This window comes from Virgibacillus sp. LDC1 (assembly GCF_025792345.1).
GTDB lineage: Bacteria > Bacillota > Bacilli > Paenibacillales > Paenibacillaceae > Paenibacillus_AQ > Paenibacillus_AQ lautus.
In genome coordinates this window covers 1,903,159-2,018,501 of record NZ_JAOXLZ010000001.1, presented here as the reverse complement: position 1 = coordinate 2,018,501, position 115,343 = coordinate 1,903,159, and the positions used below count along the sequence as shown (strand labels likewise).

The 115,343-nt window shown below is 47.6% G+C and carries 96 protein-coding genes and 1 pseudogene (2 of these 97 only partly in view); 80 read left to right on the top strand and 17 right to left on the bottom strand.

Annotated elements, in window-relative coordinates:
* Positions 1-360 carry the 5' end (the start) of a LacI family DNA-binding transcriptional regulator gene (locus OHJ21_RS09060; RefSeq protein ID WP_165789644.1) on the bottom strand. The gene continues 627 nt to the left of window position 1, outside the view, so only the first 360 of its 987 coding nucleotides appear in the window; it begins with the start codon at positions 358-360; its stop codon lies off the left edge, out of view.
* 186 nt (positions 361-546) lie between these two features.
* On the opposite strand from OHJ21_RS09060, the gene OHJ21_RS09055 reads away from it, so the two are divergent.
* The 23 genes and pseudogenes from OHJ21_RS09055 to OHJ21_RS08945 all read left to right on the top strand — a co-directional run bounded on the left by OHJ21_RS09055 (position 547) and on the right by OHJ21_RS08945 (position 28,895).
* A complete protein-coding gene (locus OHJ21_RS09055) occupies positions 547-1,485 on the top strand; it encodes an ABC transporter permease (RefSeq protein WP_207797462.1) in 939 nt (312 codons plus the stop codon).
* 14 nt (positions 1,486-1,499) lie between these two features.
* Positions 1,500-2,390, top strand: coding sequence for a carbohydrate ABC transporter permease (locus OHJ21_RS09050; RefSeq protein ID WP_100537347.1), 891 nt, complete (start codon positions 1,500-1,502; stop codon positions 2,388-2,390).
* Between the two features lie 21 nt (positions 2,391-2,411).
* The gene (locus OHJ21_RS09045) at positions 2,412-3,986 is read left to right on the top strand and encodes a type 2 periplasmic-binding domain-containing protein (protein WP_486019867.1); all 1,575 of its coding nucleotides are present in this window, start codon (positions 2,412-2,414) and stop codon (positions 3,984-3,986) included.
* 544 nt (positions 3,987-4,530) lie between these two features.
* Positions 4,531-5,679 (top strand): enolase C-terminal domain-like protein, encoded by a 1,149-nt coding sequence (locus tag OHJ21_RS09040; protein WP_486019866.1) that lies wholly within the window; start codon positions 4,531-4,533, stop codon positions 5,677-5,679.
* Positions 5,680-5,856: 177 nt separating this feature from the next.
* On the top strand, positions 5,857-6,663 hold the full coding sequence (locus tag OHJ21_RS09035) for a class I SAM-dependent methyltransferase (protein WP_486019865.1): 807 nt from the start codon (positions 5,857-5,859) through the stop codon (positions 6,661-6,663).
* Between the two features lie 290 nt (positions 6,664-6,953).
* A complete protein-coding gene (locus tag OHJ21_RS09030) occupies positions 6,954-8,342 on the top strand; it encodes an aminotransferase-like domain-containing protein (protein ID WP_486019864.1) in 1,389 nt (462 codons plus the stop codon).
* Between the two features lie 119 nt (positions 8,343-8,461).
* Entirely contained in the window at positions 8,462-9,583 is a 1,122-nt protein-coding gene (locus tag OHJ21_RS09025; protein ID WP_100537342.1) for a flavin monoamine oxidase family protein, read from the top strand.
* Entirely contained in the window at positions 9,574-10,545 is a 972-nt protein-coding gene (locus tag OHJ21_RS09020) for an alcohol dehydrogenase catalytic domain-containing protein (RefSeq protein ID WP_486019863.1), read from the top strand. The genes OHJ21_RS09025 and OHJ21_RS09020 overlap by 10 nt, the downstream gene beginning before the upstream one ends.
* A 24-nt stretch (positions 10,546-10,569) precedes the next feature.
* Positions 10,570-11,877, top strand: coding sequence for an MFS transporter (locus OHJ21_RS09015; RefSeq protein ID WP_207797461.1), 1,308 nt, complete (start codon positions 10,570-10,572; stop codon positions 11,875-11,877).
* 291 nt (positions 11,878-12,168) lie between these two features.
* On the top strand, positions 12,169-12,345 hold the full coding sequence (locus tag OHJ21_RS09010) for a hypothetical protein (RefSeq protein WP_486019862.1): 177 nt from the start codon (positions 12,169-12,171) through the stop codon (positions 12,343-12,345).
* 47 nt (positions 12,346-12,392) lie between these two features.
* Positions 12,393-13,355, top strand: a complete 963-nt coding sequence (locus tag OHJ21_RS09005) for an ABC transporter permease (RefSeq protein WP_411830408.1) — start codon at positions 12,393-12,395, stop codon at positions 13,353-13,355.
* Positions 13,356-13,379: 24 nt separating this feature from the next.
* Positions 13,380-14,264 carry a carbohydrate ABC transporter permease gene (locus tag OHJ21_RS09000; protein ID WP_009595429.1) on the top strand — a complete coding sequence of 295 codons (885 nt, stop codon included), beginning with the start codon at positions 13,380-13,382 and terminating at the stop codon, positions 14,262-14,264.
* 124 nt (positions 14,265-14,388) lie between these two features.
* The gene (locus tag OHJ21_RS08995) at positions 14,389-15,984 is read left to right on the top strand and encodes an extracellular solute-binding protein (protein WP_486019860.1); all 1,596 of its coding nucleotides are present in this window, start codon (positions 14,389-14,391) and stop codon (positions 15,982-15,984) included.
* A 304-nt stretch (positions 15,985-16,288) separates the two neighbouring features.
* Positions 16,289-18,631 carry an AraC family transcriptional regulator gene (locus OHJ21_RS08990; protein ID WP_326113547.1) on the top strand — a complete coding sequence of 781 codons (2,343 nt, stop codon included), beginning with the start codon at positions 16,289-16,291 and terminating at the stop codon, positions 18,629-18,631.
* Between the two features lie 269 nt (positions 18,632-18,900).
* Complete coding sequence (locus tag OHJ21_RS08985; RefSeq protein WP_486019858.1) at positions 18,901-21,501, top strand: exo-rhamnogalacturonan lyase family protein; 2,601 nt, start codon at positions 18,901-18,903, stop codon at positions 21,499-21,501.
* 74 nt (positions 21,502-21,575) lie between these two features.
* Positions 21,576-22,310: a DUF1961 family protein gene (locus OHJ21_RS08980; protein ID WP_486021019.1), complete on the top strand. Its 735-nt coding sequence runs from the start codon at positions 21,576-21,578 to the stop codon at positions 22,308-22,310.
* A gap of 57 nt (positions 22,311-22,367) precedes the next feature.
* Positions 22,368-24,635 carry a rhamnogalacturonan lyase gene (locus OHJ21_RS08975; RefSeq protein ID WP_486019857.1) on the top strand — a complete coding sequence of 756 codons (2,268 nt, stop codon included), beginning with the start codon at positions 22,368-22,370 and terminating at the stop codon, positions 24,633-24,635.
* Positions 24,636-24,826: 191 nt separating this feature from the next.
* Entirely contained in the window at positions 24,827-25,624 is a 798-nt protein-coding gene (locus OHJ21_RS08970) for a polysaccharide deacetylase family protein (RefSeq protein ID WP_326120877.1), read from the top strand.
* Positions 25,625-25,664: 40 nt separating this feature from the next.
* Positions 25,665-26,927, top strand: coding sequence for an FG-GAP-like repeat-containing protein (locus tag OHJ21_RS08965; RefSeq protein WP_486019856.1), 1,263 nt, complete (start codon positions 25,665-25,667; stop codon positions 26,925-26,927).
* A gap of 344 nt (positions 26,928-27,271) precedes the next feature.
* Positions 27,272-27,593: pseudogene (locus OHJ21_RS08960) on the top strand (PadR family transcriptional regulator).
* Entirely contained in the window at positions 27,593-27,940 is a 348-nt protein-coding gene (locus OHJ21_RS08955; RefSeq protein WP_486019855.1) for a DUF1048 domain-containing protein, read from the top strand. Before OHJ21_RS08960 ends, OHJ21_RS08955 begins: the two are co-directional and overlap by 1 nt.
* Before the next feature lie 9 nt (positions 27,941-27,949).
* Positions 27,950-28,273, top strand: coding sequence for a DUF1048 domain-containing protein (locus tag OHJ21_RS08950; RefSeq protein WP_100537334.1), 324 nt, complete (start codon positions 27,950-27,952; stop codon positions 28,271-28,273).
* A 397-nt stretch (positions 28,274-28,670) separates the two neighbouring features.
* A complete protein-coding gene (locus OHJ21_RS08945; RefSeq protein ID WP_100537333.1) occupies positions 28,671-28,895 on the top strand; it encodes a hypothetical protein in 225 nt (74 codons plus the stop codon).
* Between the two features lie 242 nt (positions 28,896-29,137).
* On the opposite strand, the gene OHJ21_RS08940 is transcribed toward OHJ21_RS08945, so the two are convergent.
* Complete coding sequence (locus OHJ21_RS08940; RefSeq protein WP_486021018.1) at positions 29,138-29,716, bottom strand: NAD(P)H oxidoreductase; 579 nt, start codon at positions 29,714-29,716, stop codon at positions 29,138-29,140.
* A gap of 233 nt (positions 29,717-29,949) precedes the next feature.
* On the opposite strand from OHJ21_RS08940, the gene OHJ21_RS08935 reads away from it, so the two are divergent.
* From OHJ21_RS08935 to OHJ21_RS08890, 10 genes are all read left to right on the top strand, one after another.
* The gene (locus OHJ21_RS08935; protein WP_486019854.1) at positions 29,950-30,321 is read left to right on the top strand and encodes a winged helix-turn-helix transcriptional regulator; all 372 of its coding nucleotides are present in this window, start codon (positions 29,950-29,952) and stop codon (positions 30,319-30,321) included.
* A gap of 160 nt (positions 30,322-30,481) precedes the next feature.
* Positions 30,482-30,673, top strand: a complete 192-nt coding sequence (locus OHJ21_RS08930) for an alpha/beta fold hydrolase (RefSeq protein ID WP_100537330.1) — start codon at positions 30,482-30,484, stop codon at positions 30,671-30,673.
* A 301-nt stretch (positions 30,674-30,974) separates the two neighbouring features.
* Complete coding sequence (locus OHJ21_RS08925) at positions 30,975-31,892, top strand: helix-turn-helix domain-containing protein (RefSeq protein WP_394055655.1); 918 nt, start codon at positions 30,975-30,977, stop codon at positions 31,890-31,892.
* Between the two features lie 103 nt (positions 31,893-31,995).
* A complete protein-coding gene (locus OHJ21_RS08920) occupies positions 31,996-33,006 on the top strand; it encodes a phytanoyl-CoA dioxygenase family protein (RefSeq protein WP_486019853.1) in 1,011 nt (336 codons plus the stop codon).
* 217 nt (positions 33,007-33,223) lie between these two features.
* Complete coding sequence (locus OHJ21_RS08915) at positions 33,224-33,556, top strand: winged helix-turn-helix transcriptional regulator (RefSeq protein WP_100537327.1); 333 nt, start codon at positions 33,224-33,226, stop codon at positions 33,554-33,556.
* Positions 33,557-33,913: 357 nt separating this feature from the next.
* A complete protein-coding gene (locus OHJ21_RS08910; RefSeq protein ID WP_326120884.1) occupies positions 33,914-34,642 on the top strand; it encodes an NAD(P)-dependent oxidoreductase in 729 nt (242 codons plus the stop codon).
* A 14-nt stretch (positions 34,643-34,656) separates the two neighbouring features.
* Positions 34,657-35,115, top strand: a complete 459-nt coding sequence (locus OHJ21_RS08905; protein WP_486021017.1) for a DUF2269 family protein — start codon at positions 34,657-34,659, stop codon at positions 35,113-35,115.
* Positions 35,116-35,578: 463 nt separating this feature from the next.
* Complete coding sequence (locus OHJ21_RS08900) at positions 35,579-36,505, top strand: DUF2268 domain-containing putative Zn-dependent protease (RefSeq protein WP_326120885.1); 927 nt, start codon at positions 35,579-35,581, stop codon at positions 36,503-36,505.
* Entirely contained in the window at positions 36,480-37,226 is a 747-nt protein-coding gene (locus OHJ21_RS08895; RefSeq protein ID WP_100537323.1) for a MerR family transcriptional regulator, read from the top strand. Before OHJ21_RS08900 ends, OHJ21_RS08895 begins: the two co-directional genes overlap by 26 nt.
* 193 nt (positions 37,227-37,419) lie before the next feature.
* The gene (locus OHJ21_RS08890) at positions 37,420-38,403 is read left to right on the top strand and encodes an alpha/beta fold hydrolase (protein WP_486019852.1); all 984 of its coding nucleotides are present in this window, start codon (positions 37,420-37,422) and stop codon (positions 38,401-38,403) included.
* A 113-nt stretch (positions 38,404-38,516) separates the two neighbouring features.
* Here the strand turns inward: OHJ21_RS08890 and OHJ21_RS08885 are convergent, their stop codons facing one another.
* Entirely contained in the window at positions 38,517-38,975 is a 459-nt protein-coding gene (locus tag OHJ21_RS08885; protein WP_486019850.1) for a DinB family protein, read from the bottom strand.
* A gap of 418 nt (positions 38,976-39,393) precedes the next feature.
* On the opposite strand from OHJ21_RS08885, the gene OHJ21_RS08880 reads away from it, so the two are divergent.
* From OHJ21_RS08880 to OHJ21_RS08870, 3 genes are all read left to right on the top strand, one after another.
* A complete protein-coding gene (locus OHJ21_RS08880; RefSeq protein WP_326113561.1) occupies positions 39,394-39,879 on the top strand; it encodes a DinB family protein in 486 nt (161 codons plus the stop codon).
* A 159-nt stretch (positions 39,880-40,038) separates the two neighbouring features.
* Positions 40,039-40,998, top strand: a complete 960-nt coding sequence (locus OHJ21_RS08875; RefSeq protein WP_326120832.1) for an ATP-binding protein — start codon at positions 40,039-40,041, stop codon at positions 40,996-40,998.
* A 23-nt stretch (positions 40,999-41,021) separates the two neighbouring features.
* Positions 41,022-41,894 carry a tetratricopeptide repeat protein gene (locus OHJ21_RS08870; RefSeq protein ID WP_486019849.1) on the top strand — a complete coding sequence of 291 codons (873 nt, stop codon included), beginning with the start codon at positions 41,022-41,024 and terminating at the stop codon, positions 41,892-41,894.
* A gap of 253 nt (positions 41,895-42,147) precedes the next feature.
* Here OHJ21_RS08870 and OHJ21_RS08865 read toward each other — a convergent pair whose 3' ends face one another.
* Positions 42,148-42,462 carry a hypothetical protein gene (locus OHJ21_RS08865; RefSeq protein WP_326113564.1) on the bottom strand — a complete coding sequence of 105 codons (315 nt, stop codon included), beginning with the start codon at positions 42,460-42,462 and terminating at the stop codon, positions 42,148-42,150.
* Between the two features lie 394 nt (positions 42,463-42,856).
* On the opposite strand from OHJ21_RS08865, the gene OHJ21_RS08860 reads away from it, so the two are divergent.
* The 4 genes from OHJ21_RS08860 (at position 42,857) to OHJ21_RS08845 (ending at position 47,103) form a co-directional block, all read left to right on the top strand.
* Complete coding sequence (locus OHJ21_RS08860; protein ID WP_486019848.1) at positions 42,857-43,990, top strand: UDP-N-acetylmuramoyl-tripeptide--D-alanyl-D-alanine ligase; 1,134 nt, start codon at positions 42,857-42,859, stop codon at positions 43,988-43,990.
* A gap of 673 nt (positions 43,991-44,663) precedes the next feature.
* Positions 44,664-45,224 carry a helix-turn-helix domain-containing protein gene (locus OHJ21_RS08855; protein WP_326113566.1) on the top strand — a complete coding sequence of 187 codons (561 nt, stop codon included), beginning with the start codon at positions 44,664-44,666 and terminating at the stop codon, positions 45,222-45,224.
* A 209-nt stretch (positions 45,225-45,433) separates the two neighbouring features.
* Positions 45,434-46,666 carry a CynX/NimT family MFS transporter gene (locus OHJ21_RS08850; RefSeq protein WP_243390699.1) on the top strand — a complete coding sequence of 411 codons (1,233 nt, stop codon included), beginning with the start codon at positions 45,434-45,436 and terminating at the stop codon, positions 46,664-46,666.
* A 5-nt stretch (positions 46,667-46,671) separates the two neighbouring features.
* The gene (locus OHJ21_RS08845; RefSeq protein ID WP_394055672.1) at positions 46,672-47,103 is read left to right on the top strand and encodes a universal stress protein; all 432 of its coding nucleotides are present in this window, start codon (positions 46,672-46,674) and stop codon (positions 47,101-47,103) included.
* 215 nt (positions 47,104-47,318) lie between these two features.
* Here the strand turns inward: OHJ21_RS08845 and OHJ21_RS08840 are convergent, their stop codons facing one another.
* The 3 genes from OHJ21_RS08840 to OHJ21_RS08830 all read right to left on the bottom strand — a co-directional run bounded on the left by OHJ21_RS08840 (position 47,319) and on the right by OHJ21_RS08830 (position 50,962).
* On the bottom strand, positions 47,319-48,209 hold the full coding sequence (locus OHJ21_RS08840; RefSeq protein ID WP_100537313.1) for a carbohydrate ABC transporter permease: 891 nt from the start codon (positions 48,207-48,209) through the stop codon (positions 47,319-47,321).
* A gap of 65 nt (positions 48,210-48,274) precedes the next feature.
* A complete protein-coding gene (locus OHJ21_RS08835) occupies positions 48,275-49,165 on the bottom strand; it encodes an ABC transporter permease (RefSeq protein ID WP_100537312.1) in 891 nt (296 codons plus the stop codon).
* Between the two features lie 96 nt (positions 49,166-49,261).
* Positions 49,262-50,962: an extracellular solute-binding protein gene (locus OHJ21_RS08830; RefSeq protein WP_326120827.1), complete on the bottom strand. Its 1,701-nt coding sequence runs from the start codon at positions 50,960-50,962 to the stop codon at positions 49,262-49,264.
* Between the two features lie 617 nt (positions 50,963-51,579).
* Here OHJ21_RS08830 and OHJ21_RS08825 point away from each other — a divergent pair.
* The 4 genes from OHJ21_RS08825 to OHJ21_RS08810 all read left to right on the top strand — a co-directional run bounded on the left by OHJ21_RS08825 (position 51,580) and on the right by OHJ21_RS08810 (position 57,645).
* The gene (locus tag OHJ21_RS08825) at positions 51,580-53,316 is read left to right on the top strand and encodes a sensor histidine kinase (RefSeq protein ID WP_486019847.1); all 1,737 of its coding nucleotides are present in this window, start codon (positions 51,580-51,582) and stop codon (positions 53,314-53,316) included.
* Positions 53,317-53,321: 5 nt separating this feature from the next.
* A complete protein-coding gene (locus OHJ21_RS08820; protein ID WP_486019846.1) occupies positions 53,322-54,746 on the top strand; it encodes a response regulator in 1,425 nt (474 codons plus the stop codon).
* Between the two features lie 581 nt (positions 54,747-55,327).
* Complete coding sequence (locus tag OHJ21_RS08815) at positions 55,328-56,746, top strand: leucine-rich repeat domain-containing protein (RefSeq protein WP_486019845.1); 1,419 nt, start codon at positions 55,328-55,330, stop codon at positions 56,744-56,746.
* A gap of 113 nt (positions 56,747-56,859) precedes the next feature.
* Positions 56,860-57,645 carry a stalk domain-containing protein gene (locus OHJ21_RS08810; protein ID WP_486019844.1) on the top strand — a complete coding sequence of 262 codons (786 nt, stop codon included), beginning with the start codon at positions 56,860-56,862 and terminating at the stop codon, positions 57,643-57,645.
* Positions 57,646-57,879: 234 nt separating this feature from the next.
* Here OHJ21_RS08810 and OHJ21_RS08805 read toward each other — a convergent pair whose 3' ends face one another.
* Positions 57,880-58,791, bottom strand: a complete 912-nt coding sequence (locus tag OHJ21_RS08805) for a DMT family transporter (RefSeq protein ID WP_486019843.1) — start codon at positions 58,789-58,791, stop codon at positions 57,880-57,882.
* 153 nt (positions 58,792-58,944) lie between these two features.
* On the opposite strand from OHJ21_RS08805, the gene OHJ21_RS08800 reads away from it, so the two are divergent.
* Complete coding sequence (locus OHJ21_RS08800; RefSeq protein ID WP_100537304.1) at positions 58,945-59,835, top strand: AraC family transcriptional regulator; 891 nt, start codon at positions 58,945-58,947, stop codon at positions 59,833-59,835.
* A gap of 126 nt (positions 59,836-59,961) precedes the next feature.
* Complete coding sequence (locus OHJ21_RS08795; protein ID WP_486019842.1) at positions 59,962-60,891, top strand: poly(ethylene terephthalate) hydrolase family protein; 930 nt, start codon at positions 59,962-59,964, stop codon at positions 60,889-60,891.
* Between the two features lie 212 nt (positions 60,892-61,103).
* On the opposite strand, the gene OHJ21_RS08790 is transcribed toward OHJ21_RS08795, so the two are convergent.
* From OHJ21_RS08790 to OHJ21_RS08765, 6 genes are all read right to left on the bottom strand, one after another.
* Entirely contained in the window at positions 61,104-61,844 is a 741-nt protein-coding gene (locus OHJ21_RS08790) for an ABC transporter permease (protein WP_486019841.1), read from the bottom strand.
* Entirely contained in the window at positions 61,841-62,752 is a 912-nt protein-coding gene (locus tag OHJ21_RS08785) for an ABC transporter ATP-binding protein (RefSeq protein WP_100537302.1), read from the bottom strand. The genes OHJ21_RS08790 and OHJ21_RS08785 overlap by 4 nt, the downstream gene beginning before the upstream one ends.
* Positions 62,753-62,769: 17 nt before the next feature.
* Positions 62,770-63,180 carry a DUF3021 domain-containing protein gene (locus OHJ21_RS08780; protein ID WP_100537301.1) on the bottom strand — a complete coding sequence of 137 codons (411 nt, stop codon included), beginning with the start codon at positions 63,178-63,180 and terminating at the stop codon, positions 62,770-62,772.
* On the bottom strand, positions 63,177-63,635 hold the full coding sequence (locus OHJ21_RS08775; RefSeq protein ID WP_100537300.1) for a LytTR family DNA-binding domain-containing protein: 459 nt from the start codon (positions 63,633-63,635) through the stop codon (positions 63,177-63,179). Before OHJ21_RS08775 ends, OHJ21_RS08780 begins: the two co-directional genes overlap by 4 nt.
* Before the next feature lie 298 nt (positions 63,636-63,933).
* Positions 63,934-65,316 (bottom strand): ADP-ribosylglycohydrolase family protein, encoded by a 1,383-nt coding sequence (locus OHJ21_RS08770; protein ID WP_486019840.1) that lies wholly within the window; start codon positions 65,314-65,316, stop codon positions 63,934-63,936.
* A 106-nt stretch (positions 65,317-65,422) separates the two neighbouring features.
* Positions 65,423-66,271, bottom strand: coding sequence for a helix-turn-helix transcriptional regulator (locus tag OHJ21_RS08765; RefSeq protein ID WP_486019839.1), 849 nt, complete (start codon positions 66,269-66,271; stop codon positions 65,423-65,425).
* A gap of 309 nt (positions 66,272-66,580) precedes the next feature.
* Here OHJ21_RS08765 and OHJ21_RS08760 point away from each other — a divergent pair, with 309 nt between their 5' ends.
* The 10 genes from OHJ21_RS08760 to OHJ21_RS08715 all read left to right on the top strand — a co-directional run bounded on the left by OHJ21_RS08760 (position 66,581) and on the right by OHJ21_RS08715 (position 80,662).
* Positions 66,581-68,254 carry an extracellular solute-binding protein gene (locus tag OHJ21_RS08760; protein ID WP_326113582.1) on the top strand — a complete coding sequence of 558 codons (1,674 nt, stop codon included), beginning with the start codon at positions 66,581-66,583 and terminating at the stop codon, positions 68,252-68,254.
* Positions 68,255-68,370: 116 nt separating this feature from the next.
* Positions 68,371-69,276, top strand: coding sequence for an ABC transporter permease (locus OHJ21_RS08755; RefSeq protein ID WP_207797460.1), 906 nt, complete (start codon positions 68,371-68,373; stop codon positions 69,274-69,276).
* Positions 69,277-69,313: 37 nt separating this feature from the next.
* Complete coding sequence (locus tag OHJ21_RS08750) at positions 69,314-70,198, top strand: carbohydrate ABC transporter permease (protein ID WP_127592939.1); 885 nt, start codon at positions 69,314-69,316, stop codon at positions 70,196-70,198.
* 40 nt (positions 70,199-70,238) lie between these two features.
* Positions 70,239-71,969, top strand: coding sequence for a sensor histidine kinase (locus OHJ21_RS08745; protein WP_486019838.1), 1,731 nt, complete (start codon positions 70,239-70,241; stop codon positions 71,967-71,969).
* 12 nt (positions 71,970-71,981) lie between these two features.
* Positions 71,982-73,664, top strand: a complete 1,683-nt coding sequence (locus OHJ21_RS08740; protein ID WP_486019837.1) for a response regulator — start codon at positions 71,982-71,984, stop codon at positions 73,662-73,664.
* 96 nt (positions 73,665-73,760) lie between these two features.
* Positions 73,761-75,035, top strand: a complete 1,275-nt coding sequence (locus OHJ21_RS08735; protein WP_100537294.1) for a Gfo/Idh/MocA family protein — start codon at positions 73,761-73,763, stop codon at positions 75,033-75,035.
* Positions 75,036-75,339: 304 nt separating this feature from the next.
* Positions 75,340-77,982, top strand: a complete 2,643-nt coding sequence (locus OHJ21_RS08730; protein WP_486019836.1) for a DUF4855 domain-containing protein — start codon at positions 75,340-75,342, stop codon at positions 77,980-77,982.
* 201 nt (positions 77,983-78,183) lie between these two features.
* A complete protein-coding gene (locus tag OHJ21_RS08725) occupies positions 78,184-78,417 on the top strand; it encodes an XRE family transcriptional regulator (RefSeq protein ID WP_326113587.1) in 234 nt (77 codons plus the stop codon).
* Between the two features lie 190 nt (positions 78,418-78,607).
* Positions 78,608-79,216: a hypothetical protein gene (locus tag OHJ21_RS08720; protein WP_326118719.1), complete on the top strand. Its 609-nt coding sequence runs from the start codon at positions 78,608-78,610 to the stop codon at positions 79,214-79,216.
* 756 nt (positions 79,217-79,972) lie between these two features.
* Positions 79,973-80,662 carry an alpha/beta fold hydrolase gene (locus tag OHJ21_RS08715; RefSeq protein WP_100537290.1) on the top strand — a complete coding sequence of 230 codons (690 nt, stop codon included), beginning with the start codon at positions 79,973-79,975 and terminating at the stop codon, positions 80,660-80,662.
* A 146-nt stretch (positions 80,663-80,808) separates the two neighbouring features.
* Here OHJ21_RS08715 and OHJ21_RS08710 read toward each other — a convergent pair whose 3' ends face one another.
* Positions 80,809-81,267 (bottom strand): DinB family protein, encoded by a 459-nt coding sequence (locus OHJ21_RS08710; RefSeq protein ID WP_100537289.1) that lies wholly within the window; start codon positions 81,265-81,267, stop codon positions 80,809-80,811.
* A 155-nt stretch (positions 81,268-81,422) separates the two neighbouring features.
* Between OHJ21_RS08710 and OHJ21_RS08705 the strand changes: the two genes are divergently transcribed.
* From OHJ21_RS08705 to OHJ21_RS08685, 5 genes are all read left to right on the top strand, one after another.
* Complete coding sequence (locus tag OHJ21_RS08705) at positions 81,423-81,764, top strand: MmcQ/YjbR family DNA-binding protein (protein ID WP_486019835.1); 342 nt, start codon at positions 81,423-81,425, stop codon at positions 81,762-81,764.
* 164 nt (positions 81,765-81,928) lie between these two features.
* A complete protein-coding gene (locus OHJ21_RS08700) occupies positions 81,929-82,594 on the top strand; it encodes a TetR/AcrR family transcriptional regulator (protein ID WP_394055719.1) in 666 nt (221 codons plus the stop codon).
* Between the two features lie 110 nt (positions 82,595-82,704).
* A complete protein-coding gene (locus OHJ21_RS08695; protein WP_486019834.1) occupies positions 82,705-83,376 on the top strand; it encodes a pentapeptide repeat-containing protein in 672 nt (223 codons plus the stop codon).
* A gap of 114 nt (positions 83,377-83,490) precedes the next feature.
* Positions 83,491-84,720, top strand: coding sequence for a serine hydrolase domain-containing protein (locus OHJ21_RS08690; RefSeq protein WP_486021016.1), 1,230 nt, complete (start codon positions 83,491-83,493; stop codon positions 84,718-84,720).
* A gap of 464 nt (positions 84,721-85,184) precedes the next feature.
* Positions 85,185-85,892: a DNA alkylation repair protein gene (locus OHJ21_RS08685; protein WP_100537286.1), complete on the top strand. Its 708-nt coding sequence runs from the start codon at positions 85,185-85,187 to the stop codon at positions 85,890-85,892.
* A gap of 780 nt (positions 85,893-86,672) precedes the next feature.
* Here the strand turns inward: OHJ21_RS08685 and OHJ21_RS08680 are convergent.
* Positions 86,673-87,368, bottom strand: coding sequence for a helix-turn-helix domain-containing protein (locus OHJ21_RS08680; RefSeq protein ID WP_100537285.1), 696 nt, complete (start codon positions 87,366-87,368; stop codon positions 86,673-86,675).
* 294 nt (positions 87,369-87,662) lie between these two features.
* Between OHJ21_RS08680 and OHJ21_RS08675 the strand changes: the two genes are divergently transcribed.
* From OHJ21_RS08675 to OHJ21_RS08610, 14 genes are all read left to right on the top strand, one after another.
* Positions 87,663-89,054, top strand: a complete 1,392-nt coding sequence (locus OHJ21_RS08675; RefSeq protein WP_486019832.1) for an ABC transporter substrate-binding protein — start codon at positions 87,663-87,665, stop codon at positions 89,052-89,054.
* 96 nt (positions 89,055-89,150) lie between these two features.
* Complete coding sequence (locus OHJ21_RS08670; protein ID WP_486019831.1) at positions 89,151-92,060, top strand: extracellular solute-binding protein; 2,910 nt, start codon at positions 89,151-89,153, stop codon at positions 92,058-92,060.
* 3 nt (positions 92,061-92,063) lie between these two features.
* A complete protein-coding gene (locus tag OHJ21_RS08665; RefSeq protein ID WP_100537282.1) occupies positions 92,064-93,017 on the top strand; it encodes a carbohydrate ABC transporter permease in 954 nt (317 codons plus the stop codon).
* A gap of 14 nt (positions 93,018-93,031) precedes the next feature.
* A complete protein-coding gene (locus tag OHJ21_RS08660) occupies positions 93,032-93,895 on the top strand; it encodes a carbohydrate ABC transporter permease (RefSeq protein ID WP_175495229.1) in 864 nt (287 codons plus the stop codon).
* Positions 93,896-93,913: 18 nt separating this feature from the next.
* Positions 93,914-95,374: a hypothetical protein gene (locus OHJ21_RS08655; RefSeq protein WP_100537280.1), complete on the top strand. Its 1,461-nt coding sequence runs from the start codon at positions 93,914-93,916 to the stop codon at positions 95,372-95,374.
* On the top strand, positions 95,371-95,997 hold the full coding sequence (locus OHJ21_RS08650) for a Yip1 family protein (RefSeq protein ID WP_096773856.1): 627 nt from the start codon (positions 95,371-95,373) through the stop codon (positions 95,995-95,997). Before OHJ21_RS08655 ends, OHJ21_RS08650 begins: the two co-directional genes overlap by 4 nt.
* Before the next feature lie 12 nt (positions 95,998-96,009).
* A complete protein-coding gene (locus OHJ21_RS08645; protein WP_486019830.1) occupies positions 96,010-98,568 on the top strand; it encodes a DUF5696 domain-containing protein in 2,559 nt (852 codons plus the stop codon).
* A complete protein-coding gene (locus OHJ21_RS08640) occupies positions 98,565-99,482 on the top strand; it encodes a carbohydrate ABC transporter permease (protein WP_486019829.1) in 918 nt (305 codons plus the stop codon). Before OHJ21_RS08645 ends, OHJ21_RS08640 begins: the two co-directional genes overlap by 4 nt.
* Positions 99,483-99,497: 15 nt before the next feature.
* Complete coding sequence (locus tag OHJ21_RS08635) at positions 99,498-100,442, top strand: carbohydrate ABC transporter permease (RefSeq protein WP_326113598.1); 945 nt, start codon at positions 99,498-99,500, stop codon at positions 100,440-100,442.
* 196 nt (positions 100,443-100,638) lie between these two features.
* Positions 100,639-102,291 carry an extracellular solute-binding protein gene (locus OHJ21_RS08630; RefSeq protein WP_411829514.1) on the top strand — a complete coding sequence of 551 codons (1,653 nt, stop codon included), beginning with the start codon at positions 100,639-100,641 and terminating at the stop codon, positions 102,289-102,291.
* A gap of 87 nt (positions 102,292-102,378) precedes the next feature.
* Complete coding sequence (locus OHJ21_RS08625; protein WP_326118730.1) at positions 102,379-104,130, top strand: sensor histidine kinase; 1,752 nt, start codon at positions 102,379-102,381, stop codon at positions 104,128-104,130.
* Complete coding sequence (locus OHJ21_RS08620) at positions 104,123-105,745, top strand: response regulator transcription factor (protein ID WP_486019828.1); 1,623 nt, start codon at positions 104,123-104,125, stop codon at positions 105,743-105,745. Before OHJ21_RS08625 ends, OHJ21_RS08620 begins: the two co-directional genes overlap by 8 nt.
* A 156-nt stretch (positions 105,746-105,901) precedes the next feature.
* The gene (locus OHJ21_RS08615; RefSeq protein WP_486019827.1) at positions 105,902-106,138 is read left to right on the top strand and encodes a hypothetical protein; all 237 of its coding nucleotides are present in this window, start codon (positions 105,902-105,904) and stop codon (positions 106,136-106,138) included.
* A gap of 9 nt (positions 106,139-106,147) precedes the next feature.
* A complete protein-coding gene (locus tag OHJ21_RS08610; protein WP_486021015.1) occupies positions 106,148-107,566 on the top strand; it encodes a glycoside hydrolase family 43 protein in 1,419 nt (472 codons plus the stop codon).
* 104 nt (positions 107,567-107,670) lie between these two features.
* On the opposite strand, the gene OHJ21_RS08605 is transcribed toward OHJ21_RS08610, so the two are convergent.
* Positions 107,671-108,444: a helix-turn-helix domain-containing protein gene (locus OHJ21_RS08605; protein WP_486019826.1), complete on the bottom strand. Its 774-nt coding sequence runs from the start codon at positions 108,442-108,444 to the stop codon at positions 107,671-107,673.
* Between the two features lie 313 nt (positions 108,445-108,757).
* Between OHJ21_RS08605 and OHJ21_RS08600 the strand changes: the two genes are divergently transcribed.
* From OHJ21_RS08600 to OHJ21_RS08580, 5 genes are all read left to right on the top strand, one after another.
* Positions 108,758-110,053 (top strand): endo-1,4-beta-xylanase, encoded by a 1,296-nt coding sequence (locus OHJ21_RS08600; protein ID WP_486019825.1) that lies wholly within the window; start codon positions 108,758-108,760, stop codon positions 110,051-110,053.
* Between the two features lie 99 nt (positions 110,054-110,152).
* Positions 110,153-111,193: an endo-1,4-beta-xylanase gene (locus tag OHJ21_RS08595; RefSeq protein WP_100537271.1), complete on the top strand. Its 1,041-nt coding sequence runs from the start codon at positions 110,153-110,155 to the stop codon at positions 111,191-111,193.
* 45 nt (positions 111,194-111,238) lie between these two features.
* Positions 111,239-112,759 (top strand): glycoside hydrolase family 43 protein, encoded by a 1,521-nt coding sequence (locus OHJ21_RS08590; RefSeq protein ID WP_486019824.1) that lies wholly within the window; start codon positions 111,239-111,241, stop codon positions 112,757-112,759.
* 72 nt (positions 112,760-112,831) lie between these two features.
* Positions 112,832-114,580, top strand: a complete 1,749-nt coding sequence (locus tag OHJ21_RS08585; RefSeq protein ID WP_486021014.1) for an SGNH/GDSL hydrolase family protein — start codon at positions 112,832-112,834, stop codon at positions 114,578-114,580.
* 80 nt (positions 114,581-114,660) lie between these two features.
* Positions 114,661-115,343, top strand: partial view of an alpha/beta hydrolase gene (locus OHJ21_RS08580; protein ID WP_486019823.1) — the 5' portion only. 97 nt of this gene lie beyond the right edge of the window; only the first 683 of its 780 coding nucleotides appear in the window; it begins with the start codon at positions 114,661-114,663; its stop codon lies off the right edge, out of view.

The window sequence follows — 115,343 nt, the reverse complement described above, 5'->3', positions numbered from 1 at the left end:
AATGCCGTCCACCTTCCGGTCCGCCAAATGATTCAGGCATTCCTGTTCGATGTCCGGATTTTTGCTCGTGAGCGTCAGATTAAGGAAGTAGCCCGCTTCCCTTGCCCGCGATTCGACGGCATTGATAAGCTGCGGAAACAGCTGATTATTGATATCGAAAATGACCGTCCCGATCGACATCGTTTTGCCTTTGACGAGGCTTTGGGCTAGAAAATGAGGCCGGTAGCCCAACTGCGAGGCCGTTTCCAGAATTTTTTGCTTTGTAGCCTCATTCACTCCCGGCCGGTTATTCAGCGCTCGGTCGACGGTCCCTCTGGAAACGCCGCATATCTCTGCAATTTCTTTGCTTGTAATATTCATCCCATTCACCTTTGAACATAAAAATGTATTTCTTTCTGCATGTTACTATACCATTATTCCGTATCCAAAGTAAAAGAAAAAAGGAGTCGTTCACGTGAACGAAAAAAGTATTTACCAAAATGGAATGTCATGTTAGACTGAAATCGTTCACGTGAACGGTGGTTATTAGGAAGGTGGGCGATAGGCTTGAAACTTGTTAATGCAGGTGTTCATCACAAAAAGAAAGGACTGCTTGCCGATTGCATCAAGCACAGAAATCTTTTATTTATGATTTTGCCCGGTATACTCTTCTTTTTAATCTTTAAGTATGCGCCAATGTACGGAATACAAATTGCGTTCAGAGATTTTAAGTTCAACAAAGGTATTACAGGAAGTACATGGGTAGGGCTGCAGCATTTTTACGACTTATTCGCGCGCCCGAGCTTCAAAGAAGTTTTTGTTAACACGCTACAAATAAGTACGCTTAAACTTATTTTCGGATTTCCTGCTCCCATTATTTTCGCCTTACTCTTAAATGAACTCAGATTGGTTAAATTCAAAAAAGCAGTTCAAACCATCAGTTATCTTCCACACTTCGTTTCATGGGTAATCCTTGGCGGTCTATTCCTACAGTTACTTTCACCAACTACAGGTCCTCTAAATATATTGCTCAAGGAATTGGGGATGAAGCCTATATATTTCTTAGGGGATAATGGATGGTTTGTGAGCACGTTGGTTGTTACAAGCATTTGGAAAAGCATTGGCTGGAGCTCGATCGTTTACCTTGCGGCTATTGCGGGGACCAACTCCGAACTGTATGAAGCAGGTAGTCTTGATGGTTGCAACCGCTTTCAGCTTGCCAGGTATATAACAATCCCAGCCATCATGCCGATCGTTACCATTATGTTCATTTTTGCTGTTGGCGGCATCGTTGCAGACGATTTTGATCAGATTTTCAACCTCTATTCTCCAGCCGTATATAAAGTTGGCGATGTGCTTGGTACCTACACCTATCGAAATGGAATCGAAGGCATGGATTATAGTTTTGCAACGGCAGTGGGACTGTTTACCAATATTGTATCTTTGATCATGCTTTTCGCTGCTAATTATTTTGCGAAAAAATTCAGCGAATACGGAATTTGGTAAAGGAAGTGGGCAAAATGAACAGTTCTAACCGAATAAAGAAGAGCATCGGAGAGCATGTTTTTGATTCTCTCAATGTCGTATTCATGATGGTATTGTGTTTTACTACAATATATCCATTCTTGTATCTGCTCTCTCTATCCTTAAGCAGTGGGAACATCTCATTAACGAAAATCCACTTGTTCCCTCCAGAGTTTTCGCTTGCAAATTATGAAAGCGTTTTAAGCTATGGATATATAAAAACGGGTTTTATGAATTCGGTTATGCGTGTTGTTCTTGGAACAGCGTTAGAACTGTTTTTTTGTTTACTTACGGCTTACCCGCTTGCAAAAAAATATCTTCCCTTGAGGAATTCATGGACCGGAATCATTGTATTTACGATGTTTTTTAGCGGGGGGCTAATTCCAAGCTATATTCTCATAAGAGAACTGCATTTAATGAACTCAATATGGGCGTTAGTTCTTCCCAATCTGATTCCCGCTTTCTCGATGATTCTGATTCGAAATTATATCATGTCACTTCCTGATAGTATCGAGGAGTCGGCAAAGATAGACGGTGCAAGTGAATTTACCATTCTTTATAAAATCATTGCGCCAATGATTACTCCAATTCTTGCGACCGTTGCATTGTGGTCAATTGTCGGACACTGGAATGCATGGTTTGACTCGCTTCTATATTCAACGTCTCCCGAGAAGCAAGTATTACAAGTTGTTATGCGAAACATTATTCAACAGGGGGATGTAACTTTAGAAGCCGGTTCAACCTCCACAGTGCTCTCTGGCAGCGTTAATCCAACAACAATAAAGGCTGCTACGATCATGATCACTTCGTTACCCGTAATCGCCATTTATCCTTTTTTACAAAAGTATTTTGTTAAAGGGATTATGGTGGGTTCTTTAAAGGGATAAAAATTAAGGGGAGTGAAACGTATGAATAATTTAGTGGCGCTAAAAAAGAGCATGGTACTTATTCTTTGTGCTGCAATGCTGGCATCGTTCACAGCTTGCAATAATAATGAAGTAAACAAAAGGGCAAACGAAGAAGCATCAAATTCGTCAGAATCCGCAACTCCAAACGTTGATAAGAAAATAAACATTTCTTGGGTGGGCTGGAGCAGTCCTGTTCATGACAAAGGTGAAATTGTCAAAGAAATTGAAGAAAAATTCAACGTTGACATTCACATGGTAGATGCTAGTGATGGAACCGCATTTGACGTCAAAATCGCAGCTGGAGAAGTTCCCGATGTCTTTCCGCTTGACTTCTCAAAATACCAAAAATTCATTGATGATGAAATTGTAGGTGAAATTCCATATGAGTCAATTGAAAAATATGCCCCGAATTTATACCAAGCTTATCAAACGGAAGTACCAACCTATATGGATTTGACGAAGATGGGTGACAAAAACTATGGACTCGTTGTACCTAATCCAGAAAGCGGGAACTTTAGGCCGCTTGTTGTTTGGAGAGGTGATTGGCTTGAAAATGTAGGCATCACAAAGGTTCCAGAATCATTATCTGAGTTTGAAGATGCCATGTATAAATTCACAAACAATGACCCCGATAAGAATGGAAAAAAAGATACGTACGGTTTGTCTGAATCGATGATGCAAACCGTTTATGGCGCATACGGTTATCTTCCAACATCATGGACAAGAAAGGATGGAAAGCTCGTTTACGGCGCTGTTCAACCTGAAATGAAAGAAGCCTTGAAAGTTTTGGCAAAGTGGTACAGGGACGGTGTGCTTACGCCAGAATTTATCAATGGCGAGAATAAGGGAGGAGACTGGTCGATCGCTACTGATTTTGTTAACGGTATTATCGGTGTAACCAGCTATGCGGATTATCTGTACTGGAAACCAGCACAATCAGCCGGCGATCGAGAGGGTTCTAACATTATGGAAATGAGAAAAACAATGCCGGATGCTGTTGACAAGCTTGTCTACGGCAAACCTGTCGCGGGTCCGAACGGTAAGAAAGGTCTTAATATGAGAAATTCGCTCCAAGGCAGATTTATTGTATTCGGTAAGCAAGTGGAGAAAGATCTGGATAAGCAGGCTCGTATCTTAAGTATTTTGGATTACTCCTCATCTACTTATGAAGGTTATATGCTTACTCGTTACGGCAAGGAGGGCGTACATTACAACATGAAAGATGGATACCCTGAGGCGATCGCGCCTTACTCTGATTGGAATGAAATCGTTAAAATTGGCGGCGGAGCAACGTTCAACAATGCAATTTGGCTGCCGTCCATCATTCAGAAGGTTAATCGTGAATACGCATGGGGCCATGCGCTTGGAACACTCCAAAGTGACGGTATTATGAATGAAGTCATCTTACCGCTACCATCCGCTTCAAAATATCAAGCGGAAATTGACAAAATCAGATCAGAAGCCTATGTAGATATGATTACGGGGAAAAAACCAATCGACTACTTCGACACATTTGTTGCAAACTGGAGAGCGGCAGGCGGAAGTGTTCTTGAAGAAGAAGCAGCAGCAAAATAGTTAGTAGTCAAGCCGTGGCATCAACAAGGGTTGTTTCTTCCGGAACAGCCGGGTGCCGATTTCTTCTGGTGGGGGACTGGTTCTGGTCATAGACGACGTATCTTGTTCTTCCTAGTGTAAAGAAAAAATTATCCTTTACAGTTTATAACTAAATAGGAACGATCGATGGCAGCCGTTCAAAACAATCGGCGTTTGTCGGACGACAAGAGCATATAGACATTGAAAGCCGCATAAGTTGCGGTTTTTTTGTTTTTAACACAGTCGAGTTCCGGAGTTTTGAATCACAAAAAGCCGGATTCATGGATCAAATCTAGAGCAACACATTATCGAAAATTTAACTAACCATGCACACGAGGCGGATTGTGTTGGGGACAGTGGGAAACAGCAATTAATATTGGCAAAAGTGGATCAATTCAACTTTTATTACAGATTTCCAATTGATGAGGAATTTTCTTATCCACTAACAGTATAATTCTATAATATGGTATTCTACTTACGAATCAAATCGGGACATGAAACCGTCGAATCGGTTAAGGAGGATCCTATGAACATTACGGGTATGCAATCTGATTGGAAAGTGGAAAAAATCGAATTCGCGAGGTTAACGGGAGAGCGAGCCAGAAGCGCCGGGGCCAATGGTCGAATCGGCATTCATGGCAAAGGCTGCACAGTGGATATCGCGAGAATTACGATCGATGGACAAACAGGTTACGGTAGCTCGATTCATATAACACCGGAATGGGCGGAAGATCTAATAGGTCGCCGATTGCTTGACTTATTCGATGATCGGGGCAGACTACGCGAAGCGTATCGATTGCAATTGGAATATCCCGTGTTCGATTGGTTAGGAAAGAGACTAGGCAAACCAGTGTATGACTTGGTGTCGGGTGCCCATTTGGAAAAGGGAGTCCCATTGGTTGTACCCTGCTATGATACCTCTTTATACTTCGACGATTTGCATTTGCCCGATGAGAAGACCGCAGTTGCGTTGATGAAAGAAGAAGCGATGCAAGGTTATGCGAAGGGCCAACGTCATTTTAAGATTAAGGTTGGCCGAGGCGGACGCCATATGCCACTCTGGGAAGGGACGAAACGAGATATCGCAATCGTTCAAGGGATCTCCGAAGTGGCAGGTCCCGCAGGCAAGATCATGATCGATGCGAATAATGCATATAATTTGAACTTAACCAAAGAGGTCTTGGCGGCTTTGGCGGATGTGAATCTGTATTGGCTGGAAGAAGCGTTTCATGAGGATGAAGCCTTGTACGAGGACCTGAAGGAATGGCTCCGGCAACGTGGGCAGAATGTGCTCATCGCGGATGGGGAAGGGCTTGCATCCCCCCATCTTATTGAGTGGGCGACCCGCGGCCGTGTCGATGTGCTGCAGTATGATATCATCTGGCCCGGTTTCACGCATTGGATGGAATTAGGCGAGAAGTTGGATGCCCATGGTTTGCGGTCTGCGCCTCATTGTTACGGCAATGCTTATGGTATTTACGCGTCAGGACATTTGTCAGCCGCAGTGCGGAACTTCGAATTTGTGGAATATGACGACATTACAATTGAAGGAATGGATGTATCAGGCTATCGTATCGAAAACGGAGAGATTCATATTCCGGCAACGCCTGGTTTCGGAATCGTCTTCGACGATGAACTTGTAACAAACCTTGTAAAGCGATCCGGCTGGTCCTAAGAAGCCGTTAATAAGCCAGAGAATATAATGATGTTGGACTACAAATTTCTATTATATTATGGATAAGCGCTGTTGCGATGCAAGAGCGCTTATTCGTGTGGCTGCATATGTCGGACGACAAGAACATGCACACTCTATAAGTCGCATTATGATGAGTAACGAATAAGGAGGAATATAATGAACCTGAAGAAGGACGACAAGATATTGCGCAAGTCATTTGAGCAATCCGCGAGCTATTATCAAAGGTCGCGTCCGGATTACCCGGAAGAATTGTTCGATGAATTAATTCAGGCGGCCAATTTGCATGCAGGTGATCATTTGTTGGAAGTGGGCTGTGCTACAGGTAAGGCTACTCTTCCGTTAGCCAGGCGTGGATTTAAAATCACGTGTGTAGAACTTGGTGCTGAGCTCGCTATAGTTGCCCGTCAAAACCTTGTCGGCATGGACGTCGACATAATCACGGGAAGTTTCGAAGATTGGCAGCCAGAGATGGAGAGAGAGTTTGATTTGGTATTCGCTGCAACGGCTTGGAAATGGGTTGATCCCGAAGTTCGATACATCAAGGCATGGCAAGCCCTTCGTCCAGGCGGACATCTGGCATTTTGGAACGCAGATCACGTTTTTCCAGAGGGTGGGGACCCATTCTTCCGTGAAATTCAAACCGTGTACTATGAAATCGGCGAGGGTAAATCAGTAGAGCATAACGAATGGCCGCGACCAGGAGAACTACACGAGCAAAGATATGAGATTGAGAAAAGTGGGCTGTTTGAGGTTGTTCACGTTAGACACTTCGACTGGGAGCGCATTTATCATGTTGATGAGTACATTAAACTCCTCGAAACCTTTTCCGGACACATCCTTATGGAGGAGTGGAAACGCGACAAGCTCTTCAATGAAATCCGAATTCGCCTTAATAGCCGTCCAGAAAAGTCGGTTCGCCGCCATTGGGGCGCTGTTCTCCATGTCGCCCTTCGAAAGGATTGACACACTATTGGCTTCTTTAGCCGTCGAGGGACAAGATTATAGTCGCATTAGAAGTCGCCTAGATGGTGGCTTTTTTTGTTCCTTTTGCCGTAAAGGGCGAGAGCAATTAAAAAGTTTACTGGATACATGGCGGTTGTGGTGCAGGCAAGCCTATAATGACAAAGAAATTTGTTGATAACATCCCAGGTCTCCTCTTTTCGGGGGAGGTAGTGTAATAAAGGGCCCAAGGGTATAATAAAACATACCTTGTTTCTATAACTAGCGAAATATGAAAAAGGATGCCGATGATCATGCCGATTAATTCGTTTGAAAACTATCCAATGAGTTGGAAACCAACGATTGATAAAAATCAAAAACCCATTTATAAAGCACTCGCAAGGCAATTGTATCAGGATATTGTAAACGGAGTTTTATTACCAGGAACAAGACTTCCCTCGCAGCGTGAACTGGCCGATTTTTTAGACTTGAATTTGAGCACGATATCAAAAGCGTTTAGGATGTGTGAGTTGAAAGGCTTGTTAAGTGCAGCAGTTGGTAGTGGAACATTCGTATCGTACGATGCGTTATCGAATGCGTATTTACTCGAAGACGCAAAGCCGAAACATTTAATCGAAATGGGAGCAACGCTGCCAGATAATGCTTCATACGAGCCGTTGCTGCTTCAACTGAAGAGCATGCTGCAAGAAACGGATTATGCAAAGTGGTTTGGCTATGGTCGGGCAGGCGAAAGCCTCTGGCAAAAGGACGCAGCTATTAAGTTAATCCGAAGAAGCGGCCTTGAAACAACAGTTGATCGTATTTTATTGGCTAATGGTGGTCAAAACGTGATAGCGGCCACACTAGCAAGTCTATGCAAGCCTGGAGACCGCATTGGTGCCGATCCTCATACTTACCCTGGCTTAAAAACAGCTGCAGCGATGCTCAGTATCCAGATTGTACCGATAAAGTCGGTGAACAATGAAATGAGTCCGACCGCTTTGGAATATGCGTGTAAAAATGACAATATTAAAGGTATTTACTTAATTCCAGATTATCATAATCCGACAGCTAGCACGATGTCTGTAGAGAATCGCAAAAGGATTGCAGCACTTGCTAAACAGTATAATCAGTTCGTGATTGAGGATGCGGCTTACAGTCTCCAATGCGAAAAACCGCTTCCAGCAGTCGCGTCCTTTGCGCCAGAGCGGGCCATCTATATTGCGAGTTTATCCAAATCCATCGCACCGGGGTTGCGACTAGCTTATGCAGCCGTTCCGGATCCCTTTAAGGAGCCAATCTCGAAGGCGCTATATAATTTAAATGTATCCGTTTCGCCGTTATTTGCTGAACTGGCAGCGCGTACGATTGTATCCAATCAATTCGAAAGCTTAATTCATGGGCACCGGGAACAAGCCATTCGCAGAAACCAAGTCGTAAACCGATATTTGGCAGACTATACGTGCTTGGGGGTTGAAACAGGTATCTTTCGTTGGCTGCTGTTACCAGGCATGATCTCAGGCGCCGAGTTCGAAAGGCTGGCAGCACAGCAAGGGGTACAAGTGTATGCGGCTGATCGATTCGTTGTGGGGAATAGCTCCCCAGAGCGGGCTGTAAGGATTGCTGTCTGTGCACCAGAAACACTTGAAGAACTAGAGGAAGGATTAAGGATTCTTCAACGTTTACTTCAAGAGCTGACTTAATAGAAAAATTGTTTGCCATACAATTATAATATTGTGTGGTTTTTTTGTGCGTGTTATGATGGGGCAAATCTAGTTACAGGGTAGGGAACAGCCCTTTTTGCAGGAAAAGAGGACACGATATGAACAATCAAGTGGTTATTGTTGGAGCTGGATTAAGCGGCCTTCGGGCTGCTTCTCTACTTCATGTGAATGGCATCTCTTGCAGGGTGCTCGAGGCTAGAGACCGGGTTGGCGGCAGGGTCTTGAGCACTTCTGTTCTAAATCGGCCGGAGTTGGGCAAGTATGACCTTGGACCGACATGGTTCTGGCCGCAGTATGAGAGCAAGATTACCAATCTGATTAAAGAACTAAACTTAGGAACCTTTATTCAGTATACCAATGGGGCGATGCTGCTGGAACGGCTGCATAACGAAACACCAGAGCGATATATGCTCCCAGACAACGGAAATGCAAGCTCTTTCCGATTAACAGGAGGCATGCAATCACTTATTGATGCATTAGCGGATGCGATACCTCCCGGGACAATCGAGTTAGGAACACGAGTTAGAGCTTTGGGGCTCGATAAAGGTGGTGCAATCACGATTGAAGCAGAGCTTGCAGATGGAGAGAGAAGACAAATTTCAGCAAGCGCGGTGATCCTAGCCCTGCCGCCTCGGATTGTAGCGCGACATATGGAATTCTCGCCGCCACTTCCTCCAGAACTGATTACTGATCTTGTCAACAAACCTACGTGGATGGCAGGACAGGCCAAGGCAGTTGTCATCTATGATCGTCCGTTTTGGAGAGAACTGGGGCTCTCCGGTTTCGCGTCGAGCCGGGTCGGACCCTTGCAGGAAATCCATGATGCTTCTCCTGATAGAGGCTCCGCTGGAGCGCTATTCGGTTTCTTCGGAATACCAGCAAAAGTACGCCATGAGCTGGGGCAGGAGGAGTTGAAAAAACGAGTCGTTGGCCAATTGGTTCGGATGTTTGGACCCTCGGCTCATCAAGTAAGCGATTTTCTTTACAAGGATTGGTCAGAAGATGACGAAACCGCTGTTGAAGAAGACTTCAATCCGCTTTTAAATTATCCGGAATACGGTCAACCGTCGGTAGTTGGGGGATGGGAGAAGAAAGTCTTCTTTGCTGGTACAGAGACGAATTCGCAATTCGGCGGGCATTTGGAAGGAGCACTTCGGTCAGCTGAAAAGGCAGTTTCAGAGATTTCCAAATGGATAGGAGGTAATGAACGATGGACGTGATGAATGCCATACAAATTCCGTCCAAAGGGGAAAAAATGAGATTAGTGAAGATCCCAGTGCCACAGCCTGGTGATGGGCAAGTACTGCTCCGAGTAGAAGCGTGCGGAGTATGTCATGGAGATTCGGTCGCGATTAGAGGGGCTTCCCCAGAATATCCCCGCATTCCAGGCCATGAAGTCATTGGTAGAATTGTGCAGTTTGGCGCCGGTTCGACGAAGTGGAACATGGGTGATCGTGTGGGCATTGGATGGCATGGTGGGGACAACCACGTAACAGGCCTGACCATCAACGGCGGTTACGCTGAGTATATGGTTGCCTATGAGGATAGTTTGACAAGCATCCCGGATGAATGGTCCGCAGTAGAAGCAGCACCGCTTATGTGTGCAGGTGAAACAACATTTAGTGCACTTAGGAATAGTAAAGCTCGACCTGGCGATCTTGTAGCTATTCAAGGCATTGGCGGACTAGGGCATCTGGCGGTTCAGTACGCCCAGAAAGCGGGGTTCCGAACGGTCGCGATTTCGCGCGGGAGTGACAAAGAAGAACGGGTACGTCAACTTGGAGCGCATCACTACATTAATTCAGAGATGGAAGATCCAGCTTTGGTGCTGCAGGCTTTAGGAGGAGCCAAAGTCATTCTTGCGACTGCGCCAAACGCCAAAGCGATCTCTTCTCTAATCAGCGGGCTTGGATCGGATAGTGAGCTCATTATTGTAGCTGGCTCGGGTGAGCAACTGGGATTTTCGGCAAGTGATTTCTTAAAAGGGCAGATGACGGTTAGAGGCTCCTTTACTGGACATGCTCAAGAAATTCAGGAAGCCGTTAACTTTAGCATGCTTACGAATGTACGGCCTATAGTCGAATGCTTTTCGCTAGAACGCGCAAGCGAGGCCTATGACAAAATGTTGTCGGCATCCACCCGGTTTCGAGCCGTTCTCCATATTTATGAAAGCAATTTATAGAAACAGTAGAGGTGGAGTTCATACATGTCGATCCAGACGGCTTCCGTTACAGAAAAAATAGAAAGCATGGGAGAATCACTGAGGCCCTATGTGGATTCCCCCGAGAAGCAGCGTCAGTTGCACAAAAGAACGATGATTATCGTAATTGTCTCTCAAATTTTTGGCGGGGCGGGATTGGCTGCGGGCATCACGGTAGGGGCGCTGCTTGCACAGGATATGCTCGGAACGGACAGCTATGCCGGCGTTCCGACCGCATTGTTTACATTAGGCTCTGCTGCCGCGGCCCTAATCGTCGGTCGCTTGTCCCAACGCTTAGGGCGTCGTGCGGGGCTGGCTGCCGGCTTCTTAACAGGCGGACTGGGTGCTGCAGGCGTTGTCTTGGCAGCCGTCCTCCATAATATAGCGCTGCTCTTTCTTTCGCTGCTGGTTTATGGAGCAGGGACGGCAACCAACCTGCAGGCAAGATACGCCGGTACGGATCTGGCACTTCCGACAAGACGGGCCCAAGCCATTAGTACGGCGATGGTCTTCACGACCTTTGGTGCGGTTGCCGGGCCGAATCTTGTAAATATGACAGGCCGGATAGCGACTTCTCTTGGCGCTCCTGCGTTATCCGGTCCATTTATGCTGGCAGCTATCGCGTATATTGTAGCAGGATTAGTACTGCTCATTTTTTTGCGGCCTGATCCTTTAATCGTGGCCAAAGCCATCACAGAGGTTCAAATTGCCAAAGATATTCAGAATAACGCTCAACCATCGCATACTTTGGAGGCGAGTGTTAATAAACGGGGGATCATCGTTGGTGCGTCGGTGATGGTGCTAACCCAGGTTGTTATGATTGGCATTATGACCATGACACCGGTTCACATGAAGCATCACGGACACGGACTAGGGGAGGTTGGCATTGTGATCGGAATCCATGTTGCAGCCATGTATCTACCATCGCTGCTAACGGGTGTTCTCGTTGATAAGTACGGAAGATTGCCAATGTCCTATGCCTCCGGCATTACTCTGCTTTTGGCGGGTTTACTAGCTGCATTTGCACCCGGAGACTCTATGGTACTGCTCATTCTTGCGCTTGCGCTTCTCGGATTGGGGTGGAACTTTGGCTTAATTAGCGGGACAGCAGCGATAGTCGATGCCACGCCTCCGCAAATACGTGCGAAGACTCAAGGAACTGTGGACGTGCTTATCGCTCTGGCTGGTGCATCCGGAGGTGCTTTGTCGGGCATGGTTGTAGCTCAGTCCAGTTATTCGACACTCTCCTTGGCCGGAGGATTTCTATCCCTGCTTCTTATTCCAGTTGTCTTGTGGTCCCGGAGAAAAGAGTGATGACAGAGATTCAAAAGCTGTATGCGTTGAAACGTCAATAAAATGGAACGCTTATTATTAAAATAGCCCGGCATGCCGACGCAGAGCGCGGCCAAATGTAACCAAACGCATCAGATACACATGTTCCAAACGGGCATCTATATCATAAAAAGCAAATTATAGAGTCCATCGTGGACTAGCATATGGAGTCGCCATCAGGCGGCTTTTTTGTTTTCAGTGATAAGAGCTTTCCGAGCTGAGGACAAGACTAAAATACCAGAGCGGGAATATCAACTACTCGAAGAGGGGCCGATGTTCGAACCACGGTTGACCCGAATGGACGCCATCCAACCGTTTTATACCGAGCTATCCACGTCTTACCACTCGTTTGCCGACTTTGCACTTTCTTTAAAAATGCCGAATACCAAGGCTTTTTTACTCTTCAAAAATGTCTCATTGCCGGAAAAGAAAGCGCTGCTGCATAATTAGGCCACACCGCTCGCGAGGCGATGAACGACATATGGAGGTGGAGACTGATGAAGCAAGCTACGGCTCGAAGGGATTTCCCGCAACCGTTCAAGCGGGCGGATCACCGCACAAGCTTCGCGGCAAGGCTTCGCAGGGACAAATGGCTATACCTGTTGCTGCTCCCCGGCTTGCTTTATTTTTTGGTTTTTAAATATGTGCCGATGTGGGGGGTCATGCTGGCATTTCAAAACTATCAGCCGTTTACCGGATTTTTGAAAAGCGAATGGGTGGGCTTTGAGCATTTTCGCCTGTTTTTTAACAATCCCGAGTTTTTGATGCTTCTGCGTAATACGCTGTTGTTATCATTTTATAATCTCATCTTCTTTTTTCCCGCTCCGATTATATTGGCACTCCTGTTAAACGAGGTGAGGCTTTCCTTCTTCAAGCGCACGATTCAAACGATGATTTACGTTCCGCATTTTATTTCGATGGTAATCGTGGCAAGCCTAACGTACGTGTTCCTAACCACGGAAGGCGGCACCGTCAACGAGCTGCTTTTCCAATATACGGGGAACAAAATCCAATTTCTGTCCGATCCGTCATGGTTCCGCCCCGTTATTATTTTGCAGACGATCTGGAAGGAATGCGGCTGGGGAACGATTATATTCCTGGCGGCGCTGGCGGCCGTTGACGTAGAGCAGTACGAGGCAGCGACGATTGACGGGGCAAACCGGTGGAGGCAAATCTGGCATATAACACTGCCGGCGATCCGCAGCACTATCGTGATTCTTTTGATTTTGCGGATGGGCAGCGTGTTGGACAATGGCTTCGAACAAATATATTTGATGCTGAATCCGCTCAATCGCTCGGTAGGCGAAGTGTTCGACACCTACGTATACGCGATGGGTATCACGCAAGGCGCTTTTAGCTACAGCACGGCTGTCGGGCTGTTTAAATCGGTTGTCGGCGTCACGCTTGTGCTCGGCACGAACTGGCTGGCGAAAAAATTCGGCGAATCCGGGCTGTACTAATAAGCAAGAAAGGGGAATCAATCTATGGCCAAGCATTACAGAACTGCGGCCGGTGTCACGTTCGACGCTGCCAATTATATCGTGCTAACGTTGTTCGGGCTGGCTGCCGTGCTCCCTTTCATTTACGTGATTGCGGGCTCCTTTGCATCGGACGCGGAGTTAACGTCAAGAGCGGTATTTTTCATACCCAAAACATTTACTTTAAATGCTTACGAGTTTATTTTTTCGACGGATACGATCATGAAAAGCATCGGCGTCTCCGTCTACATAACGGTCATCGGCACGCTCGTTAACTTGTTTTTCACGGTCACGATGGCCTATTCCTTGGCCAAGAGAGGATTGTACGGCCGGAATCTGGTGTTGAATCTCGTCATCTTCTCTATGCTGTTCGGTGGGGGGATGATACCGACTTATCTGGTCGTCAAGGAGCTGCACCTGCTTGATTCGCTTTGGGCACTCATGCTGCCTGGCGCGATCAGCGCATTTAACCTGATCATCGTCAAAAACTTTTTCCAGGAAATTCCGAAGGAGATCGAGGAGGCCGGCCGGATCGACGGCTGCTCCGAGCTTGGCCTCTTAGGGCGGATCGTGCTGCCGCTTTCAATGCCTGTCCTTGCTACATTTACGTTGTTTTACGCCGTCGGGCATTGGAACGACTTCTTTGCGGCACTGCTGTATATTAACGATCCGGAAAAATGGCCGCTGCAGGTGATGCTGCGCCAGATCGTTCTGCTGTCGCAAGCGGCCGCCGGCGATTTGAACTCGATGGACCCTAATTTTGTGAAGCCGCCGGATCAATCGATCAAAATGGCCGTGATCGTCGTCGGCACGATTCCGATCCTGTGTGTGTATCCGTTCCTGCAAAAGCATTTCGCCAAAGGCGTCCTGCTTGGCTCGGTGAAAGGCTAAAGCTTGTTTTTCCAAGTGTGTGATTCCGCCTGGCTCTGCTGTTTATACCGAGACCCACGGATTGTTTTGCTTGGAGCTCGCGCGGTTTTGCAATATGATTCTAATAATAAAGGGAGGCTATTTAATGAAGAAAAAGACAATGAAGGCGAAGCGTGCTTCCACATTTCTAATTCTAGGCACGGTTTGCATCGTATTGCTGGCAAGCTGCTCGTCCGGCAAAAACAATGGGGGCGCAGACTCTTCCAACAATTCGACGGCGGCTCCGCCTGCAAGCGCTTCCGCAGGATCGCAAGAGGCGTTTAAGCTGAACATCATGCTCCCGATTTTTAAAACGAACTATCCGAAGGACGACAGTCCCGTAGCGGCCGAGCTCGAGAAGCTGACGGGCACGGACATTCATTTCGAATGGGTGCCTAACGCTTCGTATGCCGACAAATTCAACATTACGCTCGCATCCGGCAATTTGCCGAAAATCATTTACGTACCCGACTCGAAGGGTCCCAGCTTCGTGAGCGCAGTGAAATCGGGGGCGTTCTGGGATTTGACCGACAAGCTCAAAAATTATCCAAACCTCGGCCAGGCCAATGAAGTCATCCTGAACAACTCCTCGATTAACGGCAGAACGTACGGCGTATATCGCGGACGCGAGCTTGGCCGCAACGGCGTTTATTACCGCCAGGATTGGCTGGAGAACGTCGGCCTTGAGCAGCCGAAAACGATCGATGATTTTTACAACATGCTGAAAGCGTTCAAAGAGAAGGATCCGGACGGCAACGGCAAGGATGACACCTACGGACTGGTTATGGTGAAATGGACGGCCGGCTGGGGAGCGGGCTTCGACCAGATCAAACTGTGGTTCGGTGCACCTAATGTATGGGGTGAAAGGGACGGTCAGCTCGTACCGGAGTTTGAATACGACGAATATCTCGAAGCGCTCAAGTTCATGAAAAAGCTGTATGACGAAAAACTCGTCAACCAAGATTTTGCCGTCATGGACTCGGCGAAGTGGACGGATCCGCTCGTTAACGGGCAAGCCGGCGTGATTATCGACGTCGTGGACGGAGCGGCTCGAGTTGATGACAAAATCAAGGCGGCGAACGTGGCAGCAGGTACAGACTCAAGAGAGCATTACATGGACGTGTTCGGCGCCGTAACCGGTACGGATGGACAAATTCGTACGCTGCCTACCTCCGGTTTTGCTGGCCTATTGGCCATTCCGAAGTCGAGTGTAAAGACCGAGGAGGAGGTCGACCGCATTTTGAAATTTCTAGACCAACTGAACGAGCCTGACCTGCAGACACTGACCAGCTTCGGGCTTGAAGGCGTGCATTATACAAAAATCGATGATACAACACTGGAAAGAAGCACGGATTCGGTGCTCCTCGAGTCGGAAGTCGAAGGGCTAAACCAAATGGTACCTTACATTCCGGAAGGCAAAGGACTGCAGGTGGCTCAGACGCCACTTCGATTAAAGCAAACAGAGGTCCAAATGAAAAACCGGGAAACGATCGTCACCAATCCGGCGGAGCCGTTTATTTCTGAGGTGTACTCGCAAAAAGGACAACAGCTAGGCAATATTATTAACGACGCCCGCATTAAATTCATCGTCGGCCAAATCGACGAGCAAGGCTGGCGCGATGCAATTGAATTGTGGAAAAAATCAGGCGGGGACGATTACGTTAAAGAAATCAACGAGCTGTACGCAGCATCCAAATCCTAGGTGAAGTCATTCTAAGTTACGTTCAGAGGAAAAAGAGGCCTGGTGCCTCTTTTTTCTCTATAAAAATTATCTTTCCAGGGGGCCAGCAAAGTGAATGTATCCGATAAGCAGCCAAGACACGCCTTATGGTGTTGATTTGGATTCCTCTGTTTTTTGAACAATGTACTCTGAAAATATGCAGGTTTTATGGATAGGACCGCGTTATCCTTATTAAGGAAGTCGTTTTTTTTAGTTTTATGAATACGCTTACATATCTGAAAGGGCAAAGAACCGCCTGACGAGGAAGGCAAAACTAATTTTAGATATGGTTGGTGAGCAGACGATGAATGGATGGAAGACGTTATTGGCCCGCTTATCCGGCAGATCCGGCAGCTTCTATAGGAAAAGCTTCATCATGTTCCTGTTCGTTGCCGGTATTCCCGGCATCATAACGGGGGTTCTCGTTTATTCGATGGCGGGTGGTAAGCTGGAAAAGGAGCTGTTGAAGCTCCATAATAACCAGATTGAGCAGCGGTCGCAGAACCTGAATAAACAGCTGTCCAATCTCGAAATGATGCTGGCGCATTGGGCATTCGATACGAGCTTCGATTATTCGCTCAGCGATCGCGACTTCGTGCGCGATTTCGAGAAGACCCGCGATATTACGAATACGCTGCTCGTCATGCAAGGCTCCAATACGATGATTCGTAACGTCAGCCTCTATTTGCACGGAAGCCAGCCAGTATTGTTTTATCCGGAATATTCCGCTTTGAATGACGCAAGTGTCATATCGCTATACGACCGTCTGCTCGACGCGGGAAAAACGACGTATTGGACACAGTTAACGCTTGATCCCGATCAGCCGGGAAAACGGGAATTGACGTTTGTACATCTTGTTCCCGGCGGCAGCCAAAAACCGATGGGGGCTTTGATCGTTCGCTTGGACAACGAACAAGTTGCGGAGGCGCTGCAGACCATTACACCTTATGCCGACGGCGAAAACTTTCTCATGGAGCCGGGTGGAGATCTATACGTATCCGCTAACGGGAGCTCGATCGACTCGATGTTTGTAAAGGCAGTCAGGAGCGAGGTCGAGTCAAACGGGAACACGGAAGGTTCGTTTCTTTATGAATGGAACGACAAAACCTATGCGGTCACGTACGGTTATTTCGCACGGATCATGGATAACTGGCTGTACGTGTCGGCTTCGCCGATCACCAATATTACGGCCCCGGTCGTTTTTATCTCCAAAGTCATTTTGACGGTTAGCTTGAGCGCTCTCTTGCTGGCAATGCTGCTTGCTTGGCTTGCATCGATCCGCATGTACTTGCCCGTCAAACGGCTGATGATGGATTTGCTGCCGAGTGCCTCCTTGGCGGGAGGAGGCCGGGAGGACGAGTTCACGCTAATTGAGCGGCAATGGCAGCATTTAAACAGGGAGAGTCGAGAGCTGAACGCAAAGCTGCTCGAGCAGCTGCCGCACGTGAAGGAAAGCTTTCTCCATCAACTGCTGCACGGCTATTTGTACGCCTATACGGAGGAGGATCTGCGGTCAAGGATGGAGCGTTATAAATGGCAGGTATGCGGCAAGCAGTTTGTCGTGCTGTACGTACAGCTTACCGGAATTGCGAGCATGGAAGGGAAATTCAAGTTTGGCGACGAGGGACTGGTCACCTTTGCGTCCGTCAACATGATCGAAGAGCTGGCGGATTCGTATTTCGAGCAAAGCAGCACGATCAACTTCCATGATCTTGGATCGGGAGTGCTGCTGATCTTGCCGGAAGGGGAGCCATATGCGGAAGCAATCAAATCGTTCAGCGAAGAGCTGGCACAGACGGTTAATCGATTGCTGAACATGGTGGTAACGGTGGCGATCAGCAGGGGTACCACTCGTGTGAGCGACATCCCGCTCGCATTTGAGGGTGTGAAGCACGCAGCCAGCTTCCGCAAATTCGATAACGACAACCAGATCATCGAAATGGAACAGCTGAATTTTGAGGACTCGTCCGAACCGCAGTATCCGTTTACGTTGGAAAGAGAATTTCTTCAGGCGCTTCGGACCGGGCAGGAAGCGGACGCCCATGCCTTGCTCGTCGAGTTCCAGAAAGCGCTGTCCGCTAAAGGGGCTAAAGCGATAGACGTTCAGCAGGGAATGCTTCATTTGCTAGGTTCCGTTCAGCATGCGATTCTCGTATCCGGCATTCAGCCGAATCGCCTGTTCAAGGGCGCCAATCTGTATGAGCAGCTTTCCCAGGTCAAAGAGCCTGCAGGTGCAAGGGAATGGTTCCAAGTGAAGGTGATCGCCCCCTTCATGAAGGAGCTGACGAGCAGGACGGATGGCCAGGTGAAACGGCTGATCGAGCAAGCCATGATTTATTTGCAGCAAAACTATATGCGTGACATTTCGCTCGACAATTGCGCTGAACACATCGGCACGAACCCGTTTTTCCTGAGCAAATCATTCAAACAGGTAACGGGCAAAAACTTTATCGATTATTTGACCGAGCTGCGCATGGATAAAGCGAAGGAGCTTCTTCGGGAATCGGAGATGAAAATTAACACGGTCGCCGAACAAGTCGGATATCGGCACAGCTATTTTAATCGGATCTTTAAAAAGCTCGAGGGCATGACGCCCACCCGTTACCGTGAACTAAGCCGGGCGGAGTAGGAAGTGTATTGCAGAAATAAAATCGGAGGAGCAGCCGGCAGCAGGTTCTTGATACGACCGCTGCCGGCTTTGTTGTGATGCGCAAGACCGCGAAGCACCAGGGCACTATAAGAACCCTATCGTGCAATAAAGTGCAATTCTCACGAAAACGTGCAATATAGGCCGGCGGATGTCATCAAGAAAGTGCCATTGCCGGGAAAGCTGCGGCTCTCTACAATGAGGGCGTTGCAGCAAGACGGAAACCAACAAAACGTTTAGGAGATGATTCCATGAACGACACGCGAGTCACACTGCGTTGGTTAAAGGCAGCCGCAGATATTCCGGCTGGGGTGACATGGGGAATGCCGTGGAAGGAGGGAGAGCTTTCGCGGGACGATCGCTTGTCGCTGCACATGGAGGAAGGCACCGCCCCCGCACTGCAAAGCTGGCCGACTGCTTATTGGCCGGACGGCAGCGTCAAATGGACGGCGCATGCAGCTGCTTTTCAGGCTGGTGCACCACAGGGATACTCCATCGTGAAGGGATATCCCGAACTTTTCAAGGCAGCGGCTTCGTTGTCCGTACGTGAGACGGAGGATGGCTTTACCATCGACACGGGCGTTCTTTCCTTTCGGGTACCGAAAAAGGGCAGCCAAATGATCGCGGATGTTCACCGTAATGGCGTCAGCATCAGCTCATGCGGCGAGTTGATTGCCATCAAGGAAAGCATAAGCGAGCTGACCGGCAGCCGAACGATCCGGGAAGAACGATATCATTCCCAAATCTACGAGGCGAAGGTGGAGCAGGCAGGTCCGGTACGAGCGGTCGTCAAGCTGACGGGCCGACACCGGGCCGTAAACGGAACCGGTGAATGGCTTCCTTTTTCGCTTCGCCTGTACGCTTACGCCGGTCTGGAGTCGATCCGGATCGTGCATACGTTTTTTTATGACGGCAATCCGAATCAGGATTTCGTGAAGGGACTCGGTATCCGTTTCAGGCTGCCGATGCGTGGGCCGCTGTACAACCGCCACATTCGGTTCGCAGGTGATACCGGTTTTTTAAGCGAATCGCCGAAAACGCTCCATTCGCGGCGCACAACAGGCAAATATTTGGAGCTGTTCAAGCGTCAGCTCAGCGGGGAAACGCTGACCGACGAAGACATGGACGACGAATACTTCATGAGCCTGCTGGGCGACTCCGCATGCTGGGACGGCTTTAAGGCGACACAGTTCTCAGCCGACCATTACCTGATGGCCAAGCGGACCAAGGCAGGCTGCAGCTGGCTCAAAGCCGCCGAAGGCCGCAGATCACGCGGGGTCGCGTACGTCGGCGGACCAGGCGGTGGTTTGGCTCTTGCGATCCGTAATTTCTGGCAAAAGCATCCTTCCGGCTTGGAGGCACACGGCCTTACAGAGGACGAGGCGCAGCTGACCGCCTGGTTCTGGTCGCCGGAAGCGCCGGCCATGGACATGCGCCATTACGATACGGATACGCATGTTGAGTCTTCTTACGAAGGTGCAGAAGAATTGCGTGCAACACCTTACGGCATCGGCAATACGAGCGAGCTGACGATCTGGTTCCGGACGTCGACGCCGTCGCCGGTTGAGTTAGAGGCATATGCGAGCTATAACGAATCGCCGCCGCAGCTTGTATGCGAGCCTGCTTATTTACGAAGCCAGGGCGCATTCGGCATCTGGAGCTTGCCGGACCGGGGAGCGCCCACCAAGGCTTACCTTGAAGAGAAGCTGGACGGCATCATCGCCTTCTATCAACGGGAGGTCGAGCAGCGGCGCTGGTACGGGTTCTGGGATTACGGCGATTTCATGCACAGCTACGATCCGGCCCGTCACGTCTGGAATTACGACCTCGGCGGCTGTGCGTGGCAGAATACCGAGCTGGTTCCGAACATGTGGCTGTGGCTGATGTTTTTGCGCTCCGGACGCGAAGATATTTTCCGGATGGCGGAGGCGATGACGCGCCATACGAGCGAGGTCGACGTCTATCATTTCGGTGAATACGCCGGGCTCGGCTCCCGGCATAACGTCGTCCATTGGGGCTGCGGCTGCAAGGAAGCCCGGATCGGCATGGCCGGCCTGCACCGATACTATTATTATTTGACGGGAGACGAGCGAATCGGTGACATGATGGACGAGGCAAAGGACGCTGATTATACGACCGTTCATATCGACCCGATGCGCGCCTATTTTCCGAAGGACGAGCATAAGACACATATCCGGGTCGGTCCGGATTGGGCGGCATTCAGCTCCAACTGGATGACCCGTTGGGAGCGCAAAGAGGATACGTTTTACCGCGACAAACTGCTTGCCGGCATTCAATGCATTAAACAGGCGAATTTCGGTCTGATCTCCGGTCCGACTTACGGTTATGACCCGAATACCGGCTTGCTCACGTCGATGGGCGACGACAATTGGGGCCGCCATCTGGCGTTATGCATGGGCGCGCCGCAGGTGTGGTTCGAGCTGTCCGGCATGCTGAAGGATAAGCAGTGGGATGAAATGATGGCCGATTTCGGTGTTTTCTATAATCTCTCGCAGGAAGAAAAGGATCGGATCACGGGCGGTGCGATCAACACGAAACGGTTTGAGCATCCCGTCCTGACGCTGGCCCTCGTCGCTTACGGCGCTTGGTACCGTAAGGATAAACGTACAGCCGATTTTGTCTGGTCGACGCTGCTGAAGCATCCTTTTGCCACGACCGACCTCAAGAAAGACGGAGCTGATGTTACGTACGTTGACGAGCTGAAGGAGATTGACTGGATGAACACGAACGAGGCGTCGCAATGGTCGCTGAACACGATCATTAGCCTGGAACTGATCCCCGATGCATTGCCTGACCATACAGGCTTGGCCCGCCAGGAAGCTAATGTCTAACGCAGCGCGGTTACCGCTCGTCTCGTCGCAGAAGTGCGATAACCCAGACCTGGGAAGAAAGGAGCATGAATACGATGACAACGGGTCAACCAACCGAAACAGGGGCCATGCATGCTGCTAAAAGCCCGCTTATTCCCGAAAGTTGGCGTGCGATATATGCAAACCCGTTCGCCAAGCCCGAGCATGTCGCGGATTTTCGGATGGAGGGAGAAGCAGCCGTTACGTTTCCTTTGGGACGGATGCGGCTCGAAAGCGTCCGCGACGAGGCGGAGGGACAGCGCGCCAATTTCGTGCTGTGGTGCCCGGAGGATTTTCCGGCGGACGCTGCTATCTCATGGGATTTTTGGCCGGTCCGCGAGCCGGGCCTGGCGATTATGTTTTTTAGCGCAAGCGGCACGGAAGGCAGGGATTTGTTCGATTCTTCAATTAAGCCACGGACAGGAGAATACGTCCAGTATCATCACGGCGAAATGAATGCCTTCCATGTTTCTTACTTCCGGAGGAAGTGGGCGGAGGAGCGAAAGTTTCAAACATGCAATTTGCGTAAAAGCTACGGTTTCCACCTGGTCGCGCAAGGTGCCGACCCGATTCCAAGCGTCATGGACGCTGTCGGACCATATAAGATGCTCATCGTCAAGGACGGCCACCGCATTACGTTTGCCATTAACAACCTTCCGGTTTTCTTGTGGGAAGACGACGGCGAGACGTACGGGCTTCCGATCGCTGGCGGAAAGCTTGGTTTCCGCCAGATGGCGCCTATGATTGGAGAATATGCGAATTTGACCGTTTATGCCGAAAGCAAACTGTAATTTTCACAGCGATCTCCATAATTACTGCCAAAGCCCATTAAGGAGGGGTGTCTATTTATGAAAACCGTCCATGAGCAGCACGAGTATGATGCAAAGAAGTTATCCGGGATGCAGCTGGAATATCTGAACCGGGGGTTGGTTGCAGCTGCGACAACGGAAGGAATATTTCTCAGCTGGAGATTGCTCGGGAATGAAGTGACCGGCTATAGCGGTAACGGAATGATCGGCACCCATTTTAACCTGTATCGCAATGGCGCCTGTATCGCAGCTATCCACGACAGTACCAACTATTTGGACCCCGGCGGGACGCTAACATCGGTTTATTATGTTTGTGCAGTTGTGGATGGACGGGAAGTTGACCGTTGTGCCGACGTCACTCCCTGGGTGGGTCCATACTATGAATTACCTTTGCGAAAACCGGCTGACGGAGTCACGCCGACTGGCCAAATCTTCACCTATGCGGCAAATGATATGAGCGTCGGTGATGTAGATGGCGACGGTGAATATGAGTACTTTGTGAAATGGGATCCGTCCAATGCAAAGGATGTATCGCATTCCGGCTACACCGGTCCGGTATACATCGACTGCTATAAGCTGGACGGAACGCTGCTCTACCGGATTGAGCTTGGTGTGAACATTCGGGCGGGTGCTCACTATACACAGTTTCTGGTCTATGATTTTGACGGAGACGGGAAAGCCGAGCTGATGTTTAAGTCAGCACCCGGTACAAAGGTCATAAGGTACGATCAGGAAGGAAGAGTATCCTCCGAAACCTATATAACCATGCTTCCGGAGGATATAGCTGCCGGGTACAGTCATCAGGACGACTATCGAATGAGCAGCATGGACTACTATAAGCATATTGTCCATATGTTCATGCGCTGGCACTCGCATGAGGAGGTCGTGGCGAAGCGATGGCCCTCCACGCTTGAAGAGTGCTTTGGGATCGAGCGTCGTTACAATTATCCATTGTCAAGGGAGGATGCGGAGCAGCTTGCCGATTACTTCCTCGACGTGTATGCTCCCCATCGGAGCGGGCGCAACAACTTGAGGTCATTTGAGGGATTCATTCTTGATGGGCCAGAGTATTTAACCGTGTTTCATGGACAAACAGGCGAAGAATTGGAGACGATCCACTATAAACCGGGACGACATGATGATGGCCTGATGTGGGGGGATTACTCGTGGAATCGCATTGAGCCAGGCAATCGTGTGGATCGATTTCTAGCAGGCGTAGCCTATTTGGACGGTAAACAACCGTTTGCGATCTTTGCTCGCGGCTATTATACTCGAGCTGCTGTTGCAGCCTACGCTTGGGATGGAACACGCTTGAAGGAGAGCTGGTTCGTTGACAGCGGCTGGGTTTCGATGAATAATCCTTTTCATGATACGCTTCGTCAGGAAGACGGCCGAAATGAGAATTTTGGCAGCCTCGCTAAACAAGGGGCGCATTCCTTAAGCATTGCAGATGTGGATGGAGACGGCTGCCACGAAATTATTTACGGAGCCGCTACCATTGACCATGACGGATCCATTTTATACAGCTCCCGGGGCATAATGCCACCGGAAAGCAAGGCACCTGGTAAAATCGCCAAGCTTGGTCATGGCGACGCCCTTCATGTAGCGAACGTTGATCCAGACCGGCAGGGATTGGAGATTTTCATGGTGCATGAAAGCGGCGACTCGGGACCTTACGGATACACGCTGCGTGATGCGGCTACTGGCGAGGTATTGTACGGCGGCTTCGCAATCGATGACGTGGGGCGCGGGATGATCGGACAGGTTGATCCGAACCATAGGGGTCTTCAAACATGGTGCAGCGAGGGTTATGAAAGCGATGAAGCCTTCGGTTTGAGGACATGTAAAGGAGACCAAATTGCAAAACAGATTCCGGGCACGAACATGAGTATCAAGTGGTCAGCCAACATGACAACCCAGATCATTAACGGCAGCTTTGACGAGCCTGTTACGATCGACGATTGGAAACAAGGCAGGCTGCTTACAGCAGAAGGCACGGTTTCCAATAACGGAACGAAGGGAAATCCTTGCCTTGTCGCTGACGTTTTCGGAGATTGGAGAGAAGAGCTGCTGGTCCGAACAACGGATAGCTCGGCGATTCGGATCTACCTGAGCACCGAGGTAACAGACCGCAAATTGTATACGTTAATGCATGATGCGCAGTACAGAACCGGTATCGCATGGCAGAATGTCGTATATAACCAGCCCTGCTACGCAAGCTTTTATTTTGCATCCGACATCGATTGGGCGAAGGTTCCAATCCCAAGTCTATATCTACCCCGTGTATGCGAACGTAATTGCAACTAACGACCCGTGAGGGTCATCCATGTTTGTTGATGTAAATGCTTTGGTTCGTATAGCTAGAGGGTAGACGATTCGAACTCGGGCCGTTTCTCACTGAAACCAGGTTATCCGTCTGCTGGCTCCGCTCATATCCAAATACGGAAATTTGCAGAAGTATGCCTGCAGTGGAGCATATACGCAAAGGAGGAAAGAGGATGCCGAACATTTTGATGTGCTTTCCGGAAGGGCGGCACAAAGCGTTAACGATGAGTTACGACGACGGCCGCTTCGCCGATCGGCGGCTGGTAGACATATTTAACCGGTATGGGCTTAAAGGATCTTTTCATATCAATTCCGGACTACTCGGAACGCCGGATAGGGTGGGGGCAGATGAGGTCAAAACGCTCTATGATGGTCATGAGGTGTCGGCGCATACGCTGACCCATCCGACGATCGCTCGCTGCCCGAACGAGCAAATCGTGCACGAAATCATGGAAGATCGGCGTCATCTGGAACGTATCGTGGGCTATGCGGTGCGAGGGATGTCGTATCCGAACGGCTCTTACAATCGCAGAATCAAAGAGATGCTGCCGGGTCTGGGCATAGAATATGCAAGAGTCGTTGCCGGTTCAGGGCATTTCGGAATGCCGGACGATTTTCTGGAATGGCAGCCGACATGCCATCATAATCGTGAGCTGATGAAGCATGCGGAAACCTTCGTCAGCTTGCACAAAAAGCAATACCTGTATCTGATGTACGTATGGGGCCACAGCTACGAATTCGATAATGATAACAATTGGGAGCTTATGGAACAGTTCGGCACCTATATGGGAGGCCATCCGGATATTTGGTATTGTACAAACATTGAGTTTGTTGATTACGCCAAGGCATTCGAAGGACTGAAGTTTGCAGCTGACTTGGATTTCGTCTACAACCCTTCAGCGTTAAGTGTTTGGTTGAACGTGGACGGAGAGATCGTCGAAGTGAAAGGCGGCAAGCAAATCAAGTTGTAATGAGAAGAGAGGAATGGAGGGATATCGGATGAACCAAGTGATGACAAAAGAACCTTTGCTCATCGGCATGCTGGATATACGGGCGGCAGGTCCACGCTGTAAAATGCTGCTCGGCGACTTAAACGGAGATGGCCGGATGGAGATGCTGCTCGTGCAGCCCGACAACCGCCAGGACGTTCGTTATATTCCCCATCAGGTGCAGTGCCTCACTGCGTTCGATCTGGAGGGGAATCTGCTCTGGCAGACGGGAAAGCCGGATCCAGGAGCAGGCAGTCAAGGCTCGGATTATCCCGCACAAATTGTCGATATCGACGGAGACGGCCGTTTGGAGGTGCTGTGTGTTATGGACAGCCGGCTCATCGTCATTAACGGGCACGACGGAAGCGTTAGGTCTTCCCATGAGCTCCCGGACCCTGAGGCGCACGACTGCATAATCATTGCGAATTTGACGGGCGGCCCGCATGGACGAGATTTCATTCTAAAGGATCGTTATCACCGCATGTGGGCAATGGACCGGAACTTCAATTTACTCTGGACGCACGAGGGCAACCCGGGCCATTTCCCTTGGGCATACGATTTGGATGGCGATGGATACGACGAAGTGATGGCCGGTTATACGCTGCTGGACCATGACGGCACGCCGTTATGGAGCTGCCGCGAATTGGACGATCACGCCGATTGCATTTGGATCGGTGATGTAAACGGCGACGGAGAGCCGGAGCTTGTGATCGGAGGCAGCGTTACGGTCATGTATGACCGTAACGGCACGGAATTATGGCGATACGAAGGCTCAGTCGAGTCACAACATATAGCGCTCGGGCGCTTCCGAAGCGACTTGCCGGGAACTCAAATTGCCGGATTGGATCGGCTCGTGAGAGAAGACGACGGCAAGGGCTTCATTGGCAAAGACGCCTTATTCCTGCTGGACAGCAGCGGACAAGAGGTGTGGAAAGAAGACCGCAAAACACCCGGCTGGCTTACGATTATCGAGCCCTTGAGCGGGTGGGCGGAAGGCGCCCCAGACTATATTTTGGCATACCGTCGCGGTGGGGGCATCTTCCCAACATTGTATGACGGTCATATGAACGCCGTCGTGGAGTTTCCTTCCGAGGGTTATGCCGTCCATGCCGACCTATGGGGCAGCGGTACGGAGCAAGTCATTATTTACAACAGCGAAACAGCGTCCATATATTCAAGCAAACCTGCGGATCTGAGCGAGCTCCCTTCAGGTATCCCACTGCCGCAGCCGAAACGCTTGTCCAACTCGACATTGTATCCGGGCGGGGAAGTTCCCATGTTCTAATTTGCAAGCTATTAGTATTAACGGCGACGATGAGGGGAAGGAGAACTTGTGTCGGACGACAACAACTTGATTACTTTGAAAGTCGCATGATATGCGGCTTTTTTGTTATAAGTATGTCCGGCAATACGGATACAGGGGAGGGGCGGCAAATTACACCGTTTCCGAAGCCGACCCCAGTTCCAGCATTGACGTTTCCATGGAAAATTACGAATAGAGTCGTAATGATGGTAGACGAAAAGCTTTTTCTAAACGGGTAGTTGAAAACATAAAATCCGTGTCAAAAGAAACGCTATTGACAATCCATCTACTACGTGTTACTTTATAGCTGTAGTAAGTAACACTTTATACCAGTGTTACAGAATAGCAATGGGTGCTTTGAGTGCTGTGTCCTTGAATTTTTATATACCGCATAGAAATCTACGGCTGCGAAATCACGCGGCGGCTGAACGCCCTCGGCTTCACAGATGTTGTGGAGGGAGCGGTGTACACCATCCTGATCCGGCTTACAAAAACAAGTTGGTGAAAATCACCAAGAAGCCTTCCAATATGGGACCGCCGCGAAAGTTTTTCGCGATCAACGACGTGGGGAGCGAGGTGCTGCGTAGGTTCTGGGAAAAATGGGAGTTTGTTTCATCAAAAATTAACGAGTTAAAGGAGAAAAAATAATGAATTTTTGGGAAAAAATCACCGGTAGCGACATGACTAAAGAAATGAAAAATTTTCAATCGCGAGCCCAAAAGCTGCCGGCTGATTATCAAGCGGCATGGGAAAAAATTAATGCCAATCTTTGGCCGCACTCCGATTTCACCGGTCGTAACCTCATGCCAATTCTTGACGGTGTACTTGGCCTGCTCGAAGAAACGGCGGCGGACGGTCAGAGTGTCCAAGAGGTTTTGGGTGATGATATCAAAGGGTTCTGTTCAGCGCTGGCCGGCGAGGAAGGGGCTAAGTCTTTTCGTGACAAGTGGCGTAAGCAGCTCAACAATAATATCGCTAAAAAATTAGGTAAATAGGAGGATAAAATGAGAATACAAGATATCATTGAAGGCAAAAGAGAGTGGCGAGCGCATGTGGCGCGTGTCAAAGCACTCCCGCAAGATTATCAGATTGTTTATAAAGAGATTCAAAAATATCTCTTTAAGGTCGGCCCTGTTGAGTTAACCAGCGGGACGGGTTTGCTCTCGGGAATTATCGATCTTTTTGAAGAGGGCGCGGCATTGGAAAAAGGCGTGCTCGAAGTGACAGGCAGTGACGTAGCGGCTTTTTGCGATGATCTAATCAAAGATTCAAAAACTTACGCTGACATCTATCAAGAATCTGTAGACCAAAAAGGTAACAAGGCATGAAAAAGGTTTCGGATAAAACGAAGTCGTGTAGAAAGTGAAAGTCAAGAAGTGTCAAATATGAGATTTAAAAAAGCGCGCCTTAGGCGCGCTAACCCAATGTTAAGGATGTTTGATCACTTAAAGTTGACGCCGTACGAATTTCGTTTTCCTTACCCAAAGTAACTTTTTCAACCCAATCTGGATCGATAATTAGTTCTCGTCCAACGGGTTACTAGACTGAAAATATAGTATTAGACCAACTGGAAATTATCGGAAGTGGTTGAAGCAAGAGAGAATACAAATTAATCATCTTGCTGCTAACAAGATTTTGAACAACAAATATTGGACAGAAACTGTATAGAATTGGTTTAACAGGGAATTTTAAAGTATCCGTATACCAAAGGAGCTGAAGCAGGGTATGATCCATCCCAAAGACGATTATGGGGTATTAGGTAATAAAATCGAAGTGGATTCGGATGTGAACGAAGATCGTAATCGAGAAGAGCAGTTGGATGACTCTTTTGAGGCCTGGTATGGGAATATCAACCACCAGGTGAAGCAAAAGCTGGATCTAACAAGCGTTCCACAGGACAGTGTATTTGATTCAGCCGTCGGCATGGATGAGGATCCATCTGAGGATTAAGAGCTCAACAACGATAAACAAGAGGCTGCAGGAATAATGCTCCTCCGTCAAAATTTATTTTTCACCATTATGTTCCCTCTATTTCCGAGAATGATATGAAATGCAGTGCTATAACAAAAATCTATTAACGACTGCAAACAAACCTCCAACCCTCTTATCAGAGGGCAGGAGGTTTGTTTGAGGTTTCATGCAGCGTAAACGCATAATAACGTAAATCAGATCGTGCAGACTTAACTTAGAGGTTACAGCTCCTTGGCATAATTCAAGCCTAAGTGATGAGCTTGGTTAAGCAGCATCTCATAATGCTTGGGATTAGAATCCAAAGTCTCGTATAAAAATTCAACCTTGGAATTGGATACACCGCAATAATCTGCAATTCCCACATTGAGCAGATGAGTCATCATTTCATCATAGTTACGCTTGTTCATCTGTTCTTTCGAAACACCCGCCAAACCAATCCACAAGATATGCTGATGATGAAGCTGGTTCGAACCGTACGCAAACCCATTGTTCCATACACGGTCAATATAACCTTTTAGCATGGCTGGCAAATGCCACCACCAAATTGGAAAAATAAATGCCAAGGCATCATGCTCCTTCATTCGCCTTATTTCCATTTCTACCTCAGGGGAAAAGGACTGTTTCTCAGCTGACCAATCCGGTTCATCTACTCCTTTTAAAACAGGATCAAAGCCAATCCCGTGTAAATCCAATATCTCATAGTCATGGCCAGCATCGGCAAGACCTTTTACGAAACGATCGGCAACCTTAAAGGTCAGGGAATCTTTTCTTGGGTGCGAAACAACGCTTAATACTCTCATACTTGTATCTTCACTGCCTTTCTCAACAGCTAAATTGTAGCCACGATCAATGGCTGATGCTATTATAAACAGTAATAAAATAACCTGGAAGTACGCACTTTCAAGTTCTATAGGATGATACGGGTGCCATAGAAACATGGAAGTGCCCTAGAGAATTACCTGAAAAACGGAATGAAATGAATCAATCTTAATGTTCCTAGCAAAAACACAGCCTTTTAACGGAGGAATAAGAGATGACTGAAAATAGGGAAAATAACGTTCAAAAGAAGTATAAAGTTGGGGTGGAGGCGGCATTAGAAGTAATGGGGGGAAAGTGGAAGCCTTTAATCATCTATCATTTGATGACAGGGCGGAAACGGACGTCTGAGCTTCGACGGTTAATGCCCGGCATTACGCAAAAAATGCTGACCACCCAACTAAGAGGCCTGGAAAAGGATGAGATTGTTGCACGAAAGGTTTATAAAGAGATTCCACCTAAGGTGGAGTATGAGTTAACGGCTTACGGCTGGGGATTAAAGCCCGCGCTAGACCATTTATGCTATTGGGGAGAGGATCACCTGGAAAAGGTTTATGGTGACAAATCCAAGGTTTTGGAAGAGTTTTAGAAAGTCGCTATATTAGCGGCTTTTTTTGTTTTCTCGCCGTAATGATACGAAGATGGTGCGATTACGGATTAGACCCTATATTTCTCCTTATTGTGACTTGCCACCGCACAATAAGTTTATTCCCCCCATAAACGACGACCACTTTTTCGGAGACATGTCTTTGATCAAGCCTATGCGACATGCTCACGGCGGGAAGAGTTTCATTCTTGGTACCGAACAAGCGAGACGGATGGAAGCTAAAAGGCCTAACACCAAGCTGATCGTGTTCGAAGAATGCGGCCACGGCGTCCACTCCGACGATTTAAACGGTTATTATCAGGCGGTTAATGATTTTTTAATGGAACAAAAATAAGGGATATGACGATGTTCTGTATGGTTGAAGATTTTATAGCTGAATGGGAGAACGAAGCCGCATAATTAGATCAGTATGTTCAACTCATTTTGCATGGTATAAACAGGGTGCGTATGACATTAGATGTCTAGAAGAGAAACGGAAGGGAAGGGAAGGGGAAAAAGATAACTCTAATGGCTTTCTACGAAAATTCATTAGTTGGTTGTTGGCCATTTGTGCTAATGTCTAGACAAGAACCGAGCAACAAAGAGCAGCGCCGTCTTTATGCAGGAAACTATGAAAATAACTAACATTACGGTGTATGAAAGGAATGGAGGGTTATCCGTTGTCGCTTACGCTACCCGCACTTCATGTCATGGGGGATATCACCGTCAACAAGGGATCCGTTCTGGGGATGCGAACGATCGATGATTTCGAATTGGTATTCTTTCCGACGGGGTCCCGGACCGTTTATGAAAACGACCGGGGTGAGTTTCTGCTGGATCGCCCCGGCATAATATTCACTTGTCCCGGGGAGCCGCATAGGTACCGGTTTGATCCGTTCGTTCCCACCAGGCATTTATATGTCCACTTCGAATACGCAGCATTCCGGGAAACCTTCCGCGAACAGGGCAATAGCCGAGGGGAATGTCAGGACTGGTCGGTGATTGCCGGGGGAAGTCTTGTTCCCTCACTGTTGAAACAAATGCTCAAGATCGTGCATGTAAAACCCGGCGGCTGGCAGAGAAGAGGAGCTATCTTGCTACTGAGCGTCCTAGAGGAATGGCGGGCGATCGATGAAGACGATTCGCGCTCTTCCTCGACCCTGCCTGCCCCGATTATCAAGGCATTGGATTATTTGGAACAACATCTTCACCGCCAGATTACCATTGAAGAAATTGCTGCCAGTTCAGGCTGGACTCATGAGCACTTTACCCGGATGTTTGTCCGCTGGATTGGAATCCCTCCCCAGAAGGCGCTGCTGGAACGCCGTCTACGGAGAGCGGAACAGCTATTAATCCAAGCGGAGCGAACGATCAAACAAATCGCTTACGATGTCGGATTTGCCGATGAGCACTACTTCTCCCGCATGTTCAAACGTACCCGGGGTGTTACTGCACTTGAATTCCGCGATCGCTATGCGGATCCGTTATTTCGTCATTTGGCCATGATCGAAGAGGAGGAGTCCGCTTATCCCCTGAACCGGCATTTTGTCGCTCTGAATCAGGAGCGGACATGATAACGGATATCAAATCCGTCCACTGTTTTCCGTGTCCTCCCCATTGAGAACGTTTTCGGAATCCTTCAAACTTAAGGTAATCAATGGATGTGGAGGGATCAATATGGGGCAGACTTATGTACCTAAGGTCAAACTAAGAGAAGGCCGTTTTTATGTAACGGTAGAGCAATACAAGCACTACCACCGAGATGGTTTCCTCATTGTTGAAGGACTGTTGGATCCGAAAGAAACAGAACAATATGCAGCGTGGGCAGAGAGACTGCGTATTGAAAATGAGGGGAAACGTGAACAGGCATCTAAGGAAGATAAGGACCCTCTCAAATCGGAGTTTGCCGAGAAGACGAGGGTTCATATGATCTCCCGCGTCCATCCGGAAGGGGAGCAGCTGATGCTTCATCCCCGGATTCTGGATGTGCTTGAGGCACTTATTGGGCCCGACGTATATGCTTTGCAATCGATGATGTTCTTTAATCCGCCGGGAAAGGGCGGGCAAGGTTGGCATCAGGATGCTTATTACATCAAGACCCACCCCGACACGCTAATCGGGGCATGGATTGCCCTGGAGGATGCCGATGAAGAGAATGGGTGTTTGTGGGTCGTCCCCGGTTCCAATCACGAGCCGATCTACCCACCGCCAGGGGATAACAGCGGCAGTATTCATGCTAAAGAAGCCTTTACCGATCTCCACTCCGTTGAGAATGTCAGTCATCTGGACGATGAGGTCAACACGCTATCCAAAGTGGTGTCAAAATATCCGGCTCCGATTCCTGTGCGAATGAAGCCTGGGGATGTGCTATTCTTTGATTCCCATTTGTTCCACCGTTCATATCGGAACCGAACGAAGGACCGTTATCGCCGCTCCTATGTGTGCCATTATTGTAACGCGCGGTCGTTCGTTCCGTGGGACCATGACGGTTATGAGGGCGAAAGCGGGAACTACCGCCAGATTTTGGCGCGAGGCCGGACGCATCTTGCTTATGCGGAACCGATATTCAATACCCCGGTGGATATTACGCAGCACGATGAGATTCCCGAATCATCCAGCGTGACGTTGATGGGAATGGATGACGGTATGATGATGCCAGTCGTACAGGAGAAAAAAGAACAGGACTAGAGGTAGAAATTTAAAAGCCCACCAAACCATTTCTCTATACCTGTGTATGATATAGTCAAGAACTTGATCTCATCTCCACGGATAGTAGGGCGGAGGTGAGTACTGCATTCGTTAATGTCTTGTAGCTTTTTACTTTCAATATTGACTTGATTGTATAGCTACCGTTATGTTAATTTTAGGTAATGCACTTACTTAAAAGTAAGGGGATGATTTATCAATGATTCATCAGCGTGAATGTCCAGTTGAGACACTCATTCATGTTTTAGGTGGCAAATGGAAGCCAATGATTTTATGGCATCTGATTGAATCCAAAAAGCGATTTAACGATCTGGAAAAGCTTATACCTGATGTTTCACAAAAAATGCTTTCACAACATCTCCGAGATTTGGAACAAGAAGGCATAGTCGATCGAACGGTCTACCCGACTGTCCCTCCAAAAGTAGAATATTCTCTTAGTGAATACGGCAGAACCTTGATTCCTGTAGCAGAAGTCATGTGTGCTTGGGGAGAAAATCATAATAAGCGGAAATATCAAGAGTCAGCGTCATAAAGCTGGTTCAATGAACTTGTACACGAATTCAATCAACTCAAAACAAAAGCTGCCACGGGATTCCGGGCAGCTTTTGTTTGCCTGCAGTCGCACTTCTGATCTGAATTGATTATCGGGTTTGAGTTCAAAAAAATCCTCCTTATAGTGTGGGATTGTCGCCAATCTGTCTTTAGAATATTCCCGACGTCCCGACGTCCCGACCTCCCGAGCTCTTGCGTATTCTTAGGGCATCCCTTTCCGTCATGCTTACTTTTAAGTAAGCACCCTACTTTAAAGTGGGTTCTTAACATCATTTTGAAGCGATGCTAAGCTTGAGTTAACCAAATATTAGGGGCCATGAATGAGGAGGAAAGAACAATGAACATTATTGTTTTCGGAGCGACGGGGAATACAGGGAAAAGAGTGATGGTACAAGGGATAAAAATGGGGCATGAAATGACCGCCTATGTGCGAAATGCTGAGAAGCTTTATGATCAGCTAGGTGAGCATTCCGCAAAGCATGTGAAGGTGATCGTGGACGATATGATGGACCCGGTTAGCGTCGGTGAGGCGCTCGCGCATCAAAACGCCGCTATTATTGCAGCCGGCCATGCGGGCCAGGGAGAAGAGTTTGTTCGTATCGTCGATACCATTATAAGCCAATGTGAATTAGAGCCTAGTTTCTCTGGGCGGGTATGGATGATGGGAGGAGCGGGACTGCTGGATATTCCATATACCGATCTAATCGGAAATCATTTACCCGGCTTCCCGCCTGAGTATAAAAATCACAATCGGAATTACGAAAGGCTGCAACAGACTGGGCTCGATTGGTCCGTTATGTGTCCGGGGACCATGATGGATTCGAGTGAGCAATCAGAGCCGGTTCATCTGCATGTAACAACGGAAACCTTGCCTGTTCCGATACCGGAGGCGATCAAGGAATATTCCGAGGCAGATATCGCCGGTCACTTGTTCAGCCGATTTCAAGAGCTGAATGTTACTTATGACGATGTCGCAAGATGTATGCTGGACCATATTGAGCTCGGGGGAGCGTTTAAAAGAAAAAGGGTCGGTCTAGCCTATCAAAACAATATTACGGTGCACTAAGAAGAAGGGGGAGCATAGGTTTGTTTGGATTACTGCTCGTTTTGCATATATTGGCTTCGATTGCCATCATTGGCCCGGCTTTCGTGATGCCCATCATTCGTAGATTCGCTAGAACCGTCGGCCAGCTGCACTTTACTTTTGGTATAACGACCAAGCTTGCCATCATGCCTAAAATTGGCGGAATTGGACTTATTGTAACCGGGGTTTGGCTTATGATCATAACCAAGATGGGGTTATCCCAAATGTGGCTGAATGTATCCATCCTATTATCGCTGCTCATGATCGTCCTCATCGACGGATGGATCGAACCGCGTATGAAAAAGGTCATAGAGATCATATCGGAAAGTCAAGATCAGGGTAATGAAATACCCGCCGAGTTCGGACTGCTCATAAAAAAGATCATACCCATCGAGACGGCAGCGCAGCTGCTGATGATTGCCATATTGGTGCTTATGGTCGTTAAGCCATTTTAAAAAAAGCCGATGGGAGCGTCTTAACTCACTTTTAGGCCAGATGTTTTTTTGGTGATATAATTAGGAAAATGCTGGGGTAAGAAATAAGGCGGCGATTGAAATAGGATTTTAAAAGCGGGTTATGGTCTTGACCATCATGGTTTTATTGTAAGCGATGTTAGCAAAGATAAAATTGATGATGTATATGTGGCGGGAATTCTAGTTAAATAAGGATTATACTACAAAATAAAACTTCTGGATCATGGAGGTTTTATTTTTTTTGTTACGCGCTGAGGAGATAATAAATGAATATATCTAAAGTCGACCTTTCATCGGTTTCTTTTTTTCAAATATGATGATGATGTGTTAAGGTCTTCTTTCGATCAGCGGAAGATGTACCCAAAGTCGGGATAAAAGTTCTTGACTATGACGTTAGGTCATAGTGCATAATTTCTCAATGAATCCATAACTAGGAGTGAGAGAAATGAAGATTAAATCACTGCGATCAGATCATATTTATCAAAAAGTGGCCCAAGCTTCGCCCGAGGAAAAGCTTGAATTGTTCAGAAACGAAATGATGGCTCCCTTTAAGAAACAATGGCAAATTCAACAGATCCCTTTTAAAGCCGAAGAGGCCAACGGTTTTGACGTTATTACGTTCAATAGTATGATGCATCGATCTCCTGATCAAATTACCTCTCAGATTTCGGCAGAGATCGAGCTGATATCGTCCGAATCATTTTGGTTAGCGTGCGAGCATGCTGTAAAGAAAAGCCTACATCTATTTGTAGAGCATGAAATTAACCTCCCCGTTTCCGAATATTTGTTTACCATTCAACTAGGAAATCCGGAAAGCCGTGCCTTAACCATAAACGAAGGATATAGCGGTTTTGGGGGCATTCCCGGGTTTATTTGGGGTACAATCTTGCCAAATGAGTACACGATTCCTCGAATGAAGGCTGCCCTGGCGCACGAATGCAACCATAATGTGCGATATCAATTTATTCAGTGGGATCACACCGTTAACTTGGGCGAGCTCATTGTAAGTGAAGGCTTGGCCGAAAACTATGCTACGTTCATGTTTGGAGAAGAATTGCTCGGTCCTTGGGTAACGAAAACAAACGCAGAAACGCTTAACAGGCGCATAAAGCCAGTGCTTAGAGAGCATCTGCAATTAACAGGGTTCGATCAAATTGCTCCGTATCTTTACGGTGACGAGATCGCAAAACTTCAAAATTCAAAACCCGTCAACATGCCTTATAGTGCCGGATACGCTTGCGGATATCATTTAATCCAATATTATTTACGAAAAACAGGGAAAACGATTTTCGAGGCTACGATAACGCCTGCCGCTCAAATACTAGACGAAGTAGAAGAGTATTGGAATGAAGAAACCATTATTAGCAGTTAAAGATATCGTCCAGATTACCGGCATTACCGCTCGCACCCTGCATTATTACGACCGTATTCATTTGTTCAAACCGACACACCTGACGGAAAAAGGGTATCGCCTATATGAACGAAGCAGTTTGGAAAAACTTCAGACCATTTTATTCTTAAAGGAACTGGATTTTTCCTTGAAAGAAATTGCGGACATTTTAAAACTGACCCGACAAGAACAAAAACAAATAGTAAAGAATCAGAGACAAACCTTACAATCAAGAAAACAAAGAATAGAAACCATCATGGTCGCTCTCGAGGAATATGTTTCGGGTAATGATATTAGTCATTTGCAAATCTTCAACAATTCTTCCGTTCTGCCATTGAAAGAACAATATGCAAATGAAGCCAAATTCATTTATGGTGAAACAGAGGCGTATCAAAAGTTTAATGAAACGTTGGATACAATATCACTCGATGAAAAAGAGGAACGTTTTCGGTCCATGGAAGGAATATTCAAACAAATCGCGTCTTTAGTCGATCAGGATCCTTCTTCCGATGAAGTTCAGCGATTAATCGAGGAGTGGAAAAAAAATCTAATGCAATTCATGACTTGCGACGCAGAATTACTGACTTGCATGGCTAATACCTACAAATTCGATACACGTTTCAGAAACTATTTTAATCAATATAGCCATGAGGATTTCGCAGATTTTCTGTACAGTGCAATTATGCATAATATCAATCGGTAATAACCCATTAAAGTCGCTATTTTAGCGGCTTTTTTGTTTTATCGGTACAAATTTCTTCTGCCGATTGCCGAAAAACTTTGTTCATGCTCCGTTCATATTGCATTCATTGAGAGGACATCTTGGTTGGCTAGACTTGTATGAGTGGACCACAAGGCCATTGTACAGATAACAATAACAAGAGGAGCTGAAGAGTTTGACACAAGCAGCAAGAAAGGAAGTAAGGTATAGTACAAAAACAAAGAGAGTACTACATATATTGCTTAAAGTAATCGTCGCAGTAGTTATAGCCATCCTACTTTTTATCGCAATCGTCTATACCGTAAATAAAATCAGCGGTCTTACAGAACAAAAAAGAATGGAACAATACGGTCAGCATGTATCCGTAGATGGAAAACAGATGAATGTTTTCATTCAAGGTCAAGGTGAAGAAACCATAGTGATTCTTCCTGGTTATGGAACAGCAGCACCTGCACTTGATTTTAAGCCACTTCTATCAGAGTTAATCCCTTATTATAAAGTCGTCGTGATTGAACCTTTTGGTTACGGTTTGAGCGATCAAACCCAGAAGGAGCGCAGTACAGAAAATATCGTAAGCGAAATTCATGAAGCGTTACAAAGTCTCCATATCAATCGTTATATTCTTATGGGTCATTCTATATCGGGGATCTATAGTCTGGATTATGTGAACCAATATCCAAACGAAGTGAGAGCGTTTATCGGGCTGGATAGCAGTGTTCCCACGCTGAGTGAACAAAAGATTGATTCGTCAGACACAGAACCGGTTAAATGGTTCCGCAACTTGGGCTTCGCCCGTTTACAATTGAAACTAAGCGCTGACCCTTATGAAGGACTGCCGTATGATCAACAAACCAAAGAACAATTGAACATGTTGATACGCAAAAACATGTATAACAGCACTCAATTAAATGAGGCGGTGAGCATGTATTCCAACTTTGAAGCAGCAGAGCAGCTTACTTTTCCTACCAACTTACCAGTCCTTTTCTTTGTCCAAGCGAATCACCCTGTGACGGACCGATGGATCCCCGAACATGAGAAGCAAATAGAGGAGTCTGTACATGGAGAAATGGTCTTGTTGGACGCGGGACATTATTTATATCGTTCCCATCCAAAAGAAATCTCTGAAAAAATAAGGGATTTTACAGGTGGAATAAAATAATTATATAACAATTCTTAGTTGATGATGTCGTGAGAAAGAATATATAAGTCGCTAAAACACGAGTCAACAGAGGCTCCACCTTTCCCGTTAAGAAAACGAAATCTTCTATACGTTCAGAAGAGGGGGCCGGCGAATCCGTTCAAACGTGCGATGACGCCGATTTGACCGACATGATACGACTCATGATCAAAAACATGATGGAAAATCCATCGCAGCGTCGGCGGTGAAGGCGGTTCCCAACCGTCTGAAAAACGAGGTAGCTGTACTGCAGGCTCATGTTCATCGTACTCCATAGAGTTGAGTTTAAGGTCTGTATGCTCCCGAATGTCGATATATGCCTGCAAAATTTGCTGAGGGTGATCCAAGACTCGTTGCAGGCGTTGCTTTTCCTTAAGAACGATCACGTTAATCCATTCGTCTTCGCTGCGAGCGATGTGCTCAATGATCCAAGCGATGGAATTCGGGTGATCCGGATGCAATGCATACCACTGTACTTCAGTCAATTGATTTAAATAAGGGATCAATATCTTACTTGCATCATTTCGATAAGGAAAAAAGGCAGCGAGTTTCATGAATTCCTCCTAGAAATATAGATTAGGCACAGGTACTTACAACCAAATGTCATTGTAACTTATTTTTAGAGTTATGACGTTCTGATTGGCGACGCAATTTTGAAGGTCTTGAACAGTAATTGTATCATAAGAAGCTTCAACTAACGGGGACATTTAAAGACTGACATTATGCTGTCAGTGTTACAATCCTATAATTGAGGTGATTTTTTTAACGAGTGGAGGAGTCAGGAATAATCCCCCTTAACAAAGGTGACACGGTTTCAGCTTCCGGCAGAGGGTGGGGAACGTGAATGGGATTGTTACGGCAACATTTTGGGTTGGGGCACTGCAGATCTTTATGCGATAAACGGAGGATAACAGGATTATATCGCGAATCATGGTAGGAGTAACAAAGTTGATTATTTCAGGAGGCGGCGACATGTTGAAACTATTCGAGTATAACTGGCAAGTTCGCAATGACTGGTTTGACTGGTGCGAAACGGTGAGCGAGGAAGAGCTGTTGAAAAGGCGCACCGGCGGCATAGGAAGCATTCTTTACACACTATATCATATCGTGACAGTCGAATATGCCTGGTTGTGCGGGGATTTGCAAGGGAGAGAGCTGAATATCCCTTCGTTCGAAGATTGTGCCAGCGTGCAAGGATTACGAGATTATTCGGCCCGAAGCCATGCGGAAATTGCACCTTTCGTCTACGCTTGGAATGGTAGCTTGGAAGACCATGTCATGTTTGATACAAACCAAGACGGGGAGCAGGAAAGCTTTAGATTCGGTGAAGTGATGCGGCACGTGATCGCCCACGAAATTCACCATATCGGTCAATTGTCTATATGGTCACGAGAAATCGGAAAGAAGCCGGTTTCTGCAAACTTGATTTACAGAGGATTATTCGATTTTAAAGAATAAAACCATCTTTTAGATGAGTATCTCATGTTTATCATTATCGGAAGTAGTTCAGTTAACTGTAAAGGCTGCTCTTGTGAGTAGTCTTTTTTTGTTTAGTTACTCCCTAATTTATGGGAATATGATATTCTTAAGAGAAACTATGACAGGGGAGAGAGCAGGATGTCGGACCATGATGAACTAGCAGAGCATAGGCGCAAAAATTTAAAGCTCATTCATTTCAGCAAAGAGGATCAATCGCTTGTCGAGTCAGAGAAACCAAAGGAGACGTTTGCCGACGTCGGAGGCCTGGAAGAGGTTAAGAAAAAAATCAGAATGAATTTTATACTGCCTCTGAAGCAGCCGGAAGTATTTGCCGCATACGGTAAACAAGCTGGAGGGAGCTTGCTCTTGTTTGGGCCTCCCGGATGCGGCAAAACATTTTTGGCACGTGCGGTGGCAGGCGAGATCGATGCTAATTTTCTTCATGTCGAGCTTCAGTCTATTCTTTCCATGTATGCTGGCCAGAGCGAGCATAACTTACACGATATATTCGAAAAAGCGCGGGAAAGCAAGCCGTGCGTTATTTTCATTGATGAAATCGACGCGCTCGGAGGCAGCCGTCATCAAATGCGCCAGCATCATGACCGCATGCTTGTTAACCAATTATTGCTGGAGCTTGACGGTCTGCAGGCGGAGAACGATAACGTGTTTGTCATCGGGGCAACCAATACGCCTTGGTACCTTGATTCCGCATTGAGACGTCCCGGGCGCTTTAACCATCTTGTTTTTGTACCGCCGCCTGAAGAGGCAGAGCGGCAAATCATTCTGGAACTAAAGCTATCCGGCAAGCCGCTGGGTTCGCTGAACCTGTCCAAGATTGCCGCAGAGACGAAGCTTTATTCCGGTGCCGATTTAGAGCAGCTAGTCAAGGATGCCGTAGAATCAGCCATGGAGCGAACCTTTGAGAAGGGTGAGATCCAGCCTATTACTCAGGACGATTTAAAGAAATCGGCAAAAGGCCGCAAGGCAACGACGCTGGATTGGTTTGCTACAGCAAAGAATTATGCGACATTCAGTGATGTAAACCGTGATTATCAAATCGTGTTGGATTACATTAAGAAGCATGGTGTCAAGTCATAATTGTATAAGGGGGGATAGCGCAGGTGGAGAACATACATAATTATGCCGCTTATGCTAAGGCGCAGCAGCTTATCGAATGGAGGCGGTATAAAGAAGCATTAAAGGAAGCTGAGCAGCTAATAAGACAGGAACCGGAGGACCCGGATGTCTTTGCGCTAATCTCGAAGATTCACCTATTTATGAACGAATATGACAAAGCACTGCATTGGTCGAACCAGGCGCTTAGCCGGGAGCCGCAGCAGGAGCTGGCCTGGTATGTGCGGGTCAGCGTTTACTACACTACGGATAAGGATCGGGCTTTCGAAGAAGCTCTGCAGGAAGCCTTACGAATCGATCCCTATGAGCCTTATTATTATTATCTACAAGCAAATATGTTGAACAAGAAGGGCAAACCAAACCAAGCGAAGACGGCACTTTCGCATGCACTTGAACTGCGTCCGGAATCACCATTATATTTGGCTGTGTTAAGCTATACGGAAGCGTTGCTGAGAAACTATGAGGATTCTGCTAGGTTGGAAAGACTCGCCCTCAAAAACAATATGGAATCGTCAGAAGTATATTTATTTCTCGGCTTGGCGGCTGGCCAGCGTGGGGAATACAAGCTGAAAGAGACGTATATGCGGAATGCCGTTCGCTTAGATCCAGAAGACAAACAGTACCAGGATGAATTTCTAGAGGCGCTTCAGCATAACGAAATGTTATTTAAAATATTTTTGTGGCCAGGCAAATTTTTGAGAAAAATGAAGAATTGGCAGATTCTGCTTTCCTGGGCTGTGGCCGTGCTAATATTTAGGCCTTTGCTAATCCTGTTCATCGTGTTGTATGTGCTCTCGCATTGGGTAACCAAAGCCATCGTGCACGTCAAAGTCTTTGGGTGGAGACGCAGAGGAGTATAGGAATGGTATACCCGAGTCTTGGATTTCGAGAACCTGGGATGTCCTTTAACCTAACGGGATCGTTAGTTCAATAAAACAGCGACAGTCTAGGACATTATTTCTCGTCCTTAGCTGTCGCTGTTTCAATTTATAGACTCATTTCGAATAGCCGCGTGGGAAAAAGTTTTCCAGACGAATACAAAGGCCACATCGTACAATCCTAATCCCTGAATACTTCTGCTCCCATGTCGAACTATTCTTTTTTAACCATTCATTAAAAAAGAATGATGATCTTTTGTCGGCCCGTACCCTCCAATCGCTTCAACATCGAAGCGGTTATCATCTTCAAATCTTTTTTTGTATATCTGTGCCTTCCCGGAAGCGTTTTGTAATTCGTATAATATTTATCGCCAATCTGTTCAATGGTCAAAATTTTTGTTACGTCCCGATTCTTTATTGCATTCAAATAGTGCCTCTCTTTCTCAAGCGGAATATAGTTTATACTTCCATTTCTATTTTGTAACAATATCAATTCTTTAACTACCCCGTTATGATCCACCCGAAAATGAACTCTGCCAATTTCCTGCATGCATCCAACACTTCCTTTCTAGCGGTTAAAACAGTATATGATTTCATAATCGTATTGGAATGAGTTAAAGGTCCAAGTCCCCTCAATTTGGACAGAAGCGATCCGACAAGCTGCCTAATCATCTCCACGGATGCCAAATACAATAAAATTCGCATGTCGAACCCCAGTTTGACAAACGGGAGCCAAAGTCCCTCTAGTAACCTTAAATAAGGGGGGGGGGGGTAAATAAGGTTATGAAAAGTTCATAGATTCGGAATCCGATCATAATCCTTCTTCCATAAAATGGGCTGGATCGGTAGGAAGTAGGCCCATACGGCTCCGCATATGCCACATACAATGTTTTGGTACGAATGATTGCAAAGGGGATGATATTCTGGGCTCCAAATATCGTCCGGTGATTGCCGTCACGGGTAGCGCCGGAAAAACGACGACCAAGGAAATGATCGCATCGATTTTGGAAAGAAAATGGAAAGTCTATAAAACCAAAGATAATATGAATCTCCCCGCTTACATTGATAAGCAAAGTAAAGAAATTTCGTCCAAGCATAGAGCAGTCGTCCTGGAGTACGGGATGTCAAAGGCGGGCCATATCCGAAAAAGCTGTCAGCTGATTAAACCGAACATCGGTGTCGTCACCATGGTAGGAGCCGCGCATATCGGCAATTTCGGGGGAAGCATCAGAAGAGTGGCCCAAGCAAAATCGGAGCTTATCAGAGGCATGAATCAATCCGGAATGCTGTTTCTCAATGCGGATGACCGAAATTCGAGGTATTTGACCACCAAAGATTTTCGAGGAAAGGTATTCACGGTTTCGCTTTATCAAAAAGCGGAGTACCGGGCGAGTCGGATCGCCTTCACGGAAACCGGGATGTCGTTCAGTGTTGAAATTAACCGAAAACAGATCCGCTTCCACATCCCTGCATTCGGCAAGCATAATATCTACAATGCGCTTTTTGCCATTGGGGTTGCACGGCAGCTCGGCATTTCGGTCGACACGATAAGAAAAGGGCTGGAGAGCTATCAAAAGCCGGACCGGCGGCTAGTCGTCTACCGGCTTAGAAAAGATGTCAAAGTGATCGACGACACCTTCAGCGCCAATCCGCAAGCAGCGCAGGCGGCGGTCGATGTCCTGGCACAGATCGGCAAGGGGAAACGGATCTTCGTTCTGGGAGATATGCTGGAACTCGGACGTTACTCCGAGAAGGGGCACCAAATCGTTGGAGCTTATGCGGCAAGGAATAAGGTCCATCATCTTCTAACCTACGGCAGAGCCTCCCGACATGCTCGAAACGCAGCTGTAAGTTCAGGGTTATCGTCCGTCCATGCCAGACATTTTAACGACAGGAGAGCGCTGCACGCGGCTTTGTACAGATTGACTACACCGAGCACAACGATTCTTGTCAAAGGCTCGCATAAAATGAGAATGAACCAAACTGTAAAGTACATTAGTAATGAGGTAGGGAGCAGAAACCGGACAGATACAAGAAGACGGGCAGAAAGAAAAAATGAAGCAGGAAAGAAGCGATAAAAGGGCAGACTGTGTAAGCCGTAAGCTCCCGAATACAAGAATATAAACTAACGGGAAACGATAGTTCATAAAAACAAAAAGGCAGCCGAACAAAGTGATCGGCTGCCTTTCTAAAACGAACTATCACTGGCTCTAATCCATCAAGCTATAACATCTCATAACAACATATTATAAAGGGGTTTGCCTTGCCGCATCGAAGCAAGCCTGAGTCGATAAAGGCGAGCTGCACCCAATTGGGCTCGCGTGTGCGAATGGCGTGAAAACTGGCGATAAAGAGAAATTTAGAATTTTACGTTACGATTCCGACTGAAATGAAAATATTGCGTTATGTTAGAATTACAGGGTAAGAGGAAGTTGATAATATGGCGGACACTGTTTAGTTTCGTATCTTAGATGTAGCAAACATGGAAGATTTATCGTTTGTACAAAAAGCAGCACAGTCCTCATGCCAATATTGAAAAAGCCGTCGGCAATGCCCGATACGATAAAATGTTCTACGCCTTAGATCTACGACAATCCAGAAACGAGCGCGATGAACGGGCAGATTATTTTACATAGAAGTCATAATTTATTTGCATAGGTGTGTAGTCCACCATCAAATATTAATCGTATGGAAAAGAGTCTAGATAAACAATATACTAGCTATAAAGTTAAAGGTTGAGGTGAATATCAAATGGATGAAGTTGATGAAACAAAACAAATTGTATTACAAATGGGCGGTGCCTTGAAAAAGTATAGAAAAGAAAAAAACATGAGTTTAGACGATTTAGCGGAAATTACGGGCGTAAGCAAACTTACACTGGGGAATATCGAACGTGGCGATACAAATCCAACTTTGGCAATTATATGGAAAATTTCAAAAGGCATATCTTTACCGCTATTGGCTTTGTTCAAATCAGAAAACCCTGTTAGTTTGTATCGAGCAGGCGAAGGGCTACGGTTTTCTAATGATCAAAAGAATTGGATCATTGAGCCAGTCTTTAAAAGCAACGATATTGAAATGTGTCGGGCTTACTTACAGCCAAATAGCTCGTATCACCCTGAAGGTCATCATGTGAATACAACTGAAATTGCGACAGTAATGACGGGCTCCATTGAAATTCAAATCAATGGAGAGATTTACACATTGAATCAATATGATACGATCAGTTTTCGTGCAGATTGTCCTCACTCTTATACCAACCATACGGATAGCGAAACAGTGCTCCATATATCCTTACAGTATGGTTTCTAAAAGTTGATAAATTCTACTTATTAAATACAACTCCGAATTCATGGTGGGAATTCAGAGTTGTATTTTTGTTGTTTAGATGAGATAAGGTATATTATAAAATATTACTTGTTAATTTAAATATATTATAATATACTTTTGTTGTTCGCGCGGATGTTAATATCATATAGAAAAAAATAATGTGTATGAATTCAGGAAGGAGAAATGAAGAGATGCCGAAAAAACAAAATAAAAAATCCGTGCCATCCTCTGTAGGGCTAATCATTCTCGGCATTATTGTTATTGCAGCTAATTTACGTACTCCCTTAACCTCAGTTGGTCCTTTAGTGAGCCTTATAAGGGATGACGTTCATATTACAAATACATTAGCAGGCCTGATCACAACGGTACCCTTGCTTGCCTTTTCTTTATTATCGCCTCTAGTCCCAAAATTAGGACGAAGGTATGGGGTTGAGCGTATCATTTTGATTGCCCTAATCTTTCTGACTGTTGGTATTGTAATACGATCTTTATCTGGCGCAGTTAATCTGTTTATTGGGACAGCAGTTCTTGGATTTGCAATTGCCGTTTGTAATGTATTATTGCCCAGTATAATCAAACGGGATTTCCCAAATAAAATTGGCTCCATGACAGGTGTTTACTCGATTTCAATGAATTTATGTGCAGCAATCGCATCGGGAATCAGTGTACCGCTAGCCGTGAACGCAGGGCTAAAATGGCAGGGAGCATTGGGAATGTGGGGGATTCTAAGCTTTGTATCGATCCTCTGTTGGTTGCCCCAATTAAGAAATCAAACGAAGCAAACAGCCACGACGAGTCAACAGATGGCCAGCAACGATGTGAATGTTTGGCGTTCCCCGCTTGCCTGGCAAGTAACCTTGTTTATGGGTATACAGTCCATGGTTTTCTATGTGTTGATCGCATGGTTGCCTGAAATTTTAAAGGAGCAAGGAATTGACTCCAGCCAATCAGGATGGTACCTCTCGATCATGCAGTTAGCTATGCTTCCATTTACCTTTATTGTTCCCGTTATTGCTGGGCGCATGTCTAGCCAACGTTTGTTAGTGGTCATCACAACCATTTTGTTTTTGACGGGAACGCTCGGACTTCTTTATGGAAGCTCCAATATCATTCTGTTGTGGATCATCATACTCGGAATTGGTGGAGGCTTCGCCTTTAGTTTGTCCATGATGTTTTTCGGGTTACGTACTGAAAATGCGCATCAAGCAGCGGAACTGTCTGGCATGGCGCAATCGATCGGATATCTGCTTGCCGCAATTGGTCCTGCCCTTATAGGATATCTGCATGATGCAACAAATAGTTGGAACCTGCCACTTTTCATTCTGCTTGGCGCTTCGGTCTCACTCTTTTTAGTCGGCATAGGAGCAGCAAGAAACCGTTTTGTAGGTAGCCGAAATCATTACGAGTTGCCTCGGAAAGGATGATAAATATGTTTGACAAAATTATGGTGGCCATTGATAAAGCTGAAATAACGAACAAACTCCTCGATGCAACCATTGAAATAGCACAAAACAAACAAACTCAAGTTACCTTAGTTAATGTCAGCCAGGAATATGTATCAAATGGCATGATATATGTACCAGAGAATTTCTTGGAGGAAATATTAAACGAAATGGAGAAAGCGAGTTTGGAACAGTTGCAACAAGCGAAATCTAAGTTAGAATCTGCGGGAATTAAACCGGAAATAGTTCATCTTAAGGGAGATCCTGCACATGAAATATTGAATTTTTCAAGGGATACCGAGCAGCAACTTATTATTATTGGGAGCCGTGGGCTAAGGGGCATAAAAGAAATGATGCTTGGAAGTGTCAGCCACAAGGTTTCACAGCTATCGAGTTGCCCAGTCCTCATTGTACATTAACTCCTTGGGGAACTGCAGAGATGACGAATAGTTATACTAACGGAGGGACGTTATAGTATGAAACATACAGCGGCATTCTAGGATATTTGTGTCCTACCATGCCGCTGTTTTTATCTCCCTTTAGCTGTTCAAATGCTGACGTTGAAGATGACAGGAGGGAGGGCCAGTCACTACACGGTGTTCCACAACGATCACCGCCATTCGGGCGCACTCGGCTACTCTTTAACCGAACCGAGCGTAATCCCGTGGATGAAGAAGCGCTGGAGGAACGGATAAACGATGAGGACGGGCAGCATCGCGATGAAGATCTTGGCGGCATCGAGTGTCCGGTTGGACAACTCAGACAAGCGACGGTACTGGTCCTCGGACATCGTCGATGGATCGACCGAGACGACGAGCTGCTGGATATACGTCTGGAGTGGATAGAATTGCTCACGGGACATGAAGATCAGACCGTACAAGAATTCATTCCAGTGATACACGATACTGAACAGCGAGACGGTCGCCAGCACCGGCACGGCCAGCGGGATGTAGATCTTGAACAGGATGTACCAGGGTCCCGCGCCGTCGACAAGGGCGGCTTCATCCAGCTCCTTGGGCAGGTTGCGGAAGAAGTTCATCGTGAGGATGACGTTGAAGACGAGTGTCTGCGCGCCTCCAACCAGGACAAGTGCCCAGATGCTGTTCAGCATGTTGAGCTCTTTGACCGTCAGATACAACGGGATCAGACCGCCGTTAAACAACATCGTGAAAATGAGAATCCACATGAACACATTGCGCCCCTTGAACTCTCTCGCTGTCCGCGAGAGCGGGTAAGACATAAGCACAACCGTGATAAAATTGAGCATAACCCCCAGCAGAACTCGCTGGGTCGAGGTCCAGAAGGACCGGAAGAACTGATTGTCATTGAGAATCTGGGCATATGCGTTAAGATTGAAATCGACCGGCCATAGCCAGACCTTACCGGCCGCAGCGGCAGAGTTGGAGCTAAGCGAAAGGGAGAACGTGTACCAGATCGGCAGGATGCATGACAAAGTAATGCCAATCAGGACTACAATCAGTATAATATCAGTCACTCGGTTGCCGAACGTCCGATCTCTGACCACGGTCAGCACCTCCTACTCTAGTTGGAATGGGATGAGTTTAAAAAGCTTTGCATCCGGATGAATTCTTAGAATATGCGATAGTTAACAAAACGGTATGCCAGATAATACGAGACGGATATCAGCAGGAAGCCCACAACGGACTTCAGCAGGCCGACGGCGGTCGCAAGTTCATATTGCAGGTTGAGCAAACCTGTTCGATAGACCCAGGTATCAATAATATCACCTGTAGAATAGACGAGCGGGTTGTACAGGTTGAAGATCTGGTCGAAACCCGCGTTAAGCACATTACCCAAGCTGAGTACCGTAAGCAATACGGCTGTCGTGCGAATCCCGGGCAGCGTGATATGCCAGAGACTTCTCCAGCGTCCCGCGCCATCGATGTTGGCGGCTTCGTACAGTGCCGGGTTAATTCCGGTCAGCGCCGCAAGATAGATAATGGTACCAAAACCGAATTCCTTCCAAACGTCACTGCCGACAACGAGGAACGGGAACAGCTGGGAATCGGCAAAGAACAGCTTGGGCTGGAATCCGAACAAAGCAGTCAATTGATTGACGGGGCCGTTGTAGGAGAACAGATCAAGTACAATGCCTCCCAGAATAACCCAGGATAAAAAGTGAGGCAGATAAACAATGGTCTGAATCCAACGTCTGAGAATCATCAGACGCAGCTCATTGAGCATGAGTGCAAACAGCAGAGGCGCAATCAGATTAGCGACAATCTTCATGGACGCGATGACAAGCGTATTGATAAAGACTTCCTGTGTATCCTTCAGCAATAACATATACTTGAAGTGCTCAAGCCCCGCCCAATCCGAGCCCAGTATACCTTTGCCAGGATTAAAATATTGGAACGAAATGACGATGCCGAACATCGGAACGATGCTGAAGACGAACAGCCATAGAAATCCCGGGATCAGCATCAGATAATAATGTTTGGCGAAACCTTTCATTCGCATGACAGCACTCCTTTCCCTGAATCCACATCGAATGTTCCAGAGCTCCTGTCAGGTGCCCGGAGCTCTGGCTATATGGTTCGTTATATGCCTTAAGATTTACTTTGCCAGCGCGTCCGCAACCTCCTGAGTAATCTGGTCCCCGCCTTGACGCTTCCAGTTCTCGACGAAGGAGTCGAATGTCTCCAGCGGAGCCGCACCCATGATGATGCGCAGGAAGGTCTCATCCTCTAACTTGCGCAGATTTACCCAACGGCTCTCCATTAACGGCGTCTGCTCATACAGAAGACTGGTTACCTCCTCAAACTCGGTATCAACCAGCGGCCTGCCGCCTACCATGATGGAGTACGCTCGAGTCCATGCTCCCCAGTTCCCTTCAGGGTTCCATGTTGAAAGATCCATAGAATCATAAGGCTCTTTTTTGATTGTCTTGATACTGGCGATGTCCGAAGGCAGCAGTTTGTAGGCTTTGTCATCCGCAAAATCCTCTGCGGTTTTATTGCCGGCCAGCACATCACGGAGGGCTTTGACTGTAAATTCAATTTCATCGGATGGAGCGTGTACCACGCGGAGCGGATAGTAACCGGGACCGCCTTTGCTCGGGTCAAAGGTGTTCTCTTGCTCGTTTTTAAACAAATTGTTAAGTAATTTCATAGGAACTTCTGGATGCTCGTAATCTTTCCGAACCACCACAAACTCAGTAGAAGGGGTAGCAGCATGTGGTCTAAATTCGCCATTTTCATTTAAAGGCAGAGCATAAGCTTGCCAGTTGGCTTCGGGATCATTTTTTACAGCATTGGTTAGCGGGCCGTAAGCCATCCACCATGGCGCGAAGAACATACCGGATTTTCCGGCGATAATGGGCTCATCCGCTTTGTTTCGAACACCCATCTCGGGATCGATCAGTCCCTTGGAATACAAATCTCTTAAACTAGCTAACGCCTCACGAGTCTCCGGCAGGATCGAGCCGTATACAGGGCTGCCATCCTCGCCCTCGAGCCAGTATCCAGGGAACGAGTCATGCGCGGAGAAAATGGCGTCAAAACCGTATAAATTGTTCTTGGACTCAAGGAAGTTCGCGTACAGCTTGCCACCACTCTCCGGTCCGGTGATCCCAATCGTATCGCGCTGACCGTTTCCATCTGGATCATCTTCGACGAAAGCACGGGCGACGGCCTCAAGCTCAGCCATCGTAGTTGGCGGTTCAAGGTTCAGCTTATCCAGCCAGTCTTGTCGAATCCACATGAGGTGAATGCCATCGGCATTGGCTTGCACACCCGGAAGGGCCATCATTTTACCATCGAATGTTACTGCATCCAAGGCAGCACCGTTGGTATTTTCAATGATTGTCTTTATATCCGGGGAAGCATATTGCTTATACACCTCAGTTAAATCGGCAATTTGGTCGGCTTCGACCATTTGGCGCAGCTCAACGGCATTGACGACCATAGCATCCGGCAAATCGTTACTTGCAATGGCGAGACTAATTCTCTGACGAAGGTTCTGGCCAGACGCAGCAAATTGATGATCGACGTCCACATTAAGCGCTTCCTTAATCTGACGAGTGTATTGATTGTCCAGCGGCGTGTCGCCAGGCGGCAATTCATTATCGGTGGGATCGATTTCAATACTGATGCTGATCTGGACAGGTTCTTCGTAGCGGCCAAATGGATCAGCGGGTTCGCTTGACTCCGCGCTTTTCTCCGGTGCAGCCGGCGTGTTATTCGTTGTATTGCTGCAAGCACCTAGTACGAGAAAAGAGGCCAGTATAAGCGCAAACATATTGGACTTGTTTTTCATAATTACACCCCTTCTTTCAGATTGAATGGAATTACTATCCTCATGGACCATTTAACTGTAACACAATGAAACCGCCTTCAAGGATAGAAGGTGGTTTCTAAATGAGGGGGTCATATGTACAAAAATTTACGGCTGTTCCGGGTGGTTGGACATTTCACCCACTAAGGAGCAGACATATGTCTACCCATGATTTTCATTTGAAGGATAACAGTTTAGGCACCTGATGTATTGAAATCTTTGCTCAATAATCATTCTTTATTTATGTTATATTCTAAAAAGAATTTTCACCTGTTTCTATTTATGCACGTCGTAGACCCTATCATTCAAAGAGAGGAGGAGCCCATTTCATAGGAGATTTTGAATGATCAGATAGAATGAGAGCCAGGACCCTGTCTCGCGATCCAAAATTTCCGGATTACCGTAAAACGGTGGAAGAGAAATTAGCGGCTATGCAATTCAGAAAAGTTACCTTCACAAGTGATTGGAAGCGGTTACGATTTGCCCGACATGACACCGTTTTTGCGGTAATGATGATGAGATTCAGGGCCCTGGGAAACAACATAGGGGGGCGCTCGAGTTTACAGACACTTTATTAAGTAATTGATGGGGATGAAACGATGAAACCGGAAAAGGATTGGAAATCCCGCCTGAAGCGATTGACCTTGAAAAATAGAATTCTTTTACTGTTCGCCGCAGCCACATTGATCCCTTTCATCTGCACCTGTTATCTTTCATACAACACCATTACATCCATTCTGAATACGAAGCTGCAATCCGGCATTCAAAGCAATTTAAAGCAGGTCAGATTGTCGCTTGAGAACACGCTGGACAATCTGAATCACGTTTCCCAACAACTGACCTTTAAGGGGAATGTCGGTAGGCAGCTTGAGATGTTTTTGATGGCGAAGCAGCCCTATGACCGGAGTTATCTGACGGATGAAATCAAAAATCAGCTGAATCTCATTACATTCACGAATCCCAATGTCGGATTAACGCTGTATTATTTACGCGACGATCAGACCACTCTTTTTGAGAATACAGGCATGAAACAACCATTCGATATCGATAACCTTCCAATCATAGCAGAGTATTATGGCATCACCTATTTTGGACCGCATATCAGTAATGATCGATTCAACAATCAATATGTGCTTTCCGCCTTGCGTAAGGTTGATTTGCCGGAGAGGGAAGATGCCTATGTCTACATTGAGTCCGGTTTCAAGCTGACGCAGAGCATTCTTGATTTGGATGAAGTCAGCAAGCATACCAATCATTTAATTCTGGACAACAACGGAAGAATTTCATACAGCGAACTTCAAGATATCTTTCCTGAAAATTCATTTTTTTCGGACTCACCAGAGCCTTCGCTGGTAACAGGTATTACTTCCGACTATTATTGGTATCGACAAGTCAGCAATCAGGGCTGGAGTGTGGTCTCACTTATTGCGCAATCCGACTACAACCGCGAGAAAAATCGCTGGCTGATGCAGATGCTGGGGCTGGCGCTGCTGTTCGCTGTAGTCAGTCTGACGATTGGCGGGCTGTTATGGAAAATGGTGTACCGGCCGCTGTCACACTTCAATAAGGAGATCAAATCGATTGCGGGCAGCAATTTTAATGCGGCTGCCACGCATTCGCGCATCCCGGAATTTGAGATGTTGTTAAATCAATTTCAACATATGAAGGTTCAGATTACGCAGCTGTATTCTGAAGTCAAGGCCAAGGAGAAGCGCAGAGCGGATCTGGAGATCGAGAAGCTGCAGTATCAGATTAATCCGCATTTTCTAATGAATACGCTGGATACCGCACACTGGCTTGCCGTTATGAACGGTCAAGAGGAGATCGACAGGCTTGTCACTTCGTTGAACAAACTGCTTTACTACAATCTCCGCAAAGGCAACAGTGTCGCGACGATCAGGGATGAGATTGACTCATTGAAACAATATCTCATTCTTCAGCAGATTCGATACAATTTTCAGTTCGATGTCCATATTCACGTGGACGACGCATTGCTCGAAGTGACAGTTCCTAGATTCATTCTGCAGCCGTTGGTTGAAAATTCACTGTATCACGGACTAGATGACAACGGCAGGATCGAGGTGGAGGTTAGAAAGAATGATAGACTAGAGATCGAAATTCGAGATAACGGTGGGGGGATCTCTAAGGATACGATTGAGGCATTGCTTGAGCAGGAACAGGCTGAACACCATCGAGTGGGAATGGGAATCGGCCTGAATTATGTCAAACGAATGTTAGAATTTCATTACGAAGGGAAAGCGAGTCTTACGGTAACAAGCGAGCTTGGCATAGGTACCCGGATCATCATTTCGATTCAAATCGGGGAGGGGAATTAAACGAAATGATCCATGTTCTCATCGTAGACGACGACAAGCTTGTACGTAAGGGATTGATGTCCTTTTTGCCCTGGGAATCGTTCGGAATGAGAGTTGTAGGCGAAGCCGCTAACGGGGAGAAGGCGCTCGATTTTCTGAAGGCGAATCGGGTGGATTTGTTAATGACCGATTTAGCCATGCCGGTGATGTCGGGCATCGAATTAATTCGGGTTGTACGCAAGCAATATCCGAATATCGCGATCGCCGTGCTGACGCTTCATCAGGATTTTGAATACATCCAGGAAGCGCTGCGACTGGGTGCCATTGATTACATCGCCAAGGTAGAGCTTGAAAAAGAACAGTTCGAAGAAGTGTTTCGGCGTATTCACTCGCGCATTGTGGAAGAGAAGCAGAAACACAAAATTGAGTCGGATTCGATAGTAGAGGCTTGTTCTTGCGATACGGCCTATGCGCTATTGAAGTTCCCGGATGAGCCATTAACAAGCAGAATGGTTGCGGATTGCGTTTCCTTGGGCTGGATAGCCGAAGCGGAAGGCTCTATTCTGTTGTGGTTGACGGATCTTGCCAAGGAGGCTCAGCCTCAAGGCAATGACGAAGAAGACCCGTTGCCGCCGCTTCCAAACGGAACGCGCAGCACCGGATGGCATATGGTGCGGCTGCGGCATACAGCCGATTTATCTCCATCCGATCTGCATCAACGGATACGGGTCTACAGGAGAAGAGATTTTTTCTACGACTGCGACGGCAATGAACCCTATCCGATTGAGAAATCTGTCATGGAGCTGCTGGCGGAACATCCGGAACCGGGAGACGAAGAGACGGACAATGTGAAGGAATTACTACACGCCTTCACATGGGTCCATAACGATGAAGCCTTTGATAAGCTTTGTAGTCGATTAAAAGAACTGCGTATCCCCGTCTCAAAGCTAATGCAATGGATCTACGGCTTTATGGTTGACTGGAACCGGCTCTATAGAGCGATACAACCGGATGATATCAAGCTGCCTGACACATTTACGTGCTGGCGGGAGGTTGTGGACTGGCTCAAACATTTTAGAGAAATTGGGATAACGCTGTCAGGCAGCCTGCAGCTGAGCCCGGAAGTGAGCGGCAGCATTATGACCGCGGTCAAAATCGTGCACGACGAACTTGAGTTTCCGTTATTCGCTATCGATGTCGCGAAGCGGGTCAATCTGAGCCGAAGCTACTTCTATCAATGTTTCAAAGAAATCGTAGGCTATTCCTTCAATGAATATCTGCGCAAGGTACGGATCGATAAAGCGCGGGAATATCTGGAGCAGACGGCCAGGCCCATTGTCTGGATTGCCAAGCAAACCGGATACGAGGATGAGAAATATTTCAGCAGAACTTTTCGAGAACAGACAGGCATGCTGCCGAGCGAATATAGACAGCGGTATAAGTCGAGGTAAACGCTAGTTAATCTCTAATTAAACTCCTGAAACACCAAAATGATTATGTTACAAACAACACCCCTGTGATAAAATGTAATTATCAATAAATGGAAGGGCTGATTTGATGAGCTTAACGATCCTAGCTCTTTTCCTTATGGGGATAATCACTATCTATGCCACTGCATTTACAATGATAATTAAGTTACTTGGCCGGAAATTTAAAGACAAATCCGATATGTACTTCCTATATGCAGCCATAATCTTGGTTATCCAATCTTATCTTATAATAAAGGACTTTCTAGGAAATCAGCCTCTAAGTTCAGTCAATACTTTATTCTTCTTCATGGCGTTTATGCTGATTTTTCAAGGGATAAAACGAAAAAAATCAAATATGTAGCAAGCTTAATAAGCCACTTGGAAAGAAACCAGGTGGCTTATCTATGTCATATACAATTCAACATACGGAGCAGCCACTTTTAGATTTGGCAATTTAAATTTCCCAAGATCTTTTGTAGGAATGTAAAAAATTGGACCGCAACTCTTTAACGGTATAAGCGTCATTACCATAAGACACCAGTAGAAGAGGGGATAGGAACAAAATGAATAAGGTTTTATCAGGGCTAGTATTAGTTTTGGTAATGATGATCAGCTTACCGGGCGAGGCATCTATGGAGCAGGCTTCCCTGGAAGTAAGTTTTCAGGACGAGCAGTTGGAGCAAGCAATAAAAGAAATTTTAAAAAAGGATGCAAATGCGGCTGTTACACAGAAAGATATGCAATCATTAACCTTGGTTGATCTTTCAAATCGAGGAATTAAAAGCATTCAAGGCTTACAATATGCTTCCAATGTGAAATATCTTGACTTGTCCAATAATGAAATTGACGATATTATGCCACTCAAGCCATTGACTAAGATTCGCGAACTTGATATTGCGGACAATCAGATCGCTTCAATTCAGGATTTGTCCGCCATGACGGATTTGGAAATGTTGATCGTAAACCGGAACCAAATTTCGTCGATTGAAGTGATCAAGCAGCTTGGGCGTCTGCATACATTCGAAGCGAACGATAATCAAATCTCGAATATTACGGCATTATCGACGGCCACAGAATTAACATGGTTACAACTGAACGGGAACCAGATCGCGAAAATTCAGCCCTTGAGCAAATTAACCAAGCTAAAGAATTTGGAACTAGCGAGCAATCGATTCTCGGACCTGAGTCCACTTAAGCCGCTATCCAAAAGTTTAATGAGCCTTAACATCGGAAGCAATCGAATTTCGGATCTCCGTGCGCTTGAAGGGATGACGCTAATGCGATCTCTTTCCGCGGAAAACAATCAGATCAAGAAACTAGATCCACTGAAAAAAATGTCTAACCTGTCTTCCTTGAATCTAAACTCGAATCTGGTTTACAATCTTGAGCCTTTGAAATCCCTAAGCGAACTTCATTATTTATATCTAGCGGATAACCGTGTATGGAATTTGGATCCCATTCGAAATCATACGTTCGATCCTCCTCATTTTGACACGGGAGCAATTAGATACGCGTTGGATTTAAGCGGTAACTATTTGGATTTAAGAAGTACGACCAAAACGTATCAACTTCTCAATAAGCTCGGTGGAGATGGGTCTTCCCAACTGAAAGCCCAGCGATTAGTAATCGGGAGTAGAACTGCTTACGTAGGAGAGAGTTCCTTTAAGTTAAGCGAAGCCCCGTTTATTGCATCGAGCCGCACTTATGTCCCGATTCGATTTGTATGCGAGCGATTGGGTTCGAAGGTAGGGTGGAACCAAAGCAAACAAGAGGTAACGATCAGCAAAGACAACACGACGATCCGTTGGAAAGTGAATGAGAAGAAAGCAAATGTGAATGGAAAAACCGTTTCATTTGATGCGCCGTTACTGTTGAAGAAGAATAGTTCGTTTATACCCGTACGCTTCGTGTCCGAGCTGTTAGGATCTCCCGTAGAATACATGGCGAATCCCAAAACGGCAATCATATTTGAGCAAAAATAGCTTCATTACGTACTGCCTGATCCCTCCGGCATAATTTGCTGGAGGGTTTTATTTTAAAAAACAAGGATTGAGTCAGGGTCAAGGATACAATCGAACCGTGGGAGGAATCATCTATGAAAAGAACAATAATCGCACTCACTCTTTCTTTAGTGTGTACCTTACTAATCGGTAATCCAGCGATCAGCTTCGCCAATAATTTTTCGAATACGGTTGACAATGGAAAAATCGAAAATGGACGAATGCTGATTCCATTACGTGCTGTTTCAGAGAGATTCAATTCAGAAGTAACTTGGAACCAGGCCAAAAAAAGCATTGCGATTATTCGTGGCAAACGAGAGCTATTGCTGCGTGTGAATTCTCACACAGCTTTATTAAATAACGCCGCTTTCAGCCTTGATGTGCCTGCAAAAATCGATCATGGAACGACTTATGTACCCGCACGTGTTTTTGCTGAAGCCTTTGGCGGAACAGCGCTGTGGTCCGAACAAGAACGAAAAGCAACCATTACGATCGGTCTGCAGCAGGTCTTTATCCATACAGAGCCGCAGAAGCCTTGGAGAATGAGTCAAGAGAGAATAAACGTACTTAATGAAAAGATAAATGAAGCCACCGATCTCTCAAGCTATTCGCAAATCCGAACACATTTCAGACCTTATTTCACGGACTCATTTATAAACAAGATGATTCACAGTCATGGCATTAAAAATAACGCCATATTAACAAAAAAGGCCGATATTACCTATAGTAGTACCACAGCGGCGAGAATGCACCAATCGGCTTACTTTGAAAGCGGTCCTATCAATCTTGAACTCGTTGATCGTTATGTATTCTATAAATTTGTTGATAACCAATGGAAGGTAGACGATGTGAACGTGGGCAGACAAATTATTGAGCCATAATACGGACGAGAGCGGGATTATGGCCAGAAGAAATAAGATGTCGTTGCATGGTATTTATACAGAAGGTTTTAAAAACAGCCGATCCACGTGGATCGGCTGTTTTTGTTCAGCAAAAGGGCGGCAGTTTAATTATGTTGTACCTCATGCAATAGTAAGGTATGCAATTTATCCTGTTCCATATAGAGGATCCTGGCTAGTTAAACGCTACGGATGTACTAATGCTGCATACACCGATCAATGGGAAAGATTTTTGTGAGCTGAATACTTTAAGGTTTGCAGCCAAAAGTATATGAGCATACCCAGCAGCGTAATCATTCCACCCACAAATTGAAATGCGGAGATCGTTTCTCCCAAAAACAGATAAGCCAGCATAATGGCCAAAACGGGCTCGCCGATAATGCCAACGGAAACCGTTGTTGCGCCAATGGACTTGAGCAGCAGGTTGAAAACATATTGGCCAAAGATCGTGGGAATGATCGCAAGCAGAAGGAAGTATGTCCAATCTGAAGCGTTGTAATTGGTCAAAGAAAAGTTATTCAACAAACTGTAGACGAGCAGGACACTCCCACCAATAAAGAAGACGACAACACTGTATAGGTTTGCATTGATTTTTTGGCTCACTTTTTGTCCGACGAGCATATAAGCTGACACCAGTATGGTTCCTATCAGAGACAAACCGTCCCCGATCAAAGCCTCTCTTGAAACTCCAATATCTCCCCAAGCGATAATGATCGAGCCAAACAGGGCGGCAACCAAGCAGAGAACGGTCAGCATACTGGCTCGTTCCCTGAACATATAGTACGAGCCGATCATCACAAACATAGGCTGTAGCGCCAGGATCACCATGGAACTCGCCACGGAGGTATATACCAGTGACTCCATCCAAAACAGGAAATACAGTCCCAGAAGCAGGCCGGCTAATATAACGTTTCTCCAATCCTTTGAGTCCAGTTTCGAGGAGCGGAGCGTTGTCCAGGGGACAAATGGAAGCATGATGATGGCCGATAGAAAAAGTCTGTACATACCGGCAACAGCTGTTGGTGTATCCGAAGATTTGATCATGATCGAAGATACGGATACCGACAGAATAGCGATAAACAGCAGTATATAAGGATGAAGCGGTAGCGATGATGTATATCTTTTCAACTATAACCCTCCAAGAGGGCCTATCCGATCGACTGTGCACAGGCTAGTGATAAGCCAAATTCATGATATAATAATATCATCGGAATTAATTTTTTTGTGCAATTATATCTTTCATTAATATAGATATATCGTCATAGAAAGGAGCTTCTTGGAATGGCTAAGCCGCTGCATGAGACTATTTCGTATCCCGACGATTCGTTTCCTTATATCATGTACACGCATACGATTCATAAAAGTATTCCCGAAGGCAGAGGATTCAACGATCTGCACTGGCACGAAGAGCTGCAGATCACTTTGGTGACGAAAGGGAAACTGAGTATTCAAGTAAATGGGATTGATCATGAGCTGGAAACCGGCCAGGCAATTTTGATAAACAAGGGAGTTCTTCATGTGACGACGCAGCTAACGCATGACGGGCAATATGTGAGCTTCAATTTTCCTGAAAAACTGCTCGCCTTCTACACGGACAGTGCCATGGAAAAGAATTATGTGTTCCCTTTTACTAATTCTTCTTTCGTTTCGCTGGTGATCAAAGGAGGCGCGGAGTGGGAGAAGCAGGTATTGGAGATGCTTTGGGAAATGAGAAAGAAGTTCAATATAAAAAAAAGCTGGGGATGGGAGTATGAGATTTCGATTCAAACCGTACAGCTATGGTTCGTCTTGATTTCCAATATGTCGGTCTCTCCCGAGGAAGGACCAAAACACGTGAAGCGGCAACAGGAGAGACTGCAATTCATGCTTAGCTTCATACATCAAAACTACTCGTTTCCTGTAACGCTGCAAGAAATAGCCGATGTTGCGCATCTGAGCATCTCGGAGTGCACCCGGTGTTTTAAAAAAACGGTTCATATGACTCCCTACGAGTACCTGATCAAATACCGGATAAAGAAAAGCAGCGAATTATTAATATCAACAGACGATACTATAACCGAGATAGCCGGCAGGGTAGGCTTCAATCATGTGAATCATTTTATTCAGTCTTTTAAAAAGTACCACGAAAGAACACCCAAAGCTTTTCGAAAGCATAGAGCTGAGATGAAATAGTCCAAAGTTTAACGCCAACTTGGCTTGTCACGAAACCTAACGACATCTTTTACGTATATCCATTCAGTTTCATACTTTAACAGAGAAACGATAGAGAAATTGATAGGCTATCGTGAGGTCACGTGTATGTCAGTTTTGAGAAAACGAAAGTGGATGATATGGTTGTCAGCTTTTGTCCTTATCGTTGCAGTTCCAATAACAATTTCCATGCAAATTATCATTCATTCTAATGTACCAGAGCTTGCAGAAGGAAGCATTGAGCAGCGGTATGCACAGAAAGGAAGCCATCATGTAAAGGTAGAAGAAGTTAAGAGTATGAGCGGGGAGGCTTTATTTAGAATATACTACCCAGCATTTCAAGGAGACGAATCCTATCCTATTATTTCATGGGGGAATGGAACAGATGCCACGCCAGATCGTTATGATGAGCTCTTAACTCATCTAGCAAGCTGGGGATTCATTGTAATCGATTCCTATAGTAAAACAACAGGAACAGGCAAAGAAATTCTAGAGGCCATTGATTATTTGACAAATGAAAACGAACAAGCAAACAGCTTGTTTTATCAAAAAATACAAATGGAACATATTGGTGCAGCTGGACACTCTCAAGGGTCAACAGGGGTTATTAATGCTCATACCAACTATAAAAGTGGATCGTTGATTAAGACGGTTGTATCCATCGCTCTCCCGGATTTGAAGCATTGTGATCCAGAAGATGTGTACGATACAGCACGTATTACCGTTCCTTTTCTCATTATGGGAGGTACACGAGATTTTCTAATCTCACCGGTATCAACGAATCAATTAGCATTACATAGCACTAACGCGGGCACGCCTGTTATGATGGGGATGGCAAAAGGTGCGGCTCATACAGCGATTGAAGGTGATGGTGGCAATCATAGGGGGTACTTGACGGCTTGGATGAGATATCGGCTGCTTGATGATCAGGAAGCCATGAAGGCATTTCATGGGAATTCTTCCGAGATGATGCATAATACAAATTGGGTGGACGTTGAACAAGCTAATATGGATGATAATGATTTCGTGCATCCATAACATGCATGTTGGTTATATCCCCTCGTGGGATCATCCACAGATGCCTGTAATCAGGGTCAAATAGCATGGGACGAGAATTGTGTATATGTTTGCGTTACCGAAAACAAGCGGAAAAGAACAGAGCTCTCGTCGTGGTAACATTGGTATGAGAGTTCGTATAAGGCAGCTGGTCAGAGGGCCTTCACCTTGAAAATAATCTCCTAATAATATTCCTACTTCCCGCTCCACCGGAAGAACCGCGTAGCAAGCACAACAGATACAATCGCAATGCCAATCAAAACAGCAGCTTCAAAGCCATATTCCGTAATGGGCGCTTCTGTCCACGTCCCACGAAGCAACTGAATGACGTAATAAAGCGGGAGTATTTTCGCTGCATATTGAAGAACCGTCGGCATCATCTCGAGCGGAAATGTCGCCCCTGACAGGAACAGCATCAGGTTTAGAAATAATGAACTGATTGCGGAAGCAGTCTGAGTGTTTTTTGCTAAGGAAGTCAGAAATAAGGCAAACGGGAAAAAGGCCAGGATACTAATAAGCAATGAAAGCAGGGTACTTCCGATATAGGCAGGCAGGGTTAAGCCATAGAGCAGCATGCCAAAAACCATAAGTAGCATGGCGGATATAGCAAAGATGACGGTCCCTTGAAAGGTATGGGCGGCGAGGATTTTCCATGGCTGGAGCGGTGTTGATTGATATCTTCTTAATACGCCCGTTTCCCGGTAATTGGTTAAAACAGTTCCCAGTGTAAAAAAGGAAGTGGTTACGATATTGACGCCAATCCACGATGGAACAAAATATTCCGCAAAAGCCTTTTGGCTCATGTTATCTCCAACAAACATGGATCCAAACAGTCCAATCATCACAACGGGAAAGAGGAATGTCCAAAACATGCTTAAACGGTCTCTAAAGAACATTTTCGTTTCTAAACTGGCGAGTTTTACGATTGCCTTCATCCGATTTTCTCCTTTTCCAGGTACTGGATAAATAAATCATCGAGAGAGCCTTTCTCAAACCTGAAGCTGGACAATGGGATGCCTTTTTCCTGGCAGTAGCTGAAAATGTGATAAGCCGTTGTCTGTTGGTCATCACAAAACACCTTGAATTCGTCTTGATTCTTTTCAACGCGCTCCACTCCGGGAAGCGAGCTTAAATATTCGGGACCAAGCTCTTCACTGACAAAGGCAAGACAGCCAGCAGTACCTTCGTTTAATAATTCACGGGGAGAATTTAAAGCTTTTAATTGGCCGCCGTACATCATCGCCACCCTGTCGCACAGCTGCTCAGCTTCTTCCATATAATGCGTGGTTACCACAATGGTACTTCCACGGTCCCGTAACAGCCGAATCAATGACCACATTTCCCGCCTTGCTGAGGGATCCAGCCCCATGCTCGGCTCATCAAGAAATAAGATTTCAGGCTCATGCAGAGTGGCTAAAGCAAGAGTTACCCGCTGTTTCCATCCGCCGGATAAGTCATCGAATTTTACGTTCAGCTTTTCGCTTAAGCCAAGCAATTCTATTAAATAATCTTTTTGCGTGGCGTTATCGTAAAATGAAGAAAAGAGATCCAGCGCTTCTTTTACTTTCATTTTCTTCTGGATCGAAGTGGCTTGAAACTGGACACCAATTCTCTTATTTAGTTCCCGGAGCTGCTTATTGGGAACAAGTCCAAGGACTTCAACCGCTCCCTCGCTTGGATCAGAGATGCCTTCCAGAATTTCAAGGGTGGTCGTTTTCCCAGCGCCGTTCGGCCCGATAATCCCGAAGATTTCTCCTTTGTAAACATCAAAAGAAAGATTCTTTACTGCCTTGGTCCCGCCAAAGTTTTTCGATAGATTGCTAACAGTAATGACACTCTCCATGCGTATCCTCCTTTAATTCAATGCCTTCGAAGGTCGTTATTCAGCTTTTTCGATTCCTTCTTAAAATAAAGATAAAACCCAATCCATCCGATGGCGTAAACGAAAATAGAGATTGCCAGGTATAACAAAAAGTTCTTTACAGCAAACGGGATCCAGCCAGCCCATAGGCTTAAAATAAAGTAGACGATGGTGACGGTTAGAAAGTGCAGAGCGGTCTGCATGGGCAGGGCAAGTGAGCGGATTTCAAAATAGAGGGGGGTGACAGTAAACAACCAACCGCAGAATATATAGCCAAATGCATTTTTAATAAAACTCAGTCCGTCTATTGTCGATTGACCTCCAAAATAAATAAGCGCACTTGTAGTCATTACAGCAATAAAGGCGCCGAAGAATATACCGATCAAACTTCTGAAAAAAAATGCATTCATTTCGTTTCCCTCCTGTTCATTTTTAAAACTTCTTTAATTCGACCAATGTAATGACGCGAAACATATTCTTTCTCACCTGATTTAAAGTGAACGCAAAGGGTCCCGTTAAATGATGGTTCGAAATGGCTCATTGCATAAAGGTTTGCAATGACGGACTTTGAGATCCTGATAAACCGGTGGGAGGGAAGGGAGTTTTCGAGCTCATACAATTTTTCTTTTACTTTAAAGATTCCTTCTGAGGTGGCGGCTGTGACCACATCGCCTTCTGTACGAAAGTAGTGTACTTCCTCGTGCTTAATTAAGTGCTGGTTCTCTCCATCTTTTCCGACGATCAAATCCGTGTCATTCTTATTGAGGTAGTCGAGGATCTCCTGGATGGCTGGGGTCAATTCTTTGCAGTGAATCGTCACCGTGGTTTCTTCGTTGCGCGGGTCGATGTCGAGTAAAATTTTCATGTAAAGACGGCTCCTCCATTCCGTACGCTTTATAAGTTTAGTATAGATGGCGACTTTTCAATTGTCATCAAAACAAAGGCGACCCGTAGGACGCGGACCGTAAGATGCATGTATATGCGTCCGTCCTGCAGGATAAAAGGGTAACCATCCCTAATCAAATGAACCTGATGGAGGTAGAGAACGATAGTTGAATAAAGAAAAGAAGACAGCTGGTCAGAGCGATCAGCTGCCTTTATAAGTTAACAGACATGTTAGTTGAACTTGACATGACATTAAACTCGATTCATCTCTAATCATTTTAAAGCTGCAATTTTCGGAAGACTCTATAGCTTCTTTGAGCGCATTCGGAGATGGCAATGGGGTGGAAGCCGCTGACATCGGCATACAACGTATCGTTTAGCGGCGAGATCCACTTCTCGGGAAGCACAGCCGCTCCAAGCGATGCTCCAAGAATGGAACCGACGGTGGCGCCATTGCAATCGGTGTCCCAGCCGCCGAGCACGGCTGTCGTAATGCCTTTCTCGAAATCGCCTCCGGAATGAATGAGCGCAGCCGCGCATAATGCAGCATTATTGTTGGTATGAACAGGGTGATAGTGCTTAAACGCTTCCCATATTTTACTCACCAATTCTAATGTGTCTTCCGTTTCCTCAGCAATGTTGACCGCTAATGCGATATCTTCTGCAAGGCGGCTGTGTTTCGGAATTTCACTCAATCCGATCTCAACAATACGCTTCACATCACGTTCAACGAATGCGGCGGCAATCATAGCCGAGCAAAACATGGCGCCGTAAATACCATTCTTCACATGGGAGAAGGAAGCGTCCCGCCAAGCAAGCTCAGCTGCAAGCTGGGGCTGGCCCGCAGCACCGTATGCATAGCCGTCCACACGGATTTGAGCGCCGATCCATTCACGGTAGGGATTCAAATAAGAGCGTCCCCAGTGGATATGTTTCTCCCAGTCGTTTGGCCGATCGCCGCTAATATGTGAAGTGACACGAGCGAAATTAAGATAGGACTGCGCTTCAGCCGTGAATACTTGCCCGAAGGACAAATGACGATGCCAAAGCTTGCCCACATCCCAGGAGTTGAAATCAAGCCCGCGCTCCTCAAGCATAAGCAGGCCGAGAACGGTATATCGAATATCATCGTCTGTTTCCATATAGCGTATGTTTTCCCGGCAGCTGGCCAAGCTGCTCCACCTTGCGATCTCGATGCTGTACTCGGCTTCTGCAGTTGAATCGCCCGGTGTATAGTGGCGAATCGGCCATTGCCCTGCGCCTTCGAACCACAACTTAATATTGTGCCAGCCGGGTCTTCCGCCCGAGCCTTGCATGAAAGCAGGAGCTTCGAGAGGTTTTCCGAGCGCGCAGCCAGCCGAACGGCCGAGCCATGCACCATGAAATTTATCCTGCCATTTAAGCTCATCCCAGTTTCCGGACAGGAATCTCGGTCCATTCGGACGTTCGGCGCGAATGGCTTCCAATTCCGACGGCTCAAAATACTTGAAATCCGCATGTGGTTCAAGAGCCATTAAAGCCTGGTATACTTCCATTAGCTTTGCTTCGTTTGTGCCGACTGCTTCCAGACGCTCGGCCATCCCCTCTACATGACAGCCTTCTTCTCCGCGCTGTTTGATTTCATCCCGAACTAATTCCCTCAGTCCAATCCATTTCGTCATCAAGGTTGCCCTCCTGAAATCCATGTAATCAAAATATGCCTTGATTATAACCAGTCATGACGACAATGACTTCTCAAATTAGGAAAGCATTATTCTCATTTTTTGCTCACTCCGTAATCCCCATAGATTGCCGATAATGGACCGGGGACAGACCGACATTCTCTTTAAATACGCGGTAAAAGGTCGGCAAGCTTTGAAAACCGCATTCGAATGCAATATCAGCAACAGCTTTGTCCGTTCCTGCCAATTCACGCTTGGCAGCCTGGACACGAAGCAAGGAAACATATTCCGAGAAACGATAACCGGTCGTTTCCAGAAATGCCCGGCTCGCGCGCGAGACGCTTAAACCAAGTTCATCAGCCAATTCCCCTAAGCTAACCGGCTCGTGGTAACGATGCTCGACCAAAGCGGCCAACGATTGCGCCTGGCGAACGGAATGTACCATATGATGACGCTCCTCATCGGTTAGCAAACCGTTGTAATGTCGAAGAAGACGGCCGCACAGCTGAATGAGCGCGCTTTTGGCCATGACCACATAACCCGGGGATTTCTCCCGCAGCTCTTCCGCTATAGCCAGCACCCAAGGCGTAAGCAGTGTGGCGAGGGGCGAGCCGCCCATAATATGATTGCAAAAATGAGTGGAGCGATAGGAGAATGGCAGCAGCAGACCGGGCTCTTCCGCTAGCAGCAGCGCGGGATCAAAGTTAATAAAAAGATAGCGGCTCGGGTCGTCGGGGGCAGATTGGGCAATATGCCGTTCTTCATTATTGACCAGAAATAAGTCGCCAGGTTTCGCTGCATATTGTTTGTTGCCAAAGTAAAAATAGCCTTTGCCTGTTAAACAGAGGCCGATCTCCAGACTTGAGTGCACATGAGGCGGCTGCCGATAAGTGGCAGGTGTCCATTCGAAAGCATTGATAGCAATGGGATGGTCATAGGCAATATGAAGTTTCATTATGATCCAACGCCTCCAGACAAACATGAATTTATATGCTAAGTATATAGACAAGGCATGCCTTCAACCAGATACTGTTATTTACGTTCATACATACATGTTGAGGTGTTTCAATTGAAAAGTAAACGCCGTCGTTGTATACGTTAATTCACGGTAATTATTTATTTTTTGCCTGGTGTCAAGAGGTGTATACGAAAGTAAAGACTAGTATATAGAACAGCGAGGAGCTTCTTTCTATACTGGAATTATGAAAGACTGCAGTACAATTTGCAGCAAAAACTAAACGAATTATACACGGAGGGGTAAAATTTGAAGAGCAAAAAAGCACTTGTCATGATCTCCTTGACGCTTGCATTGGCGATTTCAGGCTGCGGCTTCAAAACGTCGTCTGAGCCAAACCAACCACCTGGAAATTCCAAGGAACCAATCCAAACGCCAGGCACAGGAAACAGCAATGATATCGTTGAGGTTTCAACGGTTTCGCCAAGCGATCCTTACTTGAAATTTGACGAAGGTGAAGACTTCGACAAAAACTCAGTTTATGACGTTTATGAAAAAGATATCGGTGTCAAAATTACAAACAAGTGGATTGCCGATGTAAGCCAATTTAAAGAGAGAGTAAAAATTGCGATCGCATCCAACGATCTTCCGGATTTCTTGCTTGTAAACGCCGCACAGCTTAAAGAGCTTACTGAAGCGGATATGATTATGGATTTGACAGAGATTTATGATCAGCATGCTACGGAAGAGACGAAAAAGTTTCTGACCATGGACGGCGGCATGCAGATGAAAACTGCGATGATCGACGGGAAAATGATGGGGATTCCAAGCTCATACAACCCGTTCAACTATCAATACTTGTTCGTTCGTACAGACTGGCTGAAAGAACTTGGCTTGCCTGAGCCTAAAACAATGGATGATTTCATAAAAATTGCCGAAGCGTTCAAAACCAAGAATCCTGGCGGCACAAAACAAGCTTACGGTATTGCGGTCAGCAAAAACCCATTTAGTATCGAGACAGGCGTTACCGGTCTGAGAGCGTTCTTGAACGGCTATCACGCTTATGAAAACATTTGGATGGAAGATGGGAACGGCGGTTTGATGAACAGTGATATCCAGCCCGAGATGAAGCAGGCGCTTGCAGCGCTGCAAGACATGTTCAAAAAAGGGTTGATCGATCCTGAGTTTGCGGTTAAAGATACGGAAAAAGCCGCTGAGCTCATCTACGACGGCAGCATCGGCATGGTATTTGGTGCTTCCTGGACACCGGCGCAGCTTGTGCAGGGCGCTGTGAAAGACGGGAAGGTTGTTCAAGAATGGGGAGTGTTCCCTATCCCTTCCGTAGACAACAAGCCTACATTGAATCAAATTGGTCTTGGTGTTGACGAGTACTATGTGATCTCTAAACAAGCCAAGCATCCTGAAGGCGTTATCAAATTGCTGAACCAATGGATCGTCGTTGATAATACGATGAATCCGACAGATGAGCAAAAAATCTATCTGTATGGTAAAGACAAACAAGAAAAAGGCAACAACTACTGGCTGCTGAACCCGCTTCGCGTAGGCAAACAGATGGATAACAACGGCGAAATTCTGCCGAAAGCGATCGAAACGAAAGATCCTAGCATTCTTCAAACTGCAGACCAGAAGGGTCGTTATGAACGTGCGATGAAATTTATCGATGGTAGCGATATCAATATGTGGTGGGAAGTGCTGATTTCGGGGCCGAACGGAGCGGTATCGCATAACCCAAAAATCCAGCAAAACAAAGAATACCTGCAAAACAAATTCTACGGCGCACCTACGCCGACGATGGCAGACCGTCAAGAAATTTTAACGAAGAAACGTGATGAAATATTCATCAAAATCATAATGAACCAAGTATCCGTAGACGAATTCGATACATTCGTTGAAGAGTGGAAGAAGCTTGGCGGCGATGAAATCACGAAAGAAGTTAACGAGTGGTATCAATCGATGAAATAGGATCTGTAGCGCAAAGGAGGGATTGAATCTATGCAATCCCTCCTTTTTTCAAGAACAATCAGGTTCTTGAGCAAGGAATGCGCACAACATGAAAAGTGAATCAGCGAGGTGAAGATATGAATAGTCTGACGCGCATGTGGAAGAAGGAATGGCCGCTTCATTTGATGCTGCTGCCGGGTTTAGCTATGATTGTTATTTTTAGTTACATTCCTATGACAGGAATCATGATGGCTTTTCAAAAATATGTGCCGAATAAAGGGTTGTTCGGCTCCCCGTTTATCGGATGGAGGAACTTCCAGCTGTTAATGGATTATCCGGATATCGGCCGCATCTTCTTTAATACGGTATACATTGCTGTAATGAAAATCGTTGCCGGTTTGTTCGTGCCAATCACGATAGCAATTTTGCTTAATGAATTGCGTAGAGAATGGATGAAAAGAACGTTTCAAACCCTGGTCTATCTGCCCCATTTTCTATCCTGGGTGCTGCTGAGCGGGATTTTGGTCGATATTTTGTCTCCTTCCTCCGGCATATTGAACCAGCTGCTTGGATGGTTCGGCATGAAGCCGATTTTCTTTCTTGGCGATAATAACTGGTTCCCTTATGTCATGGTCATCTCCGATGTATGGAAAGAATTTGGATTTGGGACCATTGTTTATTTGGCGGCGCTGACAGGAATCAATCCTACGCTTTATGAAGCCGCTGAAATCGATGGCGCGGGCCGCTGGAAACAAACGCTTCACGTGACGCTGCCGGGCATGATGCCGATCATCGTTCTTATGCTTACGCTTAATATCGGCAATGTGCTGAATGCCGGATTTGATCAAATATTTAACCTGTACAGCGCGCCGGTGTATGAAAGTGCCGATATCATCGATACTTTCGTCTACCGCATGGGGATACAGCAAGCCCAGTTCGGATTTGCCACAGCTGTCGGCCTATTAAAATCCGTCGTATCCTTTATTTTCATTTCCGTATCCTACGTACTCGCATACCGACTAGCGAATTACCGTATTTTCTAATGTCGGAAAAGTCGGTGATTCAGAAAGGAGACAGACCGTGGTTATTAAACCCTCATTCGGAAGAAGGGCTTTTCTCGTTTGCAATCTCATCTTTCTTGCGTTTATATCATTTTTATGCTTAATGCCGATCATTCATATTTTGGCGATTTCCTTTAGCTCGGGTTCGGCGGCGGCAGCCGGCAAGGTTGCGCTGTGGCCGGTAGAGTTTACAACGGCGGCTTATGATAACGTGTTCGGCAAGCCTGAATATGTAAGAGCCTTTGGCATTTCTATTCAACGGGTTGTGGTTGGGACGGCATTAAGCATGCTGTTAACGATTGTTACGGCGTATCCTTTATCCAAGGACCGCCATACGTTTCGTCTAAGAACCGTTTATGCCTGGATTTTCGTATTTACGATTTTGTTCAACGGCGGACTCATTCCTACCTATTTGACGATTAAAAGCCTGGGACTTATTGATTCTCTCGGAGCCCTGGTGTTTCCTATGGCGATTAACGTATTCAACGTCATCCTGCTATTGAACTTTTACCGCAATTTGCCCAGGGAGCTTGAGGATGCTTCACGGATAGACGGAGCCGGGCATTTTTCAACACTTTGGAAAATATATGTTCCGCTATCGTTGCCCGCACTGGCGACAACGGGGCTGTTTACGATGGTAGGGCATTGGAATAGCTGGTTCGATGGCATGCTTTATATGAATCATCCGGAAAATTATCCGCTGCAAACCTTCTTGCAAACCGTTATTATTAAGATGGACTTCCGATTTCTTAAATCGGAAAATGTGGAACTCATGCTCCAGCTGTCCGATCGTACAAGCAGGGCGGCACAAATCTTCGTAGCGGCTTTCCCGATTCTTATTGTCTATCCATTCTTGCAGCGGTTTTTCATCAAAGGCATAGTAATGGGAAGTGTAAAAGAATAGACAAAGAAGGTCGTAGATCTCAGACACAGGAGAACAAACGATGAAAAGTATATTCTTTTTACAGGATTCCTCTATATTCAGAAAAATAATGGCTGCCTTTTTGGCGGCCTTACTGCCGCTTATGGCATTTACCTGGATGATGAATGAGCAAGGAGCCGATCATATCCGCAGTGAAATATCCGATTCAATATTGAATACGACGCGGTTTTATTTAGACTCCCTGGATCAGGAAGCAGACCGGATCAGCCGATATTTGCCTAACTACGTCATGGACAGGGATTTAATGGAAGTGGCGGCGACAGGCGAGCAAATGAACTCCTATGAGCGGTCGTATAAAATATTGGATATTCAGCACCGCTTGGATTTAATGAAAAATTCCAGTCCGTTCATTCGTGAGGCGAAGGCGTACATTCCGCATATCGAGCGAACGGTGCTGAGCAACAGCTTTGAAACCAGTCTGGATGCGGAAGAATATGAAGCGATGCAGCCAGACAAGAAGCTTTATGCGGAGCCCTTTATTTATTGGCAGGACCGGCTGTTTATTACGATGCAGTACCCTGCAGGCAAAACGGACCCGCTCTATGTGGTTGGCGTAGAGCTCTCAACCGGCAAAATGAAAGAAACCTTAGCGCAAATCGGCAATAGCAGGGGTGGCCAGACCGTATTGTTTAATCTGGAGCGCGGCTGGGAAATCAATGGCGGCTCCGACCTTGAATTTCATGATCTGATGAAGCAGCTGGCTTTTGAAAAGCAGGCGGCGAAAATGGATGAGGGCTATGATACGATTCATTATAAAAATAAGCGATATCTAACCGTATTCAAGTATTCCAGCCTATGGAATTCATACTTGGTAACGAGCATACCGGAAGAGATGATTCTCGGTTCGTTGCAGGTATATAAAGCTTTGTTCTGGTGGGCTTGCGCGCTTGCGGTTATTATTTTTTTATTTTTTACCTATTTTTTAATCCGGTTAATCTACCGACCGCTGATCAAGCTGGTGCGTTCCTTCCGCCGCATACAGCAAAACGAGCTGGAGCCGATCTTGATCGACCGCAGGAAGGATGAGTTCGGCTATTTATACCAGGCTTTTAACGATACCGTGAAATCTTTGAAAACATTGATTGAGGAAAATTATGAGCAGCAAATTCGCAATCAGCGTTCGGAGCTGAAAAGATTGCAATCGCAAATTAATCCTCATTTTTTATATAATTGCTTTTTCGTGCTTTGCCGCTTGATTAAATCCGATCACCAGAAGGAAAAAGCCTACCAGTTCTGTTTGTACATCGGGCAATATTTTCAATTCATTACTCGCCAACATGATGACGACATCCCGCTGGAGATGGAGCTTGAGCATTCCCGCATTTATGTGGAGATGCAGTCGATTTGTTACGGGGATCGAATCCAAGTGCTGTTTGAAGTCGAAACCCAGCCGATTGAAGTCCCCCGATTGATTTTGCAGCCTATTATTGAAAATGCCTACAAGTACGCCCTCGGCAATTTGCGCGGCACGGGCGAGCTATGGGTGCACAGCAAGCTGCGAAATGATGCTTTATACATTTATGTAGAAGATAACGGCGAGTTCATTACGGACGAGGAGATCGAAGCGCTTGGCAAGAGGCTGCGTTATTCAACGAACCAGATGGAGGAGACAACCGGCCTGCTTAATGTTCATCGCAGAATTCAGCTTCGTTATGGAGAAGAGTATGGGATTGACGTATCACGCTCTGAGCTTGGCGGGCTTCAAACTATTATTAAACTGAGCATGAGCTAAGGAGGAATCGCCATGTACAGGCTTTTAATCGTGGATGATCTGCCGATTATTGTAGATGGTCTTCTGGAGTTGTTCGAGAAGACGGAGCATTTGGCGCTTGAAGTCATGAAGGCCTATTCCGGCGAAGAGGCGCTTGAGGTGCTGTCACATCACCGGATGGATATTGTGATTTCGGACATTAAGATGTCCGGCATCGAGGGCATTGAGCTGCTGCAGGAAATAAAATCGCAGTGGCCGGCGTGCAAAGTTATTTTATTGACAGGGTTCAATGATTTTCACTATGCGAAGAACGCCCTTACGTTTGGCGCCTTTGATTATTTGCTGAAAGTAGAAAGCGACGAGAAGATCATTCATACCGTTGAACGGGCGATAGAGGAAATTGAAGAGGAGCAGGGACAGGCTCAAATGATCCTGCGTGCCCAGTCCAAAATGAGAATAGCGATGCCTTCCTTGCAGAAGGAATATATTTGGGGCTTATTTCAAGGCAAGACGATGACGGGGCAGCAGCTTCGGGACGCTTTTGCGGAAATGGACATTCCGCTCGACGCATCGCTGCCTGTCTATTTACTGATTGGCCGGATCGATGCCTGGAAGGAAATGTTCACGGCGCCGGATAAGGCTTTGCTCGCTTACGCCCTTCAAAATATCGGCGATGAGTATTTATCCGCCCATGTGCGCTGCTTCTCCGTCGTATTTGATATGAACAAAATGGTATGGATCTTCCAGCCTAAAGCCGGCTCAAAGATAACGGAGGATACCGGTACGATGGAATGGACCCGGGCATACCGCTATGTGAGCGGCCATTTGGAGACGATACAGGCAACCAGCAAAAAGCTGCTAAGCCTCTCCGTATCTTTTCTTATTGGCAGCGAGGCTGTCCCATGGAATCGGCTGTCGGATCGTTTTCATGCGATGAAATACGGTCTTATGCAAGGCCATGGCTTGTTCCATGAGGTCATCATGACCGATAAAGATATTCAGAAGTCCGAAGAAAAAGAGAAGGTGAACAGCTATCATGACAGCTTTTTTCACGCTCGCGTACAGTTGCTGATGAGCTGTCTTGAAAATAATCACCGCGAGCAGTTTAATCATCTGTTTATTGAATTGACAGACATCTGGAACGAACCGGATACTCCTTATGAGCGCAAGGTGGAGTTGTACCATTTCCTATCTGCGGTATTTCTGGCTCATTTGCACAAAAATAAAGACATGCGAGACTATATGAATACCCAGATGAATATGGACATGCTGTTCCGCCAGGAGGAGACCGCTTCATGGACGGAGCTCATTCCATACTATTGGCAAATCGCGGACTGCTTTTTTGAATGGAATGCGATTCGAGGGACAGAGCTGCCGGCGGAGGTCGTCAATAAGGTGCATCGTTATATAGAGGAGCATATTGCGGATGATATATCCCTAACCGCGATTGGGGATTATGTCAGCTTGAACCCATCCTATTTATCAAGGCTTTACAAGCAAATAACGGGAATCGGACTATCTAAATATGTAAATGATTACCGTAATGTCATTGCAAAGGACATGTTGCTCAATACATCCATGAAAGTCAATGAAATTGCCGCCAAGCTCGGCTACAATTCAGCGCTTGCCTTTATCCGCTTTTTTAAGAAGCAAAATGATATGACGCCGCAGGATTTTCGGACGGCCCGCACCGAAACGATGCAGCAAGGTCAATAAATGTATATGGAATGTAAGCAATGATCTATTTTGATGCGCGGAGTCACCCCTTACAATGAAATTATAATGCAATTGTACATGCAAGGGGGACTAACATTGAGAACATTAACGGCTGTACTATTAGGCGCAGGCAGTAGAGGAAGATACATCTATGGACCGTATGCGGAAAAATTTCCGAATGAGCTGAAGTTTGTTGCCGTAGCCGAGCCGGATGATGAACGCAGACAACGCTTTGCAGAGATTCATGAAATCGCTGAGGAGCATGTTTATCATTCTTGGGAAGAAGCATTCGAGCAGGGAAAAATAGCCGACGTGATGATCATCTGCACGCTTGATCGGATGCATTATATACCGACATTGAAAGCGCTGGAGCTGGGCTACCATGTCATGCTGGAGAAACCGATGTCACCGAATATGCGGGAATGCATAGAACTGGAGCAGGCTTCCCTTAAGTTTAAGCGTTTGCTGGTGGTCACGCATGTGCTTCGTTATTCCCCGTTCTGGTCGGGCATCAAGAAATGCATTGAGGCTGGGGAGCTGGGTGCCATCGGCACCATTCAGCTGACAGAGAACGTAGGCTATCACCATATGGTTCATAGCTACGTACGCGGTAATTGGCGCAATTCCGAGGAAACAAGCCCGATGATTTTGGCCAAATCCTGCCATGACCTGGACCTCATCTCCTGGCTGATGGATGAGCCGTGCACAGCGGTCAGCTCCTTTGGCTCATTGCTTCATTTTAAAGCCGAGAACGCGCCGGAGGGGGCAACGGACCGCTGCATCGATGGTTGCGAAGCTGAGAGGGAATGTGCCTTTTCAGCGATTAAAATGTATTTGGAGCAACCTGCCGATCATTGGGCGCGCTATATGACGCACGATTTATCACAGGAAGGCATTATCCGGGCACTTAAGGAAGGACCGTTCGGGCGCTGCGTCTATCGCTGCGATAACAATGTTGTCGACCATCAGGTCGTCAATATGGAATTTGCCAGCGGCGCTAACGCTAACTTTATTATGTCGGGATTAACCCAGAGCGGTACTCGCCGAGTTCAGATTATGGGCACGCAGGGAGAGATCATCGGCGATATGGATAAGGGCTCATTTACGCTGTACCGCTATGCAACGGGCGAAGAAATTGAAATGAAATGCAGCGTGCAGGGAGACGGCCACGGCGGAGGCGATGAGCGCATGGTGAGCTCTTTCCTTAAAAATGTACATAAGTTCGATCGCAACCCGTCCCAAGGACTTACATCGGCTACAGCTTCCTTGCAAAGCCATTTGATTGCCTTCGCTTCCGAACGATCCCGTTTACAGCAAGGCAGAAGCATAAAGCTGACCGAGATGTATCACAAGGAAGAAGCGGGCGTTTAATTGTAGAAATCTTCAAAACGATGTGTGTGTGGGATAGGCAAAATTGAACGGAATCACTTGCTGCGCCGTAATGATGGCGGACATCCGCGGCGTCCGGGCTTGGAAAGTGAGTACCCCGGATGCCGCACAAGTTCGCGAGCAAAGAAGGAAATGGGGAATGAGAAATTTTTGTTTTTGAAAGCGGTTCCAAATGAGGCTTGTGCCATATTTCATGAAAGGGGGGATCCATTCAGGTATTCTTCACAATGTGGTAATGATTTTAGGCATTTCTACAACACTCGAGAGTAAAAAAGGAGTTGACCAGATGATTTCAAATAAGAAATGGGGATCCGCCCTGCTGGCAGCCGTATTGCTGATGGCCCCGGTTTCCGCGGTGCAGGCGATATCGCCTGTTCCAAAAGTGGTTCTTACGCAGGCGGGAGCTGCAGCGCAGATGGAAGGACAAGATACAGGAGATCCACAATTCGCACCGGATCAGCCGACGGATGCCGGGGAACCGGAAGCGGAACAAGCATCCTCAGCGCCGAATACAAACCAGAGGGGTGCATCTTCGGCAGTGGAGGAGATACAATTCCGCAATCTGGCGGCCGGTCTCCCTTATGAATGGTCCGAGGAGCCAGAAGCGTCGCGTCCAGACGGCGGGTACAAGCTTACGGATGGAAAATACGGTGCATTGGATATGAACGACACGGCATGGGTAGGACATGTGCGTGGAAAAACGCGGGAAGTCGTCTTTGATCTCGGTGAGGAAACGTCAATCGGAAAGATTACAGCTCACTTCTTCCAAGACTATCCTGCCAACTCGATCCTCGTTCCTTTAACCGTTTCGATGTATGTTTCCGACGATAAAGAAAATTGGGGACTGCTGTCCCATAACGCCACCCAGCTGCTCTGGGGGGAAGGACCGCCAAGACAGGAAACCTTTGAATGGGACGGCAGCCGGGATGGTATCAAAGGCGGGAATACGGACGGCAAGCTGGCTTATGCCCGTTATGTTAAAGTAACCTTTACGATGCATCCTTCGCAATGGGAATACATTGACGAAATCGAAATTATAGGGACGGATGGCAAGGCCCAGGGGGCGGTAAAGGTTCCTGCCGAACCGCCTCGTTTTTTGGAGCCGGGAGAAGCTACGGCCGGTATCCGGAACCTGAATCTGCTGTATAACGGACAATATGCAGATGGTTTGGGTGATTGGAACAAAGAACGGATTATCCCTAATATCAGTTATGTAAATCAAGATGGCGAGCCTGTCGACTGGCTTTTTGACGGGATATTATATCTCGGACTGGCTTCGCCTGCCGGCCGTGACTTCGGCGTCGGACAAACGATCCTGGAGGACTGGAACTGGTATTTGGATAAAACCTTCGCAGCCGCAGGGGATATGCAGCAGCTGAATGAGGCTACTGTGGAAGTCGGGGCCAAGCTGCACCAGCCTGATCATAAGATGAAGGTTGTGCTCATGATACCGAACCCGGGGGAATACGTAAACGACTTTGGCGACATTGACGGTGACGGGGTATCCGAAAGCTTTAACGACTCGGTTGTCGGCAAAGAGAAAGCGCTCGACAATCGGATAAAAGCGATGCAGTGGTGGCTCGATCAGGTCCGCCAAAGATGGCAGGAGGCGAACTATTCCAATCTGGAGCTTGTTGGCATGTATTGGCTGGAAGAACAAATCAGCACAAGCGATACAGGTCCGGATTTGCTCAAAGCTGTAAGCGGCAAAGTTCATGACATGAACTTGAAATTTTTCTGGATTCCTCACTCTTTGGCTTATAAAAGCTTTATGTGGAAAGAGGTAGGGTTTGATGCCGTGGCGCTACAGCCTAACTATTTCTTCGGCGAAATGGATTCCGACCGTTTGGAGGATGCCGCGAACCTGGCCAAGCAATATGGGATGTCGATCGAGCTTGAGTTCGATGACCGGATGCTGACGGACGGCGTATTCCGCGATCGTTATATTGAATACTTGAACAGCGGTGTTGAAACCGGCTTGATGCAAAATGGATTTAGAGCGTATTACCAAGGCAATAATGCCGTTTATAACATAGGGGTAAGCAAGGATCCAAGCTTGCGTTTAATGTATGACTGGCTGTACCAGTTCTTAAACGGAACGTACACGATTGACAGCGGCCCGACGCCGGAGACAATGGAGGAGCTGGTACGGAGTTATGTCGCATCGAGCGAGATCGATTCGGTTTTTGGCAATGAGTTGTTGTATCGTTTGCAGAACATCAAGCAGCTTCTGGAGCAAAACAAGCCGAAGGACGCCGTATCGTATATGCAGGATTTCCTCGCGCACATTCACGACCCTGCCGTGCAAGCGCAAGGATTGATATCGGCACCTTCAGCAACGGTGCTTGATACCTATGCCCAAGTTCTCATGGAAACTTGGTCTGACGACTGGGGCCTTAGCAACCTGGCTCAAGGTCTAAGCTATACCATTTCGCGACCGCCGAACAGCAACTATCCCGATTCCGGAAATGAACTGACGAACGGCCTATTCGGCGGAATGGATTTCGGCAACGAGCAGTGGCAGGGTCATGCGGGAAGCGCCTTCCCTGAGGAACGAAGCCGCACCATCACATGTGATTTGGGCCGCAACAAATCGATCGGATCCATCAGAGCCCATTTTCTTCAGGATCAAGGACCCGGCATCTATTTCCCTCAGAACGTCGATTTTTCCGTTTCAACGAACGGCCAAACCTGGAGTACACTGGCAACCGTTTCCCCACCACCGGCACATGATGCTGTCTCTGCCGAATTCGTGAAATGGAGCGGGTCAGCAGACGGCGTACCGGGAAAAGCGGGAGCCGATAAAGTGTACGCCCGCTACGTCAAGGTCGAATTCCCGGTCAACGTCTGGGTCTTCCTTGATGAAATCGAAGTTCTTGGCCTTGACGGCAAGGCGAATGGAGCCGTAGTTTTGCCGCCGACGCCGTAAAAATCTTATAGACTTGTCTCCTTTTTCAAAGAATGGATCAATAAACTAACGGGAGACGATAGCCCGGCGTTGGAACTCGCCCAACATATTGGACAGACGCATGGGAAACTTCATCGTTATGGGCCCTTTATAAAGTATATCCATGCTGGCAATGGACAACGCTTAAGGTTAAAGATTATCTTATGCGGGAGGTCATCGCTGTTGAAATTTGAACTAGGACGTTGCTTACTGAATGAACGATTGATGGAATCCGGAAAGTCAGCGGAATGGCTGGCAAAAGACTTGCGTTTCAAACCGGAGCGGGTTTACGACTTTATTGAAAACAAAAGAGTGATGCCACTCAAAATTGCCATATCGATCGCCGATTCCATCGGTTGTGATGTTCGTGCATTGTATGAATTAATTCCGAACGATAATGAAGTAAAAGGAGATTAATTCTCGAGGACAAAAACATGGTCCCAAAGAAAGTCGCTATTTTTAGCGGCTTTTTTTGTAATTCGACAGCTATTTCATTAAGCTAATGGGCAGATTTGCGCAATTTCCATTATATGGTATAGTATAAGAAGTGAAATGACGGGACGAACGGTTACAGTGTGAAGAGTGAGAAAGGAGCGAAAATGTGAGGATGTATTCTAAAAGCAATAGAATATTGATTAGTGTGGTTTTTATAGTTTGTTTAGTAGGAGGTGTAATGGTATTCCAAAACACATATGCTAAAAGTACGACTAGTCAAAGCCACACAAATTCTCCTAACTATCCTGAAAATGAACATGGACAGACATACGGTTCTGCTGAAGAAACCACCTCCGTTGAAATGCTACCAGATTTAATCCATGCGGGAAGTGTGAATGGCATTAAAGGGTATTTGCTGAAAAAAGATTATCTCGGTGAACCTGGTGACGTCCCACTGTATGATGTTTATGGGAAAACCATAATTGGTTCTTTTCATATTAGCGATAAGCATATGAACTATCCTAAAAATAAAAACGGACAGACATACGGTTCTAGCTCAGATGCAACTTCTCCAAAAACGGAACCTGAATTAATTAGTGCTATAGGTGTGGATGGCACTGCAGGATATGTGCTAAAAAAAGACTTAGACGGCGAGCTGCCAAAATCACCCGAGGAAGCCATTGCAATACAGAACAGAAGATCACCAGATGGTCACGATATTCCGCTGTTTGATGTTGATGGTGAAACTGTAATTGGTGTGTTTCATGTTGGAGGAAAGTAATAAAAAGGGAGGCCGGTTGAAATAATTGCCTAAATCTAGGGGGGATTTACCATATGGAATTGACGGAGGGCAAAAACGTTGTCCCATTGTCCATGTCGAGGGATCTGAAAAATGGTCCCATTGAAAGTCGCTATTTTAGCGGCTTTTTTGTTTTATCGGTACAAGTTTTTGTCCCGAGCCAAGGAGAAGAACTTGTGCCTATTACCGTAATGGACATCAAGTTGGTCCGATTACTGATTCGGTACATATCTAATTAGAATTCAACAGCCATTTTATTAAGCTTATGGGCAGTTTTGATTAATAAAGGAGTTAAATCCGTCCCTGCTGAATCATGTAGAGGAAATAATGCCAACTTACTTTAATATATCATTTCCGTTAAAAACGCTTTCGGATGATTATCTAATGTCTGGCGCGATTCCAGTTTTATTTTATATTGACTAAATGTTCACTCAATAATAAACTAATACTAAAAAATACAGTAGAAAATGGAGTGTTTGCATTGTATTTACATTTTGAGATTACTTGCACTGATGATCCTGTTGTCATGGAAGAAGCACTCACCTTAGATACATCTAGTAAACAGCTTGAACTTGTAGTCAATGGTCCCATGGATAATATCAACAAAAAACCCGAATTCTATCGGTTCTATTTACATTTCTACTTATCTACAGTTTCCTAAAGAAGCAGATTAGAAGGGAGTTTGTATCTAGTCTACCGTTTAAAAGGGGCAAATCTTAAATTAGGAGATGAGCGGAGATGGAAACACGTGTGAAGCAAATTGAATTGAATGGACACACTTTTCAATATCGCGAGAGTGGGGAGCCTTCTGCACCGCCGCTTGTTGCACTTCACGCGCTTGGAACAAGCGCAGAATCATGGGATCAAGTCGCTTTTGCATTAGGAGACAAATTCCGCGTTTTAGCTTTAGATCAGCGGGGTCACGGGGGGAGTGCAAGAATAGGTACTTACTCTTTTGAACTGATGTGCGATGACTTGTTTCATTTTGCAAACGCCATGAATTTGGAACGATTTACGCTTCTTGGCCATTCCATGGGGGGAACCGTATCTTATCTTTTCTCGGAATTCTATCCGTCGAGGATAGAACGGTTGATCGTTGAAGACACTCCGCCTCCTTTTGCGGATAAGCCGATCCAAGTTCCTGCCAAACCTTCTGATCCCCTGCCGTTTGATTGGCAAGTAGTGCCTTCGATTTTACGGCAACTTAATGAACCCAATCCCGATTGGTGGTTGCGTCTTAATGACATTATCATGCCTACTCTTATTATAGGCGGAGGCTCCAGTCACATTCCTCATAACAAATTACGCGAAGTTTCTGAGCTTATTCCGAATTGTGAATTGGTGATGATACAGGATGCCGGGCACTTTGTGCATGATGATAATTTACCAGCTTTCTTGGCTGCCGCAAAAAAATTTCTTGATTCGTAAATATCTCTGAACGATGACACAGTACCCACTGCTTGTTCTAGCCAACTAAATGATCAAACTCTTGGGCTATAGCTCCGGTAGCTTAATTCGTTCGACTTTGGATAACAACCGGCTTTACCGTTAACAAACGAAATTGATCTTTACGTTCAGAAGAGGGGGCCGGGGAATCCGTTCAGACGAGCGATGACGCCGATTTGACCGACGTGATAGGACTCATGATCGAAAACATGATGGAAAATCCATCGCAGTGTCGGCGCCGAAGGCGGTTCCCAACCGTCTGAAAAACGAGGGAGCTGTATGGCTGGTGCATACTCATCGTAAATCATGGAATTGAGCTTGAGGTCTGTTTGGTTCCGAATGTCGATATAGGCCTGTAAAATTTGCTGCGGATGATCCATAGTCTTGGAGAGTTGACACGTTCCCTTAAAACTAATGACGTTAATCCATTCGTCTTCACTACGTGCGATGTGCTCAACGATCCAGGCGATAGAGTTGGGATGGGCGGGATGCGTTGCATACCACTGTTCTTCCGTCAATTGGTTTAAATAAGGGATCAGGATCTTCCTCACATCATTTCGATAAGGAAAAAAAGCAACTAGTTTCATGATTCCTCCGGTAAGAAGATAGAATTAGTATAAGTTGAGTGTCTATCATCATAGGGATTCAACTTATATTTATTTTATGGAAGGAAGAACGGAAACTCAAGTGATACCCATTCTATATAAGAAAGACATTTATTCTTAGCAAGGAGGAAAATAAAATGATGGAGGAGGAAATAATCTCCTATTGCTTAACCTACCCCGATGTTTATAAAGACAAACCGTTTGATGATAAATGGACTGTTTTACGTCACAAGAAAAACAAGAAGATATTTGCAATGATTTTTAACCTCGATGGACATCTTTGCCTTAACGTCAAGTGTGAACCGAACAAAGCCGATTTCCTACGCAACATTTATGAAGATGTTAAGCCTGGGTATCACATGAACAAAACGCACTGGAATACCATTATTTTAGATCGTAACATGGAAGAGGATGATATTTTCGAAATGGTGCATCATAGCTTTGAACTCACGAAACCTAAGTCAAAAAAACATACGTAACCATCTCTATTGCATTGTTGGATGTACTCATGCCTTGGTTTCATGAGACGTTTCAGCTGGTTAGTCGAGCATCTGCTGTTTATTTTTAGAAAAGGGGTTGACATCAAAAAAATGATTGGATATATTTGTTACATACCAACCGAATGTATGAAAGGAGGGGGCAAATGGCAAGAAATAAATATCCTGAAGAAACAATCAACCAAATCCTAACCGTGGCTCTAAACCTGTTCATGCAAAAAGGATACGAGCAAACCTCCATTCAGGATATCATTAATGAACTGGGCGGGCTGACGAAAGGGGCTATTTACCATCACTTCAAGTCGAAGGAAGAGATCTGGCAGGCTGTCATCGATCATGCGTTCAAAGGCGTTGACGAAATGCTGGCCGGCATCCGGGATGACAATGGGCTGAACGGCTTGGAGAAGCTCCGCAAGATTTCCCAAGTCTCCCTCGACAATGCTGCCCGCAACGAACTGGCATCGGTCGGGCCGAATCTCTTACGCAATCCGAAGCTGTTGGCGGCGCAGATCGAGAACATCATCGAAAAAGCCGTACCCGTCTATATCCAACCCATCATCGAACAGGGTATGCGTGACGGCTCGATCCGAACCGACTATCCAAGGGAACTTAGCGAAGCTTTGGTCATTCTCACCAACCTGTGGCTAAACCCGGAGGTCATCCAGGCTTCGCCCGAAATGATGTTGCGCAAGGTAAGATTCTTCGATGAAATGTTGAAAGGCTTGGGGCTTGACCTATTCGATGAGCAAATGTATCAACGATACGAGGAGCTATTTCGTGTGTCAGCTAGAGAAATCATCAAAGAAAACTAACTGCCGAAAGGCAGCTTATTTTTCAGCCTATTCATACCAACGGTTGGTATGAATAGGCGATCCAGTTCATAAGCTTGTTAAAAACTTAATTATAAGGAGATGTGAATGTTATGAATCAGACTATGAACACCCGCTCGCCGGAACGACATGCACTGACAAACTTTAGCGCAAGCAACCTGGTGAAAAGCGATTTTGCAGACGTTACGGCCCATAAAGGACAGTTTAAAGGCAGCGCATTGCACGGCTCCGACTTTTCGGGCGCAGATTTGACCGGCAGTACGTTTAACAGCAGTGATGTACGGGAAGCCAATTTTGATGGCGCCAATCTGACGGACTGCAGCCTATCCACGCTTGACCTGACGAATGCAAGCTTCAATAAGACGATCCTGGTACGAACGAATTTCAGCAAGTCTGAGCTTCACGGAGCCAAATTCACAGGAGTAAGACTGACCGACGTCACGTTAACGATGACCGATCTTAGAAACACGATGTTTGAAGATTGCTTATTTGATGGGGTTGACTTCAAGGACTCCGATCTGAGCGGGAAACGTTTGGACGGACAGACGTTTATCGGCGTCAAGTTTGAGAAAGCTGCGTTAACCGACGTTTCGTTCAAGGGCGCTACTCTTCATCATGTTTCTTTCCATCCGGGGTTTACATTGACTAAAAAGTACTATCGTATGATCAAAACCATCTGCTTTGACGGTGCAACGATGGATAAATTAACCTTTGCTCTACTGAAAGGCATGGATGCTGATTTGTCAAAAGTTACGGTCATTTAAGGAAGGGGATCCGATGCCAAGCTTGCAGGAAAGCGATAAGCGAGGAGAGATTTTGGAGTTTAAACAATAGGACTGAAAAAAAAGTAAAGTGAGGGAAACTTAATGATAAAGATGATGGAACAAAAGAGTGGAGGCTTCTCCGAAACAGGGCTGCGCAGAATGCGCGACGTGCTGGCAAGACATGTCGATTCCGGGAAGATTCCAGGGCTCGTCGCCCTAGTCAGCCGGAACGGGGAGACGCACGTCGAAGCGATCGGCACGATGCGCCATGACGGTGGCGCGCCGTTGCGCCAGAACACGATATTCCGGATGGCGTCCACTTCCAAGATGGTCGGGGCCGCCCCGGTGATGATCCTGCTCGATGAGTGTAAGCTGCATCTCGACGACCCAGTAGACACATGGCTGCCCGAACTTGCCAACCGGCAAGTGCTGAAACGACCCGACGGCCCGCTGGACGACACGGTGCCTGCGCGACGGCCGATCACCGTGCGGGACCTGTTGACTTCTACGTTCGGACTCGGAGTGGATATGACGCTAATGGGCTCAGCGATCCAAAACGCGATCTTCGAGAATGGATTATTTGATACGCCAGGGCAGGAGATGCCTGAGCCGGATGAATGGATGCGCCGCCTGGGTACGCTCCCGCTATGCTACCAGCCCGGAGAGCGGTGGCAGTACCACATGAGCAACGAAGTGCTCGGCGTACTCGTTGCCAGGGTCACGGGTCAGACATTCGAGACGTTCCTGCGCGAACGCATCTTTGAACCGCTGGGGATGAAGGATACCGGCTTCTACGTGCCCGAAGGCAAGATTGATCGGCTGCCGCCTGCCTACGTCCCTGATCCGCAGACCGGAGAGTTCATCGTGTGGGACGAAGCGGCAGGCGGACGCTACAGTAAGCCTCCGGCATTTCAAGCCGGAGGTGGTGGGTTGCTCTCAACCGTTGACGATTACCACGCGTTTTTACGTATGCTACTGAACCAAGGGATGCACGGGACCGAACGGATCCTGTCCCGGCCCGCCGTCCAGTTGATGACAACGAACCGTCTTACGCCCGAGCAACAAGCATTCCGGGACGACCTGGCCAAAAACAATGTCCATTTGTCGCATGGCCAAGGGCAGCACGGCGGCTGGGGCTTCGGGATGGCCGTACGCACCTACCGCGGTGACTACGCGTCCATCGGCCAGTTCGGCTGGGACGGCGGGAGCGGTACCTCGGCATACGCCGACCCGGACAAACAGCTCATCGGAATCCTGCTCACCCAGGTCGGGATGTCCACTCCGGATTCGGCGCATCTTATCCACGACTTCTGGACCATGGTCTATCAGGCTATCGAAGACTGATACCGAACCCGCGCATGGTACGTCGGATATCAACCCACTTCAGCCGCCGAACCGTCGGACGCTTCCGCCATTGGTCTTGGTCCTGATTGCCAAGGGTGGCAGAGTATTTATCACTGTTTTTGATGCGTTACTTGCAAGTTGCCTTCGGTACTTCCGTAGACTCTAGTGGTTTTAAGTAAATCAGGATTAAGTTACAAGAAGCTATAACGTTCTTTCTTCCTGCGTCAAAACAGACCGATATCTATATTGAATCGGTCTGTTTTTCGATATCACCAATGTTATCATTCTTATTGATCCACGCTGCAGGTGGTGTCAGCTTTGCTGGTATCACCACAAGTTGTTAAAATTTCAGGAAAATTTCAAATCGCAAGGGGGCTGCAAGGCGAGATTCGGGTCATAGTAGTCAAAATGATGACAACGAACCTCTCGAAGATTTAATATAGGTTTAGGAGCGTGAATAATAGATGACCTATGAAGAAATCATGGAAGCATTGGCTGGCATGGGCAGTGAGCAGACGAAAAGCACTTATATTCGCCATGGTGCGAAAGAGCCGTTCTTTGGCGTCAAAATCGGGGACATGAAGAGGCTCGTTAAGCATGTGAAAAAAGACCAAGCACTCGCTCTGCAGTTGTATGATTCCGGCAACTATGATGCGATGTACCTGGCGGGGCTCAGCATCAATCCGAAGACGATCACCAAAGAACAGTTGCAGCATTGGGTGGAGGGAGCCAATTGGCATTCGCCAGCCGAGTATACGGTAGCGAGAGTGGCCGCAGAAAGTCCGTATGCGCATGACCTGGCGGTGGAGTGGATTGATTCGCCGGAGGAACTGGTCGCTGTGAGCGGATGGAGCACTTATGCTAATTATGTATCGGTTGCGCCAGACGAAGCGCTCGACATGGAGGAGATACGCAGTTATTTGTTTAGAGTGCGCGACACCATCCACGGCGAGCGCAACTGGGTCCGATATGTTATGAATACTTTCGTTATTTCGGTCGGCGCATACGTCGAGGCATTAACGGAGGAAGCGAAGGCTGTCGCAGAGGAGGTCGGCAAAGTGCAGGTGGATGTCGGCAATACGGCATGCAAAGTCCCGCTTGCAACGGAATATATCGGCAAGATCGAGGCGATGGGCCGAATCGGCAGCAAGAAAAAGACCTGCATTTGCTAACCGCATTAGCGGAGGCCGAGGCGGTCTAAGCTGTAGAGTTCCGATCATAGTGTGGCTGGCAAAGAAGCAGTGTCCGGTAACGAGAGGAAAACCACTCCACCATGGGGAATCGCGACTACGGTATATTTCGATTATCATGTTCATGTCATTTATGTTATTAAGTGTCGGGTAACAAAAACATAGTAATATAAGCAGCCGCTGAATGCGGCTTTTTATATTTATGATTACATCGAGGGCGGCAGACGAGCCGATTGAATTTGTCGCAGATCACTTAAACCCTGGATGAGTGGAGGAATGGAATGAACATTTGGTTATTGCTTGCCATTTCCGTTGTGGTTCTTGTCATTGAATGTACAATAGATCATCGAGAAACGTCCGGAAGCGGGACTTCCGGAACTTGAAAGTATGGAAAAGCTGAAGTGAACTGCTGACAAGTTATTTTCCCTGATGAGAAATCAGATGACAGCAGAGAGCGGATTAGTTGATCTTTACGTTCAGAAGAGGGGGCCGGGAAAGTCGTTCAGACGTGCGATGACGCCGATTTGACCGACATGGTACGATTCATGATCGAAAACATGATGGAAAATCCATCGCAGAGTCGGCGCCGAAGGCGGTTCCCAACCGTCTGAAAAACGAGGGAGCTGTAAGGCTGGTGCATACTCATCGTAAACCATGGAATTGAGCTTGAGGTCCGTTTGGCTTCGAATGTCGATATAGGCCTGTAAAACTTGCTGCGAGTTCTCCAAAGTCTGGGAGAGTTGACGCGTTCCCTTAAAACTATTAGGAGGCGACCATCTTCCGATATTCGTTCGCGCTTACGCCGGTATAGGATTTAAATCGCTTATAGAACCAGTCGATTTCCGTATAGCCCACCTCATACGCAATTTCGTAAACCTTGAGATCCGTTTGCTCCAGCAATATTTTCGCTCTTTCCATGCGCTGGATGAGCAAATATTCGTTAAAACTCATATTTTCATGGTTCTTGAACTTTTGACCAAGATAGGAGCGGTTGAAATGGAATTTGCTCGAAATGTCTTTGAGCGTAATATTTTCGTGCAGCTTTTTCCCCACATATTCCTTGACTCTGTGAATTACGTCATCCTCAGTGCGGCGTTGGTTCGCGTTAACAGCAGCTACGCTCTTCACCAGTTCCTCAGCCGGCAACGTGCTCGGTACGTAATCGCTTACCTGCAGCTGCAGCGCTTTGCGGATGAAGGCAAATTCCATGGTATCCTCGATAACAATGATGGGCAATCGGCTTATCCCCCGGATCCGACCGCACAGCTCCAGCCCTTTCTTGGGGCTGCCGTTCATGTTGATAACCGCCAGTGAATAGCCGTTCTCCTCAATCAGATGCAGCGATGCCTCAGAATCATCATCACAGATTTCCATGTTCATCCCACATTTGCCCCAATCCTGCAGGCGAAGCATGTCATCGGAGCAGCAGCCCAGATTGATATACAATAACTTAGACATGATGACTCCCTCCCCGTATATTGCGAAAAGCGGAATATCATTCAAAAATGTTTACGCTTTCATTATGTTGCCCCGATCCCGTTCTTCACAATGTGCTTTTCTTTGCATAGCTAGCCGTTCTTTACTTCTTTCATAGCTGGGTTATAAAGATCGGTGAACATGCCGCAGAACAAGCTGGCTATCTAGCGTTTCACAGGTTGAACATCCCGATTTCCCCAGGTTGTTGCATGGAAATGTAAGCGCTAAACTTTGGATGAATATGGACCAAACATCAATCGTTGAGGGGGATTAAAGATGCGTGTTCGCAAATTAATGGTTCTGTTATTAGGATTGGCGCTGCTGCTTGCAGCCTGCAGCGGAGGCTCAGGCAGCCCAAGCAGCGGCAACCAAGAAACCGTGGAATCGGAGACGAATAGCGGCACTGAAAACGAGACGTCGAAGGGAACGGACGAGACCGAAAACAGCGGCGAGGAAGAAGTCTACAGAACGCCGGATATGGATTTTGATTTAGGCGGCAAGACCATCAAAATCGTCTCTTGGTGGGATATGACGATTCCGGAGGATACCCCGGACAATATCGAGCGCAAGAAGAACCTTGAAGACCTGATGAAAAAGCATAATTTTAAAGTGGAGTACGTGGCGATCGATTATGGCGAGTACCAAGAGAAAGTTACCGCTTCCCTGATAGCCGGTGAGCCGATCGGCGATATCGTTCGACTTGGCAAAACCTATACGGTGCCTACCTTGGTTAAACAGGATCTGCTTTGGCCGATCGACGAATACACCCAAAACCCCATCGCCTTTAATCAAAAGGTTACGAAGGAATACTACACGTATAAAGGCAGGGGGTACGGATTTACCGAAAACCAAGCAAATCTGGTTCAAGGCATCTTTTACAATCGTACACTTATGAACCAGCTTGGCTTAAAGCCGCTTCAAGAGTACGTGAACGAAGATAACTGGAACTGGGAAACATTCATCCAAGTGGCTAAGGAAGCCAACAAAGATACGAACAACGATGGCAAGCTGGACACTTGGGGGCTAGCAAATTCCTCGCTCATGGACCATGCCTTGTATTCCAACAATACGGGGCTGACCAAAGAAGATAAGCAAAATCTCGATGATCCTGCAACATTGGATGCACTTCAATTCATTTCTCGTATTGCCATCGAGAAAATAGCAAGACCGACCGAGGGCGGCGACTGGACGGAGCCAGGGCAATTTTTTCGTCAAGGCAATACATTAATGTACGCCGGTGCCCTCTATGAGATGAGCGGCTTGCAGACGGATATGCCGGATTACGACATAGGTTTCGTACCTTTTCCAAAAGGGCCGAACGCAACGGAATACCACTCTGCCGAAGCACTCTTCCAGGCGCTTACAATTCCGAAAGCAGTCGAAAATCCGGAACAGTTGCTGTATATCTGGGAGAAAATCAACGACATTGATTCCGTATACGATTATCCGGACCAAGGCTCATACGAAACGATATTCTCGAATGAAGACGACTTGAATAACGCCAAAATGGTGGCGCCAAACATGATGATTCTTGACCACCATACATTCCCGAATTTGAAGTACTACGATTTCGTCGGGGAGCTGAATGAAGGGATATCCGTTTCCACCGTTGTTGAGAAGTATAAGTCAACGTTTCAAGCGGCCATCGACGAAGTATATGGTCCTTGACCTTGAATATTAGCCGAAGACCGATCGTCCCTGCGGAGCTCATTGCTGCGGCAGGGGCGGTCATTGGATGGATTAACCGTGTGGGAGGGAGAGAAATTGAACACCAGGAACAAGCGTTTCGGCAGCGCCATACTTGTCATCGTCCTATTTTTTTTGTCTCTATGGGCCTTCTACCCTTCGAAATCGACAAACCAAGGCACCGTTCAAGCGACCGCCGACTTTGAAGCGATCATGGAAACGGAAGGGCAGGACGGGTACAGCCAGTATTTAGACGCCCATGCATCGGCAAATCGTCCGGACCGCATTGTCCGCATCGAAGGCGAGTCTTTTGTATCAACCGCTGGGAAGGGATTCGAGATCGCGGAGAAATTACACGGCTCCGAAGGCAAATCCGTGATCACGCCAGAGGCAGGTTCCATCACATGGGACGTGAACGTGGAAGAACCGGGCTTATACCATATACGGATCCGATATTATCCTATTGAAGGTAAGAGTTCGGCGATCGAAAGACAGTTCTCTATCAATGACGAGGTGCCTTTCAAAGGTGCGGATATCGTGTTATTCGACAGGGTATGGGGAAATCGGGACGAAGAAATCAGGCAGGATAACCGGGGAAACGATCTGCGGCCAAGGCAGGTCGAAAAGCCTTCATGGCAGCTTGCGCCGCTCTCCGATCGGTATGGCTATTATGATGAGCCGTATTCCTTTTATTTTGACAAGGGCAAGCAAAAGCTTACGCTAACGTCCTTGCGGGAGCCGATGGCCATTGATTATATCGAGCTCTATCAGGATCATGCCTTGAGAACGTACGAGGAGCTGGCGAATGAATATGAGTCCGAGGGCTTGGAACCGAGCCGGGATCAGTACATTCTGATCCAAGCGGAGGACGCCAAGCGGAAATCGTCGCCGACCTTGTATCCAACATCCGACAGATCCAGCCCGACCGTGGTGCCTTACGACGTTTCCAAAATCAGAGTCAACACCATCGGAGGCGTCAACTGGAAGCTGCCGGGGCAATGGATCGAATGGGAGTTCGAGGTGGAAGAAGACGGATTATACCAAATCGCCTTAAAGCAAAAGCAGGACCAGCTCCGCGGCGTCTTCGCCACCCGCAGCCTTATGATTGACGGGGAGTTTCCTTTTCAGGAAATGAAACGAATCCGCTTTCATTACGACCGCGATTGGCAGATGAATGTGCTGGGCGAGGAAGAGCCTTATCTATTCCATTTCACCAAAGGCACGCACCGGGTCCGAATGATGGTGTCTCTTGGCGAGATCGCACCGCTCTTGCAGACGATTGAATCCAGCGTGCTGGAACTGAATGAAATGTACCGGAAAATATTGATGATCACCTCCAATACGCCGGATCCGTTCCGCGATTATCAATTGGAGAAGCGGATTCCGGATATGGTGGAGGTGTTCGCCGAGCAGGCCGAAATCATTCAGAGCGTGGCCGATTACCTGGAAGAGGCTACGGGCGAGCGCAGCGACAAGGTAGCTGTCCTGCATTCGATGGTGCACCAGCTGAACGAGCTTGCCGAAAATCCCGAAACCGTCGCGAAGCGCTTGGATACGTATAAAGTGAACGTAGGCAGTCTGGGAACCTGGATGCTGCAGATTAAAGAGCAGCCCATCTCGCTCGATTACCTTATCATTCACTCGCCGGATCGCAAGCTGCCCAAACCGGACGCGTCGTTTCTCGAAATAACGGGCCATGAGTTAGGCGCTTACGTGGCTTCATACACGGAAGACTATGACACGATCGGCAACGCCGGCGATGAAGAAGACGCCTTTACCGTTTGGGTAACGACCGGACGCGATCAGGCCCAAGTACTGAAAGCATTGATCGACGACACGTTTACGCCTGAATCGGGCATTCCGGTGCATCTCCGGCTTGTTCCGGGAAATATCCTTCTGCCAGCTACGCTTGCCGGAGAGGGTCCGGATGTCGCGATGCAAATCGGCGAGGATGTGCCGGTCAACTACGCGATGAGGGGCGCTGCGGCCGATTTGACGAAATTCGATGATTTCGAGCAGGTGGTTACCCGGTTTCGCGACAGCGGGCTGGAGCCTTATAAGTATAACGGCGGAGTATACGCCTTGCCTGAGCAGCAAACCTTCCCGATGTTGTTCTATCGGAAAGATATTTTGGAGGAACTTGGTTTAAAGCCGCCCGCGACCTGGCAAGAAATCTATGACATGATTTCCGTGCTTCAGAAGCACAACATGGAATTTTATTTGCCGCTGGAAGCCACTAATGCAAGCCTGGTCCCGAATGCCACGTTCGCGATGCTGCTGTACCAGAACGGCGGGCAGTTCTACCGCGATAACGATACGAAGAGCGCGCTCGATTCCGACATCTCCATGGAAGCCTTCAAGAAGTGGACGCAGTTCTATACCAGCTACAAGTTCCCGCTTCAAGCGGATTTTCCGAACCGTTTCCGGACCGGAGAGATGCCGATCGGGATTGCGGATTACACGACGTACAACATGCTGACGGTTATGGCCCCCGAGATTAAGGGACTGTGGGATTTCACGATCGTGCCGGGCACTGAACGCGGGGACGGCACCGTAAACCACGAGGTTGCCAGCCATACGACCGCCGTCATGCTGCTTCAGAATTCGAAGAGCAAAGAGGCCGCTTGGGAATTTCTGAAGTGGTGGACCGGCAAGGATACGCAAATTGCGTATGGACGAGAGATGGAAGGCTTGATGGGTGAGGCGGCCCGCTATCCGACGGCCAACATCGAAGCGCTGGAGGAGCTGCCATGGCCGGTGAAGGATTACCGGAATTTGAATAACCAATGGAGATGGGTGCGAGGCATTCCGCAAGTGCCAGGAGGATATTTCACGGGCAGGCATTTGGACAATGCGTTTAGAAAAGTGGTGAATGCCAGCGAAAATCCGCGAGAAGCCTTATCCGATTATATTCTGTACATTAACGATGAAATTGAGATCAAGCGGAAGGAGTTCAATTTGCCCATATTAACAGGGGAGGTGCGGTAGTCGATGCAACCAGGAATTCAAACCGTGAAGAGCCCCAAATCGAATGTGCAGAGGAACAGCCGTAGGGTCTCCTTCATAAATGAGTTAAAACGCAGCAAGCATTACTATTTGCTGATGAGTCCGTATATGATTATTTTCTTTCTGTTTACGGTTATTCCGGTGGTTTTTTCCTTTGCCCTAAGCTTCTTTTACTTTAACATGCTGGAATTTCCGAGGTTCGTCGGTTGGCAAAACTATTCGAGACTATTTCTGAATGACGATATCTTTATGATCGCCTTGAAAAACACCCTGATGTTTGCAGTCGTAACCGGTCCTGTCAGTTATATCGCCTGCTTTGTATTTGCATGGATCATCAATGAACTGTCGCCCAAAGTGCGGGCGTTCATGACGCTGGTCTTTTATGCGCCTTCCATATCGGGAAACGTTTATTTCATTTGGCTCATCATCTTTTCCGGTGACAGCTACGGGTATTTAAACGGATTTCTTATGAAAGCAGGCTTTATCTTGGAACCGATTCAATGGCTTCTGAATGAAAACTATATTCTATGGATCGTGATTATCGTACAGCTTTGGCTCAGCCTGGGCACCAGCTTTCTGGCTTTTATCGCCGGTCTGCAAACGATCGACAAGTCACTGATCGAAGCCGGGGCGATGGACGGCATTAAAAATCGTTGGCAGGAGCTCTGGTATATTACGCTGCCGTCCATGAGGCCGCAGCTGATGTTCGGGGCCGTCATGCAGATTACAACCGCATTCGCGGTCGCGGATATCTCCATCGCGCTCGCCGGGTTTCCGAGCGTTAACTATGCGGCGCACACGATCGTAACCCATCTGATGGATTTCGGCACGATCCGCTTTGAACTCGGCTACGCATCAGCCATTGCGACGTTCCTGTTCCTGCTGATGGTAGGGACCAACAAGTTAACGCAAAAAATGTTGAGAAAGATAGGTGAGTAACGTTGGCTGCGAAAATGATTCGATATTTCCGGCTGCCGAGAACGCTGAACCGTTCTTTGCCCGTTAGCATTTTGCTGTTTGCGCTGCTCGCCTTGTTCGGAGCCTTCATGGCATTGCCCTTGATTTACGCGGTGAACAACGCATTCAAGCCGCTGGACGAATTGTTCATTTTCCCTCCGCGGTTTTTCGTAAACAATCCGACGATGGATAATTTCCTGGACTTGATGGTGTTAATGGGGAATTCCTGGGTACCCTTATCGCGCTATTTTGCAAACACGCTATTGATCACCATCATTGGAACGGCCGGACATATTCTGCTGGCGTCCGCGGCAGCCTATCCGCTAGCCAAATACCGGTTTCCCGGCTCGAAAGCGTTGTTCTCCATCGTGGTGCTCGCCCTGATGTTTTCGCCTCATGTAACGGCGATCCCGAACTATATGGTCATGTCTTGGCTGGGGTGGATCAATACGCATGCCTCCATCATCGTGCCTTCCTTGGCTTTTCCGCTCGGGCTGTTCCTGATGAAGCAGTTTATGGAGCAAATTCCCGACGCGCTGCTCGAGGCGGCCAAAATTGACGGGGCCAGCGAGTATCGGATTTACTGGTCCATTGTGATGCCGAACGTGAAGCCTGCCTGGCTGACGCTTATGATTTTGCAATTTCCCGCGCTTTGGGGCAGCGACGGCGGCAGCTTTATATACAGCGAGCATCTGAAGACGTTACACTTCGCGCTGGGACAGATCACGGAAGGCGGAATCGCAAGAGCCGGCGTTGGCGCGGCCGTTGCTTTGCTCCTGATGATCGTTCCCATCACGCTCTTTATCATCTCCCAGAGCAGCGTCATGCAGACGATGGCCACTTCAGGGATGAAGGACTAGAAAGGAGGCATGACCAGATTGATCAACAGCTTGCGCAAACTGAAAACGCCTCTCCTCATCTTGATCTGCTGCTTATTGGGGGTTGGCGCAGGAACGGGGAACGTAAGCGCCGAGAGCGCCGCGGACTCCTACAATTATTCCTATTGGGGCGATGCCGTCGCAGCGCCGGCCGCTTATGTAGCGACCGAATGGATCAGCGGCTCGGACCTGGGGACGGGGGCTTTCCAAGAGCCGAGTGATCTCCACGTCGCCGCCGACAATCGCGTATACGTACTGGATTCAGGCAACAATCGGATCGTTGTGCTGGACCATGATCTAAAGCTGGTAACCACCGTGGATTCCTTCACGAGAGAGGGCAAGCCGGATACATTCCTTCAACCGCAAGGGATTTTCGTGACGGATGACGGCGATGTGCTTGTAGCGGACACGGGTAACAAGCGGGTGGTTCACTTAGATGCGGATTTTCAGCTGGTCAAGATCATCGATTCACCGGAGTCGGAACTATTGCAAGATTCGTTTAAATTCGAACCCGTGCGGGTCGTAATGGACCATGCGCAGCGAATTTATGTCATGGCTGTCGGCGTGTTTGACGGGTTCATGGAATTCAACGCCGAAGGGGCGTTTACTACTTTCATTGGCGCGAATCGCGTTTATATCGATCCGATCGAATATTTCTGGAAGCAGGTGTCGACCAAAGCGCAGCGCAGCCAGATGGTCATGTTTACGCCTACGGAGTTTACGAATCTGGATATTGACTCGGAAGGATTTATCTATGCCACTAACGGAGACCAGTGGGGGAACAACATTAAGAAGCTTAACGCGCAAGGCAGCGATATTTTACGAAGAACAGGGTATTCCGACCCGCAGGGCGACATTCTTTACATCAGCAGCGAAGGTCCTTCTAAGCTGATCGATATCGATGTTACAGACAGCGAGATTTACTCTGTTCTCGATGGCAAGCGAGGGCGGGTGTTCACTTACAACGGGGACGGTCATCTGATGTACGTATTCGGCGGGCTGGGGAACCAATTGGGCCAGTTTCATACGCCGGCCGCCATCGATCGAATCGGCGAGGATTTTCTTGTGCTGGATAAAGCGCTGGGCGAAATCACAGTATTCCGAACGACCGAGTACGGGCGAACGCTGAATGAAGCAGTCAATAGCTATTACCGTGGCGAGGAAGAAACCGCTTTTGCGTTGTTTAATCGAACGATCGCCATGAATGCCAATCTGGATTTTGCCTATGCGGGGATCGGTAAAGCCTTGCTTCGTCAAGGCGATTATAAGGACGCCATGAAGCATTTTAAACGCAGTTTGGATCAGAAAAACTATTCCAAAGCATTCCTGCTATATCGAAAAGAAGTCATGAGAGAGCATTTTCCGTTGATCATGACCGTGCTGTTCTTAGCCGGAATCGGTATTTTTGTTGCGGCAAGGCTTCGGAAAGCGAAGGAACGAAGAAAGGGGGCTTCCGCATGAGCAGGGATTGGATTCGATTCCCCCTAAATCTCATGGTTCATCCCTTTGAAGGCTATTGGGACCTGAAATACGATCGCAACCGAAAATTCACGTTGATCATTTCATTTTGCGTATTGTTCCTGGTGGCCGTTACGAACATTTTGGGGAGCCAGTACAGCGGTTTTCTAGTCCATGTGTACAATCCAGAGACCATGAATAGCTTCATGGAAATCGTGTATGTGATCGTGCCGGTATTGTTCTGGTGCGTGGCCAACTGGTCGCTTACGACCTTGATGGACGGAGAAGGCAAATTCGTCGAAATTTTCACGTCGACCTGCTTTGCGCTTCTGCCGCTCGTGATCATTCAATTTCCATGGATTTGGCTCAGCAATCTCGTTTCGCTGCAAGAGACCGCCTTCTATTATTTTTCCAACTCCGTTGCGGTTCTTTGGTTCGTATATCTGCTGTTTATCGGCAATATGACCGTACATCAGTTTTCCCCGTCCAAAACGATCGGAATTATGATGCTGACCCTGGTCGCCATGGGGTTCATGGCTTTTATCAGTTTGCTGTTTTTCAGCTTGGTCCAACAGATCGTGGCCTTTATATCCGTCATCTATCAAGAATTCGTCATGAGAACTTAAGGAGGAGGAAAAATGGGCAATTTCGCTAGATATATGCTGCTTGCTGCCAGTGTACTGACAGCGCTGATCATGGCCGGATGCACGGATAAAGGACCCGATGAGGCAGCTGGCGATCAAGTCAACAGGCTCACCGAAACGTTTAAACCCGATTCAACTCTTAAGGCGTCGTTCGCCAATCCAAGAGTCCAAGGCATGAAAGGCATCGCCGAGAACGATCAACTGCAGCTGCTAGCGGACGATCAGACGGGGGCGATCGCCGTCGTGCATAAAGCGAGCAGGGAAGTTTGGCACAGCAATCCTCCCGGGCGTGAGTCGGATCCGCTGGCTGCAGGCGTGAACAAGAGTTTGTTGTCCTCTCAGTTGAAGCTTGATTTTTATAATAGTTTCGGACAAATAAACTCCGTCAATTCGCACGCCGATAGCGTGGCTTATAAACAAATCGGCATGGAGGAAATCGCAAATGGCGTTCGCGTAAACTACCGGTTCGGCTCGGACAAGAAAACAATCGACGACATGCCCAAGAAGATCAGCAATTCGCGCTTCGAGCAGAACCTGTTAAGCAAGCTGGACAGCACGGGCCAGCGAACGCTGAAAATCGCGTACACCGAGGATGCGGAACAGGGGATGTATGTCCGGTCCGACGGCGCGCTTAAAGGCCTTCAGCTGGAGCGGGCGCTTAAAGCCTTTGAGGATGCCGGGTATACCGAAGAAGATTTGCTGGTCGACATTGAGGAAAACCATTTGGATCAGACCAAGCCTGAACCGCGGGTATTTCATGCTTCGGTTGAATACACGCTGGACGGCGACAGTCTGCTCGCCAAGATCCCGGTTTCCAGCATCGATTTCCCGGCTGAATATCCGGTGAACACCATATCGTTCCTGAGTTTCTTCGGTGCCGGGGGAACGGAAGAAAAAGGCTCGATCTTCATTCCGGACGGATCGGGGGCTCTGATCCATTTTAATAACGGCAAGACCCGGTATCCAGCCTACCAACAGAACGTGTACGGAACGGACCGAACCGTGAGCCGCATCGAAACGGCAGAAATCAGCCAGGAAATCAGGCTGCCGGTGTTCGGAATCATCCGTCAAGCCGGGGCATTTATCGGCATCATCGAGGAAGGGGCTCCGGCCGCGACAATCAATGCCGACGTTAGCGGCAGACTGAACAGCTATAACTACGTTTACCCGACGTTCACGGTGATCAACAAAGGCGACTTAAGCCTGGATGCGAACGGTCAGCAGCGCTCGCTTCCGAAATTTCAAGAAGCTCCGATGCGAAGCGATTTTACGGTCCGATATGCCTTCGTGGGCAAGCAGTCGGCTTCCTATCAAGGACTTGCTGCCTATTACAGGAAATATTTGGAGCAGTATGGCGGTCTTCCCGCAATTGCCGAGTGGAACAGGGAGAATATGCCGTTCTATCTGGAGCTCGTAGGCAGCATTTATAAGAAAAAGCATTTTGCAGGAATTCCCTATCGGGCGCTGGAGCCGCTCACGACCTTTGAACAAGCGCAAAGTATTCTGACAGACATGAGCCAGCGTGGAATCCATGACATCAAATTGAAATATAGCGGCTGGTTCAACAAGGGGCTGGCTCATGAGGTACCTGGCAGCGTCTCCGTTGACCAGCAGGTAGGGGGAGAGAAGGGACTTCGGCGTCTGTTATCCTATGCAAACGAGAATGGGGTAACGCTATATCCGGATGTCGCCATCCTTACCGCATTGTCCGGTTCCGGGTTCAACGAAACGAAGGAGGCGGCCAGAACGCTCCGAGGCGTCCCCGCAGAGCTCTATTCATTCAATCCGGCATTGAATCGCCGGGATCGGACCGGTTCGCCGACCTATGTCATATCGCCGCGGTTTATAGGTAGTTACACGGAAGCTTTCTTAAAGGACTATGGCAAATACGGCGCAAATGCCGTTTCGCTGAGTGATCTGGCCGCCGAGCTCGATAGCGATTTTCGCAAGCACCGCCAAATTGACCGAACGGAGTCCGAGCAGCTGTCTCAGGATGCGCTGAACAAGATTGAAGATGCCAATCTTCAGGTCATGGCTGACGGAGGAAATGCTTATGCGCTGCCTTTCTTAACCGATATCACCCACGCGCCCATGGCAAGCAGCAGGTTTAAAATCGAGGACGCGGAAATCCCGTTCTATCAAATGGTCGTCCGCGGTTATATCGATTACACAGGCTCACCCTACAATCTGACTGCGTATACCGATCCCAAACCGTATATATTGAAGTGTTTGGAGTACGGTTCCAGCGTGTACTTCCAATGGATCTATGAACCGAATCACAACATAAAGGACACAGCGCATAACGACTTGTTCTCCGCCAATTACGAGATATGGATCGATGAAGCCGCCCGTATCTATGAGGAAGTGAATGCTTTTCTGAAAAAGGTTCGCCATGATCGGATCATCGGACATGACGAATTGGCTGACGGCGTATTCAAGACGATATATGAGAGCGGCGTTTATGTCATCGTGAATTATAATCATGTACCGGTGACGATTGACGATCTAACCATTGAAGCCGAAAGCTATGTGACAGGTGGTGAAGCGCCGTGAAATTCATAACCCAGCGATTGGGGGGAAAGCAAAGGAGCTATGGGAAACAGAAGGCTTTATGGGGCATTGCTTATGTTATGCCTTGGCTTCTCGGCTTTATATTTTTCTTCCTGATCCCTTTGCTGACTTCCCTGATCTACAGTTTTAGCACTGTAACCGCGAATTCCGAAGGAATCGGCATTACCCTAATGGGGATGAAAAATTATGTGACCGCCTTTACGGTCAACACCAGCTTTAATCGAATGCTGACCGAAGCGATTGTTAATATGGTGGTAAACGTGCCCCTGATCGTTATTTTCAGCCTCTTTCTGGCTGTTGTCCTGAATCAGAAATTCCTTGGCCGTTCCTTTGCCAGATCGATATTCTTCCTGCCTGTCATTCTTGCTTCCGGGGTCATACTGACCCTGGAAAGCAGCAGCCTCGTTCAGGCGATCAATGATCAGAATGCCGGTTCCGGAGGGCTGATCAACGCTTTGGGAAGCTTTGAGCTCGAGCGATTAATGCTTCATGCCGGCGTAAGCGAGACCATCGTAAACTATTTAACGGGAGCCGTGGATCGTATTTATGATATTGTAAGCCAATCCGGCGTACAGATTCTCATATTCCTGGCTGGCATCCAGACGATATCTCCCCAGCTGTATGAAGCGTCCAAGATGGAAGGGGCAACGGGTTACGAAGCCTTCTGGAAAATCACGTTTCCGATGGTTAGCCCGCTAATCCTGGTCAATATGATTTATACGATTATCGACTCGTTCTCCCGAAATGAGCTGACAGAGTTAATCCGTACCACGGGCTTCGTTCAGTTCGATTTCGGCCTTAGCTCAGCGATGGCCTGGATTTATTTCTTAGCCATTACTATCATCCTATTAATCAGCGCATATTTGGTATCCAGAAAGGTCTTTTACCATGAATAGAAGAAGGTGAATGCAATGCCGGTATCTCGGTTGCTATCGCTCGAACATTGGAAACGATGGCTCTGGTCTTTCATACGTTTAACATTGATCGCAGGCCTGTCCTTTGTCATTCTGTATCCGATTCTGCAAAAAATCTCGACGGCCGTCAAAGACAAGGCCGATCTTTATTCACCGGTCGTCGTATGGATTCCGGAAAATTTTACGATGAGCAATTTCCTTGATGCCATCCGCATTATGGATTACTGGGAAACGCTCTTCAACACGTTTGCGCTGTCGGCGACGACGACGGTCTTGACAGCCGCTTCTTGCGCGCTTGCGGGATACGGCTTTGCCCGTTTGAAGTTCAAGGGCAGCCAATTTATGTTCGCTTGCGTTATCCTGACGATACTGGTGCCCCCAACCACGATTCTCATTCCCATATACTTGAATCTGAAAGATTTTACGCTGATGGGCTTGATCCCGCTCATAACCGGGAAATCCGTCAATCTGTTAAACAGCTATTGGCCGTTCATTCTGACTTCGCTGACGGCCAATTCCCTCAAAGCCGGTTTGTACATTTTTATATTCCGACAATTTTTCCGCGGCATTCCGAAAGAAGTGGAAGAGGCCGCTTATATCGACGGCGCGGGCGTCGGAACCACCTTTACCCGCATCATGATGCCGAACGCGATTCCTGCCGTCATTACCACGACGTTGTTCTCCTTCGTCTGGCAATGGAACGACAGCTTCTACACGACGACGTATCTGACTTCAAGCAAGGTCATGTCCACCCAGCTTTCATCGCTGCCGTACAATCTGTCCGTCATGCTGGGCGGCGATCCGTCGAAGGCAGACCCTTTTTATTTGAGTATGGTGCAGGATACCGGCATCTTGCTGGCCATCCTTCCGTTGATCGTCATTTATTTGTTCGTCCAGCGATACTTCGTGGAAAGTATCGAGCGTACCGGTATCGTAGGCTAACATTTCAAGATGAAAACCGCCACCCCGAATCTAGGGGATGGCGGTTTTTGCTTGCATGCAGCAACAAGTAAATAACGGGATAGAAAGTAAAAAAATGTTTATTGTGGGCCGGGTCCTTTAAAGTATAATAATACAATTAATCGATAGGAAAGGGTGTTATCTGTTGCTGATCATCGTAAAGAACTTATCCAAGGTCATGCTAAGCGCTTTACTGTTTGGTTCAACACTGGCGTCTTGTCACCAAAGCAGCGGTATCGACCACAATCGGGGGCCGGAAACACGCGGGGAGGGCGTATACAACGATAAGTCATTAAGCGCTTATCATCCGCCGATCGAAGTCACGCTTGTTAGAGAAATCGGCGACGGCTTGGAAGATATTCTGAAGGCATTGCCTGATGAAACGCTGGAGGACAATCGCTGGAGTCAGTTGTACGAACAAGTTCTTGGCATTCAAATCAAATACAAATGGGCTGTGAGAAGCGAACAATACCACAAAAAGCTGGATATTATGCTGGCTTCAGGGGACATTCCGGATATCGTCAAGGTCAATGCCCAGCAGCTCAGGCAATTAAGTCATGCCGGTCTGATCCAGGATCTGACGCAGGCTTATGAGGAATATGCTTCAGCGTTGACTCGGCAAGTTCATCGTCAGGAAGGGAGCGGCACCCTGGAATCCGGCATAATCGGTGACAAGCTGATGGGCATACCAGAGACCGATTCCTCTATCGAAAAGGCGATGTTTCTGTGGATTCGAACGGATTGGCTGGACCGATTGGAGCTGTTGCCTCCGCAAACGATGGATGATGTCCTGGTAATTTCGAAAGCGTTTACAGAACAGGATCCCGACGGAAATGGCCAACAGGACACCTATGGAATAGCGGCTACCCAATATTTGTGGGACCCCGTCATGGGTTTAACCGGATTCATGGCCGGTTATGGAGCTTACCCGAACATATGGCTTGAAGACGAGAGCGGCAAACTCGTATACGGAGGCATTCAGCCCGAAGTGAAACAGGCACTCAAAGCGCTTCAGGATATGTATCGCAACCATGAAATCGAGAGTGAATTCATTTTTAAAAACGGAAGCAAAGCCAAACAGCTCATAGCCGATGGGAAGATCGGAATGGCCTATGGAGAGCAATGGGGAGCGTTCTTGTTTCAATCCAGCCGAAGCGGCGATTCGGATGCAGAGTGGCAGGCTTTTCCCATTGTTACTGACTCCGGCAAGGCGCCAAAGGTTCCGCTTAAATTTACCACAAGTTCTTTTTACGCCGTAAGAAAGGATTTTGCTCACCCGGAAGCGATTCTGAAATTGTTCAATTTGCATCTTGAAAAAAATTGGGGCAAAACGGCCGAGTACGGGACTTACTACAACGATTCCTCGCCCGTGTGGGGTCTATCTCCCGTGACTCCTTTCCCTGCTGATAAAAACCTCGAAGCCTACCGGCAAATCGCCGAAGCGCGTCGACAAGGCTCGACGTCACAGTTACAAGGTGAGTCCGGATTCATTCAAGACCGAATCGATCGGTATATGGATAAGAAAGAAGACAGCGAATCCGACTGGGGATGGGAAAAAATCTACGGGTCATCCGGTGCGATGAGTATCCTGGACCAATACGAGAAAAACGATCAGTTGTTATTCGATGCATTTGCCGGCGCTCCGACCGAAACCATGATCGAAAGAAGAAACATTCTGGACAATCTTCAGCATGATTACTTCGTTAATATCATCCTCGGCGAACCCGTTGACCAATTCGACCGGTTTGTCGAGGAATGGTATCGGCTTGGCGGCGCGGATATTACGGCCGAAGTGAATCAATGGCATGAGGAAAAGAAAGGCCGTCCATAGAACCATGAGCCCCGCAAGCATGATTGGCTTCAAAGGCCATCAGGCGGATAATCATCAAGTATATTCACACGCATCGGAGGAGTTTAATTGCTTAAGTTACCCGTGAATTCCATTCGTAATACCATCTTTATTCGATTGGTTGCTACCTATCTATTCGTTATTCTTCCGCTTATCATTCTCGGTGTTTATCTGTATAACTGGAGTTACCAATACGCTAGCCAGGAAATATCCAAAAATTCGCAAGCGCAGCTTTCGGCTTACCTGGACGGGTTGAACCGGGAAATCGAATGGTTGGAAATTCAGCAATACGATATTTTGCAGGACGGGGAACTCAACAAAATGGCGCTGACATGGGAGATGATGAGCACGGTCGATAGAAAAGCAAGCCTCCATTATTTGCTGCCTCGACTGGTCTCCATCAAAAACAGCAGTGTCTACATAAAAGATGTATTCGTTCATATCCGCGGCATGGATAAAACGATTTCAGCCATGACCGGGATGAACCCATTCGACTCGAGACGGTATAACAATGTCCAAGCAGGAAAGGCGCGCGGCAATGCGAGACTCTTGCAGATCGACGATACGCTCCATCTTGTAGCGGCTAAATACGGAGCTAGAAAAGGGGAAGAGCCGTTCCTGATCGTTCAGATCGAACTGGATCCGAGCAAACTCAGGGAATCCTTGATGCAAATCAGCGTATATCCGGAAAGCGGGGCTTTTATCGTCTCCGAGCCGTCCGGATTTGCTCTGGCCAGCCATGAGGAGGCGGATCGTTTAATGGGAGGGGCCGTGCAGGCCATCCAAAATGCGAATCGCCAACTGATAACGATCGGTACAGGCAGGTATCTGATTGATAAGGCGTATTCCGACAAGCTGAAATTATCCGTGTTCACCTACTTGCCTACCAAGGTGGTGAAGCGGCCGCTAAGTAAATTTTATGTCTGGGCCTGGCTGTTTGCAGGCACGACGCTCTTAGCCATCGCCATCTATGCCGTATCGACATACAAGCTGGTTCATAAACCGCTGCTCCTGCTTGTCCAAAGCTTCAGGAAAATGGAAGATGGCATGTTTAATATCCGGATCAGGCACGGACAAAGGGATGAGTTCGGCTATTTATACGATCGATTCAATCATATGCTTATCAAGCTGCAGCATTTGATTGATCAGGATTTCAGGCATAAGCTCATGATGCAAAGGGCGGAGCTGAAACAGCTCCAATCCCAGATCAATCCCCACTTTTTATATAATAGCTTCTTCATCTTGAGCTCCCTGGCCAAAACGGGGGATGTCGCGCAAATCGAGTTGTTCACGAACATGCTTGGAGAATATTTTCGATTCATTACCCGCAATGATGCGGACAACGTTCCATTGCTGGAAGAGACGAGGCATTCCCGCATTTATACCGAGATTCAAAAGCTCAGATTCTCAAGGCGGATCCGCGTTCAATTCGGGGAGCTGCCGAAGGATATGGAGACCATCAAGGTGCCGCGATTGATCATTCAGCCTATTATCGAAAACGCCTATGAGCACAGTCTCGAAAAAATGCAGGATGAAGGTTTGCTGCATGTAGCGTTTCATTTGGATAATGACGAAGCCTCCATCGTCATTGAAGAAAATGGGAGCGGGTTGACGAATAACGAAATCGAAGCGCTAAACAGGCGGCTTGAACGGACATCCGAATCCGCTGAATCCCCTGAAGTGACCGGCCTTATCAACATCCATCGGCGAATTGCCTTAACGTACGGGGAAAGCAGCGGATTAGTTTTTTCAAGAAGTCCATTGAATGGATTGCGAGTCCAGATTCGAATCAGGCTGACGGAGGGGAATGGACATGTATAGACTGTTGGTCGTCGACGATGAAGAGATTATTACGAACAGTTTGTTCGAAGTATTTCATCAATGGATGCCCGAAAAGCTTGATGTTTGCCGGGCCTACTCCGGCAAGGAAGCGCTGAATTGGATGTCGCGCACGAGAATCGACATCGTTCTGACGGACATACGCATGCCGGGCATGAGCGGATTGGAATTGACGGAGAGCATTCGCGCTCTTTGGCCAAGGTGCAGAATTATCTTTCTGACCGGGTACAGTAATTTCGATTACGCTTATCAAGCGATCCAGATGCCCAATATTCGCTATTTGTTGAAGACGGAAGGTTTCGATAAGGTCATGGAGGTCGTGAAGGAAGTTATCCATGAAATCGAGAGCGGCAACCGCATGAAAGAATGGCTCAAGCAATCTCGCATGCAGATCGAAGCGCTGGAGTGGATGGAGCAGGGGGAGTACTTCCGGCAATTCGTAGCGGACAGCAGCTTGCTTGGAGCGGATAACGAAGCGATGATTGACGATTTCCAAACCTTGAACATTGGGCTGGATCCTAAACTTCCTGTACTGTTAGCTCTTGGCCGCGTAGCGTATTCAGCAGGCAAAGCATATACAGAAAAGAAAAATGGCCATCGATCGGTAAGATGGATATGGAATTCTTTTATGGAGGAGCATGTCCGCAGCATCGGCGTCGTGGACAAACACGGGGATTTATTATGGTTGCTCCAGCCGCGGTCCGAGAACCCAACCGGGGATCGTCTGGTTCTTTATTTGGAGGGTACGCTTGAACTCATCCAGGAAGCCTGCCTTGATTCTCTTGAACTTACCGTATCATTCACCATAAGCGGCTTCCCGTGCCGGTGGGAGGATGTGACACCACAGTATGAACGGCTGCGAAGGCTGCAGCAGCTAAAGATGGGCGACGGAATTCCGATGATTCTGAAGGATCAAACCGACTCTGACAAATCGCCGTACTGCAAGGAAGGAGTGGAGGCGAGTCATAAGGCGGACATCTTGGAAGCACATTTGGAGGCCGGAAGGGAAAATGAATTCATGTGTGAATTGGAGCAGTTGTCGGAATTCGTGCTGAACGTAGACGATCTTCATCAGCACGCTGCCCAAGCTTATTATTCTATTGCGCTGGTGCTGTATGCGAAGCTGACCCGGCTAGGTCTTCAGGATCCTACCGGTGAACGGGGAAAGCTGCTGGACTTGGAAGGCCATGATTCCATGAAGGAAGCTTTTCGGTATTTGAGGCGAACGGCCGAAGACATCTTCGCTTTCAAACGAATGGATGAACGAGGCAAAACGGCGCATGTCATTGATCGGGTATGTCAATATATCGAGGAGCATTTGGATCAGGACGTGACCCTTGTGCATCTTGCCGAACGATATTATTTCAATCCGTCCTATCTATCGCGCTTGTTTAAGCAAGAACGGGGAATCAACATCTCCGAATATATCGAAAAATGCCGAATCCGAAGAGCCAAGGAGCTGCTTAAGGAAGGGGATTTGAAGGTAAGGGACGTGGCTCCTCTTGTCGGATACGATGCAGCCCATTCCTTCACCCGCTTCTTCAAAAAGGCGACGGGGTTAACGCCGCAGGAGTACCGGGACAATCTCGTGAATTAGGCCGGCCACCTACCATTAGTCCGGTGTTTTCAGATGGAATGTCGGGTTGTTGCCTTGCTTAGCAAGCGGTACACTTTTTACGACCACTTCCGGAATGTCGACCCGTAATGGGAATGACAGGTCGCCTAGTAACGATGGAGGAGGGCGTGTTCAGGGATGAAGCCCGTAAAGCCGTTACTGGTCATATCTACCGTATTCGCGTTCGTTTGCATAATGTTTGTCTTTGCAAACCTTGCGAATCGTGGCCAAGACGATCCAAAACTGTTAAACCAGGAGTTGAGTGACAAGATGGGTGATGAAATCAAAGCAGGCAAGGCGGGAACTGAAATGATGGACCAGGGCAGCAGCATGGATACGATTCGGAATGCGGACAGCACCCGCAGCGAGCCGTAGGCGGTCGCGATCGGCAAGATTCCTCCAAATGGGAATCCGGTCGTCTCGCATAAATTCGGCGCGGATCCCTATGCGCTGGCAGTAGACGGACGCGTTTATTTATATAACACGTACGACGCACTAGAGTATGACGGTGACGGGAACGTCAAGGACAACAGCTACAGCACGATCAACAAGCTGTCCGTCATCTCTTCTTCGGATTTGGTCAACTGGACCGATCACGGCGCAATCCAGGTTGCAGGACCGACCGGCGCTACCGCATGGGCAACGCAATCATGGGCACCAGCGGCCGCGCACAAGGTGATTCACGGGGAAGATCGATTCTTCCTCTATTTTGCCAACAATGCCAGCGGCATCGGTGTACTCACGAGCGACAGCCCCGTTGGCCCGTGGATAGATCCTATAGGAAAGCCGCTGATCACAAGAAACACGCCAGGCGTGGAAGGAGTCACGTGGTTGTTTGATCCCGCCGTGCTCGTCGACGATGACGGGAAAGCCTATATTTACTTTGGCGGCGGCATTCCGGAAGGCAAAGCCGAAATGCCGGATACGGCTCGCGTCATGCAGCTTGGCGAAGATATGGTCAGCGTGCTTGGAGAAGCCGTCACGATTCCAGCTCCTTATATGTTCGAGGATTCAGGAATCAACAAGTTTGGTGGAAGGTATTACTATACGTACTGTTCCAATTTCTCCGGAGGAACGCGGCCGGAGAACAGTCCTCCTCCAGGCGAGATCGCTTATATGGTCAGCGAGCATCCGATGGGACCCTGGACGTATCAAGGGACTATATTGAAAAATCCAGGGCATTTCTTCGGGGTCGGAGGGAATAATCATCACGTCATCTTTCAGCTCCGACAAAACTGGTATATTGCCTATCACGCCCAAACGCTGTCGAAGTCCATGGGGGTTCCCAAAGGCTATCGCTCCACCCATCTGAACCGGGTTTATATCGAGCCGGACGGTACCATCAGGGAGATTGAAGCTGACATGGAAGGCGTGAAAGGGATCCAGCCGCTCAATCCTTTCCAACGAACGGAGGCGGTAACGATGGCATGGAATGCCGGAATTCAAGTCAATACGTCTACGGCTGCTGAGGACTCGCAGGGCGGCCCGATACTGACGGTCACGGACATCCATGACAAGGATTGGATCGCAGTGGCCAATGCTGATTTCGGGAAAGGAGCATCTGTGTTTACGGCTTGGGTCTCGGGTATAGATGCGGGAGGGCAGCTGGAGCTTCGGCTGGATCGTCCGGATGGAGAACGAATCGGCACGGTGGACGTACCGCCTTCATCCGGTACGGAACAGCGAAGGGAATTCTCCATAGAGGTTTCGGGCGCGTCCGGCATCCATCATCTTTACTTCATATTTACCGGTCAGCGGGATCAGAGGCTATTTGATTTCGAAGCATGGAAATTTCATCATTGATTGCTGATATTGCCTGTTCGTTAATAACATGATTGCAATCTAAAAAGGCGCTCCCGAAAAAACAGCGCCTCTTTTAGGTTTCGAGGTTATAATGTACGTACAAGTTAATGCTGGCCAGAGGCGATCTGAACTGTCTGCGATCCATGCATTTTTCTATACATGTTAGCGCTTACGCTGGCATAGGACTTGAATTTTTTATAGAACCAGTCCATATCGTTATAACCCACCATGTCAGCGATTTCGTATATCTTCATGTCGGTGTGCACCAGCAAGAATTTCGCTTTCTCCATCCTCTGCTGCAACAGATATTCGTTAAAGGTCATCTTCTCGTGGAACTTGAATTTTTGGACTAAATAGGAGTAGTTGAAATGCATCCGCTCGGCAATTTCTTTCAAGGTGACGTTTTGATACTTCGAATCTTCCAAGTATTCCTTGACCTCTTGAATGACCTGATCCTCCTTTTCCGCATGGACATGGGACACTCTAAGACACGGATTCCCGTCACCGGAATCGGTTGCCGGCGTGATCATCTGCAAGCTGGAGCTGAGCTCTTCGATCGTGAAAGGTGCTGGCAAATAATCGTTGACTTCCAGCTGCAAGGCTTTCCGGGTCCAATAAAAGTCCGTGCTGCCTCCGGCAACAATGATAGGGACTCGGCTTACGCACCGGATTTGTTCGCATAACTCCATGCCTGCGGAATCTGAACCGAACGCATGGATAATTACTACCGTGTAAGGCTCCAAGGCAACGAATTGCATAGCGGATGAGGAGGACCTGACGCAGCGGCACCGCAAGCATCTCAAATCATTCCAATCCGGCGGGCTTCCCGGTGTTTCTACATCATGAGTTTCCAGATCAACAAGCAGAATATCATGCACAATGCTTCCCCCTAACTTCTTTGTAATAACGCTTACATACGGTTTGATAACATTATGGTGAACGGAAGGCTGGATCACAATGTGCCAATCTTTATATTTCTAACCGATATTTACTTCTTACTGAATATAACCGGTATGTGAACGCGTAAGAAATTTTGACAACCTGAGATTGGACGGGTGAAGGACCCCAATTTGGCAGGTTGTTGCAAAAAAATGTAAGCGCTAATATGGAGTTATGACATTTCGGGCTGGGTTCCGTACCGGATCCATGTTTCCTTGCTCGAAGCGGAAAGGAGGTAATGCTTTGCATCGTATGCCTAAACGCGGCCGATGGGCGGTAACGGCAGCGGCAGCTGCGGTGACAGCGTCTGTTGTTCTCCTCTTAATCGTGTCCTATATGGACAGCCGCGACAAGCAGGCCGCTGAAAGTCTGGCACCTGGGACACTGGAGGAAGGAGTAGCGGAGATAAGGGGGGATTCCGAAGCGTTGAACGGGAATACGAGTGCCGAATCGCCAGCCAGTACGAACAAACCCGCATCTACTGAACCGCAGGTACAACCGTCTGTACGGCGGGATATTCCCTCGCTTCATGAACTCTACAAGGAGGATTTTCCGATCGGCGCCGCGATCGAACCGAATCAGACCAACGGCCCATCATCGGAGCTGCTGAAGAAGCATGTCAACTGGCTGGTGGCGGAGAACGTCATGAAGCCGGATGCGATCCAGCCATCGGAAGGCCAGTTTATATGGACGAATGCCGACCGAATCGTGGAATTTACCAAGGAGAACAACATGCAAGTCCGTTTCCATACGCTGGTCTGGCATACCCAAGTTGGCGAGTGGTTTTTTCAAGATGCGGAAGGCAAACCGATGGTGGATGAGACAGACCCCAAGCGACGGGAAGCGAACAAAAAATTGCTGCTGGTACGCCTGGATACCCACGTAAGGACGATCGTCGGCCGATATAAGGACGAGATTACGTCTTGGGACGTGGTGAATGAAGTCATTGAACCCGGGGATCCGGACGGGATGCGCGCGAGCGAATGGTATAAAATTGCCGGCACCGATTACATCGCAACGGCATTTCGAGCGGCTCGGGAAGCCGGAGGACCCGAAGCGAAGCTTTATATTAACGATTACGGTACGGATAACCCTGTAAAAAGGGACCGTTTGTTTCAGCTTGTGAAAGATTTGCTGGAGCAAGGTGTTCCGATCGACGGTGTCGGACATCAGACGCATATTGACATCTATGGTCCATCGGTGGATTCCATCATCACGTCGATGCGAAAATTCGCGGAGCTTGGCCTCGACAATCTCGTCACCGAGCTCGACATGAGCATTTATGCCTGGAACGACCGCAGCGATTACGGCCAAGATCTCCCGCAAGAAATCCTAAACCTGCAAGCCGAACGATATGGCGAGTTGTTTAAGGCATTCCGCCAAAACAAGGACATCCTTAGCGGTGTCGTCTTTTGGGGCATCGCCGATGATCATACCTGGCTTCATGGTTTTCCGGTCGCACGCACAAATGCGCCTTTGCTGTTCGATCAACAACATCAGCCCAAACCGGCGTTCTGGGCCGTTGTTGAGGCGGCGAGGAATGAGTGATAAATGGACGTCTTCCCAGAGCCTGGCGGACGGTTATGGATAAACCCAAAGCTCAATGCTGCTTACTGAAAAAAACGTTGATAAGGAGAAAGCCGAGTTATGAGAATAAATGTGAAGAGGCTGCCCAGCCTTCATGAAGCCTATGGAAATAGCTTTAAGATCGGTGCTGCCGTGAATCCGATCACGATGGTGACCCAAAAGGAATTGTTGGCGCACCATTTCAACAGCGTTACCGCGGAAAATGAAATGAAATTCGAGCGATTGCACCCATCGGAAGAGGTATATACATTCGATCAAGCCGACCAGATCGTATCGTTTGCCAAATCGAACGGAATGGCGGTGAGAGGGCATACCCTCGTATGGCATAATCAGACGCCGGAATGGGTATTTCAAAACAGCTCCGGAGGGAAAGCCGGCCGCGAGCTGGTACTTGCGCGGATGAAAGCGCACATCCATGAGGTGGTTGGCCGTTATCGCGGAGATATTTATGCCTGGGATGTCGTGAACGAAGCCATTGCCGACAGCGGAAGCGAACTTCTTCGTTCCTCCCCGTGGCTTGCTTCGATCGGGGAGGATTTTATCGCCAAGGCATTTGAATACGCGCACGAGGCAGATCCGCAAGCGCTGCTGTTTTATAACGATTACAACGAATCCGTACCCGAGAAGCGGGAGAAGATTTACGCGCTCCTTAAATCATTAAAGGAGCAGGATGTGCCGATTCACGGCGTCGGACTTCAAGCTCATTGGAATCTGGAGTTTCCATCGCTTGACGATATCCGCAGGGCCATCGAAAGATATGCCAGCCTTGGCCTGATGCTGCATATAACGGAGCTTGACGTATCCGTTTTCGCGCATGAGGATAAGCGGACCGATCTGGCGGCGCCGACGGAAGAAATGCTTGAACGCCAGGCGGAGCGTTACGGACAATTGTTCCGGCTGCTTAAAGAGTACAGCGGCAGCATCGCTTCCGTAACCTTCTGGGGCGCGGCGGACGATTATACCTGGCTGGATCATTTTCCGGTAAGGGGCCGTAAAAATTGGCCGTTCGTGTTCGACGAGAACCATCTTCCGAAGGAATCCTATTGGAACCTGTTGAAGGAAGCCAATCCCGAAACAACATTCCAAGATGTACGATCGTAAGTCGTATTTCGGCAGTCGCCATGGGTTGAAAGGAGAAATCATCAGATGAACAAGACGCAGATCACGAATCCGATCATGTGGGCGGACGTGCCGGATGTGGATGCCATTCGCGTAGGGAACGCCTATTATATGGTCAGTACGAGCATGCATTCCATGCCGGGCTGCCCGATCATGAGTTCCGAGGATCTGATGCATTGGGAAATCGTTGGTTACGTATACGATACGCTCGAAGACAACGAGGCCCATCGTTTGGAAGGCGGCAAGAATATATACGGGCAAGGCTCTTGGGCGGCCAGCCTTCGCCATCATCAGGGGAAATTCTATGTCTGCTTCTCCAGCAACGATACCGGACGGTTTTATGTGTACCGCACGGATGACGTCATTCAGGGGCCGTGGCAGCGATCCGTCATCGATGGACTGCGGCATGATCCGGGCCTGCTATTCGATGATGACCGGGTGTTCGTGATCTACGGCAACGGGGATATTTACATCACCGAGTTGACTGAGGATGCAGAGGCCCTTAAGCCGAACGGAATTCACCAGCTGCTGTTCCAAACGGAAGTGGAGGGCATCGGACTGCGCTGCGAAGGCTGCCATGCCTATCGAATCAATGGTTATTATTATTTACTGTTCATTGAATGGCCGAAAGCAGGTTTCGGCAACGGCCGGCGCAGACAAATCTGTTACCGGTCACGGGAACTGCTCGGCCCTTATGAACGAAGAATCGTATTGGATGATGATCTCGGCTACCATAACAAGGGAATCGCACAAGGCGGGATGTTTGATACGCCGGATGGCAAGTGGTACGCGATGCTGTTCCAGGATCATGATGCCGTCGGCAGAATCCCGTGCTTGGTGCCGGTAGTCTGGGAAGAGGATTGGCCGGTGTTCGGCAGGGAAGGCAAGGTGCCGGAACGGTTTGAAGTCGACTTGCCGCAAGCTGCTGCGAAGCCGCTCGTAATCAGCGATGAATTCGAATACGAATCGAATAAACTGGCGCTGAATTGGCAGTGGAACCACAACCCGGATCATCGGCTATGGTCGGTGACCGAACGCCCCGGTTTCCTAAGATTGACAACGGGGAGCCTGGCATCGAGTGTGCTTCAAGCGCGGAATACGCTGACGCAGCGTACGGAAGGGCCAACATGCTCGGGAAGTGTCTTATTGGACACGGGGGGGATGAAGCCCGGCGATCAAGCGGGGCTTGTTGCGCTGCAAAGCCATTTCGGCACCATCGCAGTCAAAATTGTGGAGAGCGGCGACAAGTTCATAGTGATGAGCGTGAACGGCGGGAATGGCGAAGAAATAGAGCTGGAAAGGGTTCTTTATCGCGGCAGGGATGTGCACTTGAAAATTGATTTTGATTTTGAGGACAGCAAAGATGTGGCTTTCTTTCAGTATTCCGTCGACGGGGCGGAATGGATTCCGATCGGAGGGGAGCTGAGCATGCGCTTTACGTTGGATCACTTTATGGGTTACCGCATCGGGCTTTATTATTATGCGACCGGGCACATCGGCGGTCATGCCGACTTCGATTATTTCCGCTACGAAAAAGCCGAGCGATAAGCAAAGTAACCAAAATAAGAGGAGCCGATCGATGTATGAAAAGAGCCGGCAAAGTGAGGAGGAGGATGAACCCTGACAGGCCATTTCACGCCAAGGGAAATTGGAACGGAAGGTCCTGTGGCGCCGCAGGATCCGGCAGTCAAACGTCGCGGACTGTACATCCTGTATGAGACGATGATCGAAGCGACGATTCGTCCCGATGGGAAGTACACGCAAGAGATATACCTGGACGGGAGCCAGCTCGTCGATAAAGCCCGATTTACCGGGGGTGTGACGGATGAAGCCATTCTAGAGTTGCTAAAGAGCAGCAGCGGTCTTCGCCGGCTGGTGGACTGCATCGGGATATCCGTTCATGCGCATGAACGGGACGTATCGAGCGCTCTGTTCACATTTTGGAATTGGGGAAAAGCGAAAGCGAATCCATACGAAACGGGATCCCGGCTGAGCATACCCTGTCCAACCGACGGCACGGAAACGCTCTTGGTTCTGGATGACGACGAGGGTCGATATCCGGATGACGATGTTCCCGGCAAATTCGTCTTCGAGTTTGAGCGAGGGGGCGTGTTGGCAACGGCCAGCATCGTATTCTATCTTCGTGACGGTTACCAAGTCCCCGAGGCTGCAGACGACCCGCCGGTCGATGTGGAATCGCAAGCGTACAAAGAGATGATTAAGAAATCGCTCATAAGCCCGGGTCATAACAAACGATTAAAGTCGGCGATCGAAAAAGCGAAGCGAGGCGAGCCCGTAACCATCGCCTACATCGGCGGTTCCATTACCCAAGGGGCCGGCGCTGTCCCGCTCCATTCCCAATGCTACGCATACCAATCCTATGACCTGTTCAAGCGAAGGTTTGCACCGGCCGCAGATTGCCCGATTCGTCTAGTCAAAGCAGGCGTAGGCGGCACGCCGTCGGAGCTGGGCATCGTCCGCTATGATCGGGATGTGCTTCGAGAAGGGGAGGTACGGCCGGATATTGTGATTATCGAGTTTGCCGTCAACGACGCCGGCGACGAAACGAAAGGAAATTGTTACGAGAGCCTGGTGCTCAAGGCTCTTCGCGCCGATCACAAGCCCGCGGTAATTTTGCTGTTCAGCGTCTTCGTGAACGACTGGAATCTTCAAGACCGCCTGGCCCCGGTCGGTTGGCATTACAATCTTCCGATGGTCAGCGTGAAGGATGCGGTCACGGATCAGTTCCGATGGACCAAGGAGCAAGGGAACGTGATTACGAAAAGACAGTTTTTCTACGACATTTATCATCCAACCAATGCAGGCCATCGGGTGATGGCCGATTGTTTGGACTGGTTATTTGAAGTAACCGATCGTTCCTCCATCGACGAGGAAGACCTGACATATGTGCAGCCTCCGCTGATCGGAAATGACTTCGCCTTAACGCAGCTGCTCGATCGCAGGAATGGCGATCGCATCGCCCGCATTGATCCTGGCGGTTTTTCGGACACCGACATGGATTTGCAAATGGCGGAGCTGGACGATCATGCATACGGCACGCCGCAATTTCCGAATAACTGGATGCACACGGCTGATTCCGGCGAGCACAGCTTTAAGATGACCATCCGGAGCATGAGTCTTATCCTTGTTTATAAAGATTCGGGAAGCCGGGAATTCGGGACCGCGAAGATCTGGGTAGACGGGAAGCTGAAGAAGACAGCTGATCCGCATGACGTCAATTGGACGCATTGCAGCGCCGTGATTTTATACAACGAGTCCAAGTCAGAAGAACATGCGGTAGAGATCAAAATGGCGGAAGGGCGCGAGGATAAGCGGTTCACAATTCTGGGCTTCGGTTACGTCCCGTAGGATTGCGATAGCTTAAAGTTCCAAGGGTAAGCCTGATTGGACATTAACCGGCGCTAATTCAATAAGAAGGGGAGAGGAATATGAAGGAGACGGCACCGGCATTGGCTGGATACGATCGGCCGCGGGAACATATCGACAGGGGAAAAATGGAAACCGTGGGATATGCATCCGAAACGGTGGGCAATGATCGAAAGGCGATGATTTACACGCCTCCAGGGTATGCGGAAGACAACGTGTACAACGTTCTTTATTTGCTGCATGGCATCGGAGGTGATGAAGCCGAATGGTACCGTCATGGCGATCCTCAGACGATCCTAGATAATTTATATGCGGACGGGAAACTCGCGCCCATGGTCGTCGTGTTTCCCAATGGCCGTGCGATGCCAAACGATCGGGCGGAAGGGGACCTGTTTGATCCGGACAAAATAAAAGCGTTCGAGACGTTCGAATTCGATCTGCTAAGCGATCTGATTCCCTATATCGAGTCGAGATATTCAGTATCGACGGGTCGGGAAAACCGCGCGATTGCAGGGTTATCCATGGGCGGAGGGCAATCCTTGAATATCGGCTTGAAGCATCTTGACCGCTTCGCATGGATTGGCGCTTTTTCTCCGGCTCCGAATACGAAATCGCCGGAACAGCTCGTCCCGAATCCGGAAGAAACGTCGTCAGGGCTTAAATTGCTGTGGCTGTCATGCGGTGACGAAGACAATCTTAAGCCGATAAGCGACCGGACGCATGCGTATTTGGCAGAGCACCAGGT

What these genes read in the sequence shown, in the direction of transcription:
- OHJ21_RS09050 (WP_100537347.1), top strand. Translation starts at nt 1,500, where the DNA reads ATGAACAGTTCTAACCGAATAAAGAAGAGCATCGGAGAGCATGTTTTT.
- OHJ21_RS09045 (WP_486019867.1), top strand. Translation starts at nt 2,412, where the DNA reads ATGAATAATTTAGTGGCGCTAAAAAAGAGCATGGTACTTATTCTTTGT.
- OHJ21_RS09040 (WP_486019866.1), top strand. Translation starts at nt 4,531, where the DNA reads ATGAACATTACGGGTATGCAATCTGATTGGAAAGTGGAAAAAATCGAA.
- OHJ21_RS09035 (WP_486019865.1), top strand. Translation starts at nt 5,857, where the DNA reads ATGAACCTGAAGAAGGACGACAAGATATTGCGCAAGTCATTTGAGCAA.
- OHJ21_RS09030 (WP_486019864.1), top strand. Translation starts at nt 6,954, where the DNA reads ATGCCGATTAATTCGTTTGAAAACTATCCAATGAGTTGGAAACCAACG.
- OHJ21_RS09025 (WP_100537342.1), top strand. Translation starts at nt 8,462, where the DNA reads ATGAACAATCAAGTGGTTATTGTTGGAGCTGGATTAAGCGGCCTTCGG.
- OHJ21_RS09020 (WP_486019863.1), top strand. Translation starts at nt 9,574, where the DNA reads ATGGACGTGATGAATGCCATACAAATTCCGTCCAAAGGGGAAAAAATG.
- OHJ21_RS09015 (WP_207797461.1), top strand. Translation starts at nt 10,570, where the DNA reads ATGTCGATCCAGACGGCTTCCGTTACAGAAAAAATAGAAAGCATGGGA.
- OHJ21_RS09010 (WP_486019862.1), top strand. Translation starts at nt 12,169, where the DNA reads ATGTTCGAACCACGGTTGACCCGAATGGACGCCATCCAACCGTTTTAT.
- OHJ21_RS09005 (WP_411830408.1), top strand. Translation starts at nt 12,393, where the DNA reads ATGAAGCAAGCTACGGCTCGAAGGGATTTCCCGCAACCGTTCAAGCGG.
- OHJ21_RS09000 (WP_009595429.1), top strand. Translation starts at nt 13,380, where the DNA reads ATGGCCAAGCATTACAGAACTGCGGCCGGTGTCACGTTCGACGCTGCC.
- OHJ21_RS08995 (WP_486019860.1), top strand. Translation starts at nt 14,389, where the DNA reads ATGAAGAAAAAGACAATGAAGGCGAAGCGTGCTTCCACATTTCTAATT.
- OHJ21_RS08990 (WP_326113547.1), top strand. Translation starts at nt 16,289, where the DNA reads ATGGTTGGTGAGCAGACGATGAATGGATGGAAGACGTTATTGGCCCGC.
- OHJ21_RS08985 (WP_486019858.1), top strand. Translation starts at nt 18,901, where the DNA reads ATGAACGACACGCGAGTCACACTGCGTTGGTTAAAGGCAGCCGCAGAT.
- OHJ21_RS08980 (WP_486021019.1), top strand. Translation starts at nt 21,576, where the DNA reads ATGACAACGGGTCAACCAACCGAAACAGGGGCCATGCATGCTGCTAAA.
- OHJ21_RS08975 (WP_486019857.1), top strand. Translation starts at nt 22,368, where the DNA reads ATGAAAACCGTCCATGAGCAGCACGAGTATGATGCAAAGAAGTTATCC.
- OHJ21_RS08970 (WP_326120877.1), top strand. Translation starts at nt 24,827, where the DNA reads ATGCCGAACATTTTGATGTGCTTTCCGGAAGGGCGGCACAAAGCGTTA.
- OHJ21_RS08965 (WP_486019856.1), top strand. Translation starts at nt 25,665, where the DNA reads ATGACAAAAGAACCTTTGCTCATCGGCATGCTGGATATACGGGCGGCA.
- OHJ21_RS08955 (WP_486019855.1), top strand. Translation starts at nt 27,593, where the DNA reads ATGAATTTTTGGGAAAAAATCACCGGTAGCGACATGACTAAAGAAATG.
- OHJ21_RS08950 (WP_100537334.1), top strand. Translation starts at nt 27,950, where the DNA reads ATGAGAATACAAGATATCATTGAAGGCAAAAGAGAGTGGCGAGCGCAT.
- OHJ21_RS08945 (WP_100537333.1), top strand. Translation starts at nt 28,671, where the DNA reads ATGATCCATCCCAAAGACGATTATGGGGTATTAGGTAATAAAATCGAA.
- OHJ21_RS08940 (WP_486021018.1), bottom strand. Translation starts at nt 29,716, where the DNA reads ATGAGAGTATTAAGCGTTGTTTCGCACCCAAGAAAAGATTCCCTGACC.
- OHJ21_RS08935 (WP_486019854.1), top strand. Translation starts at nt 29,950, where the DNA reads ATGACTGAAAATAGGGAAAATAACGTTCAAAAGAAGTATAAAGTTGGG.
- OHJ21_RS08925 (WP_394055655.1), top strand. Translation starts at nt 30,975, where the DNA reads ATGAAAGGAATGGAGGGTTATCCGTTGTCGCTTACGCTACCCGCACTT.
- OHJ21_RS08920 (WP_486019853.1), top strand. Translation starts at nt 31,996, where the DNA reads ATGGGGCAGACTTATGTACCTAAGGTCAAACTAAGAGAAGGCCGTTTT.
- OHJ21_RS08915 (WP_100537327.1), top strand. Translation starts at nt 33,224, where the DNA reads ATGATTCATCAGCGTGAATGTCCAGTTGAGACACTCATTCATGTTTTA.
- OHJ21_RS08910 (WP_326120884.1), top strand. Translation starts at nt 33,914, where the DNA reads ATGAACATTATTGTTTTCGGAGCGACGGGGAATACAGGGAAAAGAGTG.
- OHJ21_RS08900 (WP_326120885.1), top strand. Translation starts at nt 35,579, where the DNA reads ATGAAGATTAAATCACTGCGATCAGATCATATTTATCAAAAAGTGGCC.
- OHJ21_RS08895 (WP_100537323.1), top strand. Translation starts at nt 36,480, where the DNA reads ATGAAGAAACCATTATTAGCAGTTAAAGATATCGTCCAGATTACCGGC.
- OHJ21_RS08885 (WP_486019850.1), bottom strand. Translation starts at nt 38,975, where the DNA reads ATGAAACTCGCTGCCTTTTTTCCTTATCGAAATGATGCAAGTAAGATA.
- OHJ21_RS08880 (WP_326113561.1), top strand. Translation starts at nt 39,394, where the DNA reads ATGTTGAAACTATTCGAGTATAACTGGCAAGTTCGCAATGACTGGTTT.
- OHJ21_RS08875 (WP_326120832.1), top strand. Translation starts at nt 40,039, where the DNA reads ATGTCGGACCATGATGAACTAGCAGAGCATAGGCGCAAAAATTTAAAG.
- OHJ21_RS08865 (WP_326113564.1), bottom strand. Translation starts at nt 42,462, where the DNA reads ATGCAGGAAATTGGCAGAGTTCATTTTCGGGTGGATCATAACGGGGTA.
- OHJ21_RS08855 (WP_326113566.1), top strand. Translation starts at nt 44,664, where the DNA reads ATGGATGAAGTTGATGAAACAAAACAAATTGTATTACAAATGGGCGGT.
- OHJ21_RS08850 (WP_243390699.1), top strand. Translation starts at nt 45,434, where the DNA reads ATGCCGAAAAAACAAAATAAAAAATCCGTGCCATCCTCTGTAGGGCTA.
- OHJ21_RS08845 (WP_394055672.1), top strand. Translation starts at nt 46,672, where the DNA reads ATGTTTGACAAAATTATGGTGGCCATTGATAAAGCTGAAATAACGAAC.
- OHJ21_RS08835 (WP_100537312.1), bottom strand. Translation starts at nt 49,165, where the DNA reads ATGCGAATGAAAGGTTTCGCCAAACATTATTATCTGATGCTGATCCCG.
- OHJ21_RS08830 (WP_326120827.1), bottom strand. Translation starts at nt 50,962, where the DNA reads ATGAAAAACAAGTCCAATATGTTTGCGCTTATACTGGCCTCTTTTCTC.
- OHJ21_RS08825 (WP_486019847.1), top strand. Translation starts at nt 51,580, where the DNA reads ATGAAACCGGAAAAGGATTGGAAATCCCGCCTGAAGCGATTGACCTTG.
- OHJ21_RS08820 (WP_486019846.1), top strand. Translation starts at nt 53,322, where the DNA reads ATGATCCATGTTCTCATCGTAGACGACGACAAGCTTGTACGTAAGGGA.
- OHJ21_RS08815 (WP_486019845.1), top strand. Translation starts at nt 55,328, where the DNA reads ATGAATAAGGTTTTATCAGGGCTAGTATTAGTTTTGGTAATGATGATC.
- OHJ21_RS08810 (WP_486019844.1), top strand. Translation starts at nt 56,860, where the DNA reads ATGAAAAGAACAATAATCGCACTCACTCTTTCTTTAGTGTGTACCTTA.
- OHJ21_RS08800 (WP_100537304.1), top strand. Translation starts at nt 58,945, where the DNA reads ATGGCTAAGCCGCTGCATGAGACTATTTCGTATCCCGACGATTCGTTT.
- OHJ21_RS08795 (WP_486019842.1), top strand. Translation starts at nt 59,962, where the DNA reads ATGTCAGTTTTGAGAAAACGAAAGTGGATGATATGGTTGTCAGCTTTT.
- OHJ21_RS08790 (WP_486019841.1), bottom strand. Translation starts at nt 61,844, where the DNA reads ATGAAGGCAATCGTAAAACTCGCCAGTTTAGAAACGAAAATGTTCTTT.
- OHJ21_RS08785 (WP_100537302.1), bottom strand. Translation starts at nt 62,752, where the DNA reads ATGGAGAGTGTCATTACTGTTAGCAATCTATCGAAAAACTTTGGCGGG.
- OHJ21_RS08780 (WP_100537301.1), bottom strand. Translation starts at nt 63,180, where the DNA reads ATGAATGCATTTTTTTTCAGAAGTTTGATCGGTATATTCTTCGGCGCC.
- OHJ21_RS08775 (WP_100537300.1), bottom strand. Translation starts at nt 63,635, where the DNA reads ATGAAAATTTTACTCGACATCGACCCGCGCAACGAAGAAACCACGGTG.
- OHJ21_RS08770 (WP_486019840.1), bottom strand. Translation starts at nt 65,316, where the DNA reads ATGACGAAATGGATTGGACTGAGGGAATTAGTTCGGGATGAAATCAAA.
- OHJ21_RS08765 (WP_486019839.1), bottom strand. Translation starts at nt 66,271, where the DNA reads ATGAAACTTCATATTGCCTATGACCATCCCATTGCTATCAATGCTTTC.
- OHJ21_RS08755 (WP_207797460.1), top strand. Translation starts at nt 68,371, where the DNA reads ATGAATAGTCTGACGCGCATGTGGAAGAAGGAATGGCCGCTTCATTTG.
- OHJ21_RS08745 (WP_486019838.1), top strand. Translation starts at nt 70,239, where the DNA reads ATGAAAAGTATATTCTTTTTACAGGATTCCTCTATATTCAGAAAAATA.
- OHJ21_RS08740 (WP_486019837.1), top strand. Translation starts at nt 71,982, where the DNA reads ATGTACAGGCTTTTAATCGTGGATGATCTGCCGATTATTGTAGATGGT.
- OHJ21_RS08730 (WP_486019836.1), top strand. Translation starts at nt 75,340, where the DNA reads ATGATTTCAAATAAGAAATGGGGATCCGCCCTGCTGGCAGCCGTATTG.
- OHJ21_RS08720 (WP_326118719.1), top strand. Translation starts at nt 78,608, where the DNA reads ATGTATTCTAAAAGCAATAGAATATTGATTAGTGTGGTTTTTATAGTT.
- OHJ21_RS08715 (WP_100537290.1), top strand. Translation starts at nt 79,973, where the DNA reads ATGGAAACACGTGTGAAGCAAATTGAATTGAATGGACACACTTTTCAA.
- OHJ21_RS08710 (WP_100537289.1), bottom strand. Translation starts at nt 81,267, where the DNA reads ATGAAACTAGTTGCTTTTTTTCCTTATCGAAATGATGTGAGGAAGATC.
- OHJ21_RS08705 (WP_486019835.1), top strand. Translation starts at nt 81,423, where the DNA reads ATGATGGAGGAGGAAATAATCTCCTATTGCTTAACCTACCCCGATGTT.
- OHJ21_RS08700 (WP_394055719.1), top strand. Translation starts at nt 81,929, where the DNA reads ATGGCAAGAAATAAATATCCTGAAGAAACAATCAACCAAATCCTAACC.
- OHJ21_RS08695 (WP_486019834.1), top strand. Translation starts at nt 82,705, where the DNA reads ATGAATCAGACTATGAACACCCGCTCGCCGGAACGACATGCACTGACA.
- OHJ21_RS08690 (WP_486021016.1), top strand. Translation starts at nt 83,491, where the DNA reads ATGGAACAAAAGAGTGGAGGCTTCTCCGAAACAGGGCTGCGCAGAATG.
- OHJ21_RS08685 (WP_100537286.1), top strand. Translation starts at nt 85,185, where the DNA reads ATGACCTATGAAGAAATCATGGAAGCATTGGCTGGCATGGGCAGTGAG.
- OHJ21_RS08680 (WP_100537285.1), bottom strand. Translation starts at nt 87,368, where the DNA reads ATGTCTAAGTTATTGTATATCAATCTGGGCTGCTGCTCCGATGACATG.
- OHJ21_RS08675 (WP_486019832.1), top strand. Translation starts at nt 87,663, where the DNA reads ATGCGTGTTCGCAAATTAATGGTTCTGTTATTAGGATTGGCGCTGCTG.
- OHJ21_RS08665 (WP_100537282.1), top strand. Translation starts at nt 92,064, where the DNA reads ATGCAACCAGGAATTCAAACCGTGAAGAGCCCCAAATCGAATGTGCAG.
- OHJ21_RS08660 (WP_175495229.1), top strand. Translation starts at nt 93,032, where the DNA reads ATGATTCGATATTTCCGGCTGCCGAGAACGCTGAACCGTTCTTTGCCC.
- OHJ21_RS08650 (WP_096773856.1), top strand. Translation starts at nt 95,371, where the DNA reads ATGAGCAGGGATTGGATTCGATTCCCCCTAAATCTCATGGTTCATCCC.
- OHJ21_RS08645 (WP_486019830.1), top strand. Translation starts at nt 96,010, where the DNA reads ATGGGCAATTTCGCTAGATATATGCTGCTTGCTGCCAGTGTACTGACA.
- OHJ21_RS08635 (WP_326113598.1), top strand. Translation starts at nt 99,498, where the DNA reads ATGCCGGTATCTCGGTTGCTATCGCTCGAACATTGGAAACGATGGCTC.
- OHJ21_RS08630 (WP_411829514.1), top strand. Translation starts at nt 100,639, where the DNA reads ATGCTAAGCGCTTTACTGTTTGGTTCAACACTGGCGTCTTGTCACCAA.
- OHJ21_RS08620 (WP_486019828.1), top strand. Translation starts at nt 104,123, where the DNA reads ATGTATAGACTGTTGGTCGTCGACGATGAAGAGATTATTACGAACAGT.
- OHJ21_RS08615 (WP_486019827.1), top strand. Translation starts at nt 105,902, where the DNA reads ATGAAGCCCGTAAAGCCGTTACTGGTCATATCTACCGTATTCGCGTTC.
- OHJ21_RS08600 (WP_486019825.1), top strand. Translation starts at nt 108,758, where the DNA reads ATGCCTAAACGCGGCCGATGGGCGGTAACGGCAGCGGCAGCTGCGGTG.
- OHJ21_RS08595 (WP_100537271.1), top strand. Translation starts at nt 110,153, where the DNA reads ATGAGAATAAATGTGAAGAGGCTGCCCAGCCTTCATGAAGCCTATGGA.
- OHJ21_RS08590 (WP_486019824.1), top strand. Translation starts at nt 111,239, where the DNA reads ATGAACAAGACGCAGATCACGAATCCGATCATGTGGGCGGACGTGCCG.